The sequence below is a fragment of the Allobosea sp. 10L422 genome, assembly GCF_056395345.1.
In genome coordinates this window covers 111,920-221,247 of the sequence record NZ_JBFTJI010000002.1, presented here as the reverse complement: position 1 = coordinate 221,247, position 109,328 = coordinate 111,920, and the positions used below count along the sequence as shown (strand labels likewise).

General features: G+C 66.4%; 118 protein-coding genes and 1 pseudogene (2 of these 119 running past the window's edge). 65 read left to right on the top strand and 54 right to left on the bottom strand.

Annotation, left to right across the window (positions count from 1 at the left end; all coding sequences use genetic code 11):
- The 3 genes from AC1DEZ_RS05430 to AC1DEZ_RS05420 form a co-directional block, all read left to right on the top strand.
- Window positions 1–36 carry the end of a SemiSWEET family sugar transporter gene (locus tag AC1DEZ_RS05430; RefSeq protein ID WP_441512081.1) on the top strand. Its footprint begins 225 nt before the window's first position, so 36 of the gene's 261 nt are visible here — the last part of the coding sequence; its start codon lies beyond the left edge, outside the window; it ends in the stop codon at window positions 34–36.
- Window positions 37–109: 73 nt separating this feature from the next.
- Window positions 110–466 (top strand): DMT family protein, encoded by a 357-nt coding sequence (locus AC1DEZ_RS05425; RefSeq protein ID WP_476778936.1) that lies wholly within the window; start codon window positions 110–112, stop codon window positions 464–466.
- Window positions 467–524: 58 nt separating this feature from the next.
- A complete protein-coding gene (locus AC1DEZ_RS05420; protein WP_441512079.1) occupies window positions 525–821 on the top strand; it encodes a hypothetical protein in 297 nt (98 codons plus the stop codon).
- Between the two features lie 21 nt (window positions 822–842).
- Here the strand turns inward: AC1DEZ_RS05420 and AC1DEZ_RS05415 are convergent, their stop codons facing one another.
- From AC1DEZ_RS05415 to AC1DEZ_RS05405, 3 genes are all read right to left on the bottom strand, one after another.
- The gene (locus AC1DEZ_RS05415) at window positions 843–1,976 is read right to left on the bottom strand and encodes a PQQ-dependent sugar dehydrogenase (protein ID WP_476779347.1); all 1,134 of its coding nucleotides are present in this window, start codon (window positions 1,974–1,976) and stop codon (window positions 843–845) included.
- Between the two features lie 56 nt (window positions 1,977–2,032).
- Window positions 2,033–3,337 (bottom strand): NAD(P)H-dependent oxidoreductase, encoded by a 1,305-nt coding sequence (locus AC1DEZ_RS05410; RefSeq protein WP_476778935.1) that lies wholly within the window; start codon window positions 3,335–3,337, stop codon window positions 2,033–2,035.
- Window positions 3,338–3,447: 110 nt separating this feature from the next.
- On the bottom strand, window positions 3,448–4,422 hold the full coding sequence (locus tag AC1DEZ_RS05405; protein ID WP_476778934.1) for a Bug family tripartite tricarboxylate transporter substrate binding protein: 975 nt from the start codon (window positions 4,420–4,422) through the stop codon (window positions 3,448–3,450).
- A 326-nt stretch (window positions 4,423–4,748) separates the two neighbouring features.
- On the opposite strand from AC1DEZ_RS05405, the gene AC1DEZ_RS05400 reads away from it, so the two are divergent.
- Window positions 4,749–5,426: a hypothetical protein gene (locus tag AC1DEZ_RS05400; RefSeq protein WP_476778933.1), complete on the top strand. Its 678-nt coding sequence runs from the start codon at window positions 4,749–4,751 to the stop codon at window positions 5,424–5,426.
- 34 nt (window positions 5,427–5,460) lie between these two features.
- On the opposite strand, the gene AC1DEZ_RS05395 is transcribed toward AC1DEZ_RS05400, so the two are convergent.
- Window positions 5,461–5,946 (bottom strand): YaiI/YqxD family protein, encoded by a 486-nt coding sequence (locus tag AC1DEZ_RS05395; RefSeq protein WP_476778932.1) that lies wholly within the window; start codon window positions 5,944–5,946, stop codon window positions 5,461–5,463.
- Window positions 5,947–6,109: 163 nt separating this feature from the next.
- Between AC1DEZ_RS05395 and AC1DEZ_RS05390 the strand changes: the two genes are divergently transcribed.
- Window positions 6,110–7,312, top strand: coding sequence for a pyridoxal phosphate-dependent aminotransferase (locus AC1DEZ_RS05390; RefSeq protein ID WP_441469799.1), 1,203 nt, complete (start codon window positions 6,110–6,112; stop codon window positions 7,310–7,312).
- A 5-nt stretch (window positions 7,313–7,317) separates the two neighbouring features.
- A complete protein-coding gene (locus tag AC1DEZ_RS05385) occupies window positions 7,318–7,740 on the top strand; it encodes a rhodanese-like domain-containing protein (RefSeq protein WP_476778931.1) in 423 nt (140 codons plus the stop codon).
- Window positions 7,741–7,854: 114 nt separating this feature from the next.
- Here AC1DEZ_RS05385 and trmD read toward each other — a convergent pair whose 3' ends face one another.
- The 5 genes from trmD to ffh all read right to left on the bottom strand — a co-directional run bounded on the left by trmD (window position 7,855) and on the right by ffh (window position 11,826).
- Entirely contained in the window at window positions 7,855–8,550 is a 696-nt protein-coding gene (gene trmD / locus AC1DEZ_RS05380) for a tRNA (guanosine(37)-N1)-methyltransferase TrmD (protein ID WP_476778930.1), read from the bottom strand.
- A 4-nt stretch (window positions 8,551–8,554) separates the two neighbouring features.
- Complete coding sequence (locus AC1DEZ_RS05375; protein WP_476778929.1) at window positions 8,555–9,226, bottom strand: HAD family hydrolase; 672 nt, start codon at window positions 9,224–9,226, stop codon at window positions 8,555–8,557.
- Window positions 9,213–9,734, bottom strand: a complete 522-nt coding sequence (gene rimM, locus AC1DEZ_RS05370) for a ribosome maturation factor RimM (RefSeq protein ID WP_476778928.1) — start codon at window positions 9,732–9,734, stop codon at window positions 9,213–9,215. The genes AC1DEZ_RS05375 and rimM overlap by 14 nt, the downstream gene beginning before the upstream one ends.
- A gap of 99 nt (window positions 9,735–9,833) precedes the next feature.
- Window positions 9,834–10,202, bottom strand: coding sequence for a 30S ribosomal protein S16 (rpsP, locus tag AC1DEZ_RS05365; protein ID WP_441512070.1), 369 nt, complete (start codon window positions 10,200–10,202; stop codon window positions 9,834–9,836).
- A gap of 49 nt (window positions 10,203–10,251) precedes the next feature.
- A complete protein-coding gene (gene ffh / locus AC1DEZ_RS05360) occupies window positions 10,252–11,826 on the bottom strand; it encodes a signal recognition particle protein (RefSeq protein WP_476778927.1) in 1,575 nt (524 codons plus the stop codon).
- A 378-nt stretch (window positions 11,827–12,204) separates the two neighbouring features.
- Between ffh and AC1DEZ_RS05355 the strand changes: the two genes are divergently transcribed.
- The 4 genes and pseudogenes from AC1DEZ_RS05355 (at window position 12,205) to AC1DEZ_RS05340 (ending at window position 15,180) form a co-directional block, all read left to right on the top strand.
- Window positions 12,205–12,786, top strand: a complete 582-nt coding sequence (locus tag AC1DEZ_RS05355) for a CAP domain-containing protein (RefSeq protein WP_476778926.1) — start codon at window positions 12,205–12,207, stop codon at window positions 12,784–12,786.
- 57 nt (window positions 12,787–12,843) lie between these two features.
- Complete coding sequence (locus AC1DEZ_RS05350; protein WP_441469808.1) at window positions 12,844–13,470, top strand: LysE family translocator; 627 nt, start codon at window positions 12,844–12,846, stop codon at window positions 13,468–13,470.
- A gap of 8 nt (window positions 13,471–13,478) precedes the next feature.
- Window positions 13,479–14,088, top strand: a pseudogene (locus AC1DEZ_RS05345) (class I SAM-dependent methyltransferase).
- Window positions 14,089–14,121: 33 nt separating this feature from the next.
- On the top strand, window positions 14,122–15,180 hold the full coding sequence (locus AC1DEZ_RS05340; protein WP_476778925.1) for an MBL fold metallo-hydrolase: 1,059 nt from the start codon (window positions 14,122–14,124) through the stop codon (window positions 15,178–15,180).
- Window positions 15,181–15,243: 63 nt separating this feature from the next.
- Here the strand turns inward: AC1DEZ_RS05340 and AC1DEZ_RS05335 are convergent, their stop codons facing one another.
- A complete protein-coding gene (locus AC1DEZ_RS05335) occupies window positions 15,244–16,125 on the bottom strand; it encodes a GyrI-like domain-containing protein (RefSeq protein WP_476778924.1) in 882 nt (293 codons plus the stop codon).
- 140 nt (window positions 16,126–16,265) lie between these two features.
- Here AC1DEZ_RS05335 and dapF point away from each other — a divergent pair, with 140 nt between their 5' ends.
- Window positions 16,266–17,150 (top strand): diaminopimelate epimerase, encoded by an 885-nt coding sequence (gene dapF, locus AC1DEZ_RS05330; RefSeq protein WP_476778923.1) that lies wholly within the window; start codon window positions 16,266–16,268, stop codon window positions 17,148–17,150.
- Window positions 17,151–17,198: 48 nt separating this feature from the next.
- Window positions 17,199–18,521: a tRNA (N(6)-L-threonylcarbamoyladenosine(37)-C(2))-methylthiotransferase MtaB gene (gene mtaB / locus AC1DEZ_RS05325; RefSeq protein ID WP_476778922.1), complete on the top strand. Its 1,323-nt coding sequence runs from the start codon at window positions 17,199–17,201 to the stop codon at window positions 18,519–18,521.
- A gap of 262 nt (window positions 18,522–18,783) precedes the next feature.
- On the opposite strand, the gene AC1DEZ_RS05320 is transcribed toward mtaB, so the two are convergent.
- Window positions 18,784–19,893, bottom strand: coding sequence for a sulfite oxidase (locus tag AC1DEZ_RS05320; protein WP_476778921.1), 1,110 nt, complete (start codon window positions 19,891–19,893; stop codon window positions 18,784–18,786).
- A 103-nt stretch (window positions 19,894–19,996) separates the two neighbouring features.
- Window positions 19,997–21,712, bottom strand: a complete 1,716-nt coding sequence (locus tag AC1DEZ_RS05315) for an AMP-binding protein (protein ID WP_476778920.1) — start codon at window positions 21,710–21,712, stop codon at window positions 19,997–19,999.
- Window positions 21,713–22,116: 404 nt separating this feature from the next.
- Between AC1DEZ_RS05315 and AC1DEZ_RS05310 the strand changes: the two genes are divergently transcribed.
- On the top strand, window positions 22,117–22,653 hold the full coding sequence (locus AC1DEZ_RS05310) for a hypothetical protein (protein ID WP_476778919.1): 537 nt from the start codon (window positions 22,117–22,119) through the stop codon (window positions 22,651–22,653).
- Here AC1DEZ_RS05310 and AC1DEZ_RS05305 read toward each other — a convergent pair.
- The 4 genes from AC1DEZ_RS05305 to AC1DEZ_RS05290 all read right to left on the bottom strand — a co-directional run bounded on the left by AC1DEZ_RS05305 (window position 22,635) and on the right by AC1DEZ_RS05290 (window position 27,820).
- Entirely contained in the window at window positions 22,635–23,351 is a 717-nt protein-coding gene (locus AC1DEZ_RS05305) for a phosphoribosyltransferase (protein ID WP_476778918.1), read from the bottom strand. The two genes, AC1DEZ_RS05310 and AC1DEZ_RS05305, sit on opposite strands and share 19 nt — an antisense overlap.
- A 189-nt stretch (window positions 23,352–23,540) precedes the next feature.
- The gene (locus tag AC1DEZ_RS05300; RefSeq protein WP_476778917.1) at window positions 23,541–25,625 is read right to left on the bottom strand and encodes an elongation factor G; all 2,085 of its coding nucleotides are present in this window, start codon (window positions 25,623–25,625) and stop codon (window positions 23,541–23,543) included.
- 316 nt (window positions 25,626–25,941) lie between these two features.
- Window positions 25,942–26,955, bottom strand: a complete 1,014-nt coding sequence (locus AC1DEZ_RS05295) for a DUF1254 domain-containing protein (RefSeq protein ID WP_476778916.1) — start codon at window positions 26,953–26,955, stop codon at window positions 25,942–25,944.
- 112 nt (window positions 26,956–27,067) lie between these two features.
- Window positions 27,068–27,820 carry a bestrophin-like domain gene (locus AC1DEZ_RS05290; protein ID WP_476778915.1) on the bottom strand — a complete coding sequence of 251 codons (753 nt, stop codon included), beginning with the start codon at window positions 27,818–27,820 and terminating at the stop codon, window positions 27,068–27,070.
- A 242-nt stretch (window positions 27,821–28,062) separates the two neighbouring features.
- Between AC1DEZ_RS05290 and AC1DEZ_RS05285 the strand changes: the two genes are divergently transcribed.
- The gene (locus AC1DEZ_RS05285; RefSeq protein WP_476778914.1) at window positions 28,063–28,593 is read left to right on the top strand and encodes a dihydrofolate reductase family protein; all 531 of its coding nucleotides are present in this window, start codon (window positions 28,063–28,065) and stop codon (window positions 28,591–28,593) included.
- 129 nt (window positions 28,594–28,722) lie between these two features.
- Here AC1DEZ_RS05285 and AC1DEZ_RS05280 read toward each other — a convergent pair whose 3' ends face one another.
- Window positions 28,723–29,511 carry an SDR family NAD(P)-dependent oxidoreductase gene (locus AC1DEZ_RS05280; RefSeq protein WP_476778913.1) on the bottom strand — a complete coding sequence of 263 codons (789 nt, stop codon included), beginning with the start codon at window positions 29,509–29,511 and terminating at the stop codon, window positions 28,723–28,725.
- Window positions 29,512–29,717: 206 nt separating this feature from the next.
- Between AC1DEZ_RS05280 and rplS the strand changes: the two genes are divergently transcribed.
- From rplS to AC1DEZ_RS05260, 4 genes are all read left to right on the top strand, one after another.
- Complete coding sequence (gene rplS / locus AC1DEZ_RS05275; RefSeq protein WP_441512053.1) at window positions 29,718–30,113, top strand: 50S ribosomal protein L19; 396 nt, start codon at window positions 29,718–29,720, stop codon at window positions 30,111–30,113.
- A gap of 172 nt (window positions 30,114–30,285) precedes the next feature.
- On the top strand, window positions 30,286–30,735 hold the full coding sequence (locus tag AC1DEZ_RS05270; protein WP_441512052.1) for a MarR family winged helix-turn-helix transcriptional regulator: 450 nt from the start codon (window positions 30,286–30,288) through the stop codon (window positions 30,733–30,735).
- Window positions 30,732–32,357 (top strand): efflux MFS transporter permease, encoded by a 1,626-nt coding sequence (locus AC1DEZ_RS05265; RefSeq protein WP_476778912.1) that lies wholly within the window; start codon window positions 30,732–30,734, stop codon window positions 32,355–32,357. Before AC1DEZ_RS05270 ends, AC1DEZ_RS05265 begins: the two co-directional genes overlap by 4 nt.
- Window positions 32,358–32,371: 14 nt before the next feature.
- Window positions 32,372–33,412: an HlyD family secretion protein gene (locus AC1DEZ_RS05260; protein WP_441512050.1), complete on the top strand. Its 1,041-nt coding sequence runs from the start codon at window positions 32,372–32,374 to the stop codon at window positions 33,410–33,412.
- 11 nt (window positions 33,413–33,423) lie between these two features.
- On the opposite strand, the gene AC1DEZ_RS05255 is transcribed toward AC1DEZ_RS05260, so the two are convergent.
- The gene (locus AC1DEZ_RS05255) at window positions 33,424–34,638 is read right to left on the bottom strand and encodes an aminotransferase class V-fold PLP-dependent enzyme (RefSeq protein WP_476778911.1); all 1,215 of its coding nucleotides are present in this window, start codon (window positions 34,636–34,638) and stop codon (window positions 33,424–33,426) included.
- A gap of 100 nt (window positions 34,639–34,738) precedes the next feature.
- Here AC1DEZ_RS05255 and kynA point away from each other — a divergent pair, with 100 nt between their 5' ends.
- From kynA to leuD, 6 genes are all read left to right on the top strand, one after another.
- Entirely contained in the window at window positions 34,739–35,587 is an 849-nt protein-coding gene (kynA, locus tag AC1DEZ_RS05250; protein ID WP_476778910.1) for a tryptophan 2,3-dioxygenase, read from the top strand.
- Between the two features lie 133 nt (window positions 35,588–35,720).
- Window positions 35,721–35,873, top strand: a complete 153-nt coding sequence (locus AC1DEZ_RS05245) for a hypothetical protein (RefSeq protein ID WP_156134498.1) — start codon at window positions 35,721–35,723, stop codon at window positions 35,871–35,873.
- 114 nt (window positions 35,874–35,987) lie between these two features.
- Window positions 35,988–37,406: a 3-isopropylmalate dehydratase large subunit gene (gene leuC / locus AC1DEZ_RS05240; protein ID WP_476778909.1), complete on the top strand. Its 1,419-nt coding sequence runs from the start codon at window positions 35,988–35,990 to the stop codon at window positions 37,404–37,406.
- Between the two features lie 23 nt (window positions 37,407–37,429).
- The gene (locus AC1DEZ_RS05235) at window positions 37,430–37,675 is read left to right on the top strand and encodes a hypothetical protein (RefSeq protein ID WP_441512046.1); all 246 of its coding nucleotides are present in this window, start codon (window positions 37,430–37,432) and stop codon (window positions 37,673–37,675) included.
- Entirely contained in the window at window positions 37,675–38,121 is a 447-nt protein-coding gene (locus tag AC1DEZ_RS05230; protein ID WP_441512045.1) for a metallopeptidase family protein, read from the top strand. The genes AC1DEZ_RS05235 and AC1DEZ_RS05230 overlap by 1 nt, the downstream gene beginning before the upstream one ends.
- A 26-nt stretch (window positions 38,122–38,147) precedes the next feature.
- Window positions 38,148–38,750, top strand: coding sequence for a 3-isopropylmalate dehydratase small subunit (leuD, locus tag AC1DEZ_RS05225; protein WP_476778908.1), 603 nt, complete (start codon window positions 38,148–38,150; stop codon window positions 38,748–38,750).
- 154 nt (window positions 38,751–38,904) lie between these two features.
- On the opposite strand, the gene AC1DEZ_RS05220 is transcribed toward leuD, so the two are convergent.
- Together AC1DEZ_RS05220 and AC1DEZ_RS05215 are read right to left on the bottom strand one after the other, a co-directional pair.
- Entirely contained in the window at window positions 38,905–40,155 is a 1,251-nt protein-coding gene (locus AC1DEZ_RS05220; protein ID WP_476778907.1) for a DUF1501 domain-containing protein, read from the bottom strand.
- Window positions 40,156–40,160: 5 nt separating this feature from the next.
- On the bottom strand, window positions 40,161–41,627 hold the full coding sequence (locus tag AC1DEZ_RS05215) for a DUF1800 domain-containing protein (protein ID WP_476778906.1): 1,467 nt from the start codon (window positions 41,625–41,627) through the stop codon (window positions 40,161–40,163).
- Between the two features lie 272 nt (window positions 41,628–41,899).
- On the opposite strand from AC1DEZ_RS05215, the gene rpiB reads away from it, so the two are divergent.
- Entirely contained in the window at window positions 41,900–42,349 is a 450-nt protein-coding gene (gene rpiB, locus AC1DEZ_RS05210; RefSeq protein WP_476778905.1) for a ribose 5-phosphate isomerase B, read from the top strand.
- Window positions 42,350–42,775: 426 nt separating this feature from the next.
- Here the strand turns inward: rpiB and AC1DEZ_RS05205 are convergent, their stop codons facing one another.
- On the bottom strand, window positions 42,776–43,042 hold the full coding sequence (locus AC1DEZ_RS05205; RefSeq protein ID WP_476778904.1) for a hypothetical protein: 267 nt from the start codon (window positions 43,040–43,042) through the stop codon (window positions 42,776–42,778).
- 260 nt (window positions 43,043–43,302) lie between these two features.
- Window positions 43,303–43,476, bottom strand: coding sequence for a hypothetical protein (locus AC1DEZ_RS05200; protein WP_476778903.1), 174 nt, complete (start codon window positions 43,474–43,476; stop codon window positions 43,303–43,305).
- Between the two features lie 242 nt (window positions 43,477–43,718).
- Here AC1DEZ_RS05200 and AC1DEZ_RS05195 point away from each other — a divergent pair, with 242 nt between their 5' ends.
- Window positions 43,719–43,919, top strand: a complete 201-nt coding sequence (locus AC1DEZ_RS05195; protein WP_476779346.1) for a DUF1214 domain-containing protein — start codon at window positions 43,719–43,721, stop codon at window positions 43,917–43,919.
- Window positions 43,920–44,051: 132 nt separating this feature from the next.
- Here the strand turns inward: AC1DEZ_RS05195 and AC1DEZ_RS05190 are convergent, their stop codons facing one another.
- Both AC1DEZ_RS05190 and AC1DEZ_RS05185 read right to left on the bottom strand, forming a co-directional pair.
- The gene (locus AC1DEZ_RS05190; RefSeq protein ID WP_476778902.1) at window positions 44,052–45,143 is read right to left on the bottom strand and encodes an ATP-dependent DNA helicase; all 1,092 of its coding nucleotides are present in this window, start codon (window positions 45,141–45,143) and stop codon (window positions 44,052–44,054) included.
- Window positions 45,144–45,226: 83 nt separating this feature from the next.
- Window positions 45,227–46,888: a methyl-accepting chemotaxis protein gene (locus AC1DEZ_RS05185; protein ID WP_476778901.1), complete on the bottom strand. Its 1,662-nt coding sequence runs from the start codon at window positions 46,886–46,888 to the stop codon at window positions 45,227–45,229.
- Between the two features lie 196 nt (window positions 46,889–47,084).
- Here AC1DEZ_RS05185 and AC1DEZ_RS05180 point away from each other — a divergent pair, with 196 nt between their 5' ends.
- The 3 genes from AC1DEZ_RS05180 to AC1DEZ_RS05170 are packed head-to-tail and all read left to right on the top strand — an operon-like array spanning window position 47,085 to window position 48,947.
- Window positions 47,085–47,450, top strand: coding sequence for a hypothetical protein (locus AC1DEZ_RS05180; RefSeq protein ID WP_476779345.1), 366 nt, complete (start codon window positions 47,085–47,087; stop codon window positions 47,448–47,450).
- Window positions 47,354–48,073, top strand: a complete 720-nt coding sequence (locus tag AC1DEZ_RS05175; protein ID WP_476779344.1) for an alpha/beta hydrolase — start codon at window positions 47,354–47,356, stop codon at window positions 48,071–48,073. The genes AC1DEZ_RS05180 and AC1DEZ_RS05175 overlap by 97 nt, the downstream gene beginning before the upstream one ends.
- 19 nt (window positions 48,074–48,092) lie before the next feature.
- Entirely contained in the window at window positions 48,093–48,947 is an 855-nt protein-coding gene (locus AC1DEZ_RS05170) for an alpha/beta fold hydrolase (protein ID WP_476778900.1), read from the top strand.
- 17 nt (window positions 48,948–48,964) lie between these two features.
- Here the strand turns inward: AC1DEZ_RS05170 and AC1DEZ_RS05165 are convergent, their stop codons facing one another.
- Window positions 48,965–49,549 (bottom strand): GNAT family N-acetyltransferase, encoded by a 585-nt coding sequence (locus AC1DEZ_RS05165; protein ID WP_476778899.1) that lies wholly within the window; start codon window positions 49,547–49,549, stop codon window positions 48,965–48,967.
- A 90-nt stretch (window positions 49,550–49,639) separates the two neighbouring features.
- On the opposite strand from AC1DEZ_RS05165, the gene AC1DEZ_RS05160 reads away from it, so the two are divergent.
- The gene (locus AC1DEZ_RS05160) at window positions 49,640–50,257 is read left to right on the top strand and encodes a LysE family translocator (RefSeq protein WP_476778898.1); all 618 of its coding nucleotides are present in this window, start codon (window positions 49,640–49,642) and stop codon (window positions 50,255–50,257) included.
- Between the two features lie 18 nt (window positions 50,258–50,275).
- On the opposite strand, the gene AC1DEZ_RS05155 is transcribed toward AC1DEZ_RS05160, so the two are convergent.
- Complete coding sequence (locus AC1DEZ_RS05155) at window positions 50,276–50,971, bottom strand: SDR family oxidoreductase (RefSeq protein ID WP_441512033.1); 696 nt, start codon at window positions 50,969–50,971, stop codon at window positions 50,276–50,278.
- 95 nt (window positions 50,972–51,066) lie between these two features.
- Between AC1DEZ_RS05155 and AC1DEZ_RS05150 the strand changes: the two genes are divergently transcribed.
- On the top strand, window positions 51,067–51,861 hold the full coding sequence (locus AC1DEZ_RS05150; protein ID WP_476778897.1) for a class I SAM-dependent methyltransferase: 795 nt from the start codon (window positions 51,067–51,069) through the stop codon (window positions 51,859–51,861).
- A 29-nt stretch (window positions 51,862–51,890) separates the two neighbouring features.
- Here AC1DEZ_RS05150 and AC1DEZ_RS05145 read toward each other — a convergent pair whose 3' ends face one another.
- A complete protein-coding gene (locus AC1DEZ_RS05145; RefSeq protein WP_476778896.1) occupies window positions 51,891–55,490 on the bottom strand; it encodes a hydantoinase B/oxoprolinase family protein in 3,600 nt (1,199 codons plus the stop codon).
- 223 nt (window positions 55,491–55,713) lie between these two features.
- On the opposite strand from AC1DEZ_RS05145, the gene AC1DEZ_RS05140 reads away from it, so the two are divergent.
- The 4 genes from AC1DEZ_RS05140 to AC1DEZ_RS05125 all read left to right on the top strand — a co-directional run bounded on the left by AC1DEZ_RS05140 (window position 55,714) and on the right by AC1DEZ_RS05125 (window position 59,294).
- A complete protein-coding gene (locus AC1DEZ_RS05140) occupies window positions 55,714–56,262 on the top strand; it encodes a TRAP transporter small permease (protein WP_441512030.1) in 549 nt (182 codons plus the stop codon).
- Between the two features lie 3 nt (window positions 56,263–56,265).
- The gene (locus AC1DEZ_RS05135) at window positions 56,266–57,573 is read left to right on the top strand and encodes a TRAP transporter large permease (protein ID WP_476778895.1); all 1,308 of its coding nucleotides are present in this window, start codon (window positions 56,266–56,268) and stop codon (window positions 57,571–57,573) included.
- A 40-nt stretch (window positions 57,574–57,613) separates the two neighbouring features.
- A complete protein-coding gene (locus AC1DEZ_RS05130; protein WP_476778894.1) occupies window positions 57,614–58,603 on the top strand; it encodes a TRAP transporter substrate-binding protein in 990 nt (329 codons plus the stop codon).
- A 166-nt stretch (window positions 58,604–58,769) separates the two neighbouring features.
- The gene (locus tag AC1DEZ_RS05125) at window positions 58,770–59,294 is read left to right on the top strand and encodes a winged helix DNA-binding protein (RefSeq protein WP_441512027.1); all 525 of its coding nucleotides are present in this window, start codon (window positions 58,770–58,772) and stop codon (window positions 59,292–59,294) included.
- On the opposite strand, the gene AC1DEZ_RS05120 is transcribed toward AC1DEZ_RS05125, so the two are convergent.
- Window positions 59,295–59,852: an SRPBCC family protein gene (locus AC1DEZ_RS05120; RefSeq protein WP_476778893.1), complete on the bottom strand. Its 558-nt coding sequence runs from the start codon at window positions 59,850–59,852 to the stop codon at window positions 59,295–59,297. It abuts the gene before it with no gap.
- The gene (locus AC1DEZ_RS05115) at window positions 59,849–60,172 is read right to left on the bottom strand and encodes an ArsR/SmtB family transcription factor (protein WP_476778892.1); all 324 of its coding nucleotides are present in this window, start codon (window positions 60,170–60,172) and stop codon (window positions 59,849–59,851) included. The genes AC1DEZ_RS05120 and AC1DEZ_RS05115 overlap by 4 nt, the downstream gene beginning before the upstream one ends.
- A gap of 137 nt (window positions 60,173–60,309) precedes the next feature.
- Between AC1DEZ_RS05115 and AC1DEZ_RS05110 the strand changes: the two genes are divergently transcribed.
- Window positions 60,310–61,212, top strand: a complete 903-nt coding sequence (locus AC1DEZ_RS05110) for a DMT family transporter (RefSeq protein WP_476778891.1) — start codon at window positions 60,310–60,312, stop codon at window positions 61,210–61,212.
- A 69-nt stretch (window positions 61,213–61,281) separates the two neighbouring features.
- Here the strand turns inward: AC1DEZ_RS05110 and AC1DEZ_RS05105 are convergent, their stop codons facing one another.
- Window positions 61,282–61,917 (bottom strand): pyridoxamine 5'-phosphate oxidase family protein, encoded by a 636-nt coding sequence (locus AC1DEZ_RS05105; RefSeq protein ID WP_476778890.1) that lies wholly within the window; start codon window positions 61,915–61,917, stop codon window positions 61,282–61,284.
- Window positions 61,918–62,069: 152 nt separating this feature from the next.
- Here AC1DEZ_RS05105 and AC1DEZ_RS05100 point away from each other — a divergent pair, with 152 nt between their 5' ends.
- From AC1DEZ_RS05100 to AC1DEZ_RS05085, 4 genes are all read left to right on the top strand, one after another.
- Window positions 62,070–62,594 carry a hypothetical protein gene (locus AC1DEZ_RS05100; protein WP_441512023.1) on the top strand — a complete coding sequence of 175 codons (525 nt, stop codon included), beginning with the start codon at window positions 62,070–62,072 and terminating at the stop codon, window positions 62,592–62,594.
- Window positions 62,595–62,612: 18 nt separating this feature from the next.
- Window positions 62,613–63,275: a ribonuclease T2 family protein gene (locus AC1DEZ_RS05095; RefSeq protein ID WP_476779343.1), complete on the top strand. Its 663-nt coding sequence runs from the start codon at window positions 62,613–62,615 to the stop codon at window positions 63,273–63,275.
- Between the two features lie 64 nt (window positions 63,276–63,339).
- The gene (locus tag AC1DEZ_RS05090; RefSeq protein ID WP_476778889.1) at window positions 63,340–64,191 is read left to right on the top strand and encodes a 23S rRNA (adenine(2030)-N(6))-methyltransferase RlmJ; all 852 of its coding nucleotides are present in this window, start codon (window positions 63,340–63,342) and stop codon (window positions 64,189–64,191) included.
- 28 nt (window positions 64,192–64,219) lie between these two features.
- Window positions 64,220–64,822 (top strand): glutathione S-transferase, encoded by a 603-nt coding sequence (locus AC1DEZ_RS05085; protein ID WP_476778888.1) that lies wholly within the window; start codon window positions 64,220–64,222, stop codon window positions 64,820–64,822.
- 172 nt (window positions 64,823–64,994) lie between these two features.
- On the opposite strand, the gene AC1DEZ_RS05080 is transcribed toward AC1DEZ_RS05085, so the two are convergent.
- A complete protein-coding gene (locus tag AC1DEZ_RS05080) occupies window positions 64,995–65,648 on the bottom strand; it encodes an outer membrane protein (protein ID WP_476778887.1) in 654 nt (217 codons plus the stop codon).
- A gap of 383 nt (window positions 65,649–66,031) precedes the next feature.
- On the opposite strand from AC1DEZ_RS05080, the gene AC1DEZ_RS05075 reads away from it, so the two are divergent.
- Together AC1DEZ_RS05075 and AC1DEZ_RS05070 are read left to right on the top strand one after the other, a co-directional pair.
- Complete coding sequence (locus tag AC1DEZ_RS05075; RefSeq protein ID WP_441512019.1) at window positions 66,032–66,847, top strand: glycosyltransferase family 2 protein; 816 nt, start codon at window positions 66,032–66,034, stop codon at window positions 66,845–66,847.
- Complete coding sequence (locus AC1DEZ_RS05070; RefSeq protein ID WP_476778886.1) at window positions 66,840–67,586, top strand: SDR family oxidoreductase; 747 nt, start codon at window positions 66,840–66,842, stop codon at window positions 67,584–67,586. Before AC1DEZ_RS05075 ends, AC1DEZ_RS05070 begins: the two co-directional genes overlap by 8 nt.
- Before the next feature lie 3 nt (window positions 67,587–67,589).
- Here the strand turns inward: AC1DEZ_RS05070 and AC1DEZ_RS05065 are convergent, their stop codons facing one another.
- The 8 genes from AC1DEZ_RS05065 to AC1DEZ_RS05030 all read right to left on the bottom strand — a co-directional run bounded on the left by AC1DEZ_RS05065 (window position 67,590) and on the right by AC1DEZ_RS05030 (window position 73,854).
- The gene (locus AC1DEZ_RS05065) at window positions 67,590–68,219 is read right to left on the bottom strand and encodes a DsbA family protein (protein WP_476778885.1); all 630 of its coding nucleotides are present in this window, start codon (window positions 68,217–68,219) and stop codon (window positions 67,590–67,592) included.
- A 124-nt stretch (window positions 68,220–68,343) separates the two neighbouring features.
- Window positions 68,344–68,628: a hypothetical protein gene (locus AC1DEZ_RS05060; RefSeq protein ID WP_441512016.1), complete on the bottom strand. Its 285-nt coding sequence runs from the start codon at window positions 68,626–68,628 to the stop codon at window positions 68,344–68,346.
- 141 nt (window positions 68,629–68,769) lie between these two features.
- A complete protein-coding gene (gene pgeF / locus AC1DEZ_RS05055) occupies window positions 68,770–69,534 on the bottom strand; it encodes a peptidoglycan editing factor PgeF (protein ID WP_476778884.1) in 765 nt (254 codons plus the stop codon).
- 44 nt (window positions 69,535–69,578) lie between these two features.
- Window positions 69,579–70,670, bottom strand: coding sequence for a class I SAM-dependent methyltransferase (locus AC1DEZ_RS05050; RefSeq protein ID WP_476778883.1), 1,092 nt, complete (start codon window positions 70,668–70,670; stop codon window positions 69,579–69,581).
- A complete protein-coding gene (gene lgt / locus AC1DEZ_RS05045; RefSeq protein ID WP_476778882.1) occupies window positions 70,667–71,521 on the bottom strand; it encodes a prolipoprotein diacylglyceryl transferase in 855 nt (284 codons plus the stop codon). Before lgt ends, AC1DEZ_RS05050 begins: the two co-directional genes overlap by 4 nt.
- 85 nt (window positions 71,522–71,606) lie before the next feature.
- A complete protein-coding gene (locus AC1DEZ_RS05040) occupies window positions 71,607–72,623 on the bottom strand; it encodes an NADP-dependent oxidoreductase (protein WP_476778881.1) in 1,017 nt (338 codons plus the stop codon).
- Between the two features lie 143 nt (window positions 72,624–72,766).
- Window positions 72,767–73,339, bottom strand: a complete 573-nt coding sequence (locus tag AC1DEZ_RS05035; protein ID WP_476778880.1) for a chloramphenicol phosphotransferase CPT family protein — start codon at window positions 73,337–73,339, stop codon at window positions 72,767–72,769.
- Window positions 73,336–73,854, bottom strand: coding sequence for a MarR family winged helix-turn-helix transcriptional regulator (locus AC1DEZ_RS05030; RefSeq protein WP_441512010.1), 519 nt, complete (start codon window positions 73,852–73,854; stop codon window positions 73,336–73,338). The genes AC1DEZ_RS05035 and AC1DEZ_RS05030 overlap by 4 nt, the downstream gene beginning before the upstream one ends.
- A 130-nt stretch (window positions 73,855–73,984) precedes the next feature.
- Here AC1DEZ_RS05030 and AC1DEZ_RS05025 point away from each other — a divergent pair, with 130 nt between their 5' ends.
- On the top strand, window positions 73,985–74,332 hold the full coding sequence (locus AC1DEZ_RS05025; protein WP_476778879.1) for a cupin domain-containing protein: 348 nt from the start codon (window positions 73,985–73,987) through the stop codon (window positions 74,330–74,332).
- Between the two features lie 179 nt (window positions 74,333–74,511).
- On the opposite strand, the gene AC1DEZ_RS05020 is transcribed toward AC1DEZ_RS05025, so the two are convergent.
- The 3 genes from AC1DEZ_RS05020 to AC1DEZ_RS05010 form a co-directional block, all read right to left on the bottom strand.
- Window positions 74,512–74,772 carry a transcriptional regulator gene (locus tag AC1DEZ_RS05020; RefSeq protein ID WP_441512008.1) on the bottom strand — a complete coding sequence of 87 codons (261 nt, stop codon included), beginning with the start codon at window positions 74,770–74,772 and terminating at the stop codon, window positions 74,512–74,514.
- Between the two features lie 41 nt (window positions 74,773–74,813).
- The gene (gene rpsU, locus AC1DEZ_RS05015; RefSeq protein WP_441512007.1) at window positions 74,814–75,086 is read right to left on the bottom strand and encodes a 30S ribosomal protein S21; all 273 of its coding nucleotides are present in this window, start codon (window positions 75,084–75,086) and stop codon (window positions 74,814–74,816) included.
- Window positions 75,087–75,221: 135 nt separating this feature from the next.
- Entirely contained in the window at window positions 75,222–75,431 is a 210-nt protein-coding gene (locus tag AC1DEZ_RS05010; protein WP_441469865.1) for a cold-shock protein, read from the bottom strand.
- Between the two features lie 352 nt (window positions 75,432–75,783).
- Between AC1DEZ_RS05010 and uvrC the strand changes: the two genes are divergently transcribed.
- From uvrC to AC1DEZ_RS04985, 5 genes are all read left to right on the top strand, one after another.
- Complete coding sequence (gene uvrC / locus AC1DEZ_RS05005) at window positions 75,784–77,898, top strand: excinuclease ABC subunit UvrC (RefSeq protein WP_476779342.1); 2,115 nt, start codon at window positions 75,784–75,786, stop codon at window positions 77,896–77,898.
- Between the two features lie 171 nt (window positions 77,899–78,069).
- A complete protein-coding gene (gene pgsA / locus AC1DEZ_RS05000) occupies window positions 78,070–78,690 on the top strand; it encodes a CDP-diacylglycerol--glycerol-3-phosphate 3-phosphatidyltransferase (protein ID WP_441512006.1) in 621 nt (206 codons plus the stop codon).
- A gap of 38 nt (window positions 78,691–78,728) precedes the next feature.
- Complete coding sequence (gene moaD / locus AC1DEZ_RS04995; protein ID WP_476779341.1) at window positions 78,729–78,980, top strand: molybdopterin converting factor subunit 1; 252 nt, start codon at window positions 78,729–78,731, stop codon at window positions 78,978–78,980.
- A gap of 7 nt (window positions 78,981–78,987) precedes the next feature.
- Window positions 78,988–79,452 carry a molybdenum cofactor biosynthesis protein MoaE gene (locus AC1DEZ_RS04990; RefSeq protein WP_476778878.1) on the top strand — a complete coding sequence of 155 codons (465 nt, stop codon included), beginning with the start codon at window positions 78,988–78,990 and terminating at the stop codon, window positions 79,450–79,452.
- Window position 79,453: 1 nt separating this feature from the next.
- Window positions 79,454–80,503 (top strand): DUF1176 domain-containing protein, encoded by a 1,050-nt coding sequence (locus AC1DEZ_RS04985; RefSeq protein ID WP_476778877.1) that lies wholly within the window; start codon window positions 79,454–79,456, stop codon window positions 80,501–80,503.
- A gap of 104 nt (window positions 80,504–80,607) precedes the next feature.
- Here the strand turns inward: AC1DEZ_RS04985 and AC1DEZ_RS04980 are convergent, their stop codons facing one another.
- A complete protein-coding gene (locus AC1DEZ_RS04980) occupies window positions 80,608–81,495 on the bottom strand; it encodes a branched-chain amino acid aminotransferase (protein WP_476778876.1) in 888 nt (295 codons plus the stop codon).
- A 147-nt stretch (window positions 81,496–81,642) separates the two neighbouring features.
- On the opposite strand from AC1DEZ_RS04980, the gene AC1DEZ_RS04975 reads away from it, so the two are divergent.
- The 4 genes from AC1DEZ_RS04975 (at window position 81,643) to AC1DEZ_RS04960 (ending at window position 85,233) form a co-directional block, all read left to right on the top strand.
- Window positions 81,643–82,185, top strand: a complete 543-nt coding sequence (locus AC1DEZ_RS04975; protein ID WP_441512001.1) for a MarR family winged helix-turn-helix transcriptional regulator — start codon at window positions 81,643–81,645, stop codon at window positions 82,183–82,185.
- 83 nt (window positions 82,186–82,268) lie between these two features.
- The gene (locus AC1DEZ_RS04970) at window positions 82,269–83,012 is read left to right on the top strand and encodes a response regulator (protein WP_441512000.1); all 744 of its coding nucleotides are present in this window, start codon (window positions 82,269–82,271) and stop codon (window positions 83,010–83,012) included.
- 107 nt (window positions 83,013–83,119) lie between these two features.
- On the top strand, window positions 83,120–84,466 hold the full coding sequence (locus tag AC1DEZ_RS04965; protein WP_476779340.1) for an ATP-binding protein: 1,347 nt from the start codon (window positions 83,120–83,122) through the stop codon (window positions 84,464–84,466).
- 68 nt (window positions 84,467–84,534) lie between these two features.
- The gene (locus tag AC1DEZ_RS04960; protein WP_476778875.1) at window positions 84,535–85,233 is read left to right on the top strand and encodes an alpha/beta fold hydrolase; all 699 of its coding nucleotides are present in this window, start codon (window positions 84,535–84,537) and stop codon (window positions 85,231–85,233) included.
- On the opposite strand, the gene AC1DEZ_RS04955 is transcribed toward AC1DEZ_RS04960, so the two are convergent.
- Entirely contained in the window at window positions 85,230–86,132 is a 903-nt protein-coding gene (locus AC1DEZ_RS04955; RefSeq protein ID WP_476778874.1) for a LysR family transcriptional regulator, read from the bottom strand. The genes AC1DEZ_RS04960 and AC1DEZ_RS04955 overlap by 4 nt on opposite strands.
- A gap of 99 nt (window positions 86,133–86,231) precedes the next feature.
- Here AC1DEZ_RS04955 and AC1DEZ_RS04950 point away from each other — a divergent pair, with 99 nt between their 5' ends.
- Complete coding sequence (locus AC1DEZ_RS04950) at window positions 86,232–86,870, top strand: glutathione S-transferase (RefSeq protein ID WP_476778873.1); 639 nt, start codon at window positions 86,232–86,234, stop codon at window positions 86,868–86,870.
- A complete protein-coding gene (locus AC1DEZ_RS04945; RefSeq protein ID WP_476778872.1) occupies window positions 86,860–87,804 on the top strand; it encodes a pyridoxamine 5'-phosphate oxidase family protein in 945 nt (314 codons plus the stop codon). Before AC1DEZ_RS04950 ends, AC1DEZ_RS04945 begins: the two co-directional genes overlap by 11 nt.
- Here AC1DEZ_RS04945 and AC1DEZ_RS04940 read toward each other — a convergent pair.
- The 6 genes from AC1DEZ_RS04940 to AC1DEZ_RS04915 form a co-directional block, all read right to left on the bottom strand.
- The gene (locus AC1DEZ_RS04940) at window positions 87,801–88,160 is read right to left on the bottom strand and encodes a tRNA-binding protein (RefSeq protein ID WP_476778871.1); all 360 of its coding nucleotides are present in this window, start codon (window positions 88,158–88,160) and stop codon (window positions 87,801–87,803) included. The two genes, AC1DEZ_RS04945 and AC1DEZ_RS04940, sit on opposite strands and share 4 nt — an antisense overlap.
- Window positions 88,157–90,154, bottom strand: coding sequence for a methyl-accepting chemotaxis protein (locus AC1DEZ_RS04935; RefSeq protein ID WP_476778870.1), 1,998 nt, complete (start codon window positions 90,152–90,154; stop codon window positions 88,157–88,159). The genes AC1DEZ_RS04940 and AC1DEZ_RS04935 overlap by 4 nt, the downstream gene beginning before the upstream one ends.
- Window positions 90,155–90,267: 113 nt before the next feature.
- The gene (locus tag AC1DEZ_RS04930; RefSeq protein WP_476778869.1) at window positions 90,268–91,020 is read right to left on the bottom strand and encodes a TetR/AcrR family transcriptional regulator; all 753 of its coding nucleotides are present in this window, start codon (window positions 91,018–91,020) and stop codon (window positions 90,268–90,270) included.
- A gap of 67 nt (window positions 91,021–91,087) precedes the next feature.
- Entirely contained in the window at window positions 91,088–91,909 is an 822-nt protein-coding gene (gene proC / locus AC1DEZ_RS04925) for a pyrroline-5-carboxylate reductase (RefSeq protein ID WP_476778868.1), read from the bottom strand.
- Window positions 91,910–92,026: 117 nt separating this feature from the next.
- On the bottom strand, window positions 92,027–92,533 hold the full coding sequence (locus AC1DEZ_RS04920) for a type III secretion system chaperone family protein (protein ID WP_441511991.1): 507 nt from the start codon (window positions 92,531–92,533) through the stop codon (window positions 92,027–92,029).
- A gap of 331 nt (window positions 92,534–92,864) precedes the next feature.
- Window positions 92,865–93,119 carry an accessory factor UbiK family protein gene (locus AC1DEZ_RS04915; protein ID WP_441511990.1) on the bottom strand — a complete coding sequence of 85 codons (255 nt, stop codon included), beginning with the start codon at window positions 93,117–93,119 and terminating at the stop codon, window positions 92,865–92,867.
- Window positions 93,120–93,256: 137 nt separating this feature from the next.
- On the opposite strand from AC1DEZ_RS04915, the gene AC1DEZ_RS04910 reads away from it, so the two are divergent.
- The 8 genes from AC1DEZ_RS04910 (at window position 93,257) to pth (ending at window position 100,940) form a co-directional block, all read left to right on the top strand.
- Window positions 93,257–94,408 (top strand): M24 family metallopeptidase, encoded by a 1,152-nt coding sequence (locus tag AC1DEZ_RS04910; protein WP_476778867.1) that lies wholly within the window; start codon window positions 93,257–93,259, stop codon window positions 94,406–94,408.
- A 61-nt stretch (window positions 94,409–94,469) separates the two neighbouring features.
- Complete coding sequence (locus AC1DEZ_RS04905; RefSeq protein WP_476778866.1) at window positions 94,470–95,039, top strand: hypothetical protein; 570 nt, start codon at window positions 94,470–94,472, stop codon at window positions 95,037–95,039.
- A gap of 190 nt (window positions 95,040–95,229) precedes the next feature.
- A complete protein-coding gene (locus AC1DEZ_RS04900) occupies window positions 95,230–96,174 on the top strand; it encodes a ribose-phosphate pyrophosphokinase (protein ID WP_476778865.1) in 945 nt (314 codons plus the stop codon).
- Between the two features lie 10 nt (window positions 96,175–96,184).
- Window positions 96,185–96,910: a 7-cyano-7-deazaguanine synthase QueC gene (gene queC, locus AC1DEZ_RS04895; protein WP_441511986.1), complete on the top strand. Its 726-nt coding sequence runs from the start codon at window positions 96,185–96,187 to the stop codon at window positions 96,908–96,910.
- Window positions 96,900–97,463 carry a VUT family protein gene (locus AC1DEZ_RS04890; RefSeq protein WP_476778864.1) on the top strand — a complete coding sequence of 188 codons (564 nt, stop codon included), beginning with the start codon at window positions 96,900–96,902 and terminating at the stop codon, window positions 97,461–97,463. The genes queC and AC1DEZ_RS04890 overlap by 11 nt, the downstream gene beginning before the upstream one ends.
- Before the next feature lie 94 nt (window positions 97,464–97,557).
- Window positions 97,558–99,414, top strand: coding sequence for a putative bifunctional diguanylate cyclase/phosphodiesterase (locus tag AC1DEZ_RS04885; RefSeq protein ID WP_476778863.1), 1,857 nt, complete (start codon window positions 97,558–97,560; stop codon window positions 99,412–99,414).
- A 137-nt stretch (window positions 99,415–99,551) separates the two neighbouring features.
- The gene (locus AC1DEZ_RS04880) at window positions 99,552–100,172 is read left to right on the top strand and encodes a 50S ribosomal protein L25/general stress protein Ctc (protein ID WP_441511983.1); all 621 of its coding nucleotides are present in this window, start codon (window positions 99,552–99,554) and stop codon (window positions 100,170–100,172) included.
- Between the two features lie 153 nt (window positions 100,173–100,325).
- Window positions 100,326–100,940 carry an aminoacyl-tRNA hydrolase gene (pth, locus tag AC1DEZ_RS04875; protein WP_441511982.1) on the top strand — a complete coding sequence of 205 codons (615 nt, stop codon included), beginning with the start codon at window positions 100,326–100,328 and terminating at the stop codon, window positions 100,938–100,940.
- A gap of 3 nt (window positions 100,941–100,943) precedes the next feature.
- On the opposite strand, the gene AC1DEZ_RS04870 is transcribed toward pth, so the two are convergent.
- Entirely contained in the window at window positions 100,944–101,549 is a 606-nt protein-coding gene (locus AC1DEZ_RS04870) for a hypothetical protein (protein ID WP_441511981.1), read from the bottom strand.
- A gap of 206 nt (window positions 101,550–101,755) precedes the next feature.
- Here AC1DEZ_RS04870 and ychF point away from each other — a divergent pair, with 206 nt between their 5' ends.
- The gene (gene ychF / locus AC1DEZ_RS04865) at window positions 101,756–102,853 is read left to right on the top strand and encodes a redox-regulated ATPase YchF (protein WP_476778862.1); all 1,098 of its coding nucleotides are present in this window, start codon (window positions 101,756–101,758) and stop codon (window positions 102,851–102,853) included.
- Between the two features lie 12 nt (window positions 102,854–102,865).
- Complete coding sequence (locus AC1DEZ_RS04860) at window positions 102,866–103,879, top strand: MaoC family dehydratase (protein WP_476778861.1); 1,014 nt, start codon at window positions 102,866–102,868, stop codon at window positions 103,877–103,879.
- Between the two features lie 57 nt (window positions 103,880–103,936).
- On the opposite strand, the gene AC1DEZ_RS04855 is transcribed toward AC1DEZ_RS04860, so the two are convergent.
- Entirely contained in the window at window positions 103,937–105,574 is a 1,638-nt protein-coding gene (locus tag AC1DEZ_RS04855; protein WP_476778860.1) for a glucan biosynthesis protein G, read from the bottom strand.
- A 304-nt stretch (window positions 105,575–105,878) separates the two neighbouring features.
- Here AC1DEZ_RS04855 and bglX point away from each other — a divergent pair, with 304 nt between their 5' ends.
- Complete coding sequence (gene bglX / locus AC1DEZ_RS04850; protein WP_476778859.1) at window positions 105,879–108,278, top strand: beta-glucosidase BglX; 2,400 nt, start codon at window positions 105,879–105,881, stop codon at window positions 108,276–108,278.
- A 156-nt stretch (window positions 108,279–108,434) separates the two neighbouring features.
- Here bglX and AC1DEZ_RS04845 read toward each other — a convergent pair whose 3' ends face one another.
- Together AC1DEZ_RS04845 and mtnA are read right to left on the bottom strand one after the other, a co-directional pair.
- Entirely contained in the window at window positions 108,435–109,079 is a 645-nt protein-coding gene (locus AC1DEZ_RS04845) for a class II aldolase/adducin family protein (RefSeq protein ID WP_476778858.1), read from the bottom strand.
- Window positions 109,076–109,328 carry the final stretch of an S-methyl-5-thioribose-1-phosphate isomerase gene (gene mtnA, locus AC1DEZ_RS04840; RefSeq protein ID WP_476778857.1) on the bottom strand. 857 nt of this gene lie beyond the right edge of the window, so the window shows 253 of its 1,110 coding nt (coding positions 858–1,110); its start codon lies beyond the right edge, outside the window — the gene reads right to left on this strand; its stop codon occupies window positions 109,076–109,078. Before mtnA ends, AC1DEZ_RS04845 begins: the two co-directional genes overlap by 4 nt.

Sequence of the window (109,328 nt, the reverse complement as noted above, 5' to 3'; positions counted from 1 at the left end):
CTCGTCATCATCACCATGAAGCTCCGCTTCGGCTGACGGCGGGAACCGCCCTCCGAAGAGCCGACAATCTGTCGTCATCGATCAGGCCGTCGCGAAGAAAGCCCCCGGCATGCCCTCCCTGACCGCAGCTCATATCCTGCCGATCGCGATGCTGTTCGCCTCGAACATCTTCATGACCTTCGCCTGGTACGGGCACCTCAGCTACAAGAGCACCGCGATCTGGCTCGCCATCCTCGCGAGCTGGATGATCGCCCTGCCGGAATACATGTTGGCGGTGCCGGGCAACCGCATCGGCTCGGGCGTCTATTCGGCCGCCGAACTCAAGACGATGCAGGAAGTCATCACCCTCATCGTCTTCGCCGGCTTCTCCGTGCTCTGGCTCAAGGAGGCCTTGACCTGGAGCCATGCTGTCGGCTTTGCCCTGATCACAGCGGGCGCCTTCTTCATTTTCCACGCCAAGGGCTGAGACACGCCCCACCAGCGCCTTTCCCCAAACTCTCTCGATAGGATTTCCTGCCTTGAAAATGACGGCACTGATTGCCTGCGCCCTCCTGCTCGCTCCTGCGGCAGCCTTGGCCGGCCCTACCTGCAGCCCCAGCGATGAAAGCGCCCGCATCCTCTCGGCCGCCTCGCCGAGCGCCGTCCACCGCGCCTGGCAGGGCGGCAAGCAGGTCAGCTATGGCTGGTCACTCCAGGTCGAGCGCAGCACTCGTGACGCGGCGGGCACCGAGTATTATGTCGGCGATCTCTTCGACGCCAACGGCCACCTCGCCACACGCAAGGTCTTCGTCATGGAGCGCGAATGGGATTGCGGCCCCTGATCCAAAACACATGTGCGGCCATCATTTGGCCGGCCGCACCCGCAGGATCTTGCCGTTGTCCTCGTCCGTGAGCAGGTAGAGGAAGCCGTCCGGCCCCTGGACGACGTCGCGGATACGCTCGCCGATCGTGGTGAGCAGCCGCTCCTCGCCCGTCACCGTCTCGCCCTGAGTCGAGAGCCGGACCAGCATCTGGCCGGCAAGCGCCCCGACGAAGAGCGAGTTCTTCCAGGCCGGCCAGACCGGGCCGGTATAGAAGGCGGCGCCCGAAGGTGCGATCGACGGATCCCAGTAGAACAGCGGCTGCTCCATCCCCGGCTTCGCGGTGCCTTCGCCGATCTTAGCGCCGGAATAATCGACGCCGTAGGTGATGACCGGCCAGCCATAATTCAGCCCGGCCTTGGGCGTGTTGATCTCGTCGCCGCCGCGCGCGCCGTGCTCGGCCGTCCAGAGCTGGCCCGTGTCGGGGTGCAGCGCCGCGCCCTGGACGTTGCGATGACCGATCGACCAGACCTCGGGCGCCCAGCCCTGCTTCTTTGGGTTGTCGGTCGGCACGCCGCCGTCTGGGCGGATACGGATGGTCTTGCCGAGATGATTGGCCGGGTTCTGCGCCTGGTCGCGCTGGCTGTAGCGCTCCCCGACCGTGACGAAGAGCGCCCCCGTCCTGTCGAAGACGAGGCGGGAGCCGAAATGCATGTTGGAGCTGATCGTGGGCATCTGCCGGAAGATCACCTCGACATTGGTCAGCGCCGTGCCCTGCTCGTTGAGGCGCCCGCGCCCGACGCTGGTGCCGTTGCCGCCCGAACGCGGCTCCGCGAACGAGAAGTAGACGAGCCGGTTCTGCGCGAAGGCCGGATCGAGCGCCAGGCCGAGCAAACCTCCCTGCCCTCGCGCCATCACGCTGGGGACGCCGGTGATCGGGCGGGACAGCTTGCCATCCGCATCGACGATCCTCAGCCGCCCGGGGCGCTCGCTGACGAGCATGCGCCCATCCGGTAGGAAGGCGAGACCCCAGGGATGCTCCAGCCCGGTGGCGACAGTCTCGACCGCGAGTTCGCCCGCGCTGGAGGGGAAACGCTGCTGGGCATCAGCAACGTCCGTAATGAGTGCCGCCAGCATTGCTGCTGCGAACACTCTTCCCACCAATACGAGCCGCATCGCCATCTCCCTTTCCATCTTCCGAGCCTGTCAGAAATAGAAGGGAACGCCGCCGATCACCAAGCCGTTGCGACGAGCTCACGGCGAAGTGAGACGATCGGCTGGCTGTCGTCGAGCGTGACATCCGCCTCCGTCACCGCCTGGCCGGCTGCGACATCCCGCTTGAGCTTGACGCCATGGGCGAGGCCGATCGGCAGCGCCTCGCAAGCGCGGCTCGCGGCCGCCGGCATCAGCCGTCCATAGACGGTGTAGCCGCCCTCGCCGTCCAGCATCTCGCCAGCCTTGAGCGCCCTCTTGGCGACAGCGACCGCATCGCCGCGCCAGCCGCGAGTCGTACCGGTCGGTTCGGCCCTGAGTGCCGCATTCAGCACCGAGATCGGCAATTCCAGGCCGATGAGGTGAAAGGGCTTGTACATCGCCGCATAGCGGCCGGTCGCGTCTGTCGGCAGGCCATACTGCTTGAAGCAGGCAGCGGCATAATCGTTCGGCGCCTTCAGCACGACATAGACGCCCCAGCGCAGGTCGCGGAAGACCGGCCGCCCGTCGCGCTCCAGCGAAGAGACGACCTCGACCATGCCGTCGCGTTCGAGCTGCCCGCCGACGCCGCGCGGGCGCAGCACATGGGCGAGGTCGTCGACGCCGCAGGGCGGAAAGGCAAGGCCCGCCTCCGGCACGTCGAGATCGCAAGCATTGGCGATCGCCGCCATCTCGATGGCCGACTTGGTGCCGTCGAGGAAGGAATTGAACATCTGCGGGTTCATGCCGCCGGCCTTCGCCGCCTCCGGCGTCAGCCCGTAATGCGTCCAGACATCGTCGGGCGTGACGTTGTGATAGGCCGGCAGGTATTTGGTGCCCTTGCCGGCAGCCGCGACGGTGAAGCCGGTCGCCCGCGCCCAGTCGACCATCTCGCAGACCAGCGCCGGCTGGTCGCCATAGGCCATGGAACAGACGACGCCAGCCTCCTGGGCGCGTTTGGCCAGCACGGGCCCGACCAGCACGTCGGCCTCGACATTGACCATGACGACATGGCGCCCGGCCTCGATCGCGGCCAGGGCGTGCCGGGCACCGGCCGCCGGATGCCCGGTCGCTTCCAGCACCACCTCGACGCCATCGGCGCGGGCAGCCTGAACGCCGTCATCGACGAAGCGCGTCCGCGCGATCCGCGCCTCATCCCAACCGACATTGCGGCAGGCCACCTTGGCGCGTTCGGGGTCTAGGTCGGCAATGACCGCGACTTCGAGCCCTTCGATATGCGGCACCTGCGACAGGAACATCGAGCCGAACTTGCCGGCGCCTATCAGCGCCGCGCGCACGGGCTTCCCTGCCTCGCGGCGGGCGGCGAGCTTGGGCATCAGATTCATGATTTCACTCCGTCCGGAGCGCCGTCATGCTCGGGCTCGACCCGAGCATCTCTCCAACGAGATTCTCGGGTCTGCGCTCCGCTCCGCCCGGGAATGACGCTTCAGGCAGGTTATTCCGGCTTCACGCCGGCATCGGCGATGATCTGCTTCCAGGTCGCGATCTCCTGGGCATGGTAGGGCTTGAACGCGGCGGGATCGCGCACTTTGAGCGTGAAGCCGAGCTTCAGGATGGCCTCGCGCGTCTCGGGCTTGTTCAGCGAGGCGAGCACTGCCTTGGAGAGCGTGCCGAGCACCGCGTCCGGCGTGTTCACGGGGGCGAAGAACGCCGCCCAGGAATCGGCGTCGGCATTGGTCACGCCCTGCTCGCGCAGCGTCGGGATGTCCTTGGCGCGCGGATTGCGCTCCGGGCTGGCGAGCGCGAGCGCGCGCAGGGCGCCGCCATTGATCTGCTCGAGCACGCTCGGCAGCGTCGAGTTGGCGATGTCGATGCGGCCGGCGACGATCTCCTGCACCAGCGGCGCGGCACCCCGGAAGGGCACATGCGTCATCTTGATGCCGGTGCGCTGCATGAACAGCTCCATGGCGAGATGTGAGCCGGAGCCGACGCCGGTCGAGCCGTAATTCAGCTTGCCCGGATCGGCCTTGGCSAGCGCGATCAGCTCCTGGATGTTCTTGGCCGGCAGGTCGTTGCGAACGACGAAGGCATGCTCGAAGGCGCCGACGCCGGCGAGCGGCGCGAAGTCCTTCACCGCGTCGTAGCCGGGCTCCTTCAGCAGGAACATGTTGTTGCCATGCGTCTGGTTGTTGCCGAAGACGATGGTGTAGCCGTCGGGGGCAGCATGGGCGACGGCGCGGGTGCCGACCGCGCCGGAGGCGCCGGCCCGGTTGTCGACGATGACGTTTTGGCCGAAGGCGGTCGACAGATCCTGTGCGACGAAGCGCGCGATGGCGTCGGTCGGCCCACCCGCCGGATAGGGCACGACCAGGGTGACCACTTTGCTGGGGAAGCTCTGGGCCTGGACGATCGACGGAGCGAAGACGGCGCCGGCCATCAGGCCGAGCGTGGAACGGCGGGTCAACGACATGAGCTTCCTCCGGAGCGCCCGGTTTGGATACGGGCCTTGGTTGCGGCGAGAATTAGGGTGAAACCCCGCCGAGGTCCAGCGCGGCAGGGAATACCGGGATGACATCCCGCCCTGCGCTCGGCGCGCTGTAGCGCGGCTGGCCCCTCGGGTAAGCGTAACGCGGCGGCCGATTCGGGCCGCAGGCGTGGGGGCGTTTTCTGTCTATGGCTAAATCGTTGTTGAGGATGGCCGCGAAGCTTGTCGCGGCCATTTGTGTTTTACCCGGCGTTGCCGCCGCACAGGATGCGGAAGAGCTCTCGAAGAGGCTCCAAAATCCGGTTTCACCCATGATCAGCCTGCCCTTGCAGGGCAATTTCGAGTTCCGCGGAGGGGCCAAGAACGATGGTTTTTCCTCGACGACGAATATCCAGCCCGTCGTCCCGGTTCATCTGAACCAGGACTGGAACCTGATCATCCGGACGATCCTGCCGGTCATCCAGCGCGAGCGCTATGGCGCGGCCGACGCGGTCGGGGTCGGCGACATCACCCAGAGCTTCTTCCTCACGCCGACCTCACCCAAGAACGGCGTGATATGGGCGCTGGGCCCGGTCTTTCTCTGGCCCAGCGCCTCGAGCGACAAGCTGGGCTCCGGCAAATGGGGCGCAGGGCCCACCGCGCTCCTGCTGGTGCAGGAAGGGGCGTGGACCGTTGGCGGCCTGGCAAACCACATCTGGTCCTATGCCGGGCCGGATGGTCGCAGCGACGTCAGCACGACCTTGCTGCAGCCATTCCTGTCTTACAGCTTCGGGCAAGGGTTCAGCGTCGGTCTCAACACCGAGACGAACTATGATTGGGTCAACCGCAAATGGACCGTCCCGATCAATGTCAGCGCCTCGCAGGTCTTCAATGTCGGCAAACAGGCGATGAGCGCCAGCATCGGCCTTAAATACTATGCCGTCAGGCCCGATGACGCCCCGCGCTGGGGAGTGCGTGCCGTGCTGACGTTCCTGTTCCCGGAGCGCTGAGACGGGCGCAGGTCAAGGCCTGCGGTCCACATGTCTATCGACTGGCCTGGAAGCCGGCACGCCTGAGGCGCTGGATCGCGAGGTCGAGCGCCTGCAGGAAGGCAGAGCGGTCCTTCGGCGAAAACGGCTTCGGCCCGCCGGTGGCTGCGCCCATCGCGCGCAGATCCTCCATCATGTCGCGCGTCGCCAGCGCCATGCCGATCGAGGCTTCGGTGAAGGGCTTGCCGGTCGGTCCGATCACGTCGGCGCCGGCCTTTATGCAGCGATCCGCCAGTGGAATGTCGGCCGTGACGACGATCGCGCCGCGCCCGACGCGCTCTGCGATCCAGTCATCGGCGGCGTCGAAGCCTCCGGAGACCGTGACGCGCTCGAGCCAGGGCTCGCGCGGCACGTTGATGAAGCTGTTGGCGACGACGAAGACCTTGACGCGATGGCGCTCGGCGACGCGATAGATCTCCGGCTTCACCGGGCAGGCGTCGGCATCGACATAGATCGCAATGGTTGCGGCAGCGCTCGTCATGCCCCGCCTTCGCATGCGGTGACCGCAAGGGCAAACCGCCTCGAATTCATGACGCTTCTGCAAAACATCAAGCAGTTGCGCTTGCGATCATTGCCGCCGAGTCATACACCACGCGCGCGCCTGCTCCGGCGCTCAACCTCCCGCTCCCTCGGAGATCAGTCCCATGGCCTTTCTTGCCGATGCCCTGAAGCGCGTGAAGCCCTCAGCGACCATCACGATCACGCAGAAGGCCCGTGACCTGAAAGCCCAGGGCAAGGACGTGATCTCGCTCTCGGTCGGCGAGCCCGATTTCGACACGCCGGATAATATCAAGGAAGCCGCCATCGCCGCGATCCGGCGCGGCGAAACCAAGTACACCCCGGTCTCCGGCATCCCGCAGCTGCGCGAAGCCGTCGCCCGCAAGTTCAAGCGCGAGAACGGCCTCGACTACAAGGCGAGCCAGACCATCGTCTCGACCGGCGGCAAGCACGTCATCTACAATGCGCTGCTCGCCACGCTGAACCCCGGCGACGAGGTCATCTGCGTCTCGCCCTACTGGGTCAGCTACCCCGAGATGGTCGCGCTCTGCGGCGGCACGGCGACCTTCGCCGAGACCTATCTCAAGAACGACTTCAAGCTGCAGCCTGAAGACCTCGAGAAGGCCATCACCCCCAAGACCAAGTGGGTGATCCTGAACTCGCCGTCGAACCCGTCGGGCGCGGCCTACAGCCATGCCGAGATGAAGAAGCTCACGGATGTGCTGATGCGCCATCCGCATGTCTGGATCCTGACCGACGACATGTACGAGCACCTCGTCTATGGCGACTTCCAGTTCGTCACCCCGGCGCAGGTCGAGCCCGCCCTCTACGAGCGCACGCTGACCATGAACGGCGTCTCGAAGTCCTATGCCATGACCGGCTGGCGCATCGGCTACGCCGCCGGCCCGCAGCATCTGATCAACGCCATGGACCTGGTCCAGGGCCAGCAGACCTCCGGCACCTCGGCGATCTCGCAATGGGCCGCGGTCGAGGCGCTCGACGGCACGCAGGAGCACATCCCGGTCTTCAAGAAGGCCTTCGAACGCCGGCGCGATCTCGTSGTCTCCATGCTGAACCAGACSCGCGGCCTGAAATGCCCGGTGCCGGAAGGCGCGTTCTACGTCTACCCCGACTGCTCGGCCCTGATCGGCAAGACCCTGCCGAACGGCAAGAAGATCGAGACCGACGAAGACCTCGTCATGGGCCTGCTCGAGACGGAAGCCGTCGCGGCCGTGCACGGCTCGTCCTTCGGCCTCGGCCCGAACTTCCGCATCTCCTACGCCACCTCGGACGAGAAGCTGGAAGAGGCCTGCCGCCGCATCCAGCGCTTCTGCGCCGAGCTGCGCTGAGCGTCATGCGCAAGGGCGCCGCGACGCGCCGAATTTTTCTGGCCGGGAGCCTCGTGCTCCCGGCCTCTTTCGTTTTCGGTCAGGACGCGAACACGCTCTCTTCGCGCGAAGCCTTTGAAGCCGCTCAGGCAAAACGGATCCTGCTGATCGATATCCGCAGCGCGGAGGAGTGGGCCGATACCGGCCTGCCGCAGGGCGCGCGGCCATTCGATGCCGATGCGCCGGCCTTCGAGGTCCGTCTCGCCGGGCTTCGCCTCGACAATCCCGGTAAGCGCATCGTGCTGATCGACCGCACCGGCGCACAGGCCGTGGCCATTGCGCAGAAGCTGGCCGGACGCGGCTGGCGCGATCTCGCGGCGGTGCGTGGGGGGGTGCTCGGACCGGGCGGCTGGCTGGCCGAAAAGCTGCCGGTGGCGGCGTTTCCATAACAGGCAGCCGTCATGCTCGGGCTTGACCCGAGCATTTCATGCCGAAAAAGGCGTCCCTTCCGAAAGGGATTCTCGGGTCTGCGCTGCGCTTCGCCCGGGAATGACGGCAAGAGCTTAGCCCTCGCCATGCCTCTTCATCAGATCGGGCCGACGCTCCCGCGTGATCTTTTCCGCCTGCTCGCGTCGCCATTTCGCGATGCGGGCATGGTCGCCCGAGAGAAGCGCATCGGGCAGGCCCCTGCCCTCCCATTCGCGCGGCCGCGTATAATGCGGATATTCGAGCAACCCGTTCTCGAAGCTCTCATCCTCGCCGGAGGCCACCTTGCCCATCACGCCGGGGATCAGGCGGACGCAGGCGTCGAGCAAGGTCAGCGCCGCCATCTCGCCGCCGGAGAGGATGTAGTCGCCGATCGAGACCTCGATCAGGTTGCGCCCCTCGATCACGCGCTCGTCGACGCCTTCGAAGCGCCCGCAGACGATGACGAGTCCCGGTCCTTCCGCCCAGTCGCGCACCCGGCGCTGCTGGAGCGGTCGGCCCCGCGGCGACATCAGCAGGCGCGGGCGCGCGTCATCCGCCGACACCGCCGCATCGATCGCTGCCGCCAGCACGTCGCAGCGCAACACCATGCCGGCGCCGCCGCCGGCCGGGTTGTCGTCGACATTGCGATGGCGGCCGATGCCGTGGTCGCGGATCTGGTGCGTGTCGAGCGACCACAGCCCCTTGCGCAGCCCTTCGCCTGCCAGCGAAATGCCGAGCGGCCCGGGGAACATCTCCGGATAGAGCGTCAGGATCGAGGCGCGGAAGGGCATGCCTTCAAGCAAAGCGCAGCGCCGGGAGCCCGTCCAGCGCCGTGAAATCGCGCGCCGATGCGATCAGATTGTCATAAGCGGCAAAGCCACTCGCATCCAGCATCGTCAAGAGCGCAACGGCCCGCATGCCGGCGCGCCGCGCCGCCTCGACACCGAGCGGCGCATCCTCGAAGACGATGCAGTCGGCCGGCGCGACCTTCATCCGCTCCGCGGCGGCCAGGAACATGTCCGGATGCGGCTTGCCGCGGAAACCCTGGCTCGGCGAAACGATGGTGGCGAAGCGCTGGCGCAGGCCGAGCGTATCGAGCACGACCTCGATGTTCGCCGGCGGAGCGGCTGTCGCCACCGCCATCGGGATGCCCGCTGCTTCGGCCCGCATGATCAATTCGAGGAAGCCGGCATTCGCCGCGACATGCGGCAGATAGGCTTCCCGATAAAGGGCTTCCTTGGCATCGCTCATGGCATCGAGCTCGGCCACGGCCGCCTGCGGGAAATAGGAGGAAATGATCTCATTGCCGGCCATGCCGGCAGTCCGCGCCGCAAAGGTATTGCGGTCGAACGGCAATTGGTTGCTGACGTGCCAGCTTTCCCAGGCGTCGTCATGGAAGCGCATATTGTCGACGATGGTGCCATCCATGTCGAAGATCAGCGCGCGGGCGGGCCTATTGTTTGTCATCGTCGGGCTCGAACAATCCCAGCGGCGGCTCGGCATCGATCCGGCGCGCGGCGATGTCGATGCGTGGCGCGAAGGCCTTGGTGAAGGGCATCAGGACGGAGCGTCCATCCGGCGTCTCGATGTCGAGCAGATCGCCCGCACCAAAGTTCTCAACCGAGGTGATGGTGCCGAGCAGGATGCTGTCCGGCCCGACCACGCTGCAACCGATCAGATCGGCCTGCAGGAACTCGTCCTCGTCCTCGCCTGCCGACAGCTTGTCGCGCGCAACGAACAGCTCGACGCCGTTCAGATCCTCGGCCGCCTCGCGCGTCGCAACGCCCTTCAGGCGAGCGACGACCACTTCCTTGGCGGGGCGGATATCGGTGATCTCGAAGCTGCGGCCCTTGCCGTCGGAGAGCGGGCCGTACTCGGCGATCGCGAGCGGATCGCCGGTAAAGGTCTTGATTCTGACCTCGCCGCGCACGCCATGCGGCGCGCCGACGATTCCGAGCAGGATAAGCTCGGCCATATCAGCACGCCACGCCCGGGCAGCGCCCGAGCGTCCCTCGCGAGAGGTCCCCGGGCCGAAGCTGCGCTTCGCCCGAGACCGACGTGCCGACGGTCAAGCTCACGCCTCGGCTGCTGCTTCGGCAGCCGGAGCAGCGGCCTTCTCGGCCTTCTTCTCGGCGCGCTCCTTGGCCTTCTCGCCCGGAACGGCCTTGTTCGGGTTGTTGCGGGCGGGGCGCTTGACGAGGCCGGCAGCGTCGAGGAAGCGCAGCACGCGATCGGTCGGCTGGGCGCCCTTGGCGAGCCAGGACTGGACCTTCTCGGTGTCGAGCACGACGCGCTCGGCGGAGTCCTTCGGCTTCATCGGGTCATAGGAGCCGACCTTGTCGATGAAGCGGCCATCCCGCGGCGAGCGGGCGTCGGCGACGACGATGCGGTAGTAGGGGCGCTTCTTGGCGCCGCCGCGGGTCAGGCGGATCTTGAGGGACATGGTCTTCTTCCTTTGGTTTGAAGTTTGAAGTCGTGTGTAACGTTGAAAGCTACTTCTTCTTGCCGAACGGGTTGCCGCCCAGCCCTGGCAGGCCGCCGCCGCCGAGGCCCGTCAGTTTCGGCATCATGCCCGCCGGCGGGGTGACGCCCTTCGGCAATCCGGGGAAACCGCCCGGCGGCATCGACGGCAGGCCGCCGCCCGCGCCGAGCTGCTTCTGCAATTCGGCGAGCTGGGCCGGGTCCATCTTGGAGGGATCGGGCATGCCGGCGGGCAATCCGCCGCCGAGCCCGAACATGCTGCCGAGCTTACCGAGCATGCCGCCCTTCTGCTTGCTCATCGCCTTCATGGCGTCGGCCATGCCGCGATGCATCTTGAGCAGCTTGTTGATCGACTCCGCCGAAGTGCCGGAACCGGCCGCGATGCGTTTCTTGCGGCTGTTCTTGAGCAGATCGGGATTCTTGCGTTCGGCCGGCGTCATCGAATCGATCGCGGCGATCATGCGCTTGAACATCTTGTCGCCGACGCCGGCGTTGGCGAGCTGGGACTGAGCCTGCTTCATACCGGGCAGCATGCCCATCACGCCGCCGATGCCGCCCATCTTCTCCATCTGCTGGAGCTGGGCGCGCATGTCGGAGAGGTCGAACTGACCCTTCGCCATGCGCTGCGCGGTCGCCTGCGCCTGTTCGGCATCGATGGTCTCGGCCGCGCGCTCGACGAGGCTGACGATGTCGCCCATGCCGAGGATGCGGTTGGCGACGCGCGAGGGATGGAAGTCCTCGAGTTCGCTGACCTTCTCGCCGGTGCCGACGAGCTTGATCGGCTTGCCGGTGACGGCGCGCATCGAGAGCGCCGCGCCGCCGCGCGAATCGCCGTCCATACGGGTCAGGACGATGCCGGTGAGACCGACGCGAGCGTCAAAGGCGCGCGCCGTGTTGACCGCATCCTGACCTGTCAGCGCGTCGGCGACGAGCAGAACCTCATGCGGGCTGGTCGCGGCCTTAACCTGTGCGACCTCTTCCATCAGCGTATCGTCGAGCGTGACGCGGCCGGCCGTGTCGAGCATGACGACGTCGTAGCCACCAAGACGAGCCGCCTCGATCGCGCGCCGGGCGATCTGCACGGCCGACTGGCCGGCGACGATCGGCAGCGTCTGCACGCCGACCTGCTGGCCGAGCACGGCGAGCTGTTCCATGGCGGCCGGGCGTCGCGTGTCGAGCGACGCCATCAAGACCTTCTTCTTGTTGCGCTCGGTCAGGCGCTTGGCGATCTTCGCCGTCGAGGTGGTCTTGCCCGAACCCTGCAGACCGACCATCAGGATCGGCACCGGCGGCACGGCATCGAGGGTGATGACCGCGCCCTCGCCGCCCAGCGTATCGATCAGAACGTCGTTGACGATCTTGATGACCTGCTGGCCGGGCGTGACCGACTTCAGCACCTCGGCGCCGACTGCGCGCTCGCGCACCTTGTCCGTGAAGCTGCGAACGACCTCGAGCGCGACGTCGGCCTCGAGCAGCGCGCGGCGAACCTCGCGCAGCGCGGCGTTGACGTCCTCTTCGGTCAGCGCGCCCCGGCGGGTCAGCCCCGAAAGGATGCCTGAGAGTCTGTCGCTGAGCGTGCCGAACATGCGGACCTGCCTGCTTGCCTCAAGGAACCGCCAGCACCAGAACCTTCCGCCAAACGGTTTCGCGCCCGAGGGCGCAATCGCGCTGTCGGACGTTGACCTCCGGGCTCATGAAAGCGCTTGGCGCGGCCCGGTCGGCGGATGTGGTTTCGGCGATGTCGGCGAAACGAATGCGGTCTTAAAGCGGAAGAATGCGGCGAAAGTCAAGGTTGGGATTGGTTTTGCCTCGGATACGCGTGTCTTTGTGGCGCTGGCCTCCATCGCCGCAGGAAGCAGGTCTGCCAGCTTTTTGCCCGGGAGTGCAGGGAATCGCGAGCCTCGGCCGCAGAATGGCCCTGATCTGGCCGCATCGCTGCCGCCCCTGATTCGACAGCGATGCCCATGAAGATTGCGACCGCCCTGCCTTTGCTGGCCCTCACCCTCTTCCTTGCCGCCTGTGCCGGCGACCCGCGGCGCGAGGGTCCGCTCGATTCCCGCATGGTCGAGAAGCTCAGTGCCGTTTCGCTCGATCCGGCGCAGGCCGGACGCATCCTCAACGCGTATCGCGCCAGCAACGGCCTCGGCCCGGTCCGGCCTGATCCGCGGCTGATGGCGATGGCACAGCGCCAGGCCGATGCGATGGTTGCCGCCAACGCGCTCTCGCACGACGCGGGCGGCAACTTCACCGCCCGCATCCATGCTGCGGGCATCGATAGCGCGCGGGCGGCGGAAAACCTCGGCGGCGGCTATTTCTCGGTCGAGGAGGCTTTCGACGGCTGGCGCAAGTCCCCCGGCCACGATGCCAATCTGCGGATGAAGGAAGCGACCCGCTACGGCATCGCGCTGTCCAAGGACCCGCGTACGAGCTACCGGGCCTGGTGGGTGCTGGTCGTCGCGGCCGACCCGGAGGTTCGCCGCGAGATCGGCGCCGCAGGAACGGGACAGACGGTCTGGTTCGGCAACAATCCCCAGCCGATCCGCTGACCCCTTTACAAACACCCGCTTCTGGTGATGGCTCTGGTTTTTAGCGGAGCCATTACCATGACCTTCGAAGCCTGGGCCGCCTTCGCCGCCGCCACCGCCGTCCTCCTGGTCATCCCCGGACCGACGATCCTCCTCGTCATCTCCTATGCGCTCGGCCAGGGCTGGCGCACGGCCTTCCCGATCGCCGTCGGCGTCGCGCTCGGCGATTTCACGGCGATGACGCTCTCCATGCTCGGTGTCGGCGCCCTGCTCGCCACCTCCGCCATGGTCTTCACCGCGCTGAAATGGATCGGCGCCGCCTATCTCGTCTGGCTCGGCATCAAGCTCTTCCGCGCCGGCGGCTCGCTCGACGCCAAGCCGCGAGAGGATGCCGCCCCCGCCTGGAAGATGCTCGGCCATGCCTGGCTGGTGACCGCGCTGAACCCGAAGAGCATCACCTTCTTCGTCGCCTTCCTGCCGCAGTTCCTCGACACCAAGGGCGATTTCTGGACGCAGATGCTGATCTTCGAGGCGACCTTCATCAGCCTCGCCTTCGCCAATGCCATGGGCTACGCGCTGATCGCTTCGCGCGCCCGGGCCGTGGTCAGCAATCCCCGCGCGATCGGGCTGTTCAACAAGGCCGGCGGCACGCTGCTGATCGGCGCAGGCGTCGCGACGGTCGCGATCCGCTCCGGGAGCAACTGACACCGGCCATGTCGAGCAAGGACGACCAGACCCTCGGCTTCTATGCCGAGGAAGCCGGCGCCTATGCGGGGCGTGACCGGCCGGCAGAGCACCACCGCATCGACATCTTCGCAGCGGAGCTTGCGCCCGGCGCGCGGATTCTCGAACTGGGTTGCGGCGGCGGTCAGGACAGCGCGGAGATGCTGCGGCGCGGCTTCGATCTGGTCCCGACGGACGGTTCTCCGGAGCTGGCCCGGCAGGCCGCAGAGCGGCTCGGCCGCAAGGTTCGTGTCCTGCTGTTCGAGGATCTGGACGAGGTCGCGGCCTATGACGGCGTCTGGGCTCATGCTTGCCTGCTGCATGCTCCCCGCGCCGCCCTGCCGGGCATCATCGACCGGATTCATACCGCGCTGCGGCCGGGCGGGATCTTCTATGCCAGCTTCAAGGCGGGAGAGGCCGAGGGACGCGACAGCTTTGGCCGCTATTTCAACTACCTCTCGGCCGCCGAGCTGCGCGACGCCTACCGTGCCGACGAGCGCTGGCAGGACCTGAAAATCGAGGAAAGAGATGGGCTCCGGCTACGACCGCATGGCCACACGCTGGGTTCACGCGCTGGCGATCAAGGCGCCGGAGGCTTGACGCTGCGTTGCGGCGGCCTACCTCTTCTGGACCATGACCCGCCGCAAACTTCTCTCTTTCGTCGGTCTCGGTGCGCTGCTGGCCTCGACCGGAGCCGCCTGGGCCACCATCTCCCGCTCACGCAATCCCTACTACCAGGGCCCCGTCAGCGACCATTTCGATGGCGTCGTCTTCAGCGATGGCCGGTCGGTCAGCAAGGGGCTGTTCGACGTCCTGCGCTGGCAGACCGGCAAACGCGAGCGCGAGGCCTTCCCACCGCAATACGCCGCGCCGCCGCAGGACAAGCCGCCGGAGCGCGTCGACGGCGTCCGCATCGTCCATCTCGGCCACGCCTCGTTTCTCTATCAGCTCGGCGGCCTCAACCTGCTTGTCGACCCGGTCTATTCGGAGCGCGCCAGCCCCTTCTCCTTCGTCGGCCCGAAGCGGGTGAACGAACCCGGCGTCGCCTTCGACGAGCTGCCGCGGATCGATGCGGTCCTGATCACGCACAACCATTACGACCATCTCGACATCGAGACGTTGGCGCGTCTGCACGACCGCGACCAGCCACGCATGATCATGCCGCTCGGCAACGACGCCATCGTCAGGGCCCGCATCCCGGACGCCCGCGCCGAGGCGCATGACTGGAACGACCGACTTCAGCTGTCCGATGCGGTCGCGATCACGCTATTGCCGAGCTATCACTGGTCGGCGCGCGGCGCGTTCGACCGGCGCATGGCGCTGTGGTGCTCCTATGTCCTCGAAGCCGCCGGCACCAAGGTCTTCCATATCGGCGACACCGGCTATCACGACGGCTCGCTCTACGAGCGGCTCGGCCGCGAGCACGGGCCGTTCCGCCTCGCCGTGCTGCCGATCGGCGCCTATGAGCCGCGCTGGTTCATGTCGGACAACCACATGAATCCGGAGGAGGCGGTCAAGGTCATGCTGGCTCTGCGCGCCGAGCAGGCGATCGGCCACCACTGGGGCACCTTCCAGCTCACCGACGAGGGCGTAGAGCGCCCGCCGGAAGCGTTGAAAGTGGCGCTTGCCACGGCTGGCCTGCCGGAAGAGCGCTTCAGGCCGATGCGGCCCGGCTTGAGCTGGAGTGCTTGAGGGCCCGCGTCATAGGGAGGAGAGATGCTCGGGTCAGGCCCGAGTACGACGCGTTGGAAGGCCCTATTTCGGCTGGACGTAGACGTTGATCTCGAGATTCGGGTCGCCGGGATCGTTGAGCTCGCTGACATACTCCTCGAGGAAGGCATCCTTCACGACGATGCTCTTCGCTTCGAGATAGGCGGTGATTGTCTCATAGGTCGAGTCGATGTCGTCATAAGGCGCCTGATGCAGGAAGCGGAACGCCGGCCCGGCGGGCGACGTCCCCATCCTGAAATCCGGGCCCAGCGACGGCGCCTGCCCACCGGGCGGGATCGCCACCGGCAGCATCGCCTCGAAGCGGAATCCGTCATCGGTGGTCTCGACGAAGAGCGAGAGCGGACGGCCGGCCACGGCCAGCCCAGCCCTTTGGGCCTCGGCTCGCAGAGCCCTGATGCTGTTGGACAGCTTCTGGAAGCCCTGATCCCAGGTCGCCTGCCCCGACTGCATCAGGACAGGCTTCGGCGCGAGCACGACCTCGCCGACATCGCTGGAATCGGAGCCTTTTCCGGCCAGCGTTGAATTGGGATCGGGCACGCCGGTCTGCTGCTGCGATGGCGCGGGCGGCAGCGGCTGTCCCGGGGCAGGCAGCGTCGGCGGCGGCTGGACCGGCTGCGGCTCGATCGGCATCGACGGCGTAGGCGCAGGCTGGACAGGCTGCGGCGTCACCGGCCCTTGCAACGCCGGAGGCGGCTGCACCGGCTGCGGGCTCGCGGGTTGCTCGGGCCCCGGTTGCGCCTGCGCCGGAGCGACAGGGACCTGGGGGGGAGCCGCGCCGGGCGGCGGCGCGAGCGGCGCGGACTCGACCGGGCTCGGCGAAGCCACCCGCCCCTGCGCGAAGACCGTTCCGCTGAACACGCTCGCCACACCGGCGAGCGCCAGAACACAAATCCGGGAATACCGCATCGTCACGGTCCTGAGTTTCACGCGATTCGCGCCCTTGCACCGCAACATAGAATGTCCACCTTTCCTCAGGAACCGGGATGAGGGTGGCTTTTTCACGTCGCCTCGGCCATAGACCCACTATTCATGGGACGTGTGACCAAATGAACGCWYTGGCCAATCGCCGGTTCCTGAARATGAACGGGCTCGGCAACCAGATCACSGTGCTCGACCTGCGCGGCACGAAGCATATCGTCAGCGAGGCCGAGGCCCGCGCCATCGCCGCCGAACCCCGCGCCCGTTTCGACCAGCTCATGGTCCTGCACGATGCCGTGGCGCCCGGCACCGATGCCTTCGTGCGCATCTATAACACCGATGGTTCCGAGGCCGGCGCCTGCGGCAACGGCACGCGCTGCGTCGCCTGGGCGATGGTCGCCGATCCGCAGATGGGCGATGGCGGCAAGACCCGCCTCGCCCTCCAGACCAAGGCCGGGCTGCTGCCGACAGTGCGCGAGGGCGAAGCCCTGTTCACCGTCGATATGGGTGCGCCACGCCTCGCCTGGGATGAAATCCCGCTGGCCGAACCCTTCGAGGATACCAGCCGCTTCGAGCTGCAGATCGGGCCGATCGACAATCCGATCCTGCACACGCCCTGCGCTGTCAACATGGGCAACCCCCATGCGGTCTTCTTCGTCGAGGACCCCTACGCCTACAATCTCGAACAGATCGGCCCKYTGCTCGAAAACCACCCGATCTTCCCCGACCGGGCCAATATCGAGCTCGCTGCGGTGAAGGCGCCCGATCATATCGTGCTTCGCGTATGGGAGCGCGGCGCCGGCATCACCCAAGCCTGCGGCTCCGGCGCCTGCGCGGCGCTGGTCGCGGGCGTGCGCCGCGAGCTGACCGCCCGCAAGGCCACGGTCAGCCTGCCCGGCGGCGACCTCGCCATCGAATGGCGCGAGAGCGACGGACATGTGCTGATGACCGGCCCGGTCGAGTTCGAATGGGAAGGCACGCTCGGCCCGGCGTTATTCACGAGCGCGGCCTGATGGCCCGGAGCATTTTCAAGCGAAGTGCTGCCGGTTCGCGTGAAGAAAATGCGACCAAACAGTAACCCGGAGCATTTTCGCGGTTCGGAGAAACGCGAAAATGCTCTGGAGGTCGTCACCTTCGGCTGCCGCCTCAACATCGTCGAAAGCGAGGCGCTGAGGCTCCAGGCAGAGGCCGCCGGGCTGAAGGACGCCGCCATCGTCAACTCCTGCGCCGTCACCGCCGAGGCGACGCGCCAGGCGCGGCAAGCGGTGCGCCGCCTCAAGCGCGAGCAGCCGGACCGCCCGGTCATCGTCACCGGCTGCGCCGCGCAGATCGAGCCTGCCCGCTTCGCGGCGATGCCGGAAGCGGACCGGGTTCTCGGCAACGACGAAAAGCTACGTCCCGAAAGTTGGGCCGCGCTCGCGCGGTCGAACAGTCTCGGCAGCGCGGACGTAACGGCCGCGGACAAGCTCGCGGTCGGCGACATCATGGCCCGCACGACGTTGCGCGCGCCGGTCACCGGCCGTTTCACCGGCCATACACGCGGCTTCGTCCAGGTGCAGAACGGTTGCGACCATCGCTGCACCTTCTGCGTCATCCCCTTCGGCCGCGGCAATTCGCGCTCGCTCTCGATCGGCGATGTGCTGGAGCAATGCCGCAAGCTGGTCGAGGCCGGCGCCCGCGAGATCGTGCTGACCGGCGTCGACCTGACCAGCTATGGGCGCGATCTGTCGGAGCAGCCGTCACTCGGCGCTCTCGCGGAGGCAATTCTTCGGGCGCTGCCCGAGTTGCCACGCCTGCGCCTGTCCTCGATCGATGCGGTCGAAGTCGACGACACGTTGCGCGACCTGCTCGCGACAGAGGCGCGGCTGATGCCGCATCTGCATCTGTCGCTGCAGGCCGGCGACGACCTCATCCTGAAGCGCATGAAGCGCCGCCACAACCGAGCCGACGCCATCCGCTTTTGCGCCGAGATCCGGGCCTCGCGCCCCAACATCGTCTTCGGCGCCGATCTCATCGCCGGCTTCCCGACAGAGGACGAGGCGATGTTCACGCGCTCGCTCGAACTGGTCGAGGAATGCGGGCTGAGCTTCGTGCATGTCTTCCCCTATTCCGCCCGCCCCGACACGCCGGCCGCGCGCATGCCGCAACTGCCCGGCGAAGTCGTCGCGGAGCGTGCGGCGCGGCTGCGGGCAGCGGCGGGCGCCGCGCATGAACGGCATCTCGCCGCGCGCGTCGGCCGGCTGCTCAGCGTCCTGACTGAGCGCGGCAACACCGGCCGGGCCGAAGACTTCACGCTGGTGCGTTTCGACCGCGATATCGCCGCCGGCCAGATCGTCAGGACGACCGGCCATGCGGCCGATGGCAAGGCCCTTCTCGCCGCCTGACCTCGGCGCGTCAGTTTCGGGCGAGCCGAAGCGCAGACTCGAGTATCTCGGCTCTCAAGAAGCGCAGGAGCCTCATCTTGCAGGAGATGCTCGGGTCAAGCCCGAGCACGACGAGCTTGCACGGGCCAGGATGCGCGCGATCAGGGAAGAATAGCCGCCCCGGTCGCCGATGGGAGGAGGAGGAGAGACCGGGGCGGCGGAGCCTTGCCGGTGCGGCGGGCCCGAACATTAGACGCGGCGAGGGCCGCAAAGGTTCAAAGCTTCAGGCGACGACCGAGCCACGCAGGCGCTGCACCTGATTGTTGCAATAGCCACGCGGGTTCCAGGCAACCTCCAGCGGCTGGCTGTTGCCGGCGACATCCCGCGCCCGCGCCATGATGACCAGCGGTCCGACCCGATCGGCGGATATCTCAGCCTCGAAGCGCCGCCAGGCGAAATGCCCCTCGCCCGGCAGCAACGGCACGTCCTGCCAATTCTGGCCGTCATCGCAGCAGAGTTCGACCGACGCGAGCGGGATGGCGCCGCTCCAGGCGAAGCCGCCGACCGTCAGCCGCTCGCCCTCTTTCATCATGAAGCCGTCGACCGGCGTGGTGATCAGCGATTTCACCGGCATGTCGGTGATAACAGCGAAATTGGCCGCATCGAGCGTCTCGCCCGGCCTCATCGGCCGGAGCGGCATCCGATAGTCGGTGCCGCGCATCCTCTCGCCGTCATGCTCGACCGGGCGCAGGCTGATCCCGTCGAGCCATTTCTGCCAGGCAGAACCGGGATAGCCGGGCGCGACGATCCGCAGAGGGCCGCCATGGAGGCGAGGCAGCGGCTCGTCATTCATCCCGAACGCGATCAGGGTTTCCGGCGCCAGCGCCTTGGCCATCGGCAGGCCGCGCGAAAGGGCCGCCTTCTCCGGCTTGCCGATCTGCCGGTCGGGCGCATGATGCCCGGTATAGACGGCGCTCGGCTTCGGGCCGGCATGTTCGAGCACATCCGCCAGCCGCACTCCGGTCCAGCGCGCGCAGCCGACGGCGCCGAGCCGCCATTGCAGCCCGTCCGTGGCCGGCGAGAACTGCGAACGCCCATTGCCGGCGCATTCCAGGACAGCGGTGACGGTGACAGTCTCGAAACGCTGCCGCAGGCCCGCAATGGTCCAGACCGTCGGGCGCTCGACCTCGCCGTCGATCGTCAGCGTCCAGTCATGTTCGTCACCAATCTCCGGCAGGTCGCCATTGTTGCGGATGAAGAAGGCATCGATCGGCGTGATCGTCTGGTCGAGCAGCCCGATGGCCGGCTCGGCGTTCAGCGCCTCCTCTTCGTAGACATGGAGCCCAGGCTTCAGCCGGCGCAGCAGCGGAAATTCGACGAGACGGCGAGGCAAATGACGATCTACTCCGTGACGGTCCGCGGCGGCGATTCCCGCCCGCGAACCCGCACAGAAGACACGTTGCTGCCCGGGCTGTCGACCGCGCGGCTGCGTTCCGTCAGCTCCTGGCGACGACCTCCTCGCGCAGCGCGCGGCGTAACACCTTGCCAACATTCGTTTTTGGCAGGGTTTCCCGAAAGAAGATCTGCTTGGGCACCTTGTAGCCGGTCAGGTTCTCCTTGCAGTAGGCGCGCAATTCCTCAGCGGTCAGTGTCGGGTCCTTGCGGACGACAAAGGCGGTCACCGCCTCGCCTGAATGCTCGTCCGGCAGGCCGATCACGGCCGACTCCAGCACGCCGGGATGCGCGGCCAGAACGTCCTCGACCTCGTTCGGATAGACGTTGAAGCCTGAGACCAGCACCATGTCCTTCATGCGGTCGACGATCTTGACCTGCCCGTCCGGCAGCATCACGCCGATATCGCCGCTGCGAAAGAAGCCATCCGCCGTCATCGCCCTTGCCGTCTCGTCCGGGCGGTTCCAGTAACCCGCCATCACCTGCGGCCCGCGGATGCAGATCTCGCCGGATTCGCCCAGCGGCATGTCGTGGCCCTCGGCATCGCGGATAGCGATCTCGGTCGAGGGGATCGGATAGCCGATGGTGCCGGTGAACTCCTGGATGTCCGGCCGGTTGATCGTCGCGACCGGCGAGGTTTCGGACAGCCCGTAGCCCTCGATGATCGGGCGCCCGGTCACGGCCTTCCACTGCTTGGCGACCGCGGCCTGCGTCGCCATGCCGCCGGCGACGGCGAAGCGCAGTTCGGAGAAATCGACGTTCTTGATATCGGGGTGGTTCGCGAGCGCGTTGTAAAGCGTGTTGACGCCGGAAATCAGCGTGAAGCGGCTTGATTTCAGCGTTCTGACGAAGCCCGGAATGTCGCGCGGGTTGGCGATCAGCAGGCTCTTGGCGCCGATCCGCAGCAGGAACATGCAGCAGCAGGTCAGCGCGAAGATGTGGTAGAGCGGGAGCGCGGTGACCATGACGTGCTGGTAGTCGCTGCGGCCCTGCGGCGATTCCAGCACCCATTCGAGCCACAGCCCCGCCTGCTGGACGTTCGCCGCGACATTGCGATGGGTCAGCGTCGCGCCCTTGGCGACGCCGGTGGTCCCCCCCGTATACTGCAGGAAGGCGACATCCTCGGGCGTCACCGTGACCGGCGTCATCCCTCCGCCGCCGTGCAGTATTCGTTGCAGCGGCACCGAGCCGGGCAGGTTGAACGGCTTGACGACCTTCTTGATCCGGCGCGCGACGAAATTGACGATCCTGCCCTTGAAACCCATCAGGTCGCCGGCCGTCGCGGTCACGATGGCATCGAGCTTCAAGTTCGGCTTCGCCTCCTCGACGACATGCGCGAAATTCTCGATCACCACGAGCACGCGCGCGCCGGCATCGTTGACCTGGTGGGTCAGCTCGCGCGCCGTGTAGAGCGGATTGATGTTCACGACGGCGAAACCGCCGAGGAGCGTGCCGAAGATCGCGGCTGGATAGGAGAGGATGTTCGGCATCATCAGCGCGACACGATCGCCCTTCTTCAGCCCCTTCGCCTGCAGCCACCCGGCGAAGGCCTCCGCCGCACGCAAGGTTTCCGCGAAGGTGATCGTCTTGCCGAAGCTCTCGAAGGCCTGCCTGTCGGCAAAGCGCGCGCAGGACGAGCGGATCAGATCGACCAGCGTCCCGATCTTGGCTTCGTCCAGCTCCGCCGGCACCGCGGGCGGATACTGCGCAAGCCAGGGGCGCGCCTCGTGCCTGGCCTGCGCGGCGTCGATCGCCTTCATCATTCCCTCCCGTGTCGCGCGGTTACCCGTCATCGCAGGGTTCCGCGCCTTGTCGACATCGTTGGACAGTTATCGTCTTAGAGTGCGGAACGGCGAACCAAGGCGCAAGCGCCGGTTGCTCCGTTCAGCATAACGTTCACATATAAACTGTCCGAACACCGTGAAGGCAAGCGAAACCGCAAGCGCGGCCGGATGCGGGGCTCGCAGGGACGGCGAAACCGGGTTCTTACCGCGACGACTTGACGCTCCCGCCAGCCGGAGAAGTCCTGGCGAGGACCGCGGCCCTTCGTCGCAATCAATCGGATGCCTCTCGGAAACATCCCTTCCGAAGGCCGGCGAGCAGGGAACAAGGTCGATTCCAGCCGGTTCGTGCCGAGGGGCTTCCCGTCGAGGGAGGATGCTTCATGTCACGGACAGTCACACGTTCCTACGAGCACCATGCAGATGCCGAGACGGCGGTAACCCGGCTCGAAGTGGCCGGGCTCTCTTCGGAGGATATCAGCATCATCGGCTATCAAACGGCGACCTTCGCGGACGACGCGGCCGTAGGCGCCGAAGTCGGCGGCGCGGTTGGCGGCGGTGCCGGCCTGTTGGCGCGGCTGGCTGCGATGCCGGTTCCCGGAGTGGGCCCGGTCCTGGCGGCCGGCTGGATTTTCGGCACGCTCGCTGTCGGGACGAATTCCGGCGCCACGGCCCGCACTCTGATCGGTGCCATGGCCGGCGCCGGTTTCGGCGATGACGAGGCCCATTATCTGGCAGAGACCATCCGCCGGGGCGGAGCAGTCGTCGTGGTCCGCACCAGCGACAGCCACGCTCCGGCCGTCGAGAAGATCATGCAAGGGGCCGGCCCGATCGATGCCGAGCTGCGCCGCGCCGAATACCGTCGAGAAGGCTGGACCCGCTTCGACGAGCAGACCGGCCCCTATGCGCGGTCGGCGTGACCGGAACCGTCCGGGGCCGCGCCGCCATCGCCCTGATCGCCCGGCCCGGGCCGCAACCTGCTGGCCTCGTCCAGCAGGCCGCGAACCTCGTCGTCGCCGGTTTGCGAGAAGTCCGAGTACCAGCTGCCGACCCCCAGGAAGTAATGCGGCATCGTCGCGCACACCACCTCGTCGGCGACGGCGTTCATCGCCTGGCAGATCTCCCGGCTGCCGACCGGCACCGCGACCACGATGCGGGCGGGATGCCTGTCTCGCAGCGCCATCACCGCGGCCCGCATCGTCGCGCCCGTAGCCAGACCGTCATCGACGATGATGACGGTCTGCCGCTCCAGAGAGAGCGGCGTGCGGCCGCCCCTGTAGAGACGCTCGCGGCGAAGCAGCTCCTGCTCCTCTTTCGCGGTCACCCTGTCGAGGACGTCCTGAGCGATGCCGAGCGCGGCGATGACCTCCCGGTTCAGGACGCGTGCCCCTGTCGTGGCGATTGCGCCCATGGCCATTTCTTCATCTCCGGGAACGCCGAGCTTGCGCACGACGAGAACGTCGAGCGGGGCCTTCAAGGCCCGCGCGACCTCGAAGCCGACGGGTACGCCGCCCCGCGGCAACGCCAGGACGACAACATCGCCCCTCTCGCGATACCGGCGAAGCCTGCTCGCCAGCTTTCGGCCGGCGGCACGGCGATCGGAGAAGACGGTGGCCACGTGTCCGGCCTCTTCATGTGCTTGCAAGCATCGCCTTTCGGGATTGTGTTCCGCGCGCGTTTCTCAGACGCAAGCAACCGCCGCAGGCGCTGGTCGCGCGAGGCCGTGCGGACGAGCCTTCCAGAGCATCCCTCCCGGTCACCCCGCGGGGATGAACCCACAAGGAGCCCATCCACAGGATCGGCCCCGTCAGCGGCCCTGGGCGGAGGCCAGGGCTTGCGCGGAGACGACCGCCTCCGCAGACTTCCCGGCCAGCTCCGCGAGATGGTCGAAGCGTGCATTGAACGAGCCGACGCCCGAGGTTGCCGAGCGCAACTCAACGATCAGGCCGGGCATCTCGGCCTCCGGCACCAGCGCCTTGATCTGGTCCCAACCGCGCCAGCCAGGCCGTGTATCATAGCCCAGGATCTGGCCGCGCCGCGACGAGATCAACGCCGATGCGCGCGACATCGCTTCCGACGGAATCACGACATCGACCGACAGGACCGGCTCGAGCAGAACGGGTTTCGCCTGTGGCATCGCCTCGCTCATCGCCAGCCGCGCAGCCTGCCTGAATGCCATGTCCGACGAATCCACCGTGTGGTAGGAGCCGTCCGTCAGCGTGACCTCGATATCGACGATCGGGAAGCCGAGCGGCCCCTTCTCGCAGAAGTCGCGCATGCCGGCCTCGACCGAACCGATATACTGGCGCGGCACGACCCCGCCGGTGATCTTGTCGACGAAGCGAATGCCGTCCCCGCGCGGCAACGGCGCGACATCGATCACCACATCGCCATATTGGCCATGGCCCCCGCTCTGCTTGCGATGCCGGCCGCGCGCTCCGGCGTGGCCGCGGATGCTCTCGCGATAGCCGACCTGGGGCGCACGGCCCGCGACGGTCACGCCGTAGCGGCCGGCAAGCTTCTCGAGCGCGACGCGCAGATGCATTTCTCCTTGGCCCGTCAGGCGTGTCTCGCTCAGCTCGGGGATCTGCATGACCGAAAGCGCAGTGTCCTCCTCCGTCAGCCGCTGCAGCGCCGCCGCCAGCCGGACATCGTCCTTGCGGTCCTTCACGGAGATCGCGACGGCGTGCACAGCCTCCGGCGGCGCGATCGCGCTGACGACGCTCGCCCGCTGCTTGCCGAGCATGAAGGCTTCACCCGTGCCGATGCCTTCCAGCTTGGCGAAGGCCGCGACCTCGCCCTCCTCGGCCGCCGGCTTGCGGCTCTGCTCCGCGCCCTTCAGCGCCAGCACGCCGGCGATGCGAGCCTCGACCCCACCCGACGAGGTTACGACGTCGCCTTCCGCCAGCCGGCCGCGCATCACCCGCGCCAGCGAGAGCTTGCCGCCCTGGCTCGAATGCCAGGTCTTCATCACCTGAGCGAGCGGCGGTCCTTCTGCCAGGATTCCGGCGCGCCCGCGTGTCTCGGCGAGCCCCGGCGCCTCATGCCTGAGTGCCTTGAGCAGCCGCGTCACGCCATTGCCGCGCTCGGCCGCGCCGATCAGCACCGGCACGACATGGCGATGCTGCAATTCGCGGGCGAGATCATCGAAGATGCGGTCGCGCGGCGGCTCCATGTCGCCGAGCAATTCCTCCATCAGCTCGTCGTCATAGTCGGCGAGGCGCTCGAGCATGGAGAAGCGCGCCTCCTTCTCCCGGCCGTTCTCATCCACCGCCAGCGGCACGATCTCGCTCGGCGCGTGCTCGCGGTAGATGAAAGCCCGCTCCAGCGCGAGATCGATAAAGCCGACGGCGATGCCGTTCTTCCAGATCGGGATCTGGCGCAGCAGCAGCGGCGTCCGCGAAGCGCGCTGCAGAATGCCGAGCGTCTCGCGGACCCGGCGCGAGGCCGAGTCGATCTTGTTGAGGAAGAGAAAGCGCGGGATGTCGGCCTCCTCGAGYTCGCGCAGCACGAGTTCCAGTGCCGGCGCCTTGCGGTCGTCCGCCTCGCAGACGACGACGGCGGCATCGACCGCCGGCAACACGTGGCGCATCTCGTGCAGGAACTCGACCGAGCCGGGACAGTCGACAAAATGAAAGGTGTCGCCGAGGAATTCGACGGTCGCGACACTGGGTTCCGTGCTCATCTGATGCGCACGCGCCTCGGGCGCCGCATCACCTACCGTATTGCCGTTCTTGACCGAGCCCGTGCGCGAAAGTGCGCCACAGCGCATCAGGATGCTTTCCAGCAAGGTCGTCTTGCCGCTCTGGAAGGGGCCGACGATCGCGATGCATCGCGGCCCCGCCCGCCTGGTGCCGCCGGCGGTGTCTCCTCTGCCGTTTTGTGCTGCCATGACGTCCTCCTTCGGGTTGGACCGCGAGGACGAAAGGTCGAGCCCATCATCGGCGCGGATGGCGGCGCGGCGGGAAGCCCGGAGGCGCCGGTCGGGCGGCGGTCGCACCGGCCCGAGCAGGTCGGGCGGCCGTCGAAGAGGCATGTCGGGGAAGGTTCGCGCCGTTCTGGAGCAGGTGCAAGGGATTTGTCCGCTGCACTGCAGCGGCACGCATCAGCGCTCCTTTTCCTGGCCCTGACAGCAAGGCGCGCTCGGTCCCATACGGTGTGGCTTGCGCTGACCGTTGCACCTTTTGCTCAGCAAATGCTTTTAAGCGCTAGTTGACGGGTTGCGGCTCGGGAAACGTCCACTTGCCGGACAGGATTTCTGCTCGCGGCCGATAGAGCCGCACCGTGTAATTCCGTCCCTTCATGATCGGCAGGCAGTTCGGAATCTTGCCGTCGCAACCACCGAACTGGATCAGGGAGGTGCCGTCGCCGCTCTTGTTTGCGGTGATGCTGTTCAGCGAATAGGCATCGTAGGGGTTCTTCTCGAAATATCCCTGCGCGTTGTAGACGCTGACCGACCAGAACGCGTTCACCGGCACGTTTCTGACGTTGAGCTTGTAGACGGTGCTGCCGTCATTCTTCGCCGGCGTCACACTCAGATATTTCGCATCCTTTTCGGGGTTGCCTCCCCATCCTCCGGCCGTGCCCAGGAGGTGACGCACCGGATCGACCTCCGCCTTGGAGCCGAATGCTCCGTCGAAACTGCTTATTGTCGACCCCAGGACCAGCAGGGCGTCGCGCACCTTTTTCTGGCTCCCGGTATCCCAGCGCGGCAACTCCAGCTTGCCGCTGTTCTTTTGACTGACCTTGATCGCGTCCTGCAGCGCGTGAACCTTGCGAACATCTTCGGGATCGTTCGGATTCACGAAGGTGCGGACACCCAGCAGAACATAGCGGGTCCCGACCTTGTCGCGGGTGAAACGGTGGGTGCCCGCGCCATAGACCGTCGCGGCATAGTGATCCTGGCTGACGGACATCAGCGACATGAAACGCTGCCCCGCATCCGGCAATGTCACCGTCACGGGCCCGGCATCGAGGTCGAACACGGCCGACGAGTAGAGGGTGTCGCGGTTCAGCCGGATGACGGTCTGCTCATCGACCGAGGCGGGCTCGCGTCGATGAAGGAGCCTGCCGAGCCCACCGCTCTGCTGGGCGAGATTGGCGATGTAGGTGTCGGACTCGGCGCGGATGAAGTTGTCGACGGTAACAGGAACGGCGCTCTGCGCCGATGCCGCCGAAAGGCCGCCGAGCAGAGAAAAGACGATCATCGACGCACGCATCATGGCCTTCCTCCCGGGTTTCTGCGAGCCTGCGTCCTCATCTGAGCAGCGTCAATCGCTGACAGCCGGAACGGCGCGAAGCGGGATTCGGGAGACAGAGCCGCCGATACGAATGTCAGGGCCTGCCAAGCCGCTCCAAGACCAACCTCAGAGGCGCATCGGACACACGGATGTAGCCGAGATACGGATGGTCCATATCGATGATGAGGACCAGCGCCCCCGCGACGGATATCGCCGACACGAGAAGGAAGACGGTCACAGTCGCATTTCCCGGCGTAAGCAATCCGAAGGAAACGAAGAGGAGCGCCAGCCAGAACACGATGAAGACGATGAAAACGCTCGGAAACCCTCCAGCCTCGGTTTCCGGCCGCGACCATCGCGTCTCCGCGACCTGCCCCGTCAGCTGGAGTGCCCGCGACTGAAGCCAGCGCTGCCCATCCGTATTCGGGACCAAGTCCCGCAGGCGATCCTGAATCGGCTCGACGTCCAGCCCGTCATTGAGCGAGTCGCCGTTCAATATGCTGCTGTCGATCTCGAGCCTGCGCTGCTCCACCAGCTTGCGGAGCAACTGGCGCATCTCGGCGGTTTCCGGTCCGTAATGATCCAGGACCCGGTCCAGTACCAGGATGCGCGCCGCGGTCGCCCTCAGCTCGGCCCCCGCATCGTCGAAAGAGCGCTTGGCCGAAGCGATCAGCAAACCGAGCGCCAGCGCCGAGAGCGTTCCGATGATCGCCGTGGCCAGCTTGATGGCATCTCTCGAGTCAGGGGTGAGATGGTGCTCGGGAAGCCGGTTCTTCACGAACATGCCGAGCAGGGTCGCGCCGAAGATGACGAAGAACGCGAGAATGCCAATCGTGAACGGTTCCATCGCGGACCAGCCTCTCACATCAGCGTGGCAACGATTCCAGTGTCCCCGGGAACGGCCTGGACCCGATCATTTGGAGGACGCGGCGGGCTCCTGACAATCCCCTCGATTCAGCCTGGATCGTGAGCCCAAGCTCTCCGAATTATCGGCCTCACGCGCGAGGCGGCGCGCAGATCGCGGCCAACTTCACTTCCGCCCCACGGGAGTTCACGCTAAGCCCGAGAAGCTGGGATGGAGTTGGCAGAATGGCGAAACTCGTCTTCGGAATGAACCAGTCGCTGGACGGCTATGTCGACCACCTGAAAATGGAGACAGGTCCAGCGCTCTTCCGTCACTGGACAGAGCACGTACGCGACCTGGCCGGCAGTGTGTACGGTCGCCGCATGTACGAGATCATGCGCTATTGGGATGAAGACGATCCCGAGTGGGACGCGGCGCGGCGCGACTTCGCGGCGGCGTGGCGAAGCCAACCGAAATGGGTCGTGTCACGCTCGTTGAAGTCCGTCGGCCCAAACGCGACACTTGTCGAGCATGGCCTCGAGGCAGTGGTCCGCGGGCTGAAAGCTCGACTCGTTGGGGAGATTGCAGTCGCCGGACCGGATCTGGCCCGGAGCCTGACCGACCTTGGTCTCGTCGATGAGTATCGACTCTACTTCCACCCGGTCGTGCTGGGTCAGGGCACGCCATTCTTCGCAGGCCCCCGGCCACCGCTCCGCCTTGTAGCCAGCGATCAGGTGGGCGAGGACACGATCAGGTTGACATACGTCCCCGCCTGATCGCGCAAAGCGGACTGCGCCGACGGGTCAGGTCCGCCGGGGCGAAAGGCCGCGGGGTCCTCGCCTTCGCGGCGCCGCATGCAAGCTCTCGAACCGCTCCGAAATGCCGACCAGATCAGCCCCGCGCCCCTAGAGGTTCCGCCTCTCCCCGCGCAGCGTCGCCAGCCCGATGCCGGCGGCGTCGAAGCCGCCATCGACCGCCAGAACCTGGCCGGTGATGTAGCTCGCGCGCTCCGAGCACAGGAAGAAGATCGACTCGGCCAGTTCCTCCTCCAGCCCGTAACGGCCGAGCGGAATCGTATCGCGATAATCGGCGCGGATCTCGGGGCTGTGCACTGCCTTGGCCATCGCCGTCTCCACCGGCCCCGGCGCGACCGCGTTGACGCGGATCCCCAGGCCCGCGAGCTCCGCCGCCTGCTGCTTGGTCAGATGCGCCAGCGCCGCCTTCGAGGTGCCGTAGGCCACGCGCAGCGTCGAGGCGCGCAGGCCCGAGATCGAGGTGATGTTGACGATGGCGCCGCCGCCATGATCGGCCATCAGCGGCGCGGCGAGCTGCGTCGCCAGGAACGGGCCGGTGAGGTTGACCGCGAGCACCCGCTGCCACTCCTCATAGGTCGTCTCCAGCAGCGGCTTGAACACCGCCGTGCCGGCATTGTTGACGAGCGCGTCGAGCCGCCCGAAGCGCTTGGCGAGCCCGGCGAAGGCCGATTCGAGCTGTGCCGGGTCGGCGACGTCGCAGGTCAGCACCAGCGTCCGCTCCGGCTGCGCGATCTCGGCTGCCGCCCGCTCGAGCCCTGCCCCGTCGATATCGAGCAGACCGACCTGCCAGCCCTCAGCGAGAAATCGCTTGGCAGTGGCAAGCCCGATGCCGCGCGCGGCACCCGTCACAAGGGCGATCTTGATGGCTTGGTCGGTCATGGCCTGCGTCCGGTCGGTGTGGCGTCTCGGTCCGGGCAAGGCTAAGCATGCCGCATGGATCGCCAACAAGCGGTTCGGCGCCGCCGCGCTTTGCCGGCATTGCCGCTCGACAAATCCGCCGCGCTCCTGTAAGGCCCCGCACTCAACTGAAAACAGCGAGCCGTAACGCCCGCGTGTCCACACGCGAAACGGCCATGGAGAGACCCATGAACATCATCGAACAGCTCGATCAGGAGCAGATTGCCAAGCTGAGCGAAGGTCGCGAGATCCCGCCGTTCCAGCCCGGCGACACCGTGCAGGTCAACGTCAAGGTCAAGGAAGGCGAGCGCAGCCGCGTCCAGGCCTATGAAGGCGTCGTGATCGCCCGCAACGGCGGCGGCCTCAACCAGAGCTTCACCGTCCGCAAGATTTCCTATGGCGAGGGCGTCGAGCGCGTCTTCCCGCTGTTCTCGCCGAACCTCGACTCGATCAAGGTCATCCGCAAGGGCAAGGTGCGCCGCGCCAAGCTCTATTACCTGCGCGATCGCCGCGGCAAGTCGGCCCGCATCGCCGAGCGCGTCGAGGCCAGGCCTGCCAAGGGCTCGAAGGCGGCCGGCAAGTAAGCCGCAGCTTCAGCGCAGAGAGTTCGAAACGCGGTCCTTCGGGGCCGCGTTTTTTATTGCCCAATATCTATTCATTCCAAAAACGCATATCGAACCGCAAAATCCTCATTTGATATGCATCTATGTCGGCTATAAGTAGGACAATCATTAGCATGCTATTTATATCAACATCATGGACCTCTCCCCACTTCAGGCCGCCTTCACCGCCGAGCTTGCCGCCGTCAACCGGAAGCTGAGGGCTCTGGTCGACGAGCGCGCACGCGACATGGGGCTGACGCTCTCGCGCGCCCGTCTGCTGATGGAGCTCGCCAAGGAGGACGGACCGATCCAGTCCGATCTCGCCGGCCTGCTCGACATCGAGCAGCCGACGCTGGTGCGGCTCCTCGACGGCCTCGAACGCAACGGCATGATCGAGCGCCGCGCCGTCGAAGGCGACCGCCGCGCCCGCCGCGTCTTCCTCACCGAGACCGCCCGCGCCCAGGCGCAGGACATCCTGAACTTCCTCGCCGCGCTGCGCGCCGGTATCCTGCAGGGTATCGCTCCGGAGGAACTGGAAGCGGCGCTCGATGTGCTCCGCCGCACCTCGCGCAATATCGCCGCCGGGCGGAGCGCCGCCCCATGAGCGCGCCGGAAACCACGACCGCACCGCCCGCCCAGCCCTTCGGCCTCACCATGCCGCCGGCCCGCGCGCTCGCCTACATGCTGGCTTCGGTTACGCTGGCGATGACGCAGCAGATCGGCCAGAACATCGTCAACACCAACATCTACCAGATCCAGGGCGAGCTTGGCGCTACCCTCGCCGAGACCAACTGGCTGATCGCTGCCTACATGGCGCCGAACGTCTCGCTCTCGATCGCCCTGATCAAGATCCGGATGCAGTACGGGCTGCGCAATTTCGCCGAGATCAGCCTGGCCGGCTTCGTCTTCGCGACGCTGCTCAACCTCCTCTTCGTCCGCGATCTGCAATCGGCCGTGGTGGTCCGCTTCATGAGCGGCATGGCAGCGGCGCCAATGTCCTCCCTCGCCTTCTTCTACATGATCGAGCCGCTGCCGCCGCCGAAGAAGCTCACCGTCGGAATCTCGCTGGCGCTCACCAACACCACGCTCGGCATACCCGTGACGCGGCTGATCTCGCCCTGGCTGCTCGACATCGGCGGCTTCCATGGCCTGACCCTGTTCGAGATGGGGCTGGCCCTGCTCGCCTTCGGCTTCGTCTACGCGTTGCCGCTGACCTCGCCGCCGCGGGTGAAGTGCATCGGCCCGCTCGATCTCGTCAGCTACCTGTTCATCGCCGTCGGCTTCGGTTCGATCGCCGTCGTGCTCAGCCTCGGCCGGATCTACTGGTGGTTCGAGGCGCCCTGGCTCGGCTGGCTCGTCGCCTGCGCCATCCTCTGCCTGATGCTGGCCGCGATCATCGAGCTGCATCGCGACAGCCCGCTCATCGACATCCGCTGGCTGACGAGCCCGACGACGCTGCATTTCGCCGGCGCGCTGCTGCTGCTGCGCGTGCTCCTGGCGGAACAGACGGTCGGCGCCTCCAACTTCTTCCAGGCGCTCGGCATCCAGAACGAGCAGACCATGCCGCTCTATGCCGTCATCTTCTGCGCGGTCCTGGCCGGCGGGCTGACCTGTGCGCTGCTGCTGCGGCCCGGCCGCGAGAACTGGTTCTACGGCGTGGCTCTGGCCTGCGTCTCGCTGGGCGCCTGGCTCGACAGCGGCGCCACAAGCCTGACCCGGCCGCATGACATCCATTTGAGCCAGGCACTCGTCGCCTACGGCTCGGGGCTCTACCTGCCGACTGCGATGGCGCAGGGCATGGGCAGCGCGATTGCGCGCGGCCCTGTCTATATCCTCAGCTTCATCACCGTCTTCCTGTTTACGCAGAGCATCGGCGGCCTGCTCGGCTCGGCCATCTTCGGCAGCTTCGTCACCCTGCGTACCAGCTTCCACTATCATGTGCTGACCGAGCATTTCGCGATGTCTGATCCGCTGGTCGCCCAGCGCATCGGCCAACTCGGCGGCAGCTACGGCCACGTCCTGACCGACACTGCGCTGGCCCGGGCCGAGGGCGTGACGCTTCTTGCCCAGCAGGCTACGCGAGAAGCCCTCGTTCTTGCCTATAACGATGCCTTTCTGCTGATCTCGCTGCTCGCCGGCATGGCCCTCGCCGGCCTCCTTCTCCATCTTGCCATCCTGCGCCTCAGGGCGCGCTCCGCCACCGCCCCTGCCCCCGCAGCCGGCTGATCACTGCACCGACCATGACCCGCCTCTTCCGCTCCCTTTCGACGTATGTTGCCCTGGCTATCGGCCTCGTCGGCCTCGCCGTGATCCTCTACGCTTGGCGGCTGCCGCCCTTCGCCAGCGCCATCGAGACCACCGAAAACGCCTATGTCCGCGGCCAGGTCACCGTCATCGCGCCGCAGCTCGCCGGCTATGTCGCCGAGGTGCCGGTGCAGGACTTCGCCACGGTCAAGCAGGGAGACCTGCTCCTGCGCATCGACGACCGCATCTATGCGCAGAAGCTGGAGCAGGCCCGCGCCAGCCTTGCCGCCCAGCGCGCGGCGCTCGCCAATTCGGATCAAGCCCGCGCCTCCGCCGAGGCCAGGCTGCGTGCCGCAGTGGCGAATGTCGCCAGCGCCGAGGCTGCGCTGCGCACCGCCGAGGCGAACTGGGGCCGCATCGAGCCGCTGCGCGAACGCGGCGTCGTCAGCCAGACCAGCACCGACCAGAGCCAGCAAGCGCTCGACCAGGCCCGCGCCTCCCTCGCCGCCAGCAATGCCGCTGCCGAAGTGGCGCGGCAGGATATTCAGACCGCCATCGTCAACCGCCAGTCGCTGGTGGCGGCGGTCGAGGGTGCCGAGGCCACGGTCCATCTCGCGGAGATCGACCTCAGCAACACCCGCATCACCGCCCCGCAGGACGGGCGCCTCGGCGAGGTCTCGGCCCGGCTCGGTCAATACGTCTCGGCCGGCACGCAGCTCATGGTACTCGTTCCCGCCCAGACCTGGATCATCGCCAATTTCAAGGAAACCCAGCTTGCGGGCATGCGGATCGGACAACCCGTGAGCTTCACCGTCGATGCCCTGCGCCATGCCACGCTGACCGGCAAGATCGAGCGCTTCTCGCCGGCGGCGGGCTCGGAGTTCAGCGTCATCCGGCCGGAAAACGCCACCGGCAACTTCATCAAGATCGCGCAGCGCGTGCCCGTCCGCATCGTCATCGATCCGGGCCAGCCCCTTGCGGACGAACTGGTGCCCGGCATGTCCGTGGTGGTCAGCGTCGACACCTCGCGGCGCTGACCCCGTGCGCTTCAGGCCAGCGTCGCCAGCCGCTCCAGCAGCAGCCGCGCATCATCCGCGTTCTGGTAGAGGCCGAAGCCGAGGCGCAATCTGTCGCCGCGCAGGTCGACGGTGATCCCGGCCCGCGCCAGCCGCTCATGCCAGAGCGGCGCATCGGCATGGCGAAAGGTCAGGAAATTGCCGCGCGCCGGCTCGGAAAGCGGCAGCACGAGATTCTCCGGCGCGAGCACGCCGCAAGGCCGGCGCACCAGCCCCTCCGCGACGATGGCTTGAAGGGCATGGGCGTGGGCGTGGATCGCCGCCGCGTCCAACCCTCGCGCGTCGAGCCAGTCGAACACCGCGCCCATGCGGTAGAGCCCGGAAGGATCGAAAGTCGCGCCCATGAAGCGCCAGCCCGTCTCTGCATAGCCGACGCCGCCCTGCGGCCCAGAGAGCGCGCCGAAGGAGGCATACCAGCCGGTGTCGCGCGGCCTCATGGCGAAGCCGGGCGGGCAGTGCATGAAGCAGGCGCCCTCCCCCGCCATGGCGTATTTGTAGCCGCCGGCGATGTAGAAGGCCTTGTCGGCGATGGCCGAGAGATCGGTCGGCCGCGCCAGGAAGCCGTGATAGCCGTCGATAACGACCAGGCGCCCAGGCGCGGCGACGCCCGCGACCAGCCCGTCAAGATCGGTCAGCACATAGCCGGAATTGAACTGCACCTGGCTGACGAAGACCATGTCGGGATCGCCCGCCTTCGCCGCCGCGATCAGCCGCTCCGTCAGGCCGGCGAAGGGCTCGGCCGGCACGATTGTGAGCGCGACCAGCCCCTCCTCCGCCAGCCGTTCGATCTGCCGCCGGAAGGAATGGAATTCGGCGTCATCGGTCAGGATGCGCGGCACGCGGTCCCGCGGCAGACAGGAAAGCAGCCGGTTGACGAATTCATGGGTGTTGTTGGCCGGCACGAGCCCGTCGATGCCGGGCAGGTTGAGATGCCCAGCCACGCCCCGCGCCACTTTCGGCCAAACGGAGTCGAGAACCTCTTCCCATTTGCCGTCCACGAGGCGGGCGGCATCGTCCCAATAGCGCAGATGCGCCTCGCGGGTGACGTTCGGCCAGAAATGGTGGCTATGGGCGGCGAAATGCAGCTCGTCCGGCCAGTTCTGCCGGAAACGTGAGAATTCCGCGGCAAGATCGAAGGGTGGCTGGCCGAGCCGCGCAGGAGCATGGGTCGCCCGATCGATCGCCATCGTCACGTCCTGCCCGCCTTGCCGACACGGCGAAATACTTTAAGCTTAAAATATAGACCGCCTTCCCTTCGTCAAGGCGGGCAGCGAGGAGGTCGGAGCGATGGGCACCGGATCGGGCGATCATCGGAGCCGGATCGAGCCGGGCATGCAGACCGACTTCAAGGAGCGGATGGATTATGCCTCCTATCTCGGCCTCGATCTCCTGCTGGCGGCACAGAAGCCGCTGAGCGATGCTCCGGACGAACTGCTCTTCATTACCATCCACCAGGTCCAGGAACTCTGGCTGAAGCTGGCCGCGCACGAGCTCGACGGCGCCATCGCGGCGATCCGGGACGACCAGTTGCAGCCCGCCTTCAAGTCGCTGGCGCGCGTCTCGCGCATCCAGGCCCAGCTTGTCACCGCCTGGGATGTGCTCTCGACCATGACCCCGGCCGACTACCTCGCCTTCCGTGACGCGCTCGGGCAGTCCTCAGGCTTCCAGTCCTATCAGTATCGCGCGCTGGAATTCCGCCTCGGCGCCAAGGACCCGCGCATGCTGGCGATGCACCGGCACCATGCCGAGCACCACGCCCACCTGCAGGCGCTGCTGGAAGCGCCGAGCCTCTACGACGAGGCGCTGCGCCTGCTCGCCCGGCGCGGCCTGCCGATCCCGGCCGATTGCATCGAGCGCGACTGGAGCGTGCCGCATGCGGCGAGCGAGATGGTGAAGGCCGCATGGCTGACGATATACCGGGACACGCAGCACCATTTCGATCTCTACGAACTTGCCGAAGAGCTGGTCGATCTTGAGGACCAGTTCCAGCAGTGGCGCTTCCGCCATATGAAGACAGTCGAGCGCATCATCGGCTTCAAGCCGGGCACCGGCGGCTCCAGCGGCGTGAAATTCCTGAAGACGGCGCTGGAGCGCTCCTTCTTCCCGGAGCTCTGGCAGTTGCGCAGCGAGCTGTGACGCACCGGCCGTCCTGCCCGCTCTCATGCCAGGCCAGACCTCTGCGTCACGGCGATGACGCTCCTGCGCGGCATCGATTGTCCACCTTCATTGGAACTGCTACATAGTGGCCATGTCGCCGTGTGAGCATCATTTGCAGCGCTTCAGCGCCGTGCAGGGAGAGGGCCATCTGCCGCCCCTGCCGACGACGCAGGATTTTGCCGCGCTGCATGACCATGCCCGCCTGCCGTGGCGCTTCTTCGGCCGCTTCACCGCCTCCATCGCCGCGGGCCTTACCGGCGCCTGAGACCGGCCGCTTCCGCGCGGCCGGCGACAGGCGACTGATTTGAGCGCGTCGGAATGACCGGCGCGGCAATGCATCGATTTTCCAGATCACAATTCCCAAGACCGAGACCAAGCCATGACTGCGTCAACAGGCCTCCGCACCCTCTACGACAAGATCTTTGACGATCACGTCATCGACCGGCAGGACGACGGCACCTGCCTGCTCTACATCGACCGCCACCTCGTCCATGAAGTGACGAGCCCGCAGGCCTTCGAGGGGCTGCGCATGACCGGCCGCAAGGTCCGCTCGCCGGAGAAGACGCTCGCCGTCGTCGACCACAACATCCAGACGACCGACCGCTCCAAGGGCATTCAGGAAGAGGAAAGCCGCGTCCAGGTCGAGGCTCTCGCGAAGAACGCCAGGGACTTCGGCGTCGAGTACTTCAACGAGCTGGATAAGCGCCAGGGCATCGTCCACATCGTCGGCCCCGAGCAGGGCTTCACCCTGCCGGGCACCACGATCGTCTGCGGCGACTCGCACACCTCGACGCACGGTGCTTTCGGGGCGCTCGCCCATGGTATCGGCACCTCCGAGGTCGAGCATGTGCTGGCCACGCAGACGCTGATCCAGAAGAAGGCGAAGAACATGCTCGTCCAGGTGGACGGCACGCCTGCTCCCGGCGTCGGCGCCAAGGACATCACGCTCGCCATCATCGGCGAGATCGGCACCGCCGGCGGCACCGGCTCGGTGATCGAGTACGCCGGCGAGGCCATCCGCGGGCTCTCGATGGAAGGCCGCATGACGGTCTGCAACATGTCGATCGAGGGTGGCGCCCGCGCCGGCATGGTCGCGCCCGACCAGAAGGCCTTCGACTACCTCAAGGGTCGCCCCAAGGCGCCGAAGGGCGAGGCCTGGGAAGCCGCCATCCGTTACTGGGAGACGCTGCGCACCGACGAGGGCGCGCATTTCGACCGCATCGTGAAGCTCGACGCGGCCAACCTGCCGCCGATCGTCTCCTGGGGCACGAGCCCGGAGGACGTCATTTCGGTGCTCGGAGCGGTGCCCGATCCGGAGCTGATCGCGGACGAGGTCAAGCGCACCTCGAAGAAGCGTGCGCTGGAATATATGGGCCTCTCGGCCGGCACCAAGATGACCGAGATCCCGCTCGACGTGATCTGGATCGGCTCCTGCACCAATGGCCGGATCGAGGATCTGCGCACGGTCGCGAAGATCGTCGAGGGCAGGAAGATCCATGATAGCCTGGACTACGCCATGATCGTGCCGGGCTCCGGCCTGGTGAAGCAGCAGGCGGAGCTGGAAGGCCTCGACAAGATCTTCCTCGCCGCCGGCTTCGAATGGCGCGAGCCGGGCTGCTCGATGTGCCTCGGCATGAACCCGGACCAGCTCAAGCCGGGTCAGCGCGCGGCCTCGACCTCGAACCGCAACTTCGAGGGCCGCCAGGGCTATCGCGGCCGCACGCATCTCGTCTCGCCGGCGATGGCAGCGGCAGCGGCGCTGACCGGCCATTTCGTCGACGTGCGCACGCTGGGCTGAGACGGACAAGCGGGGAACGCATCATGTCGAACGATCCCCGCGAAACCGCACGCGACGCCGAGGCCAAGGCCGCGCTCGAGCGCGTCAAGCGCGACAGCGAAAGCCTGCTCGGCTCCTCGATGGGCCGGGCGGCACAGCACTTCTCGGGCGCGGACGCGCCCGAAGGCGACAGGATCGAGCTCTGGGGCCGGCGCATCGGCCGCTCACTCTCGCTGCTGGGCGTCGTGGTGCTGGCCTGGTGGCTCGGCCACCAATTGAAGATCTGGTGATGGGCAAGGCTGTGGACGCCAGGGTCACGACAACAGCGGAGATCGACTGGGACGGCGTTAAGGCGCCGTCGCAGGCAGCATTCGAGGTGCTGGCGCAGGCCGCCTTCGACCGCCTGCCGGAGGAATTCCGCGCGCTCTGCTCGGATGTGATCTTCAACGTGACAGAATTCCCTGAGGACGACGTGCTGAAGGAGCTGGAGGCGGAGAGCCCATTCGACCTGCTCGGCCTTTTCAGCGGCGTCGGCCTGCCCCAGCAGGGCTATTCGCCGCAGACCGGCCAGATGCCCAACACCATCCACCTCTATCGCAGGCCGATCCTCGACTACTGGGCGGAGAATGACGAGAGCCTCGGCGCCATCGTCACCCACGTCATGGTCCATGAGATCGGCCACCATTTCGGCTTCTCCGACGAGGACATGGAAGCCATCGAACAGGCGGCCGGCTGAGCCGGCCTTACGCAAGGACAAGAACCATGCAGCCCTTCACCACGCTGACCTCGACACCCGCCCCGATGAAGGTGGTCAATGTCGACACCGACATGATCATCCCGAAGCAGTATCTGAAGACGATCAAGCGCACCGGGCTGGGCACGGCGCTGTTCTCCGAGATGCGCTACAAGGAGGATGGCTCCGAGAACCCGGATTTCGTGCTGAACCAGCCGGCCTATCGCAAGGCCGAGATCCTCGTCGCCGGCGACAATTTCGGCTGCGGCTCCTCGCGCGAGCACGCCCCCTGGGCGCTGCTCGACTTCGGCATCCGTTGCGTGATCTCCACGAGCTTCGCCGACATCTTCTACAATAACTGCTTCAAGAACGGCATCCTGCCGATCACGGTCACGCCCGAGCAGCTCGACATGCTGTTCGACGACGCCGAGCGCGGCTCCAACGCGACGCTGACCATCGACCTCGAGAAGCAGACGATCAAGGGGCCGGACGGCGGCGAGATCACCTTCGAGATCGACCCCTTCCGCAAGCACTGCCTGCTCAACGGCCTCGACGACATCGGCCTGACCATGGAGAAGTCCTCGAAGATCGAGGCCTTCGAGGACAAGCTGAAGCAACGCGCCTGGGCGTGATTGCTTCTCCCCTCGGGGGAGAAGGTGTCTGCGAAGCAGACGGATGAAGAAAGGGTCGCGCAAGCGGCCCTTTCTTGTTTTCGGTCGAGGTTCCGCCCTCATCCGTCTCGGCTTCGCCGAGCCACCTTCTCCCCCGAGGGGAGAAGGAAGGAGCCTAAACCACCAATCCCTGCATAGGCCTGAGATCCCCCGTGCCGGGAAACACCTTCTCTGCCAGGACCGGCCCGGACAGCCCGAAGAGGTCCGCAACCACGCCCTTCGCGATCGAGCGGATATCGGTCGTCGGCGTGAGGTCGCGGTTCTGGTAGAGCTGCTCCGACTTGAGCCCCGGCCAGTCCGCGATCATCCGGCCGCCCTTCACCGCGCCGCCGACGAGGAAAGCGACAGTGCCGGTGCCGTGGTCGGTTCCGACCGTCCCGTTGACGGCGGCCGTGCGGCCGAACTCGGTCGCGACCATCACCACCGTATCCTTCCAGACCGGCGCAAGCCCGCGCTCCAGCGCCGCGAAGGCCCCGTCCAGGCTGCCAAGCAGATTGGCCAGCCGCCCTTTGGCGCCGCCTTCATTGGCATGGGTGTCCCATCCCTCGAAGGCCAGCGCCGCGATGCGCGGCCCGTCATCGGCGCCAACGAGCCCGGCGACACCTTCAGCGATCCGGCGCATGCCGTCGGCCGTATCAGGCCCGCCGCCGCCCTTCGGCTCAGCCATGCCGCTGCGCCGCGCCACCCCCTCCGTCTCGATCGCCTGCTGCAACGCCGCGGCGAGGCCTGCATCGCGCTGGCCGTAGAGATCGGCGAGCCGCATCGTCAGATCGACGCCCGCTCGCGCCATGCGCGGCGGCGCCCAGCCCAGCACCGGCGCCTGCCCCCGCACCACCAGCGGCGGCACGACGCCAACGCCGAGGACGCCCTTGCGCGAAATGCCCTCCCCGGCCGGCAGGCTCGCGATCAGCCGGTTGAGCCAGCCGTTCTCAGTGCGGCCCGGCCCCGGCTGCCCGCTCTCCAGCACATCCTGACCGTCGAAATGCGAGCGCTCGCGATAGCCCGTAGCGGCGGCGTGGACGATCGCCGCCCGGCCCTCACGATAGAGCCGGGCGAGATTCGGCATCGCCGGGTGCAGGTAGAAGAAGCCGTCGAGCGGCAGCGCCGCCTCGGGGCCGTCCTTGGCCAGCGCGATGCCCTCGCGCAGGCCGGCATAGTCGGGATCGCCGATCGGGGGCACGGCCGAAAGCCCATCGAGCGCTCCGCGCAGCACCACCAGCAGGAAGCGCGGGTCGCGGCTGCCCGGCGCCGCATAGGCGAATTTCGGCACGAAGGACCAGCCAAAGAGTGCACCCGCCGCGCCGAGCACGGCGCGCCGCGACGGCGTCATCCGTTCGCAATCATCGTCATCGTCGTGGCGATCCATCGGCCTCACCTCCGCTGGAATTCGGGCGACATCAGCAACAGCGCCAGCGCCTGCGGGCGGCTCTCCGCCCGCGCCACCGCCTGCTTCGTCTCAGGCGAGAGGATCGGACCGAGAACGTCCTCGCTCAGACCCGGCGGGTCCTGAACCGCATTCGCCGCCTGCCGGCCCCAGCCGGCGGCGACGTCGATGCGCGTCTTGATGCCTTCGGCCGAGGCCCAGGCGGCATTGGTGTCGGCATAGCCGTTCGGCCCGGGGGGCTGCCAGAAGGGCTGCCCCATAGCCGCGAGCGGTCCGACGATCTGCCCGAAATCAGGCTGACGCCCGAGCGCCCGATAGGATGCGAGGAGGAATTCCTGCGGCGAGCGGATCTTGCTTGCAGGCGCTGTCCACGCCTCATTGCTGCCGATCAGCGCTCGATAGACGGAGGGCAGGTCGCCGCCGCTCTGGCGGAAGGTCGCGGCCAAGAGTTCGACGAGCTTGGGCGGCGGCACGTCCGCCACGAAATGCCTTGCGAGCTTGGTCGCGATGAACCGCGATGTCGCCGGGTGGCGCGCAAGGTCGGTCAGCGCGGCGACACCCTGCGCCCGGCCCGGCTGATCGTAGGAGCGGCCGAGCAACGGCGTCACGCCCGGCTCGTGCAGCCCGGCATTGAAGGCGAAGGAGCCGGGAAAGCCAAGCACGCCTTCGCGCCCCACGACGGTCCAGCCGGTGATGATGCGGGCGAGATTGGTGACGTCAGCCTGGCCGTAGCCGCCGGCAACGCCGAGCGTGTGCAGTTCCATGATCTCGCGGGCGAGGTTCTCGTTCAGCCCGCGTCGCTGGCGCCGCCCGGCCGGCGAGTTGGGGCCGACGGACTGGCGATTGTCGAGAAAGTCGAGCATTGCCGGATGGCTCTCGGCCGCGATCAGCATCTCCTCGAAGTGGCCGAAAATGTGCGGGCGGATGGCCTCGCGCTCATAGGTTCCCGCCATGATCCGGGACATGTTGCTCTTGATCGCACTGACGCAGAAATGGTTCGACCAGAACATCACCAGCCGCTCGGCGAAGCCGGTCTCGGCCGCGAGCGCCAGATCGACACGCGCCTTCACCTCGTCGCGATAAGTCTTGTAGGGCAGCGCCGGCTGGTTCGGCGCCTTCGTTGGCTGAGCCATCTGGTTCTGCGATGCCGCGGGCGGCGTTTCAGCTTGCGCCGCGCTGGCGACCTGCATGCCCTGAACGGGCTGCTGCATGGCCATGCGCTTGGCCTCGCGCTCCCGCTTCTCATCATCCTCAAAAGCGTAAAGCGCCTTGCCGATCTCGGCCGCGCCTGACAGCAGCGCGCCCTGGGGTTGCGCGACGATCCCGGTCGCGATCTCGGCCAGCAGCCGATCCCGCGCATCACGGCGCACTGCCTCGCCCTGCCCCGGCTTCGGCCCAAGGCCGAAACGCTGGAGGGCGATGGCGCCCGCCTTCAGATCGTCCGGTCCCGCCATGCCGCCGGCCTCCGCTGACCATCCCCACCAGCATCCGCAGCGACTATGGCAAAAAAGCAAAGGGATTCATGACAATTCGGCAATCTTCGACCATGAGACTTCGCTCGTGAAGTATCTAGACCGCCGGCTCCCGGCCCTTTCCAGGCACCGACCCCGCCCGCTCTCGATCAGGCTGCCGCCATTCGAAAACTGGAAGAATTGACGAAACAAACAGCACCTGATCCAACTCGGCCAAGCCGTCGGATTGCCTCGGGAAACAGGACGCCTTCTCCTTGACAGCAAGCAACCGCATCGTCCTCTCCAGCGACCATGCTGCCATTCAACTCCGACGGGCCATTGCCGCTCATATCGCGACGCAGGGCTGGGATGTGGTCGACATCGGACCGACGACACCGGAGAGCACACACTATCCCAAGCACGGAGAAGCAGCGGCGCGGCTCGTCGCTTCCGGCGATTGCCGGCTCGGCATTATCCTCTGCGGCACCGGCCAAGGCATCATGATGGCGGCTAACAAGGTCAAGGGCATCCGTTGCGGCGTCTGCGCCGACACATTCTCAGCCCGCATGATCCGCCAGCATAACGATGCCAACATGCTGTCGATTGGCGCGCGCGTGGTCGGCGAAGGGCTGGCGCTCGATATCGTGGATGCGTTCCTGAGCGCCGAATTCGAAGGCGGCCGGCATGCGACGCGGGTGGAGATGATCGAGGCGCTGGAGGAGTAGCGCCGTTCTTTGCTTCCTGTTTCGGGACATGCCCTGTTTCAGGCAACGGACCAATATCGGGACGCGACCCATCTCGGAAGTTTGCGCGAACGCAAAAAACCGCTGCCACCCCGAAGGATGACGGCGCCCAAGTCTAGAGAGGAAACGCCCGAAGGCAGCCGGCTGGGCCGGCCAGCCGTTCTTGCGGCGTTCAGCCGTTCGATTTCGGAGGCATTGGGATCGACGGAGGGCAGTCCCGCCAGCGCGCGCCCAGCAGATCAGCGCATCGCAGATCGTCATGCCAACGAGCCCGAGGGCGAAGCCGACCGAGCCCTCGATAGCGCCAGTCGGACACACCCAAAGATCGAGCCCTTCCGAATAAGGGGTATCGCCGCTGGCGTCGCGTAACCGGCCCCGCCGCCGCGGACGACTGCAGGGCCAGAAGCTTCAACCGCCCATGACTTTCATGGCGGCATCCATCGCCTTTGCCTTTGGATTTGCGGTGCAATAGGTCTTCATCTTGGCATCGACATCAGCGGCCATCTTGTCCATGGCAGCGTCGCCGGTCTTCGGCGTGCCGCCATTGGCCGCGACAGTCTTGAGATAATCCGCGCAGGTCATCTCAGGGTCGGTGACCTGAGCAGAGGCAGAGAGGGAAACGAGCGTCAACGCAAAGGCAGCAGCGACAGTGCGGCGTGTCGTAGTCATAGGCATGATGAAAATCCTGAAGCGCCAGCCGACATGATGCCGGTAATACGCGCGCCCCAGGTGCACAGCGCCGCATGTTCGCGCAAGCGATATTTCCTTGGAGAATATTCCAGCGTTTGACCGCTCTACGTCGGAAGATCGGGGAGGTACGACGGCCCACCGCGCCAGCGCCGTCGCTACGCCAGAGGCCAGCGTCTTGTCACGCGCGTGGGGCCGCAGCCATCCGGGCGCAGGAGAAGTCGGCTTAGCACAGGGCATGACGATGGTCAGCGCGCTACAAATTCCACAAGCATCGAGGCGAGGACGACCAAGCCCAATCCGGCGATCACAGCGAAAAGAACTGGAAATTTCGTTGGCGCTCCGACAGGTGCTTCCTCATCATCGGATATCTGGCGGCCCGCTTTCTCGTCCGTCGGCCGCATTTCGCTCGCATCGGTCATTGCCTCGTTCCTCTGACGAGCTTCCTCCCCCGGACCTCAACCCATCAACTGCAGCCGGGACAATGCGTTCCTTGCTATCGGGTGGCCGCCTAAAATAAAAGATCGCCGCTCCCGAAGAATTGATGGCCGAGACCTCATAGTGGGAGGCCACAAAATGCTTTGCTTGCGATCTGATGAACGCTCCCGGGCACTAACAAGGCCAAGCATTCCAAGATTGACCGAGAGGCGCTGTCTATGACGAACTGGAAGGCTGCCACTATTTCGCAGCCGCAACCATCCGAGCGGAGGGAGAGGGAGATGGAGAATTTGCTGCGTCGCGCAAACACAATCCGGACGGCTCGCTGACGTTTTACGTCCAGGCGGATCCGCCTCCCGAGGCGCAGGTATCAAACTGGCTGCCGGCGCCAAAGGGCGATTTCTCCCTCCATCTGCGCGCATATTGACCGAAGCCCTCAGTCGTAGATGGATCCTGCGTCCCCGCGCGCCGTTCAAAGCATAAGGTGGCCGGCGGCCGAAGGTCCGCTTCCGGGCGCCCGATCAACTTCGGCTCCCCACCCCCTACCGGACGCTCGTCCCTACATCACCACCGTGATCGTCTCGGCCGCGCGCGTCAGCCCCGTATAGAGCCAGCGCGCCCGGTGCTCGCGGAAGGCGAAGCTCTCGTCGAAGAGCACGACATCGTCCCATTGCGAGCCCTGCGACTTGTGCACCGTCAGGGCGTAGCCGAAGGTGAACTCGTCGGTGTGCTTGCGCAGCTCCCACGGCACCTCCTCCTCGGTGCCGTCGAAGAAATTCGGCAGCACCGAGACCTTCACCGCCTTGGCGCCGGTGTCGTCCTCCGGCGTGACGCGCATGGTGACCAGCCCCTTCTTCGAGGTCTTGATCTCCTGCACGATCCAGGAGCCGCCATTGAGCAGCCCCTTGCTCTTGTCGTTGCGCAGGCAGACCAGCTTCTCGCCGGCGACGGGGCTGTTGTCCGTGCGGCCCATGAGCTGGCGGATGCGGGCATTGTAGTTGCGCCGCGTCTTGTTCATCCCGACCAGCACCTGATCGGCCGTCATGACGATCTCGGGATTGACCTCGTCGCGCCGGATCACCCGGCTGGGGCCGTACTCGCCATAGTCGAGCCGGCCGCCCTCGCGCACGATCATCGACATCCGCACGATCGGATTGTCCGCCGCCTGCCGATGCACCTCGGTCAGCATCACGTCGGGCTCCTGCTCGGTGAAGAAGCCGCCGCCCTTCACCGGCGGCAACTGCGCCGGGTCGCCCAGCACCAGAACCGGCGTGCCGAAGGAGAGCAGATCGCGCCCCAATTCCTCGTCGACCATCGAGCATTCGTCGATAATGATGAGTTTGGCCTTGGTGGCGGCGCTCTCGCGGTTGAGCACGAAGGTCGGGCTCTCCTCCTCGACCCCGCGCGAGCGATAGATCAGCGAGTGGATGGTCTGCGCGCCATGGCAACCCTTGTTGCGCAGCACGAGCGCGGCCTTGCCGGTATAGGCGGCGAAGACGACGTCGCCATCGACCGCCTCGGCGATATGGCGCGCGAGCGTCGTCTTGCCGGTGCCGGCATAGCCGAACATGCGGAAGAGCTGCGGCTCGCCGGCCTGCAGCCAGCGCGCCACGGCGGTCAAAGCCGCATCCTGCTGGGGCGACCAGCTCATCGCGAAGGAAGCGTCGAAAAGGGCATGGCCCAGATGGGGCAGAGTCGCGCGCCAAAGGCAAGCGCGACGATGCGGGAACCGCTTCAGGCCGCGCGCAGGCGCCGGACGAAGGCGCCAGCCTCCGCCTGCAGCGCATTGATCCGGCGGTCGAGCTCGCCGGCGCTGTGCGCGCCCATATCGGCCTGCCCGACGGTCTGCAGATTGGCCGCGGCGATCTCGGACATCGCAATGGCGGCTGTCGCAGTCACGTCGGAGATCCGCCCGACCGTCTCGCCGAGCGAGCCGAGAAGCTCGACATGCGATCCCACCATCGTCGCGATCTCGGTGCCGGTCTGTTCGACCGCCGCGACGCTCGCTCCAATGGTCGAGACGGCTTGCGCCGCGTGGGACAGCGCTTCGTCGGCTTGCGCGATGCGATGGACAATCCGCGCGGCAGCCTCCGACGCCTGGTTCGCCAGCGTCTTCACCTCGGCGGCGACGACGGCGAAGCCGCGGCCATGCGACCCCGCCCGCGCGGCCTCGATCGTGGCGTTGAGGGCGAGCAGATTGGTCTGACGCGCGACCGCCTCGATAATGCCGACGACATCGCGGATCTGCGCCGCGTTCTCCGTCAGCCGCGAGACCAGCGCATGCGTTCCGACGGCTTCACGGGTCGCGGCCGTCGCCATCTCCGAGACGCGCCTGACCTCGGCATTGATCTGCCCGATGACGTGCTCCATCCGCAGCGCAGCCTCGGTGGAACGAATCGCCTCGACGCCGGCTCCATCGACCGAGGCGGCAGCCGTCTCCGTGCTCTTCGAGACCTGATGGACGCGCACAGCCGAGTCCTGCAGCGCCATGCGCAGCACTTCGCTCTCCCGCCCGATCTCGCCGAGCAGCATGCCGAGCCGCATCTCGAAATCATCGGCGATCCGGGCAAGCTCCGCGCTGCGCATCTGCGCATGGCGTCGGGCGTCGCCGGCTTCCGCCTCTTGCGTGACCAGCGTTGCCCGCACCTCGCTGAACTGGCGCACCACGCGGGCGAGCTGGCCGATCTCGTCGGCCCTCTCGCGATAAGGCACCTCGATGACGCGGTCCGACGCCGCGGCCTCACCGATCGCGGCCATCAGCCGCCGCAGAGGGCGCGTCAGATGGCTGCGCAGCAGCAGGAGCGTGGCAAGCCCACCGCCGAGCGGCAGCAGGCAGGCAAACAGAATGGTCCAGAGGCGGACATCGCCAGCGCGCTCCCCAGCCTGGGCCGTCGCCGCGCTCGCCCGGCGCGCAAGCTGGTCGCGCAACGTCGATGTCGTCGTGATGATCTGGTCGACATTAACGCGTGCGTCCTCCGCCCCCGCTTCCAGGAGCGCCGCCTTCGCCGAAACCCGGTGGCCGATGTCGACGATGCCGCGCTGGAAGGCGATGAAGGTGCGGATCCGCGCATCCAGCGTCGGATTGGCTTCGCGCAAGGTGGCGGGCAAGGCGGACATCAGATGCGCGCGGGCCGCATCGACCAGTTCGATGGCGCCGTCGAGCCGCTCGAGCATGGCTTGGACCTGCTGCGTCGACATCTCGGGATCGACGCTGCTCAGCAGCGCCGTGGCAGCGACGCGGCTGGAGAGCAGGGAAGCGCTGCTGGCAAGGCCGATATCGGTGAAGGCCGCAGCATCGATACGCCGGGCCTCGTCGAAACCGCGCAAGGCGCTGACCAGGCCGAGCGCCCCGGCAAGGCTCAGCAACGCGAAGAACGCCATGATCTTCGCCGTCAATCCCAATCGCCTCATGGCCGTCACCACCTCGTAGCCAGGCTCCTTTCGCAGATGCGAACGAACGCAAGGTTAATGCGGATCGGCATACCGGAACAAAATCAATATTTTAGCCGATTACATAAAGCCGCCGGCCGCTCCGCTCCGAGCCGGTCCTCCCGCCATTGCTCGCAGCGAAGAGGCAGCCTAGCTTCGCCGCATGAGACCTCGCGCCACCCGGATTCTCCTGCTCTGTCTTGGCCTTGTGCTGACAGCCTATGCAGCCTTCGTCCTGTCGCCCTGGCCCTCGGCCCTGCTGACACGGCTTGCCTTCGGTTACGGCGCCTCGAAGACCGATGCCTCCCTCGCCAAACATGTTCCGACCGATATTCGCGAGTTGCTCGACATCCGCTATGGCGCAGCGGAGGAGGCGCGCCTCGACGTCTATCTTCCCCAAGGCGAGGCCAAACCGGGGCGGCCGACCATCGTCTGGATCCATGGCGGCGCCTTCGTCGCCGGCGACCGCAAGGATGTCGCGCCCTATCTCAAGGTTCTGGCCGGGCGCGGATTTTCTGCCGTCGCGTAGGCTATACCCGCGCACCGACCGCCCGCTATCCCGAGCCTGTTCGACAGGTGAACGAGGCGCTCGGCTTCCTGCAGCGCGAAGGCCAGAGCCTCGGCATCGATCCCACCCGGATCGTGCTCTCAGGCGACTCGGCCGGCGCCCATATCGCCGCCCAACTCGCCGCCGCGCTGACCGGCGGGGACTATGCCGAATTGCTCGGCCTGAAACCGGCCGTCGACCCGGCAGCGTTGCGGGGCACCATCCTGTTCTGCGGCGCCTTCGACCCGACCGCATTCGAGCTGACCGGCCCCTTCGGCGGCTTCATCCGTTCCGTGCTCCTGGCCTATTTCGGCACGTCGAACCCATTCGACAGCGAACGCATCACCGAGGCGGCGGTGCCCCGCTATGTGACGGAAGCCTTTCCGCGCAGCTTCATCTCGGTCGGCAATGGCGACCCGCTGGCGCCGCAATCGGTGGTGATGGCGCAGGCGCTACGCGACCGTGGCGTCAAGGTCGAGACGCTGTTCTTCCCGCCGGAGACCGAGCCGAAGTTGCCGCACGAGTATCAGTTCGATCTCGACCGCCCTGAAGGAAGGCAGGCTCTGGACCGGCTGACGGCTTTCCTGAACGACCTGAAGAATTGAACTCCCGGATACGACAATCATGCACGTCACAGTGAACGGGGTTCGCCTCTACGTCGATATCGAAGGAGCCGGGCTGGTCCCCGACGGGCCGCGGATGCGCGAGAAGCCGACACTCGTCCTGCTCCATGGCGGGCCGGGGTTCGACCACAGCATGTACAAGCCTGCCTTCTCGGCTTTGAGCGATATCGCCCAGATCGTCTATTACGATCACCGCGGCTGCGGGCGTAGCGAGAACGGTCCGACAGACAGCTGGACGCTCGACCAATGGGGTGACGATGTCAGGGCCCTTTGCGACACGCTCGGGATCGAGAAGCCCATCGTGCTGGGAACGTCCTTCGGCGGCTTCGTCGCGCAAGCCTATGCGAAGCGCCATCCCGGCCATGCCGCGAAGCTGATCCTGGTCAGCACGGCCGCAAAGTTCGATTTTCAGCAGGTCTATGAGGCCTTCGAACGCATCGGAGGCGCCGAAGCGGAAAACGCGGCACGGGGCTATTGGTCGGCCCCCTCCGATGCGACCCGGGCGGTCTACGGGAAGGTCTGCGTCCCGCTCTACGCGCCTCGCAACCAGACGGATGACGGGTCATGGATCGCCCGCGCCATCACGCGCAACGAAACCGGCCTCCACTTCAACGGCCCCCGCAACGAGCACGGCCGTTTCGATTTCAGGGATGCACTTGCGCGCATTTCCTGTCCGGTCCTCGTCATGGCCGGAGACAAGGACCCGATTGCACCGATCGCGTTCAGCGAGCAGATCGCGGCAAGCCTCCCACCTGAACAAGTCCAGTTTCAGCGCTTCGCCGATTGCGGACACGGTATCGTCGCCGATGATCGGGATGGCGCCTTGCAGGCGATCCGTAGCTTCATCCTCGCATAGAGCGAAGCCCGCCCCGCCTAAAGCATCAGCCTGAGCAGCGGCCGCCCCGGCTTCTGGCGGGCGACCTCGACGAAGCCAGCGCGCAGGAGCATGGTTTCCGGCCCGACATAGAGCCCTTCCGCGCTGCGCTTGTCCTGATTCGCCATTGCAGCGGCTTCGATCAATCGCGCGCCGCTCGTCCGCGCGAAATCGATCGCTCCATTGAGCAGAGACCCGGTGACGCCCTTGCCGCGAAAGCCTTTGCGCACGAAGAAGCAGGAAGCCGCCCAGTTCCGCTCGTCGTCCGCCGGCGCATCCGGCAGCGGCGTCGAGGCGCGCCGCGGATTGTTCCATTCGGGGATGTGGGCGCGGGGACCTACCTGCAGCCAGCCGACAGCCTTGCCCTCGGCATAGGCGAGCACGCCGGGCGGCGGCCCCTTCTTCACGCGGTCCTCGAACAATTGCCGCGCGCCCTCGCCTAGCAGGGCCATGCGCAGCCGCTGTGGCATGCGGAAATGGTTGCACCAGCAGCCATAGCAGGGCCCCTGCGGACCGAAGAGATCCTCCAGGTCGTTCCAGCGTTCCGGCGTGAGGGGAACCACGGCAAAGCCGGTCCGATCCATAGAAAACTCCCATTTCGCAACCCGGCGAAGCGGCTGGACACCCGTCCGACATCGGCAGATCACTAGGCGCCACAGCCGGAGGCCCGTGCCATGTCGCTCGAAGTCTATGCCGCCTATCTCCTCGCCTGCATCGTCATCATCATCGTTCCCGGGCCCACGGTCTCGCTGATCGTCGCCAACAGCCTGAAGCACGGTACCCGCGCCGGCCTCCTCAATGTGGCAGGGACGCAGGCTGGCCTCGGGGTCATGGTCGTCATCGCCGGCATCGGGCTGAGTTCGGTCATCGCCGCGCTCGGCCACTGGTTCGAGTGGCTACGGCTGGCCGGCGCCGCCTATCTGATCTGGCTGGGCTGGAAGATGTTCCGCTCGGCCGGCACTGATCTCGATCGCGGCGCCCCGGCCAAGCCGCCGCGCGGCGGCTTCTTCCTGCAGGGCGCGCTCGTAGCTCTCAGCAATCCAAAAACATTGCTGTTCTTCGGCGCCTTCTTCCCGCAATTCCTCGATCCGTCGCGCGACCACGCCACCCAGATTGCGATCATGGGCGCGACGGCGCTGGCCTTCGCCGCGCTCAGCGACGGCACCTATGCGCTGCTATCCGGACGCGCCGGCCATCTGCTCTCGCAGCGGCGCGTCCGGCTTCTGTCCAAGCTCAGCGGCGGCTTTCTGATTGGCGGCGGTCTCTGGCTCGCCTCGACGCGGGCGAACTGAGCCGACGATGCCTCGGCCTCACCAGGCGATCTTCTCGCCTGTGTGGTCGCGGAAGCTGTTGGTCTCGGCCATGCCGGAGGCATCGATGGTTCGGATCAACCCGCGGGCACTCTCGGCCGGCGTGATGTCGGCGCCGCTGCCGCCCATATCGGTCTGAACCCAGCCGGGATGGAACAGCATCACGCTGACATTGCGCTCGCGCACGCTGTTGCCGAACACCACCATCGCCATGTTCACCGCCGACTTCGACGAGCGGTAGATCAGCGCGTTGCCGGGATTGGCGCCGATCGAGCCCATGCGGCTTGAAATCGTCGCGATCTTGCGACCCTGGCCCGCCTCGATGTTCGGCAGGAAGGCCTGCGCGACCCTGACGGGCGCATAGACATTGACTTCGAAGACCTCGCGCCAGGCGTCGAAATCGACGTCGAGCCCGGCCTGCCGGTCGCGCGGGCCGTAGAGGCCGGCATTGTTGAGCAGAACATCGATGGCGCGGCCGGCCAGCGCCTCCTTGGCGGCGGCTACGCTCGCGTCGGAGGTGACGTCGAGCTCGACCAGCGTCAGCGCGCCGGGATGCGCCGCCGCGAGTTCGCCGAGCGCTCCGCCCCAGGGACTGCGCGCGGCGGCGATGACATGGTCGCCACGGCGCAGCAATTCGATCGTGAGCGCAAGCCCGATGCCGCGATTGGCACCGGTGATCATCCAGGTCTGGGGCATGAGCATTCTCCGTGACGAAAACTGGAGGTAGGGCTTGGCGGCGCCTATTTCCAGACGGATAGTCCCACCGCCGAACGTTGGAAAAGGCCGTCGACATGACCGAGCAGCAGATCCGCTTCAACGACGGCGCCGCCTATGAAGAAATGATGGGGAAGTGGAGCCGCCTCGCAGGAGATGTCTTCCTTGACTGGCTCGCCGCTCCCGCAGGCCTCAGTTGGGCCGATATCGGCTGCGGCAACGGCGCCTCGACGCAATTGATCTTCGATCGCTGCGCGCCGGCGGCCCTCAGCGGCATTGATCCATCGCAGGGGCAACTGGACTATGCCCGCAAACGCGCCGTCGCAAGCCTCGCGGAATTCACGCTGGGCGATGCCATGGAACTGCCCTATCCGGACCGGAGCTTCGACGCCGCAATCATGGCGCTGGTGATCTTCTTCGTGCCCGACCCCGCCAAGGGCGTGGCCGAGATGGTGCGCGTCACGCGGCCCGGCGGCCTCGTCGCCGCCTATGCCTGGGACATGCCGGGCGGCGGCTTTCCGCTCGACCCCGTCCTGATCGAACTCAAAGCGCTCGGAATGACGCCGCCACGCCCGCCGAGCGCGGACGTCTCGCGGATCGAGAGCATGGCCGAGCTCTGGACGCAGGCCGGGCTGCGCGATGTCGAGACGCGCGAGATCAGCGTACGCCGCCATTTCGCCGATTTTGATGCGTTCTGGCGCGCAAGCACGCTCGGCGCGACCATCGCCCCCGCCATCGCCGCCTTGCCCTCGCAGGCTGTGGCACAGCTCAAGGACAGGGTCCGCACGCGTATCACCATCGGGGACGATGGCCGCGCCTCCTATGTCGCGCGGGCCAACGCCGTGAAGGGGCGCGTGCCCATGCCGAGCTGAGGCACGGGACGTCTCAAGCTGCCGCGGCTTCAGCCCTTCGCCTTGCCATAGCCGCCCGCCGTCGGGGTGATCACCGTCACCGCCTCGCCGGCCTGGAGCAGGGTCTGGTCTGAAGGCTTCAGCTCCTCGACCACGCCCGAGAGCCTGCGCACCACGGTCTTGCCGAGTTGACCGGGTTCGCCCCCCTTCACCCCGAAGGGCCGGACCTTGCGGTGCGAAGCGAGGATGGCGCAGTCCATCGTCTTGAGGAAGCGGATGGTGCGGCTGGTGCCGTCGCCCGCCGACCATTCGCCCTTGCCGCCGGAGCCGAGGCGGATGTGGAAATCCTCCAACACGACCGGGAAGCGCGTCTCCAGGATTTCCGGATCGGTCAGGCGCGAATTGGTCATGTGGACATGCACGCCCGAGGTGCCGTTGAAGCCGGGACCGGCCGGCGAGCCCGAGCAGATCGTCTCGTAATACTGATATTGGTCGTTGCCGAAGGTGAGGTTGTTCATCGTGCCCTGCGAGGCCGACATCGCCTCCAGCGCGCCGAACAGCGTGTTCGTCACCGCTTGCGACACCTCGACATTGCCTGCGACCACCGCCGCCGGATAACGCGGCGCCAACATCGACCCCTCCGGCACGACGATCCTGATCGGCCTCAAGCAGCCGGCATTCATCGGGATGGCATCGTCGACCATGACGCGGAAGACATAGAGCACGGCGGCGCGCGTCACCGGCGCCGGCGCGTTGAAATTGTCCGGCCGCTGCTCGGAGGTGCCGGTGAAATCGACCGTCGCCTCGCGCTTCTCGCGGTCGATGGTGATCTTCACCTTGATCGCGCAGCCCTGGTCCATCGGATAGGTGAACTCGGCATCATGCAGCTTGGTCAGAAGCCGCGCGACGCTCTCGGCCGCGTTGTCCTGGACATGGCCCATATAGGCCTGCACGACATCCAGCCCGAAGGAGCCAATCATCTTCTGCAGCTCCGCCAGGCCCTTCTCATTGGCGGCGATCTGCGCCTTCAGATCGTTGACGTTCTGCACGACGTTGCGGACCGGATAGCGCGCACCGGTGAGCAGCTTGACCAGCTCCTCCTCGCAGAAGCGGCCCTGGTCGACGATCTTGAAGTTGTCGATATAGACGCCTTCCTCCTCGATGTTGGTCGCCAGCGGCGACATCGAGCCCGGGGCCGTGCCGCCGACATCGGCATGGTGGCCGCGGCTCGCCACCCAGAACAGGATCTCCTTATCCTCGGCATCGAAGACCGGGGTGCAGACGGTGATGTCGGGCAGGTGCGTGCCGCCATTGTAGGGCGCGTTGAGGCAATAGACGTCGCCCGGCCGGATGACCGGGTTGTTCGCGATCACCGTCTCGACCGAGCGGTCCATCGAGCCGAGATGCACCGGCATGTGCGGCGCGTTGGCGACGAGCGCGCCGGTCTGGTCGAAGACCGCGCAGGAGAAGTCGAGCCGCTCCTTGATGTTCACCGAATAGGCGGTGTTCTGCAGCGTCACGCCCATCTGCTCGGCGATCGACATGAACAGGTTGTTGAAGATCTCGAGCATCACCGGGTCGGCCTTGGTGCCGATCGCCGCCTGCTGGATCAGCGCCTTGGTGCGGACGAGGACGAGATGGTCCTTGGCCGTCAGCTTCGCCGTCCAGCCGTCCTCGACGACGACGGTCTGGTTCGGCTCGATAATGATGGCGGGACCGGCGACGCTCTGGCCGGGCTTCATCGCCTCGCGGCGAACGATCGCCGCATCGTGCCATGCGCCCTTGGCGAAGAAGCGCGTGCGCTCGGCCACGGCCGGCTCGCCGGCCTGCTCGCCGGCCGCTGCTTCCTCGAACTTCGCGCCGCCGCCGACGGCCTCGACCTCGACAGCCTCGACGACCAGCGCCTTGGTCTCGTCCATGAAGCCGAAGCGCGCCTTATGCGCCGCCTGGAAGGCTTCCTGCATCGACGCACGCTGGCCGGCCGGGACCGCGATGGCGGTGTCGGTGCCGGCATAGCGGATATGGGCGCGGACATGGATGACGATGTCGCCTTCCGCCACGCCCTGCCCCGCGACTTCCGAGCGTGTCTCGGCCGCGAGCTTCTCGGCCACGGCGTCGATCGCGGCCTTCGCCCCTCCGTCGACCGGAACATCGAGCGCGGCGGTGCGCGTCGAGCGGATTTCGGCCAGCCCCATGCCATAGGCCGAAAGCAGCCCGGAGAACGGGTGCAGCAGCACGGTTTTGATGCCCAACGCATCCGCGACGAGGCAGGCATGCTGGCCGCCGGCACCGCCGAAGGAATTCAGCGCATAGCGGGTGATGTCGTAGCCGCGCTGCACTGAGATCTTCTTGATCGCCTCGGCCATATTGGCGACGGCGATCTGGATGAAGCCGTCAGCGACCTCCTCGGCCGAGCGGCCATCGCCAACCTCCTCTGCCAGCGCGGCGAACTTCGCCCGCACCACCTCGACATCGAGTGGCTGATCCTGCTGCGGGCCGAAGATCGTCGGGAAGTAGGAGGGGATCAGCTTGCCGACCATGACGTTCGCGTCGGTCACCGCGAGCGGCCCGCCGCGGCGATAGGCGGCTGGCCCCGGATTGGCCCCGGCCGAATCCGGCCCGACACGGAAGCGTGCCCCATCAAAGTGCAGGATCGAGCCGCCGCCGGCCGCCACCGTATGGATCAGCATCATCGGCGCACGCATGCGCACGCCGGCGACCTCCGTCTCGAAGGCGCGCTCGTATTCGCCATCGTAATGGGCAACGTCGGTCGAGGTGCCGCCCATGTCGAAGCCGATGACCTTGTCGAAGCCGGCCGAGCGGCCGGTCTCGGCGAGGCCCACGACGCCGCCCGCCGGACCGGACAGGATCGCATCCTTGCCCTGGAACAGCTCGGCGGCGGTGAGACCGCCCGAGGACATCATGAACATCAATCGCGCGCCGGTGCGGGCGACGTCGAGTTCCTCCGAGACCTGCTGCACGTAGCGGCCGAGGATTGGCGAGAGATAAGCGTCGACCACGGCGGTATCGCCACGCCCGACCAGCTTGATCAGCGGCGAGACTTCGTGGCTGACCGAAACCTGCGGAAAGCCGATCTCACGAGCAATGCGCGCCGCCGCCTGCTCATGCGCCGTATAGCGATAGCCATGCATGAAGACGATGGCGACGGCGCGGAAGCCGGCATTGTACTGCGCCTGCAGCGCCGTGCGGACCGCGGCCTCGTCGATCGCCTGCTCGACCGTGCCGTCGGCGAGCACGCGCTCCTCGACCTCCAGCACGTCGTCATAGAGCTGCTCGGGCTTGACGATCTCCTTGGCGAAGATGTCGGGCCGCGCCTGGTAGCCGATGCGCAGTGCGTCGCGGAACCCCTTGGTGGTGACGAGCAGCGTCCGATCGCCCTTGCGCTCGAGCAGCGCGTTGGTGGCGACGGTCGTGCCCATGCGCACCTCGCCGACGGCCCCGACCGGGATCGGCTCGCCTTTCTTCAGCCCGAGCAGGTCGCGGATGCCCTGCACGGCCGCATCGCGATAGGCGCCGGGGTTCTCCGAAAGCAGCTTCCTGGCATGGAGATTGCCAGCAGGATCGCGCCCGATCACGTCGGTGAAGGTGCCGCCGCGATCGATCCAGAAGTCCCAGTAAGCCGCCGACATAAGACGATCTCCCCTCCGCCAGGCCAGCAATGGATTACGCTGACGTTTTATCGATAAATCGTCGATGAGTTATTGACAAGGCGATTCCGACGGCTACGATCTCGATTGTGACTGGAACATGGCTGAGGGGCCAGGCCGGCACGAAAGCGGAGGATGTGACGATGCGAGCAACCCTGGCAACCGGGCGCGCACGCGCCATCGACCGGCGGGAGCGGCGCACGCCATGATCCGCCGCACGCTCGATGCGCTCTATCTTGCCGCCGGCTACCTCGCAGGGTTCTTTCTCGTCGGCATCTTCGTGCTGATGATGCTGCTGTCGGTCGGCCGCGAGATCAATCTCAACGTCCCCTCCGGCGACGACTTCACCGCCTGGTCCTTGGTCGCGATGGCCTTCCTTGGCCTTGCCCACACCTTCAGGAAGGGCGAGATGATCCGCGTCGGGCTGCTGCTCGAGCGCCTGCATGGCCGCGCGCGACGGATCGCGGAACTGGTCTCCCTGACGATCGCCGGGGCCTTCATCAGCTATTTCACCTGGCAGGCCGGAAAGCTCGCCTATGATTCCTGGCAGTTCTTCGACATGTCCACCGGCGTCGTTTCGGTGCCGCTCTGGATTCCGCAGAGCGGCATGGTCATCGGACTGGCGATCCTGCTGGTCGCGATCGCCGAGGAATGGATCACCGTGGCGCGCGGCGGCAAGCCGACCTACGAGCCCGAGCCGCCGCAGACGACGGAAGAGCTGATCGAGCGCGTCGCGCAAGGCGGGGGCGTCTGAGCCATGACCCTTCCAGTCCTCGCCATCGTCCTGCTCGGTTTCCTCGTCGTCATCCTCGCCAGCGGTGTCTGGATCGCCGTCGGCCTCGGCCTCGTCGGCCTGCTCGCCATGGTCCTCGTCACCGATGTCCCGATCGGACAGGTGCTGGCCACGACCGTCTGGAGCGCCTCGGCCTCCTGGACGCTGGCCGCGCTGCCGCTCTTCATCTGGATGGGCGAAATCCTGTTCCGGACGCGGCTGTCGGCGCAGATGTTCCAGGGCCTCGCCCCGTGGCTGCAATGGCTGCCGGGTCGGCTCGTGCATACCAATATCGTCGGTTGCGGCATATTCGCCGCCGTCTCCGGTTCCTCGGCGGCGACCTGCGCGACGATCGGCAAGATCGCCCTGCCGGAGCTCAAGAAGCGCGGCTATGACGAAGGCATCAGCATCGGCACGCTCGCCGGCTCCGGCACCCTCGGACTGCTGATCCCGCCGTCGATCCCGATGGTCGTCTACGCGGTCACGGCAAATGTCTCCGTGCTGCAGGTCTTCCTCGGCGGCTTCCTGCCCGGCCTGCTCGTGATGGCGCTCTATATGGGCTACGTCATCATCTGGTCCTGGCTGAACCCGAAGAAGGTGCCGCCGCGCGATCCGCCGATGGCGTTCATGGCCAAGGTCCACCAGTCCGCCAAGCTCGCGCCCTGTCTGCTGCTCATCGCGGCCGTCTTCCTCTCACTCGTGCTCGGCTTCGCCACCGCGACCGAGTGCGCCGCCTGGGGTGTGACCGGCGCGCTGTTCCTGGCTTGGTGGAGCGGCACGCTGACCTGGGGAACCTTCGTCGAAAGCGTGATGAGCGCGACGCGCCTGACCTGCATGATCATGCTGATCCTGGCCGGCGCGGCCTTCTGCACGGCGGCGATGGCCTATACCGGCATCCCGGCGGCGCTGGCGGACTGGGTCAAGGGCCAGTCGCTCTCCCCGCATATGCTCGTGCTGGCGCTGACCTGCATGTACATCATCCTGGGTTGCCTGATCGACGGCATCTCGATGATCGTGCTGACGGCGGTGATCGTGCTGCCGATGGTGAAGGAGGCCGGCTTCGATCTCGTCTGGTTCGGCGTCTACCTCGTCATCCATGTCGAGATGGCGCAGATCACCCCGCCGGTCGGCTTCAACCTGTTCGTGCTGCAGAACATGAGCGGCAAGGACACGATGACGATTGCGAAGGCGGCCTTTCCGTTCTTCCTTCTGCTGAACGTCGCCGTCATCATCATCACCACCTTCCCCGACATCGTGCTCTATTTGCCGAACCTGGCCTTCCCGGATCGGTGACCGTCGCAATCACAATCAACCAGAGAGAGGGAATGTCAGCATGATCAACCGCAGAACCTTGACGGCAGCCGCCTTCGCCCTCGGCGTCAGCGCGCTCGCCATGGCCGCCCCGGCCTCGGCGCAGACGAAGTGGAATCTCCCCAACGCCTATCCGACCGACAATCCGCATACGGAAAACCTCGCCCTCTTCGCCAAGGACGTCGAGGCTGCGACATCAGGCAAGCTCCAGATCACGGTCCATGCCAACGCGGTTCTGTTCAAGGCGCCCGAAATCAAGCGCGCCGTCGCCAGCGGCCAGGCCCAGATGGGCGAGGTCCTGATGTCGCTCCATGAGAACGAGGACCCGATCTACGGCATCGACGTGGTGCCCTTCCTGGCGACCAGCTTCGCCGATGCGAAGAAGCTCTATCTCGCCTCGAAGCCGGCCGTCGAGAAGAAGCTCGACGCGCAGGGCATCAAGCTGCTCTTCATGGTTCCCTGGGCGCCGCAGGGCGTCTACGCCAAGAAGGACATCAACACGGTGGAGGACATGAAGGGGCTGAAATGGCGCTCCTACAATGTCGGCACAGCCCGCCTCGGCGAATTGCTCGGCATGCAGTCCGTCACCATCCAGGCGGCGGAACTGCCGCAGGCGCTCGCCACGGGCGTCGTCAACTCCTTCATGTCGTCGGGCGGCACCGGCTACGATTCCAAGGTCTGGGAGTCGCTCGACCGTTTCTATGACGTCCAGGCCTGGATCCCGAAGGATGCGACCTTCGTCAACAAGGCGGCRTTCAACGCCCTCGACAAGCCGACGCAGGACGCCATCCTCAAGGCCGCCGCCGCCGCCGAGGAACGCGGCTGGAAGATGTGGCAGGATAAGGCCGGCTGGTACATCGACCAGCTCAAGGCCAAGGGCATGAAGGTGCAGGCACCGTCGCCGGAACTGGCGGCCGGTTTCAAGAAGGCGGGCGAGACGCTGACCGCCGACTGGTTGAAGAAGGCCGGCAGCGACGGCCAGGCGATCGTCGACTCCTATAAGAAGATGTGAGGCGGGCGCTTCGCCCCCGCGCCAAATCGCGATCACGGTCATCCCGGGCGACCGGAGGAAACCCGGGATCCATGCCGGAGTGATTCAGGCATGGATCCCGGATCGGCGCCGCTCACGCGGCTTGTCCGGGACGACGCAGCGTTTCTATTCAGGACGATCGAGCGCCATGACCTCTTCGCCCCCCGACGACCTCGGCCCGATCGTCTCCTCCGGCCACCTCGCATCGGGAGCATTACCGGCGCTCTCGGAATTCGAGTTCGCCATGAACATGACGGTGCATGCCTTCCAGCGCTGGATGATCCGTTGCATGGCGGCGGCCGGTATCGCTGACCTGTCGCCGCTCGACGTGCTCGTGCTGCACAACGTCAACCACCGCGGCAAACCGAAGCGGCTCGCCGATGTCTGCCTCGTGCTCAATATCGAGGACACCCATCTGGTGAACTATTCGATGAAGAAGCTCGAACGGCTGAAGCTGCTCAAGGGCGGTCGCAAGGGCAAGGAGAAGACCGTCGAGGTTACTCCGGCCGGCGAGGAGGCCTGCCGGCGCTACGCTCAGATCCGCGAGCAGCTCCTGGTCAAATCCGTCCGTGCGACCGGCACGGATCCCGCCCGACTCTCGGAGATCGCCGCCGCGATGCGTTCCCTGTCGGGCCAGTACGACCAGGCTGCGCGGGCGGCGGCGAGCTTGTAGTCAATCCGCCCCGCCAGGTTCCGGCAAGCCGGCATAGCGTGCGGCATATTCGGCTTCGAGCTTCGCATGCCTTGACCAGAACCCGCGGCGCGCGCTGCCGCTGAGCAGATCCTCCAACAGGCCCAGATGCATGTGCCAGCCGCCGGAAACGCTGGTCATCTCCGCCTTGCTGGGGAGCTTGCGGTGCGTCACCACCAGCAGGACCTTGTCGCCCTTGGGAGTCAGCGCGAACTCGACCTCGGACTCCGGCTCGCCGCCGCCACCCCAGGTGAAGGCGATGATCCGCGGCGCCTCGCAGCGCGTGATCGTGCCGGTCGCGCGCACGCCGTTCTCATGCACGCCGCGGTAGGCCTCCGGCGGTGCCTCATCGGTGATTTCGGAGTGCCTGAACAGCAGTTCGGCCTGCCCGCCGGCCCGCAGCTCGAACACCCCTGTCGCCAGCCATTTCCCGCGCTTCTCAGATTCCGCGATATAGGACCAAACGCGCTCGATCGGTCCCGGCAGCAAGCGCTCGAAGCGCACCGCCCCGCTTTCCAGCACGACACCATATTCGCTCATCGCGTTTCTCCCTCGCCCGCCTCGGGCTTTGCGAGTTCCTGCTCCAGCAGATCGAGATGGCGCCCCCAGAAGCGCCGCACCCGGCGCAGCCAGGCGTCGAAGGCATCGAGCCCGGCCGGGTCGAGCCGATAGATCCTCTGCTGGCCACGGACCTCGACCGTCACCAGCCCCGCCTCGCGCAACACCTTGAGATGCTGCGAGATCGCCGGGGGGCTCGCACTGAAGTGCGCCCCGATATCCCCAGCGGGAAGCGCTCGCTCCGCCAGCATCTCGACGATGCTGCGACGGGTCGGGTCGGCAAGGGCGGCGAAGCGGTCCATGCCGGAATGATTCCGCTCTCGCTTAATTAAGTCAATACTTAAATTATGAAGCAGCACCCGCGATGCTGCGGCGCAGGATTGCCAGAACTCCCGGACTCGGCCAGTTGTGGCCCGCTTCAGAGAACCAACGCCCCGCCATGACCGCCCGCAACGCCTCCCTCACCGGCATCGCCATGATGCTCCTCGGCATCCTGCTGTTTTCGCTCAACGACGTGATGGGCAAATGGCTGGTCGCCACCTACACGGTGGGGCAGGTCCTGGTGATGCGCAGCCTGGCCGCGCTCGTCGTCATCATGCCCTTCGTCTTCAAGCAGGGTGTACACCGAACCTTGAAGCCGGAGCGTCCCCGCCTGCAGGCGCTGCGCGTCCTCTTCGGCTCCGGCGAGGTCGCGCTGTTCTATCTCGCCGTCAGCTATCTGCCGCTCGCCGACACCATGACGATCTGGCTCGCCGCACCGGTCTGGGTCGTCATCCTCGCGGCTTTGCTGCTGGGCGAGCGCGTCGATGGCTGGCGCTGGCTTGCCGTGGCGCTGGGCTTCGTCGGCGTCGCTGTCGCCCTCAATCCGAGCGGCGCGAGCCTGTCCATGCCGGCGCTGATCGCCGTGGTCGGCAGCTTCTTCTTTGCTGCGATGATGATCGCCGGCCGGCAGCTGCGCGGCACGCCGGACGTGACGCTGGTGACCTGGCAGACGCTCGGCGCGCTGCTGATGGGCCTCGCGCTGCTGCCCTTCGGCTGGGTTACGCCGAGCCTGAAGGACGCGGCCCTGCTCGGCCTTCTCGGCATCGTCGCCATGACCGCGCATATCTGCGTCACCCGCTCGCTCAAGCTGGCGGAAGCCTCTGTCGTCGTCCCCTATCAGTATACGCTGATCGTCTGGGCACTGGTTTTCGGCTGGTTCATCTTCCACGACTGGCCGACACCGGCCATGCTGTGCGGCGCGGCTCTGATCGTGGCCGCGGGCCTCGCCCTGCTCATCCTCGAGCGCCGGGCGGCCCCCGCGCCGTCACCGATTGAAGCGACGGGAGCCGGTGCTCCCTGACGCCCGCCGACCAAGGACGGCCGGCAGACAACGGCCCCGGGAACCTCGTTCGATCTGTCCGGCGCCCCGTCAGTAGAGGCGCGTGCGATAGCCTTCTTCGAGATTGCGATCGGCCTCGTCGCCATCGACCGCCTTGGTCTGGTCCGCGATGATGCGGCCGAGCGTCGGGAAGCTATGGCGTGGCACCTGCGAAGCCGGGTCCCACAGCTTCGAGCGGATCAGCGCCTTGCCGCAGTGGAAATAGGCCTCCTCGACCTCGACGATCAGGCCGGTGACCGGCGCACGCTCAAGCATGGCCGACGGCGCCAGCAGTTCGGCATCGCGCGTAGCCCGCCCCTTGCCGTTCACGCGCAACGTCTCGGGAATGCCCGGCACCATGAAGACCAGGCCGACGCCGGGCGCGGACATGACATTGCCGAGGGAATCGACCCGGTTGTTGCCGCGCCGATCCGGAATCAGCAGCGTCTTGTCGTCGAGCACGCGCACGAAGCCGGGCCCGTCTCCGCGCGGGCTCGCATCGGCATTGCCCTGCGCATCGCAACTCGCCAGCACGAGAAACGGCGAGAGGGCGATGAAATCGCGGCAGAACCGGTCGAGCCTGCTCAGGACCTTGCCGGTCGCCAGCGGATGGACCGGGCCGATATGATTGCGCAACACATCGGCATCCGCGATGCGCGCGGCCGGATCGTCGAAGCAGTTCGTCATGGCGTCTCCCCTATCACGCACAATCTGTCCGAAGCCGGAGAAGCGCACCAGCATGGCATCCGACGAGATGCCCCGACTGTCTCGCATGACGCGGAGACTGTTACCGCAAAGACCCCAGGGCGCTCCGCAAGAGCAACGAGAAGCATCTTTTCTTGACCCTCGCCCGCGGCATCGCCATCGTGCCGTCTAGCTTTGCCCTCCTGAAGAGGCCTGATTCCATGCGCCGCGCCCTGCTGCGAACCGCCCTCGTCTCTCTCGCCTGCCTGACGGCCTTTGCCGCCGGCGCGACCGGCCGCCGCTACGTTGATCCCGCGGACCGGGCGGAGGCGCGCATCATCCCCTATTCCGGCAACGTCCCCGCCTGCGAGGATCCTGCCGTGCTCGACGAACTGACGAGCTGGTTCAACTCCCGCGAAGCGAAGTTCTGGGGCCCGCTTCGCGCGGTGAACTATGACCGCATCGCGCAGATCGGCTTTCGCCCCTGGGGCGACGACTTCATTCCGCGCCGCTTCTGCACCGGCCGCATCTTGCTCAACGACGGGAACTTCCACCGCGTCGATTATTCCGTCCGCGAGCGTCTCGGCCTCTTCGGGATGACCTGGAACGTCAACTGGTGCGTCAGCGGTCTCGACCGCAACCGGGCCTATGCGCCCGACTGCCAGATGGCGCGCCCCTGACGCGCAGAGCGCGCCATGATGAAGCGCCTCGCGCTCGCAGCCCTGTCGCTGCTTTGGTTCGGCGCCACCGCCTCCGCGCAGGGCTTCGGCTCGCGCGGCGGCACGCCGGGCGAGTTTGATTTCTACGTCCTGGCCCTGTCCTGGTCGCCCGGCTTCTGCGAACTCGATGGTGATCGCACCCGCAACCGTGAGCAGTGCGGCGAGGCCAACGGCCTTCGCTTCGTCGTCCACGGCCTCTGGCCGCAGAACGAGCGTGGCTACCCCAGCGATTGCGGGCCCGCCGGCCGTTCGCCCTCGCGGCTCGCGCTGAGCGAGGCGGATGGCTTGTTTCCGAGCGAAAGCCTTGCCCGCTACGAATGGCGCAAGCACGGCACCTGCAGCGGATCGAGCCCGGGCGATTATTTTCGCGATGTCCGCCGCGCCCGCGACAAGGTGGCTATTCCGCCGGCTCTCGCCAAGGCCGATCGCGACCAGAGCTGGACGGCGATCGATCTCGAACGCGCCTTCGTCGCGGCCAATCCCGGCCTGCGCACCGACATGATGTCCGTCGCGTGCAAGCGGGGCGTGCTGCAGGAAGTCCGAATCTGCTTGAGCAAGGATCTCCGCGAATTTCGCAGTTGCCAGCAGGTCGATCGTTCCGGTTGCCGCGCCCGCGAATTCACCGTCGTCGCACCGCGCTGAAAGCGGCTGTCGCGATGGCCTTTGCCGCTTTCAGGCGCGGGCCGCATGATCTACGAACGCAGCCATGAACTACCGCCACGGCTTCCATGCCGGAAACTTCGCCGATGTGCTCAAGCATGTCGTTCTCACGCGCGTCCTGCTGCATCTCGCCGCCAAGCCGACGCCCTATCGCATCATCGACACCCATGCCGGCAGCGGGCGCTACGACCTCGGCTCCGAGGAAGCGCTGCGGACGCATGAGTGGAAGGATGGCGTGGCGCGGCTCGACCAGTCGCCGCTCGCCCCCGCGGCCGAGGAATTGCTTGCCCCCTACCGTGCCGCGATTGCCGGCATCCGCGCTCTCTACGGAGCCGGCGCCTATCCGGGCTCGCCCTGGTTCTGCCGCAACCTCATGCGGCCCGAGGACCGGCTTATCGCAGCCGAGCTACATCCGCCGACCTATCAGAAGCTTGTCGAGGCGATCGGGCGCGACAGGCGTTGCAAGGCGCTGGCGATCGACGGCTGGACGGCACTCAGGGCCAATGTGCCGCCCAAGGAACGCCGCGGCCTCGTCCTGATCGACCCACCTTTCGAACAGAAGGACGAGTTTGCGACCCTCGCCGCCCAGTTCATCGCGGCCCACCGCAAATGGCCGACCGGCATCTACGCGCTCTGGTATCCGATCAAGGATCTCCGGGCTGTGGAGCGCATGGTGGAAGAGATCGTCGAGAGCGGAATCACCCGGATCCTGCGCCTGGAGATCGCGGTCGATCGGCCCGAAGCGGCAGGCGGCCTCGGTGCGACAGGTCTTTTGATCGTCAACCCGCCATGGCTGCTCGCCAAGGAAGCGGACATCCTGCTGCCGGCCCTGACCGAGCGGCTCGCGCAGGGGCCGCGACCGCGCTATCTCTGCGACGCGATCCGCCCCGACGGCTGATCGCCCGCTCTCCCGAAGGAATTCGCCGATGCTCGTCTTGCGCTCCTCCCCCGCCTCTCCCTTCGGCCGCAAGGTCAAGATGGCGGCCCTCGAACTCGGGCTGATGGACCGCATCGAAATCGTCGCAGCCGACACGACCGATCCGTCGGAGCCGCTGCGTCAGCAGAACCCGCTCGGCAAGATCCCGACGCTGATTCTGGACGACGGCACGACGCTGTTCGATTCGCGGGTCATCCTCGACTATCTCGACCATATCTCCGGCGGCAGGCTCATCCCGGCCGGCCAGGAGCGTTTCCTGCAGCTCCGTCTGCAAGCGCTTGCCGACGGTATCGCCGACGCAGCCCTGCTCCAGGTCTATGAAGGCCGCTTCCGCCCAGAGGAAGGGCGCAACCCGAACTGGCTGTCCCATCAGGAAGGCAAGGTTGCGCGCGGCCTCGCCGCGCTGGAGGCAGCGCCTCCCGCCTTCCCGGATCGCCCGCGTATCGGCGAGATCGCCTTGGCCTGCGCGCTCGGCTATCTGGATCTGCGCTTCGCGGGAAAATGGCGTGCCGCTCATCCGGCGCTCGTCGCCTGGCTCGACGATTTCGCGGCCCGCGTCCCAGCCTTCGAGACCACGCGCTTCAAAGGCTGAACAGCTCGACCGACATCGGCCATCCCGATGCCTTGATCAATCCGGTCCGCCGGCAGTCAAAAGCTGCCGGCGTTTCCATGGCAGAAGCTGGGCGGAGTATCCGCCGGACCGCGACAACAAAAAACCCGGTGGCCGAGGCCACCGGGTTCGTTCTGTCTCCGAGAGGAGAAGATCAGAACTTGTAGCTGAGGCGAGCGCGGACGACCGAGAAATCGGTGCCGACCTTGCCGGTGCCAGCCAGCGTGGTGATGTTCTTGTCGCCGAGGTCGACGTAGAGGTACTCGACGCCAGCGATCAGGTTGTTGGTGAAGGCGTACTCGAGACCACCACCGAGGGCCCAGCCGCCGGTGTGGGTGCGGTCGGACGAGAAGCCGATGCCCGGGATCGAGGTCTTCACGTTGCCATAGGCCCAGCCGCCGGTGATGTAGGGCATGAACCGGTCGAAGGCGACGCCGAGGCGAGCACGGACGGTGCCGAAGTACTCGGTCTTGACGCTGGCGCCGAAGAAGTTGCCACCGGTGCTGAGGTCAGCGCCCTGGATGTCAGCTTCCGCGCCGACCACGAACTGGCCGATCTGGTAGTTGTAGCCGACCTGACCACCGCCGACGAAGCCGTCGAGGTTGCCGATGTTGTTGAAGCCGTTGCTGTTCACGTTGCCCCAGCCGTAGCCGGCGTTGGCACCGATGTAGAAGCCGGTCCAGGTGAAGACGGGAACGTAAACCGGAGCAGCGACCGGGCCCTTGCGGGACGGCAGGTCGGCAGCCGAGGCAGCGCCAGCGGCGACAATGCCGAGCGCGGCGACGCTCGCAAGCAGATACTTCTTCATGATAAACTCCTTAGTCGTCGCAAGCGCCGGACAGGCCGGCAGGTGATTTCGATGAACCCTTTATAAGACAGGGCCACGGCTTTGTCTGTTGCATCGGAAGCACATCTGTCGTGCAGACCGCGGCAGAAATGCGGCACGAATGCGATGACTGCACGCAAATAGGTAAATACAGGTTAACCACGCTCATAGGAATAGGCATGCTAGATCGAATACTAATAACACGCTAGCCCCGCTCGCTGACGGGAACGGGTCCGGGCGACGAACGCAGCCCGCAGTTTAAGGTTCCACAATTTCAACGAGATCTGCCCAGGGCTTCAGGCACTAAACTTGCCGCACCGGACTGGACATGCTTAAGCCGTGGAATCTCAAGAAGTGACGGAACCGTGCCTCCTCTCTCGATTTTCCTCATCGCACTGAATGAAGTGGACCGCATCGGGCGCACCATCGAAGCCGCCCGCGCGCTCAGCGACGACATCGTGCTGGTCGACTCCGGTTCGACCGATGGGACTCAGGCCCTGGCGGAATCGCTCGGCGCCCGCGTGATCTTCAATCCCTGGCCGGGCTACGGCCAGCAGAAGCGCTTCGCGGAAGAACAGTGCCGTCACGATTGGCTCCTCAACGTCGATGCCGACGAAGTGCTGCCACCGGATCTCGTGGCCGAGATTTCCGCGCTTTTTGCCAGCGGCCCACCGCCAGCCGACGCCTACAAGATCCGCATCGCCGAGATCTTCCCTGGCGAGAAGGCGCCGCATCGCTTCGCCTATGCGCTCGCCCCCGTGCGGCTCTATCGCAAGAGCTGGGGCCGCTATTCGCTTTCGCCTGTGCACGACCGCGTCGATCTGCTGCCCGGCACCAAGGTCGGACGGCTGAAGGGTACGATCCACCACTTCTCCGTCCGGTCGCTGGGCGAGCAGATGGAAAAACTCAATGCCTACAGCGATGCCCAGGCGGATGATCTCGACGCCCGCGGCGAGACGCTCTCGGCATTCAGGCTCCTGGCCGAATTTCCCGCCAATTTCGTCAAGGCCTATATCGGCCGCCGCCATGCGCTGCGCGGCGTCTACGGCTTCATGACCGCGATGAATTATGCGTTCTATCGCTATCTGCGCGCTGCCAAGCATTGGGAGCGTCGGTTGCAGCGGCGCTCTTCCGTCAAGGGCGTGGTGACGCCCGGCGACCGGCCCTCCTCGGATGACTGAAGTCGCGCTGGTCACGGGCGGTGCGAGGCGTATCGGCCGCGCGATCGTCACGCGACTGGCGCAAGCCGGCTACGCAGTCGCGATCCACCACGGTGACAGTCGCGATGAGGCCGAAGCCCTGGCCGCCGAACTCCGCGGCGCCGGTTCCGCCTGCTGCACCCTCGCCGCCGATCTCGCCGATACGCAGGCCGTGTCTGCCTTGATTCCGGCAGCTGCGGAGGCGCTGGGGCCGGTCACGCTGCTGGTCAACAGCGCCGCGAGCTTCGTCGACGACGATGTCCGCTCGCTCGACGTTGCAGCCTGGGATCGCCAGTTCGCAGTCAATCTGCGCGCGCCCTCGCTGTTGATTGGGGCCTTGGCGACACATCTGCCGGAGCAAGCGGGCGGAGCGGTCGTCAATATCGTCGACCAGCGCGTCTGGAAGCTGACGCCGCAGTATTACTCGTACACGCTGACCAAGGCCGCCCTGCTCACCGCGACGCGAACCCTGGCGCAGGCGCTCGCCCCGCGGATTCGTGTCAACGCGGTCGGCCCCGGCCCAACCTTTCCCAACGCCTATGACGGCCCCGCGCTGATGGAACAGGAGGCGGCAGCGACCTTGCTCGGCCACAAGGTCTCCCCGGGCGAGATCGCCGAGGCCGTTCTCTACCTGGCTCGGGCGCGCTCGGTGACCGGCCAGATGATCGCGGTCGATGCCGGCCAGCATCTCGGCTGGCGCACGCCCGATATCGTCGGCTGATTCTCAGGCTTCGCTGTCGGGCCGATAGGGAGCACGTCCGCTCGCCAGTGCCGAATCGAGCAGTTCGAGCCGATCCTGCCCCCAGAACACCTCGCCATCGAGCACATAGCTCGGTGCCCCGAAGACACCGGCCTCGACGGCCTGACCCAGCGCGGCCTCGTAGCGTTGCCGGATCGGCGGGCTGTCGGCCGCGGCGAGCAAAGCCAACCCGTCGAGCCCCGCTCGGTTCGCGCAAGCCAGAAGCGCTTCAGGGCGGCCCATGTCTTCGTCGCGTGCCCAGACGCCCGCCATCACATCGCTGATGAAGGCAAAAGGATCGCCGCCACCAGCCGGAATCGCGGTCGTCATCCGGTCGGCCAAGGACGGATCGAACGGAAAATGCTTGGGCTGAAGCACGAGCGGCAGGCCGCGCCGCTCACGCCAGCGCTGAAGATCGACCAACCTGTAGTGTTGCCGCACGGGATGCCGTTTCGGCAGTGGCAGCCCGCCCGTCTCGTCGAACACCGAGCGCAAGGGCATCGGCCGGTAATCGATCGTGCAGCCATGCCGGCGCGCAATGTCGTGGAAGGTCGCGTTGCCCAGATAGGTCCAAGGCGAGTGAAGCGAGAAGTAATAGGTGATCGAGCGGGACAAGGCGGCCTCCGACTTCTTCCGGGCGCAGCATCCCCGCCCGGAGTGTCGCTCGCAAGGTTGCGCCCCTGCAGAAAACGCAGCCCGGCTCCGCGGGAAGCCGGGCTGCCGTATTCGCGGACCGCTGTCAGGCTGCCCTGTTCTTGAGCGCGCCGATGATCGCGGTCAGGACGGCGCCGCCCGCGCCGCCCGCGATCAGGTTCGTCAGGACCCCGCCAACGCTGAGATTGCCACCCTGTGCAGCCGCGCTGATCGCGGGCAGCACGAGCGGGACGAGCTGGCCGAGCACGCCGCCGCCTACCAGCCCGGAAATCGTATTGCCCAATGTCCCGAGATCGAAGCTGGGACTGGTCTTGCCGGCGGCATTCCCCCCGATCGCACCGGCGATCAGGTTCATCAGAATCTGTTCCATCTCGGCCCCCGCATGTGAATGCATCGCCCGAAGAACGTCTGTGAGCCGGGGAAGCGATGCATTCCCACCAGCCTGCAGCGACGATGACTCCGCTTGCGGGCCGCGACAAGCGCTATGACCGTTCCGTCGGCAGTTTCCCGTTCAGTCGAGCACGATCGCCGAAATCAGGCGGCCGTAATCGGGTTCGCCGCGATGGGTGGTGCGCCGATAGCTGAAGAAGTGCTTCTCGTCGCCATAGGTGCACAGGCCCATATCGACGAATCGGCCGATTCCCGCCTCCTGCGCCTTGAGCGTGATGAAAGCCGGGAGGTCGAACAGCGCATGGGCCGGCCGCTCGGACGGCGTGAAGAAGCGCGCATAGGTCCGGTTCTCAGCCTTGAAACGCTCGATGAATTCCGGCCCCACCTCATAGGCCCTTGCGCTGATGGTCGGCCCAAGCACGGCCGTGACACGCTCTCGCCGTGCGCCGAGCTTCTCCATCGCGGTCACGGTCGCGCCGACGATGCCGGTGAACGCCCCCTTCCAGCCGGCATGGGCGGCGCCCACCACCCGCGCCTCGCTGTCCGCGAAGAGGATCGGCCCGCAATCGGCCGTGCTGACGCCGAGCGCGACATGCGATGCGGTCGTCACCATCGCATCGGCCTTCGGCCGCTCCCCCGCCCAGGGCCCGGTGACGACCGCCACATCGGCGGAATGCACCTGGTAGAGGCTGACGAGATGTGCCGGCTCGACCGCGAGGTGCTGCGCCATCCGCATCCGGTTCTCGGCGATGGCGGATGGATCGTCCGAAGAGCCCAGCCCGCCGTTCAAGGAAGCATAGATCCCGGTCGAGACGCCGCCTTCGCGGGTGAAGAAGGCGTGGCGGATGCCGGGCTCTCCGGCGAGTTCGCGGGCGGTGATGAACATGGTTCGAGTCCGGTTTGAGCGAAGGCGCTGGAGGCTCGCTGAAGTCAGCCCTGATCTGGCAGTCGATGAAGGTCAAATCCGGGCAAGGGCGGCAGGTTCCGCTGCGATAGCGCGAGAACCTTGAACAAATCGCCCATGCCGGTCTCGCCGGGTTCGATCAACCGGTCGAAGGCCGCGGAGATCGCCGCGCGCTGGGCGGCATCGGCCTTGAGCGACAACGCCTGCGCCCGCTGCGGAAGTCCCAACGTCAACAGGAAATCGCGCTGGCTGGCGGGGCCGTGCAGTGCCGCCCCCGCCTTGAGCGCGACCTGCCCCATCCGCTCGAAATCGACATGGACGGTGAGGTCGGCCTCCCCCGGCTCCGCCAGCGGATCGACGAATCCATGCCGTTTCATTGCCTGCAGCGTATCGCCGAAGCCGGAGCGCGCCGAGCCATAATCGACGAAGAGCGCCGCGCCGCCCTCCGCCGCGACATGTCCGGCGACCTGTGCGACGATGTCGAGCGCGAGCGTCGGCTGCTCGAAAACCGTTCCGGCTGGAGCGGAGACGTCCAAAGCGTCCTTCATCTCCGCAGCCAGACCGAAAGCCAGATTGCCTGCAGTATCCAGCCCCACGAGCCGCTCGCGCCAGCCTTCGGGCGTCATCACGAACTGGTCGAGCGGCAGCGCGTCGAGAAATTCGTTGGCGACGATGATCGCGGGGCCGGACAGCGCCTGGGCGACCGTGTCATGCCAGACCGGTTCGCTTCCCATCAGCGTCGCCGCCTGACGCTGGCGCAGGGCCGGGCTGGTTTCGACGAGATGGACCGAGGCCGCCTCGTGGAAGCCGGGCACGACCCGCGTCGCGCGCAGCATGTCGGCCATCAACGTGCCGCGCCCCGGGCCGAGCTCGACGAGGCGCAGCCGCGCGGGCGCGCCCATCGCCTGCCAGAGATGGGCGGCCCAGAGCCCGATCAACTCGCCGAACATCTGGCTGATCTCGGGCGCCGTGGTGAAATCCCCCTCCTGTCCGAAGGGGTCGCGCGTCATGTAGTAGCCATGGCGGGGATGGCCGAGCGCCAGCGCCATATAGCGGCCGATGCCGATCGGCCCCTCCTGCCGGATCAGATCGGCGATCTCGGCCTTGAGCGCGCTCACGCACGCACCTCGCCCCGCGCGGCGTTCCGGCTGCGCAGCACGAGCCAGAGCCCGGCAAAGAACACCGGCAGCGACAGCAGCATGCCCATGGTGATGCCGCCGGAGAGCGCATTGACCGAGGTGCCGAACAGGAAGCCGAGCTGTGCGTCGGGCTCGCGGAAGAACTCGCAGACGATACGGGCGAGCGCATAGCCCATGCCGAAGATGCCGGCGACGAGTCCCGGCCGCCTGAAGCCGCCGAAGCGGACGACGAGGTTCACCAGGATGAAAAGCAGCAGGCCTTCGCCGAGCGCCTCATAGAGCTGGCTCGGATGGCGCGGCACCGGCCCGCCATTGGGGAATATCATCGCATAGGGAAAGTCCGGCGCCGGCCGGCCCCAGAGCTCGCCATTGATGAAGTTGGCGATGCGGCCGAGGAAAAGCCCGATCGGCACTACCGCCGCGGCCAGATCGAACACCGACAGCGCCGGGTAGCCGCGCCGCTTCGCGAACAGCCACAGGCCCAGTGTCGCGCCGATCAAACCGCCATGGAAGGACATACCGCCCTGCCAGATCGCGAGGATATCCTGCGGCCGCTCAAGATAGCGCGGCAGATCATAGAACAGCACGAAGCCGACCCGTCCGCCGAGGACCACGCCGAAGGCGACGAAGAGCAGCATATCGTCGAGCTCGACCGGCTGCGGCCGCGCCCGCCCGCCCCAGAGCCCGTCGGAAGCGACGAGGCGGCGCGCATACCACCAGCCGCCGAGGAGGCCGACGACATAGGCCAGCCCATACCATTTGATCGCGAGCGGCCCGATCTGAACCGCGACGGGATCGATCATCGGGAAAGGGATGGCGAAGACGGGCATGACCAATATCCGGCGGCGGGGGCACGGTGATGGCCGCGCGCCCGCTCAATGGTCAAGGAAAAAGGCTTGCCCGTGGCACGCTGCCTCAGAGCTTGACGATCATCTTGCCGAAGTTCCTGCCCTCGAGCAGGCCGATGAAGGCCTCGGGTGCGTTCTCCAGCCCCTCGACGATGTCTTCCTTGTACTTGACCGCGCCTTCCCCGATCCAGCGCGCCATCTCCTCGCGGAAAACCGGGGCCTGGGCGATGAATTCGCGTTGAATGAAGCCGCGGATCGTCAGGCTCTTGGATAGCACCTGGCGCATCAGCACCGGCAGCCGGTCCGGCCCCGGAAAATCGCCAGTCGCATTGTACTGAGCAACGAGACCGCAGACCGGGATGCGGGCGAAGGTGTTGAGCAGCGGAAAGACGGCATCCCAGACATGGCCGCCAACATTCTCGAAATAGACGTCGATTCCGTCCGGGCAGGCAGCCGCGAGCTTCCCGGCCATGTCGGGATCGCGATGGTCGATGACCGCATCGAAGCCGAATGTCTCGCGCACGAAGGCGCATTTTTCGGGTCCGCCGGCGATGCCGACCGCCCGCGCTCCTTTGATCCGCGCGATCTGCCCCACTGCCGAGCCCACGGGCCCGCTCGCCGCCGCGACGACGACGGTCTCGCCCGGCTTGGGTTGGCCGATGGTGAGTAGCCCGGCATAGGCGGTGAAGCCGGGCATGCCGAGCACGCCGAGCGCCGTCGTCACCGGCGCGCTCTTCGGATCGAGCTTGCGCAGTTGCGAACCGTTCGCCACCGCATGGGACTGCCAGCCGGAATAGGACAGCACGAGGTCGCCGCGCCTGAAGGCAGGATCGCGGCTTTCGAGCACCTCGGCAACCGTACCGCCCTCCATCACCTGCCCGATCTCGGTCGGAGCGGCATAGGACTTCGCCGCGCTCATCCGCCCGCGCATATACGGGTCGAGCGAGAGATATTGGACCTTGAGCAGCACCTGCCCTTCGGCGATCGCCGGGATGGCCGCGTGCTCCGCCCGGAAATTCTGCGGGCTGGGGCGCCCTTCCGGGCGGGAGGCGAGAACGATCCGAACACTGTCAGACTGGGACATGAGCTTCGATCCTTGATGAATGCACGGCATAGGCCGGGCTTTCCCATATTGGGCCGGCCTTGCGTCTGCGACAGCCCCGGATCTGCATTCCGAGGCGACGGCAAGCGCATCTGCGGCATGGCGAGATCATGCCCGAACCGCCTTCAGCCTCGATCGCGACGCTCCCTCAGCCGATCGAAGGCCGATGGCAGCGACCGCCCGCGCCACGCCGCGATGACGGCATCGGCATTGGCCTGCATGTCCTGCGTCCCGTCCACGTCGAGATCATAGAGGCAGTAGGAGTGGATGCGGAAATAGTCGCGCCGCGCATCGCCGACCGGCCGGTCGCCCCGCACCAGCTCGCGGCGCTCCAGTTCAGGGAGTTCGCAATGCACGCCGACGAAGAACACGTCGTGCCCGGCGAGCGTATCGGCGAGCCTGAGCAGCCAGTCCTCGCTCTCCATGATGTGCTCGACGATGAGATCGTTGCCAGCTTCGACATAAGCCAGCAGCGAGCGCTCGAAGCCGAGGAAGAAGGCCTCCCGCATCCTCCGCCAGTCGAACTCGCCGCTCTTGATCCGCGCCGTCGGCAATACGCCGGAATCACGGAGGTGGTCGATCGAAATATGCCAGAACGGGGCGTCGATCCGGCCCTGCAGCGCCCGCGCCAGCGAGGATTTGCCGCTGCTCGACGCGCCGTTGAACAGGATGATGCGGCCGGATTTGAACGGCATCATGTCTCGGTCGCCGGCATCGCATCGCTTTCGAGTGTCGCCAGCAGCTCTTTGAGGAGTTCCGCCAGAGCCGTTCGTTTGGGAGGGCTGAGGCTTTCGAGAAACTGTGCCTCGCTCGCCATATCGGCGCGAAGCGCCTCCTCGGCTCGCTGGAAGCCTTGTTCAGTCAGGACGACGAGGACGCTTCGCCCATCCTCCGACGATTTCTCGCGGCGCACCAGCCCGGCCTTTTCCAGCCGCCCCAGCCGGTGCGTCAGCCCGCCGGAGGTAATCATCAGGGAACGATAGAGCGCCGTCGGCGTGAGCCGATAAGGCGGCCCGCTGCGGCGCAGGGTACTGATAACGTCGAACTCGCCGCGATCGAGCCCAAAGCCCGCGAAGGTCTCCTCGATGCTGGGACGAACGAGATTGGACAGGCGATACGCCCGCCCCAGGATCGCCGTGGGCGTCGTGTCGAGATCCGGCAATTCGCGGGCCCATTGAGCCCTGACGCGCTCGACATGGTCCATCTTCGTCATCGCTCGCCCCACACGCGCTTCGTCCCCTCATCTGCCTTGGCCCGGCTCCCGCGCCAAGAGATATCTTGACGAGAAGATATATTCAGTCCAACTATCTTTGTGCAAAGATAACTGAAGGAGTGTGATGCCGATGATGATCGACAGCAACGCCCTGCGCAGCGGCACAAGCCGCACTGCCCGGTTCGAAGGCGGCAGCTACGGTTCGCAGGTGTCGTTTTTCCTGATCGACAACGAGCCCGGGCAGGGACCGGGCCTGCATGTTCATCCCTATTCGGAGACTTGGGTGATCCGGTCCGGCGAAGCAGAGTTCACCCTCGGGACGGAAAAATTGCGAGCTGGCGCTGGCACGATCGTGGTCGGGCCGGCCGGCGTTCCGCACAAATTCGTCAACATCGGAACGGGGCGGCTCGAGCTGGTCTGCATCCACGCCAACGAGGCGATCGTTCAGGAGTGGATCGACGACGATGCCGCGGCTTGAACGTGCCCTGGCACAGGTCGCGGCGAAACGAGATGCGGCGGCTCACCGCCTTCGTCAGGGCCGGCGCCGCTTCGACAGTGGCAATGGCCGCCACTCGACGGACAGATGATGCGAGCGAGCTCTTGAGAGCGCCATATCGTGATGGCTGCCCTGCCGGGATATCCTCCCGGCCAAGCGTGTCAGAGCGGCTTGGCCGCAGCTCGGCGCGGGCGCTTCACCGCCGCAGCGCTGCGCGGCGCCTTCGCCTTGGCCGCAGCTTCCTCGGCGTCTCTTGCAAGTCGCAGGGCTCTCAACTTCTCGGTCTTCAGGCGCGTCTGGCTGGATTGGTCCTCAAGCGCCTGCCACGCAACAAGCGTATCTCGCTTGCGTTGCTCGGTCGTCTCGAAAGCCGCCTGCGCCCGGGCCTTGATCTCGTCCAGCTTCATGTTCCGACTAGACATGGGAAACTCCTTCTCGGCAGGCGACAGCTGATCGATGCTGATCAGATGGAAGGCGGACGCGGCGCTCCGCTACGTGCCTTGCCGACGGGCAGCTTGCGCTTCGGCGCCGGCAGCAGCCCTTCGCGCTGCGCTTGCTTGCGCGCGGCCTTCTTGGCGCGGCGAACGGCCTCGCCTTTTTCTCGGGCGCGGCGCTCGGACGGCTTCTCATAGGCGCGGCGCTGCTTCATTTCGCGAAACACGCCTTCGCGCTGCAGCTTCTTCTTCAGGACACGAAGCGCCTGCTCGACATTGTTGTCCCGAACGAGAACTTGCATGACTACCCTTTCCAAAAAACACAAAGGGTCGGGCTAGCTGATCCCGACCCCTTACTCACCGTTGCCGAGAAACGTATCGTCGTGGCCTGGTATACCCGTGACCCCTCAAATCGCCGTTGCTCGCGCCTCTAGCGGCTACTCGGCGCGCAGATTATCGGCCGAGCTCTTGCCGGACCGCTTGTCCTGGACCAGCTCATACGAAATCTTCTGACCTTCACGTAGATCGCGCAGACCCGCGCGCTCTACCGCGCTGATATGGACGAACACGTCCTGTCCACCATCGTCAGGCTGAATGAAACCAAAACCCTTGGTCGCATTGAACCACTTAACTGAACCCGAAGCCATCGGCGCCTCCCGCAAGCGCGCTTATTCAAGCCGCATGGGTCACATGCAGCGGCGAATTCGATAAAAGGAAGAAATCATCAGCGTGTCGCGCTCACAAGGCGCGAATGGCCAAGTCATCAGGCCTAAATCGAGATTAACGAATAGAACGCGATCAACATGATGTCAAACCGAGATCAGATCGACGGGCGAATGAAAACGCCCCCTGCCCGCGGCGCGACGAAAGACAACGTTGAGAAACCATCGCCGATTTCGCTCGACGTTAAGCGGAGCGCGGGCCGCCGCTGTCGGAGCACAGCCATCCCCGTGCCGCTCCTGACATGACGAAGCCACTGCGACATCCTACATGAACATCATGAATCGCGAACGTCAGGACGATCTGCCCCAAGACGAGTTCGATGACGAGGAGGATGCACTCCCCGTCGAGCCGACACCCGATCTTGCGGAGGCTGCGCCCGGCGCGCTCAAGGCCGGCATCGAAATCATCCAGCAATTCGCCAGGCATCTTCCGAACAAGCCCGGCGTCTACCGGATGTTCGACCGTGCGGGCGAGGTGCTCTATGTCGGCAAGGCCAAGAGCCTGAAGAACCGCGTGACCTCCTATGCCCGCGGCATGGCGCACACCAACGCCGTGGCGCGCATGATCGCCGAGACGGCGAATATGGAGTTCGTCACCACCGGCACAGAGACCGAGGCCCTGCTGCTCGAGTCGAACCTGATCAAGCAGCTCAGGCCGCGCTACAACGTGCTGCTGCGCGACGACAAGTCGTTCCCCTACATCCTGCTGACGGGGGACCATGACGCGCCCGCGATCCTGAAGCACCGCGGCTCGCGCCAGCGCAAGGGCGATTATTTCGGCCCCTTCGCCTCGGTCTGGGCGGTGACGCGCACCATCGACGCGCTGCAGAAGGCCTTCCTGATCCGCACCTGCTCGGATTCCTTCTACGAGAACCGCACGCGCCCCTGCCTGCTCTTCCAGATCAAGCGCTGCGCCGGCCCCTGCACAGGCGAGATCTCGATCCCCGATTATCAGGCGCTGGTCGGCCAGGCCCGCGACTTCCTCTCCGGCCGCTCCTCCGCCGTGAAACAGCTGCTCTCGGCGCGGATGCAGGAGGCCGCCGAAGAACTCGAATTCGAGAAGGCCGCACGCTACCGCGACCGTCTTGCCGCGCTCTCGGCCGTGCAGGCCGGCCAGGACATCAACACGCAAGGCGTGGAAGAGGCCGATGTCTTCGCCATCGACGAACAGGCCGGGCATTTCTGCGTCGAGATCTTCTTCTTCCGCAACCACCAGAACTGGGGCAACCGCGCCCTGTTCCCACGCGCCGACCGCTCGCTGACGCCGGCCGAGGTGCTGGCCTCGGTCGTCGCCCAGTTCTACGACGACAAGCCGCCGCCGCGCCTCGTGCTGCTCTCGCACCCGGTCGAGGAGATCGAGCTGATCGGCCAGGCGCTCTCGGCCCGCGCCGGCCGCAAGGTCGAGGTCGCCCATCCCAAGCGCGGCGAACGGGCCGACCTGATGGCCCATGCCGTCAAGAACGCCCGCGAGGCGCTTTCCCGCAAGCTCGCTGACAATGCCGGCCAGAGCGCGCTGCTCGCCGCGCTCGGTGCCGCCTTCGGCATGGAGACCCCGCCGCGCCGGGTCGAGGTCTACGACAACTCGCACATCATGGGCACGAACGCGGTCGGGGGCATGATCGTCGCCGGACCGGACGGGTTTATGAAGAGCCACTACCGCACCTTCAACATCTCGACCGACACCATCGCCGGCGACGATTTCGGCATGATGCGGGAGGTGCTGACACGCCGGTTCTCAAGGCTCGCGAAGGAGGAAGGCATTTCTCTGAGCCCTCATCCTGAGGAGGCCGCGGATGCGGCCGTGCCGAAGGATGCTCCAGAGAGTGATGGAACCTCCGCGACCATCCTTCGAGACGCGCCCGATGGCGCTCCTCAGGATGAGGGCTCGCCGAAGAAGCCCCGCAAGGCGCCAAAGCCGCGCAAGGACGAGGACGGCTTCCCATCCCGTCCCGATCTCGTCATCGTCGATGGCGGCAAGGGACAGTTCTCCGCAGCGCTCAAGATCTTGAAGGAGCTCGGCGCCGCCGACATCCCGCTCGTTGCCATCGCCAAGGGGGAAGACCGCAATGCCATGCGCGAAACCTTCCACATGGCGGGTCGCGAGCCCTTCAAGCTGCAGCCGCGCGATCCCGCGCTCTATTTCATCCAGCGCCTGCGCGACGAGGCGCATCGCTTCGCCATCGGCACCCACCGCGCCAAGCGCAAGCGCGAGACCATGAAGAACCCGCTCGACGAGATTCCCGGCATCGGCCCCTCGCGCAAGCGCGCGCTGCTGCTGCATTTCGGCACGGTGAAGGCGATCCAGCGCGCCAAGCTCGACGACCTCATGCGCACGCCCGGCGTCAATGCGGCCACGGCCAAGGCCGTGCATAATTTCTTTCACGATGCGTAGAGCATCACGCGAGAATGCGCGAACCGGTCTTTCGGAGGCACAATGCCCCGGATTTCCGCAATCCAGCACGTTTTTCGCATTCGGACGGCCCCGGCCGAATGCGACATGGTCTATAACTCCCGCCACATTCACGCTGTTGCGTGTTGACGCTGCCGCAGCGGCCTTGCTTTGGTGCTCGACGTGACGATTCTTCCTGACGCCATCAGGCGGCGCGGCCCCTGGTCGCTGCCCAACCTCCTCACTTACGGGCGGATCCTGGCGATCCCGGCCTTGGTGGCGATTCTGTTCTGGCCGCGCGACGACTGGATGCGCTGGCTCGCTTTGGCGATCTACACCCTCGCGGCGATCACCGACTATTTCGACGGCTACATCGCCCGCGCCTGGAGCCAGCAATCGGCCATCGGCCGCATGCTCGATCCGATTGCCGACAAGCTCCTCGTCGCCGCCCTGCTGCTGATGCTCGTCTATACCGGCCAGATCGAGGGGTGGACGCTCTGGGCCGCGATCGTGATCCTCTGCCGCGAGATCCTCGTCTCGGGGCTGCGCGAGTTCCTGGCCGATCTCAAAGTGAGCGTCCCCGTCAGCAAGGTCGCGAAGTGGAAGACGACGGCGCAGCTCTTCGCGCTCGGCTTCCTGATCGCCGGCCCGGCGGGCGACAAGGTCCTGCCGGGGAACACCCAGATCGGGATCGTGCTGCTCTGGGCGGCTGCGGGTCTGACGATCTATACCGGCTGGGATTATTTCAACGCCGGCATCCGTCACCTCGTCGAGCAGGACGAGCGCATGCCATGAATGCCGTCGCCGCCGCCACCACCGCTGCGACCCGCCGCGTGAAGCTCGTCTATTTCGCCTGGGTACGCGAACGCGTCGGCCTGCCGGAAGAGACGCTCGATATCCCCGCCGACCTCGCCACCGTCGCCGATCTCTTGCGCTGGCTGAAGGCGCGCGGCGAGAACTATGAAGCCGCTTTCACCAACGAGGCCGTGGTGCGAGCCGCGCTGGATCAGGTTCACACCAAGCCGCAAAGCCCGCTTGGCAACGCCCGCGAGATCGCCTTCTTTCCGCCGATGACCGGCGGCTGAGGCCGCCATGACACCCCTTATCCGTATCCAGCGCGAGGATTTCGAGCTTTCGGACGAGATCGCAGCGCTCAGCCACGGCCGTGCGGACATCGGTGCCGTCGTCTCCTTCATCGGGCTTTGCCGCGATGAATCCGGCGCGCTCGCCGCGCTGGAGCTGGAGCACTATCCCGGCATGGCCGAGGCTGAGATCGGCCGTGTCGCGGCCGAGGCCGCAGCGCGCTGGCCGCTCATGGGGCTCGTCGCGATCCACCGCTACGGATTGATCCGGCCGGGCGAGCAGATCGTGCTGGTGCTCGCAGCTTCTGCACACCGCCGCGCCGCCTTCGAGGCTGCCGACTTCATGATGGACTACCTCAAGACACGCGCGCCCTTCTGGAAGCGCGAACACCGCGCGGACGGCACGCTCGGCGGCTGGGTCGAGGCCAAGACGGATGACGACGATGCGGCGAGACGCTGGGAAGAAGCGCCCTGAAATGCTGAGGGGCTTCGCTCTCGCCGGTGGGTGGATGCTGCTCCCGGCCCTGGCCGCGGCGGCAGCCCCGGAGCCGAAGACGTTTCGCGACTGGATGGCCGGCTGCGACAATCTCAAGAGCTGCACCGCCCTGTCGCTGCCCCCGGAGAGCGCCGACGCCGTCGCCTATCTGCGCCTGGAACGCCCTGCTGGGCCTGACGGTGCGGCCAACCTCGTCCTGCGCTTGCGCGGCGACTGGAAGAAGCCTCCGGCAGCGCTTCAGCTCAAGCTCGACGGCGCGCCCTTCCCCGCCGGCGGCAAGCCGCTCCCGGCAGCGGCCGATGGCGACATGGTGTCGCTATCCTTCCAGCCTGCCGAGATCGCGACGCTGATCGAAGCAGCTCGGAAGGCAACCAAGCTCGCCATATCCGCGCCCGGTGTGACAGCGACCATTTCGTTGTCCGGCTCGGTCGCAGCAATGCTCTGGATCGACGAGCAGCAGGGCCGGCTGAACACGACTTCGGCTCTCATCCGCAAGGGCAACGGCATCTCCGTTCCGGCAGCCCCGCCGCTGCCGATCGTCACGGCAAAGCCCGCGGCCGGCACGCTGTCGGAGAAGGACGGAAAAGCGCTCGCTGCGTCGCTGCGCAAGCAGATCAAACAACGGGACGCCGATCTTTGCGAGGATGACGAAATGCTGGTCGCGGCCGATGAGGCCTGGGCCCTCGACGGCGAGCGCCGCCTCGTTGGCCTGGCCTGCTCGCGCGGCGCCTACAACGTCTCCACTGGTTTCTGGATGGTGGAGCGCGGCGATGTCACAGCCGCGAAGCCTGTCGCTCTGCCGGAGGGCGAAGGCGATGCGAAGAACATGCTGACCAATGCTGATTTCGACCCGAAGACCGGCCGGCTGAGTTTCTTCGCCAAGGGCCGCGGGCTCGGCGACTGCGGCGCCACCGGCGGCTACGCCTGGACGGGCACCGCCTTCGTCCAGACCGAGTTCGGCATGATGGGCGAATGCCGCGGCATCGGCCCGGACGACTGGATCACGCTCTACCGGAGCGAAGTGAAATAGCCGCGTCATTCTCGGGCGGAGCAAGGCTTCGCCCGAGAATCTGGTGACGAAAGATCACTGGTTTCCGAGATGCCCGGGTCAAGCCCGGGCACGACGGCTGCGTGTTACGCCGCCTTCGACTGCGGGCGCACCGCGGCCGAGTAATCTTCCATGATCACCTTGCCCATGTTGCCGGTGATGAAGTTGTAGGGGCCGATCTCGGACACCAGCGTCACCTCGGCGGCGGAGCCGGTGATGAAGCACTCGTTGAAGCCTTCCAGCTCCTCCGGGCGGATGCGCCGCTCCACCACCTCGAAACCGCGCTGCTTGCACAAATCGATCACCGACTGACGGGTGATGCCGTTGAGGAAGCGGTCGGCCAGCGGGGTGTGGACCACGCCGTCCTTGATGAAGAAGATGTTGGCGCCGGTGCATTCGGCGACATTGCCTTCCCAATCCAGCATCATCGCATCGGCATAGCCGGCGCGCTCCGCCTTATGCTTCGACAGCGAGCAGATCATGTAGAGGCCCGCCGCCTTGGCATGAACAGGCGCGCAGGCCGGGTCCGGCCGGCGATAATCGGCAACGTCGAGGCGCACGCCCTTCAGCTTCTGCGCCATGTCGAACATGCTCGGCCATTCCCACACCGCGATGGCGGTATGGATCTTGTTGTTGATGCCCGACACGGCCATCATCTCCGAGCCCCGCCAGGCGACGGGACGGAGATAGGCGTCCTTGAGCCCGTTCTCCTTCAGGCAGAGATACTTGGCCTCGTCCAGCTCGGCGACCGAATAGGGGATCGTGAAATCCATGATCTCGGCCGATTTGTGGAAGCGCTGCGAATGCTCCGCGCACTTGTAGATGACGCCGTCATAGGCGCGCTCGCCCTCGAACACGCAGGAGCCGTAGTGGAGCCCGTGGGTCAGTACGTGMAYCTTGGCGTCCTTCCACGGCACGAGCTTGCCGTCGAACCAGATSACGCCGTCGCGCTGGTCGAAAGGAATGACTGACATGGGACCTTCTCCTGGGTGCTTCCTCGCTCCGAACTCCGGCACAGCCGATTTGGGAACGCAAGCATGGGTCTAAAGCTGCGCCGCGACGATCGGCTTTGAAATAATCGTTCGCTCAGCGCCCTTGACCGGTAATCTTCCGTCTGAGATATGTCAATAAGGCTGACCCAAATTTTTGGAAGCGTGCTTTTGACCTTGTCCGAACCTCGCCCTGACGACGCCCCCCTGAAGCCCTCGTCCGAGGCCGTTCCGCACGACCTGATCGAGCTGCTTTTCTTCGCCTATCGCGATTTCGTCGGAGACCCCGACAGGATACTCGCGGATTATGGCTTCGGCCGGGCGCATCACCGCGTCCTGCATTTCGTCCAGCGCTGTCCGGGTCTGACCATCGCCGAGCTGCTCGACATCCTGCAGATCACGAAGCAGAGCCTGAACCGCGTCCTCAAGGAGCTGGTCGAGAAAGGCTATATCGAGCAGCGCACCGGCCGGCAGGACAAGCGCCAGCGCCATCTCCACACAACCGCCGCCGGGCAGGACCTAGCGCTTCGCCTCGTCCGGCTCCAGGCCAAGCGCATCAACCGGGCGCTCGAGGGCGTCGGCCCCGAGGCAGCGGCAATCGCCGCGCAATACCTGGCCGCCTTGATCGATCCGGCGGAGCGGCCGAAGGTCGAACGCCTGCTGACGAAGCCCTGACAAGCGACCCGCCTCGCGCATTGTGCTATGGCAGCCGGGCACCGTGATCGTTCCCGGCCCGGATGCAGGAGGAAGGCGCAAGCATGATCGCCAGCGAGACCCTAGCGAAGCCGGCCCGCAAGCCGATCCCCGACGAGGCGCCGCATGTCCTCGTCGTCGATGACGACCGCCGCTTGCGCGATCTGCTGGCCCGCTTCCTCGGCGACAATGGCTACCGCGTCACCACCGCCGCCAATGCGGGGGAAGCGGACACGCGGCTCGGCAACCTCGTCTTCGACGCGATCGTGCTCGACGTGATGATGCCTGGCGAGAACGGCTTCGATTTCGCCCGCCGTTTCCGCGGCGGCTCCGCCGTGCCGATTCTGATGCTGACCGCCCGCGCCGACGGCAAGGACCGGATCAACGGCCTCGAGATCGGCGTCGACGACTATCTCGCCAAGCCCTTCGAGCCGCGCGAACTGCTCCTGCGCCTCGGCAACATCCTGAAGCGCACCGTGGTGGTCGAAGCCGCCCAATCCGGCACGCGCCCCGATTTCGTCCGCTTCGGTCCCTTCATCTATGGGCTGGCCCGTGGCGAACTGCGCAAAGGCGAGGAGACGATCCGCCTGACCGAGCGCGAGCGCGAGATCCTCACCGCGCTCGCCGAGCGCGCCGGCGAGGTCGTCCCGCGCGAGGAGCTGGCGGCTCAGGGGTCGGCTGCGAACGACCGAACGGTCGACGTGCAGATGAACCGGCTGCGCCGTAAGATCGAGCGCGATCCGGCCGATCCGCTCTATCTCCAGACCGCGCGCGGCGTCGGCTACAGGCTGGTGACGGACAGGACGTGACTCCGCTTCACCACGGCAGGAACAGGCAGTCGGCGCTGCGCGCTGTTGCGGCGGCTCTGACTCGCGGCCTTGCCGTGCTCGATGCGATCGGCAACCAACTCGGCCGAATCTTGCGCCCGGCGCTGAGGAGCGTCGGCCGCCCGCTCCAGATCATCGCGCGCTACATGCCCAAGGGGCTCTATCCGCGCGCGCTCGTCATCGTCATCGCGCCGGTGGTGCTGCTGCAATCGGTCATCGCCTACGTCTTCATGGAGCGACACTGGCAGCTCGTGACGCAGCGCCTGTCCTCCGCCGTCTCCGCCGACATCGCGATGCTGATCGATGTCTATGAGAGCTATCCGCAGGATGCCGACACCACGACGCTCTCGCGCATCGCCGCCGAGCGCCTCGGCATGGACGTCGACATCATCCCCGATTCCGATCTGCCGGCGCCGGGTCCCCGCCCGTTCTTCTCCCTGCTCGACAACGCGCTTTCAACCGAGCTCAGCCAGCAGGTCGCGCGCCCCTTCTGGCTCGACACGGTCGGCCGCTCCAGCCTGATCGAGATCCGCATCAAGCTCGGCAAGGACGTGATGCGCATCCTGACCCGGCGCAATGCGGCCTATGCCTCCAACAGCCACATCTTCCTGCTCTGGATGATCGGCACCTCGCTCATCCTGCTCACCATCGCCGTGCTGTTCCTGCGCAACCAGATCCGCCCGATCCTGAAGCTTGCGGATGCGGCGGAGGCCTTCGGCAAGGGCCGCGAAGCCGATTTCCGCCCGCGCGGCGCGCGCGAAGTCCGCCGCGCCGGCAACGCCTTCATCGAGATGAAGCGACGCGTCGAGCGCTCGATCGGCGAGCGCACGACGATGCTGAACGGCGTCAGCCACGATCTGCGCACCATCCTCACGCGCTTCCGGCTCTCGCTCGCCCTGATGGAGCGCTCCTCCGAGATCGAGGCGCTCGAGAAGGATGTCGACGAGATGAGCCGCATGCTCGAGGACTATCTCGCCTTCGCGCGCGGCGACGCAGGCGAGGTGCCGGTCGAGACCGATATCCGCTCCCTGCTGGAAGAGCTGAAGGCGGATGCCGAGCGCCAGGGCCATCAGACCGGGCTCGAGGTGGTCGGCGATCCGCTGGTCGTCATACGCCCGGACGCCTTTCGGCGCCTCCTGACCAATCTCGTCTCCAACGCCGCCCGCTATGGCGACCGCATCGCAATCCGCGCGACGCATGACGCGCGCTACCTGATCGTGATGGTCGACGACGACGGACCGGGCATCCCGCCCGACCAGCGCGAGGAGGTCTTCCGTCCCTTCTTCCGTCTCGACGAAGCCCGCAATGTCGATGGCGGCGGCACGGGTCTCGGCCTCGCCATCGCCCGCGACATCGCCCGCGCACATGGCGGCGACATCATGCTGAGCGACTCGCCGCTCGGCGGCCTGCGCGCAACGGTGCGCCTGCCGGTCTGACCAATGATCCGCTCGACGCCGCTTGATCCGTCACCGAATGTGGTCACTGGGCCTATAGGGGACAGATCATGATGGGATTCCGCATCGTTGCAGCGCTTGTTGCAGCCTCCCTTCTCCTATCCGCGGCGGCGGCACGCTGCGAAGAGGTTATCGATCTCGGCGGAGGTCTTTTCGGCGGCGGCCGCGCGCTTCTGAACAAGCCTGCGGGAAAACCTCGTGCGGGGCTGGTCCTGCTGACCGGCGGCGACGGCTATGTCGGCATAGGCTCCGACGGGAGCGTCGAGCGCGACGGCAACTGGATCGTACGGACCCGCGGCGCCTATCTGCGCAGCGGCATCGCCAGCATCACGCTCGATGCCAATGCCGACCCGGCAAAGGCTGTGGAATACATGCGCGCTCTTGCGCCGCGCGTCATCGTCGTGGCGATGAGCCGCGGCGCTCTCAAGGTTGCCGGCACCCTGCCCGCAAGGCCGGACGGCATCGTCTTCACCTCGGCCATGCTTGACCAGGCGCAGGAAATGATCGGCGATCCCTCGCGCCTGCCCCCGATGCTCATCATCCATCATCGCCAGGACACCTGCCGCGTGACGCTGCCGGAATCGGCCGTGAGCTTTCAACAATGGACCGGTGGCAAAGCGCGGCTGCTCTGGATCGACGGCGGCTCCTCGACCGGGAACCCCTGCCAGGCCCGTGCCTATCACGGCTTCATCGGCCGCGAGGGGCAGGTTGTCTCCGCCATATCCGGTTTTGCGCGCTCGCTGCGCTAGGAACAACCGCCGATCGGCGCAAGCTGCGGCAACCGCGCGACGGCATGGTCGATGAAGGCGCGCACGCGCGGCGCCGGCTGGCGCCCTCCCGGCATCACGAGCTGCACCGGTAGTGGCGCCGGCTCGAACTCCGGGAGCAGGCGCATCAGCGTTCCCGCAGCCAGATCGTCGGCCGCCTGATAGGACAGCACTTGTGCCAGCCCGCGCCCGGCGCGCGCCGCGATCAGCACCGATTCCACCTCGTTGACGATGAGCCGCGGCGTCAGCACGATCCCGCTGCCGCGGCGGGCGCCCCCGAAACGCCAGGTCAGCGTCTGGTTGGCCGCGACGCTCGCGATCGTCTCATGGGCCGCGATATCGGCCGGGCGGCGCAATGGCGGGCAACGGGCGAGATAGGACGGCGCCGCGACGAGGACGCGCCGGACTTCCCCGACCTTGCGCATCAGCAAGCCCGAGTTCGGCAGCGGTCCGATCCGGACCGCAATCTGCAGATCCTCTTCGATCAGGTCGAGGTTCCTGTCGGCGAGCACGAGTTCGACCTGCACCTGCGGATAGCGGTCGAGAAACTCGGACACCAGCGGCGTGACATGCCGCCTGCCGAAGGCGAGCGGCGCCGTGATCCGCAGCAACCCGCTGACCGGCTCGGCCGCTGCGACGCCCAGCGCGGTTTCGTAATCGGACAGGAGCCGCCGGGCTGTCGTCGCAAGCTCCCTGCCTGCATCGTTCGGCGTCAGCCGCCGCGTCGTGCGCGCGATCAGTTGGGTGCCGACGCGCTCTTCCAGCGCCGCGAGCGCCCGCGTCACGGCCGGGCGCGATTTACGAAGGCGCCGCGCGGCTCCAGCAAGGCTGCCGGCATCGACGATCGCCACGAAGATCGCAAGCTCCTCGATCCGATCCACCGCACTGTTCCATCAATTGAAATTCTAATTTGGAGAGATAGCAGATTTCGACAGTTCTTCGAAACGATCATGATCCTGCCGACCAGCAGGAGCATCGCCATGTCATCGACCGAGATCGTCCTTTACGGCACCGCCCTTTCAGGCCACGCCCACCGCGTCGAGCTGCTGTTGCGCGCCCTCAGGCTGCCCTATCGGTTCGAGCCGGCGCCCGCGGAAGTTCGGCAGAGTGCGGCGTTCCGCAAGCTCAATCCGCTCGGTCAGATTCCCGTCCTGCAGGATGGCGAGCTGACGCTCGCCGACAGCAATGCGATCATGGTCTATCTGGTGAAGCGCTACGCCCCGGACAGCGTCTGGCTGCCGGTTGATCCCGTCGGCGCGGCGCATGTCCAGCGCTGGCTTTCGATCGCTGCCGGCGAGGTCATGCACGGTCCCTCCGTAGCGCGGCTGATCACGCAATTCGGCCTGAACGACGATAAGGCGCGCGCCAAGCGCATCGCGGCACGGCTCCTCGCCTTCATGGAGGAGCATCTGGCGGAGCGCGACTTCCTGGCGGCTGTTCACCCGACCCTCGCCGATCTGGCCTGCTACTCCTACGTCGCTCACGCGCCGGAGGGTGGCATCCCGCTGAGCCCCTATCCGGCCGTGCGCCGCTGGCTGGCTCGCGTCGAGGCCCTGCCCTTCTTCAAGCCAATCCCGCCTTCTCCCCTGCCGGCCGAGCTCGACGACGATGCAGCCTGACGGTCCCTTTCATACCGGCGAACTCGCCGTGCAGGCGCGGGCTGGCGTCGTCGCGCGCGGAGCCGGCATCCGCAGTTTCATGCCGGATCAGCATCGCATCTTCTTCGGGCAGCTTCCCTGGCTCTTCGCCGGCGTGCTCGATGCGGAGGGCTGGCCGCTGGCGACGACGCTCACCGGCTCGCCCGGTTTCGTGACCAGCCCGGAACCGACGCGCCTGTCGATTGCAACTCTGCCGCACCCCGACGATCCGGCATTCGAAGCGTTCCGGCCGGGCAGCCCGATCGGCCTGCTCGGGCTCGAATTCGAAACCCGGCGCCGCAACCGCGCCAACGGCTGGATCGACGCGGTTGGAGACGATGGCTTTTCGGTTGCCGTCACCCAGAGCTTCGGCAACTGCGCCAAATATATCCAGGCGCGCAGTAGCGCCCCGAACGGCGGCGTTTCCACCGGACAACCCGCTAGTCTCTCCGGTCTCGATACGGCGGCCCGGACATTGATCGCCAATGCCGACACGCTCTTCATTGCCAGCGCCGCTGCACTTGAGACATCGCCAGGCGGCGCCGACATCTCCCATCGCGGCGGGCGGCCGGGCTTCGTGCGCGTCGATGGCGATACGCTGACCATCCCGGATTTCGCGGGAAACAACTACTTCAACACGCTTGGAAACCTGCTGGAGCAGCCGCGGGCAGCCCTGCTCTTCGTCGACTTCGAGACGGGCACGACACTGCAATTGCAAGGCGTGGCGGAGATCGTCTGGGACGGGCCGGAGCTTGCCGGGCTGGGGGGATCGCAGCGCCTGTGGCGCTTTCACGTCACGCGGGGTTGGCGGCGCCCTCAGGCGCTGGCGCTGCGTTGGTTGGCGCCGGAATTCGCGCCGACCACTTTGCAGACCGGTCTCTGGTCTGCTCCTGCCGCTTTGATGCAGGCCGGCTAGTAAAGCCTTCCACCGTCCGGGACGCTATGGCCCGGCCCGATCAGAACGACCTCGCCTTCGGCGTCGGGAATGCCGAGCGTCAGCACCTCCGACATGAACTTGCCGATCTGGCGCGGCGGGAAGTTGACCACTGCAAGCACCTGCCGGCCCGGAAGATCCTCGGGCCGGTAGTGTTTGGTGATCTGGGCCGAGGATTTCTTGCGGCCGATAGTGCCGCCGAAATCGATGACGAGCTTGATTGAGGGCTTGCGCGCCTCGGGATAGGGCTCGGCCTCGACGATCGTCCCGACACGGATGTCGACCTTGAGGAAATCGTCGAAGCCGATCGGCGCGGCCGGTTCGGCGGGCGTGCTCAAAATTCCTCCCACCCATTGTCGCGGGCGTCGGCATCGGCCTTGTGGGCAGTTGCTGCGCTGCCATTATAGACCTTGCTGCCGGCCCGTGGCGCGGCGGTGCGGGGCGCGGCGGCCCGCGGCGCGGGTGCGACAGCCGCCTGCATCGTCCGCGCCATCGCCTTGAGCCCGGCGACATCGCTGCCGAGCTGGAAGCGTGCGACCAGTCCCGACAGGCGATCGGCCTCCTGCGAGAGGGAATGGGCCGCAGCGGTCGACTGCTCGGCCATCGCAGCGTTCTGCTGCGTCGCCTGATCCATCTCGCCCACGGCGGAGTTGACCTCCTGCAGGCCCGAGGCCTGCTCCTGCGCGGCACCGGCGATCTCCGCCACCAGCCCGGTGACGCGGGTGATCTCGGACGCCATGCGCTGGAGGGCGCCGCCGGTCTGGCCGACGAGGGCGACGCCCTTCTCGACCTCGATCGTCGAAGCGTCGATCAGTGTCTTGATCTCCTTGGCGGCGGAGGCCGAACGCTGGGCCAGCGCCCGCACTTCGGAGGCGACGACGGCGAAGCCCTTGCCGGCGTCACCGGCGCGCGCCGCCTCGACCGAGGCGTTGAGCGCGAGCAGGTTGGTCTGGAAGGCGATCTCGTCGATCACGCCGACGATCTGCGAAATCTCCTGCGCCGATTTCTCGATGCCGCCCATCGCCGTCACCGCATCGCGTACGATGCTGGTGGATTGTTCGGCCTCGGTCTTGACCTGTTCCGTCGCCTGATTGGCGAGGCGGGCACTTTCGGCGGTCTGGCGCACCGTGGCGGTCAGTTCGTCGAGCGCAGTCGCGGTCTCCTCGACCGAGGAAGCCTGCTGTTCGGTGCGGCTGGCGAGGTCGTCCGCCGCCTGGCTGATCTCGGTCGAGCCCGCCTTCATGCTCTCGGTATTGGTCGCGATCTGCCGCATCGCATCCTGGAGCTTGGCGATGGCGCCGTTGAAGTCGCCCTTCAGCTTGGCGTACTCGGCGGTAAACGCCGCCTCGATCCGATAGGTCAGGTCACCGTCGGAGAGCCGCTCCAGGCCGGTGGCGAGAGCCTGCACCACAGCGGCCTGGGTGCGCGCATGCTCGGCACGCTCGGTCTCATTGCGGCGGCGCTCGCCATCGGCGGCGCTGCGATGGTCCGCCGCTTCCTCCTCGGTGCGCAGCTTGTCGGCTTCCATCGCCTCCTTGGCCAGGGCCGCATCGCGGAAGACCTCCAGCGAGCGGGCCATCGAGCCCACCTCGTCGGAGCGCTCCTGATGCTCGATCACAGTGTCGAGCTGCCCCGAGGCGAGGCCGTCCATCGAACCCTTCAGCGAACGCAGCATGCTGGTGGCGCGGCGGCTCAGCACGACGACGAGACCGAGCATGAGAAGGCCGAGCGGCACGAGCACCTTGGCGACGCCCGCGACCATGCTCATGAAGGCGGAGTCGACATCCTGCACATGCAGGCCGGAGCCAACCACCCACTGCCATTTCGGAATGCCGACGACATAGGAGATCTTGAGGGATGGCTGCTTGTCGCCGGCCTTGAGCCAGCCATAGTCCAGGAAGCCCTCGCCTTTCGCCTTCACCAGCGCGATCATGTCCTGGACGAAGAACTTACCCTCCGCGTCCTTGAGCGGCTTCATGTCCGTCGACTGGATCTTCTTGTTGGCATGCAGGACGCTGATGCCGTCATAGTTGACGAGGAAGTAGTAGTTCCCGTCGTCGAAACGGGCATTGCCGAGGGCCGCAATCGCCATATTCTTGGCGTCGTTTTCCTTGAGCTCGCCGGCCTCGACCCGCGCCAGATAGCCTTTCACCGTCGTTGCAGCAGCCTCGACGAGGTTCTTCATCTCGCCGCGCTTCAGCGCGATCATCTCGTTGCGGGCGGCGTTCAACGTGTAGCCGACGCTGCCGACGGCGATCAGCACGGCCAGGGCTGCGATCAGGGCGAATGAGCGGCTGATCGACAGGGTCGCAAGCTTCTTGAAGAAAGACATACGCGTTTCCTGCGCAGGAGGGACCCTTCACCTCGCGCAAATTGACTAAAACGCGCTTAACATCGACCCATTTCGGCCACATTTGCGCCGCTGTCAGGCAGCGGCGAGCCGGCTCAGATCGCCGGCGCATAATCCTCGTTATCCTCGCCGCGCTCCGGGGCGCGCTCGCGCCGGCGCGTCTTCAGCGGCCGGCCGGAACAGATCGCCCGCGCCAGGCCTCTGAAGGGTGCCGTCAGGCGATGCATGTCCTCCGCCCGGGCCAGGATGCAGCTGGCCAGCTTCAGCTCGCGATCGAGCCGCGCCATGGTCTTCGACAATTCAGGCTGATCGTCATGGAGCCAGGTTTCGGACACCCGCGCCATCAGCAACACCGCGCCCTGCACCCGGAGATGACCGAGCGCATCCTCGGTCGGAATGCCGGCGGATGCCAGCATGTAGCGCCAGGAATTGACCGCGCCGCGATTGAGCGCCGCCAGCGCCAGCGGATCGCGCCGGATGACCGGCACGATCTTGCGCAGGCCCGCCTTGTACGGCGCCATCGCATCGAGCCGGCGCATCACCAGATCGAACATGCGCTCCTTGGCGGGCTCCCCCGCCAGATCCTCCGACGTGCCGGCCAGAACCGCGTCGTCGACGAGGCGCGTGACCCCGCCCAGCATCGCGAGCTTGGAGGGGAAGAGCGCGCGCAGCTGCGCCAGCGTCAACCCGGCCTCACCGGCGATATCCGGCAGCTCGATCTGATGCCAAGGACGCTCGGCGGCGAGCTTCATCAGCGCATCGACGGCGCGCTTGCGCGGCTCGGCGGAATTGCCAGCCGGCATCGGCTCGGCGCCTGCCGGCGGCGTGGAAACGGGTTTGCGGACCATGGGGGCAGCTCCTCTCGCTTCGCGTTGAAAAGAGGTTAGGCCGCTATCGTGGCATGTGGAAGGCCGATTAGCCGGAAAGCTCCCCGGCGCGACGTTTCGCGGCAGCCACCGCCTTGTTCATCAGCGGCTTCAGGCCGTCATCCGCCATCAGCACTTCGAGCGCGGCAGCCGTGGTGCCACCCGGCGAGGTCACGTTCTGGCGCAGCGTTCCCGGCGGCAGCGGCGACTGGAACAGCAATTCGCCGGCGCCCTCCACCGTCGCCCGCGCCAGCCGCTCCGCCACGTCTGCAGGCAGCCCCGCCGCAGCCCCGGCCGCGGCCAGGCATTCAACCAGATGGAAGACATAAGCCGGGCCTGAGCCCGACACGGCCGTGACGGCGTCGATCAGCCCCTCGTCGTCGAGCCACTCGACCTTGCCGATGCTGCCGAGCAGCGCATCGGCGCTGGCGCGCTGCGCCGCGCTCACGCCCTTGCCGGGCGCGGCAGCCGTCACGCCGCGCTGCACCGAGGCCGGCAGATTCGGCATCGCGCGAATGATCGCGGCGGCGTTCGGCAGGCGCGCCGCGAGGTCACCGAGCGTCTTGCCGGCCAGGATCGAGATCAGCAGCGTGCGGGGGTGGATGAATGCCTGGACGGCCGGCGCGGCGGTATCCAGCATCTGAGGCTTGGTCGCGAGGACGACGACATCGGCCGCCGGGATCTCCTTGGCGGAAGGATTGAGCCGCATCCCCTTCTCGCCGGCGAGTTCGACCATCTCGTCCGAGGGCTTGGGATCGATCAGGCTGATGCCCTTGGGATCGATACCGATGCGCAGCCAGCCCTCCAGCATCGCTCCGCCCATCTTGCCGGCGCCGATGAGGACGAGCGATTGCGGAAGGAAATTCGACATGGTGGTTCTCGTCGCTTGGGACCAGGGCGTCATGCCGGCGCTTGCGCCGGGCATCCCAGGACCAGAGCCTGCAAGGGCTGGCCGGGTCAAGCCCGGCCGTGACGGCATTGCGGCCGCTCAGGCTTCGCCGATCGTCTCCAGGATGGCGCCTTCCATGCCCTCCTTGGCCGTCTTGCCGGCCCAGACGACGAACTGGAAAGCCTGATAGTAGCGCTCACAGGCCTCGACTGCCGTCTTGACCAGCGCCGCCGCCTGCTCGTCGGTCGGCTCTGCCCCGCCGGACAGCAGCAGGGCATGACGATACATCACCACGCTCTCGGTGCTCCAGAGATCGAAATGGCCGAGCCAGAGCTGCTCGTTGACAAGGCTTACGAGTTGCAGGACCTCGCCGCGCCGCCGCTCCGGCACCTTGAGATCGAAGGCGCAGGCGATGTGCAGCGCCTCGACCTCCGCGAGCCAGGTGATCGCGACGTGATACTCCGACCAGCCGCCGACAACGGAAACCGAGAGTTCGTCCTCGCTGTCGCGATCGAAGGACCAGTCATTGAGAGCGGCCAGGCGTTCAAACAGGTCGAGGGGGTTGGAAGGCCGATCCAGCTCGGCATCCATATCGAGTTCTATCATGCCCTAAGGTCCACCTTCCGGACGCTGGCGCATCCGGCGCGTTCGAGAACAGGAACACGGCGACTGGAAAGCCGAAGGAACGCAACACACCTCCGGAACGCTCCTGGGAGAGCGGCTCCATCCGTCGGCCAGAAGCGAATCCGCCCGACGAATCAATTCTTTCCACCGACGATAGCGCAGGCGCTGTGACGCTCCCAACACAGAGCGAAGGTCCGCGGATTCGGCCGGCGGGCTCAATCCCCCTGAGCTGCTGTCCACAACACATGGCTGTGGACATGACGCCACGACATGAAAGCTGTCGTTTGCACGCGGCCCCGTCAGGGCTTGCCGGTCAGGACTTGCCGAGCTTCTCCTCAAGCGCGGTAAGACGCGCCGCGAGCTTGTCGTTCTCCTCGCGGGCGATCAGCGCCATCTCGCGCACCGCCTCGAATTCCTCGCGCGTGACGACGTCGAGATCGCGCAGCAGGCGCTCGATCTGCGTCTTCACCACGGTCTCGACCTCCCGGCGCACGCCTTGCGCGGCTCCGGCTGCATCGGTGGCGAGGCGGGCGATGTCGTCGAGGATGCGGTTGCCGGGGTTCACCATGGCTCTCTCCCATCGGGGCGAAACTTTCAGAGCAAAGCCTATAGGCAGCGCGGACCGGCGCCGCAATTGCGACCGAGGCCGATTGCCGGGAGGCCATGGGCACGATCAGATGCCCGCCCGGCTTGAGGAGACGCATCATGGCCCTGCATTTCACGCCCACCGAATTCGCCCGCCGCCGCACAGCCCTCCTCGCCGCGATGCAGGCCGATCGGCTCGATGCGCTTTTTCTGTTCCAGCAGGAATCGATGTTCTGGCTGACCGGCTATGACACCTTCGGCTTCTGCTTCTTCCAGTGTCTCGTCGTCAGGGCCGACGGGACCATGGCGCTGCTGACGCGCTCGGCGGATCTCCGCCAGGCACAGCACACTTCCAACCTCGACGACATCCGCATCTGGAAGGACGGACGCGACGCCAATCCGGCCAGCGACCTCCTGGCGCTCGCGCGCGATCTTGGCCTGTCCGGCAAGCGCATCGGCGTCGAGTTCGAGTCCTACGGCCTTGTCGCCTCGAACTACCGCAAGCTGGACGCCGCCTTCACCGGCCAGGCCGAGCTCCTCGACGCCTCGGCGATCGTCACGCGGCTGCGCGCCGTGAAATCGGACGAGGAGGTCGTCTATGTCCGCCGCGCGGCAGCGCTGGCCGACGCGGCCGACCGGGCAGCTCTCGACGCCATCCGGGCCGGCGCCGACGAGGGCGAGATCCTCGCCGCCCAGCACAACGCGATATTCGCGGGCGGCGGCGACTACCCGGCCAACGAATTCATCATCGGCTCGGATCGAGACGCCCTGCTCTGCCGCTACAAATCCGGCCGGCGCAGGCTCGGCGCCAGCGACCAGATCACCCTGGAATTCGCCGGCGTCGACCGGCACTACCATGTCGCGGCGATGCGTACCGTCGTGGTCGGCGATCCCCGCCCTCTGCACCGCCCCTATCATGCCGCCGCCCGCGACGCGCTGCTCGCCTGCGAGGCCGCGCTGAAGCCGGGCCGCACCGCGGGTGACGTCTTCGCTGCCCATGCCCGCGTCTTCGACGAGCACGGCCTCGCACAGCACCGGCTCAACGCCTGCGGCTATTCGCTGGGCGCCAAATTCACACCGTCCTGGATGGACTGGCCGATGTTCTACGAGGCCAATGACTGGGAGATCGTGCCGGGGATGGTGATGTTCGCCCACATGATCCTGATGGATTCCGACGGCGAGACCGCGATGTGCCTGGGCCGCACCTATCTGGTGGGCAAGGAGGGCGCCGAGGCGCTGAATTTGCCTGAGCTGGACCTCGTCCTCCGTTAAGCCTAGAAAAGCTGCACAGGGAATCTCGAAGCAGTCCACAGCCCAAAGGGCGGGAGGCGTCATGATCAACCGTTTGAGCGGCCTCGTTCTGGGGCCGGTTTTTGCGCTGGCGCTCGCCGGATGCCAGGAAACCAGCCAGACCGCAGCCCGCCCGCGCGTCGATGCACCGGGCGTTCCGGTCTCGGTCCAGAGCATTTCCGGGGCGCCGGAAGACGTCACCACCAGCTTCGCCGGCCTGCTCGGCGAGGCCGCGGCCGAGCGCAAGATGGAGATCGTTCCGGGCAACAAGCCGGCGCGCTTCCGCGTCAAGGGCTATCTCACGGCACAGCCGACGGAGGACGGCCAGACGTCGCTCGCCTTCGTCTGGGACGTCTACGACTCGACGAAGCAGCGCGCCCAGCGTGTTCAGGGCGAGAGCATCGGCCGGCGCAGCAGCAGCTCCGATCCCTGGGCCGGCATCGACCGGACCATCGTCGCCAAGGCCGCCTCCGACTCGATGGATGCGATCGCGAGCTTCCTCGTCACCACCCCGGCCGTCGAGGCGCTGGGCGGCGACAAGGACAAGAAGGCCGACAAGCCGGCGAAGCCCGCCACCAAGGTCGCCGCTACCACCGACAAGAAAAAGAGCTGAACGCCCGCGTTCGCTCCCTCGGGCGACGCAGCGTCAGTGGATTCCGGGTCACGCCGGCGCCGCGAGCGCTTTTTGCGCAGCGATATTGCAGCGCAGCGGTCGACTCCATGTCATCGCACTGTTAAGAGCCGTTCGAATTGAGCCGGCCTAGCCGGCTCGTGCCCCGCCTTGTCCAACGGTGCGCCACGGCATGCCCTCTCATTTCAAAGTCGTCGCCGGCAACTCCAACCGGCCGCTTGCAGAAGCCATCTGCAGCCATCTCAGCATTCCGCTCGCCAAGGCCACGGTGCGGCGCTTTGCCGACATGGAGGTCTTCGTCGAAATCCAGGAGAATGTGCGCGGCCAGGATGTCTTCGTCATCCAGTCCACCTCGTTCCCCACCAACGACCACCTGATGGAGCTGCTGATCATCACCGATGCGCTGCGCCGCTCCTCGGCGCGCCGCATCACGGCGGTGATCCCCTATTTCGGCTATGCCAGGCAGGATCGGCGCGCGTCGGGCCGCACCCCGATCTCGGCCAAGCTGGTCGCCAACCTCATCGCCCATGCCGGCGTCGACCGCGTGCTGACGCTCGATCTCCACGCCGGCCAGATCCAGGGCTTCTTCGACATCCCGACCGACAACTTGTTCGGCGCCCCGCTCATGGCGCGCGACATCAAGGACCGGCTGGAGTGGAAAAACGCCATGGTCGTGTCGCCGGACGTCGGCGGCGTGGTCCGCGCCCGCGCGCTCGCCAAGCGAATCGACGCTCCGCTCGCCATCGTCGACAAGCGCCGCGACCGGCCGGGCGAATCGGAAGTGATGAACATCATCGGCTCGGTCGAGGGCCGGTCCTGCATCCTGATCGACGACATCGTCGACTCCGGCGGCACGCTGGTGAACGCCGCCGAGGCCCTGCTCGAGCAGGGCGCCAAGGAGGTCTACGCCTACATCACCCATGGCGTGCTCTCGGGCGGCGCGGTCGCCCGCATCGCTTCCTCGAAGCTCAAGGAACTGGTCATCACCGACTCGATCATGCCGACCGAGGCGGTGAAGGTCGCGCGCAATATCCGCGTCATCTCCATCGCCGGGCTGATGGGCGAGGCGATCGAGCGCACSGCGAGCGARWCSAGCGTSTCCAGCCTGTTCGACTGAGGATGGTCACTTGAGGTCCGGCGCGCTCGTCCTGTTTTCCGGCGGCCAGGACTCCACCACCGTGCTGGCCTGGGCGCTCGATCGTTTCGACACCGTCGAGACGATCGGCTTCGACTACGGCCAGCGTCACCTCGTCGAGATGGAGTGCCGCCTCGCCATTCGGGAGAAGCTGCCGACGCTCTCCTCCGGCTATGCCGAGCGGCTCGGCCCCGACCATCTCGTCGACCTGAAGGCGCTCGGCGCGATTTCGGAAACCGCGCTGACGCGCGAGACCGAAATCAGCTTCGCCGAGACCGGCCTGCCGACCACCTTCGTGCCCGGCCGCAACCTGATCTTCCTGACATTCGCCGCAGCCCTCGCCTATCGGCGCGGCCTGAAGCACATCGTCCTCGGCGTCTGCGAGACCGACTATTCCGGCTATCCCGATTGCCGGGACGATACGATCAAGGCGATGCAGGTGGCGCTCGGCCTCGGCCTCGACCGCCGGCTCGTGCTCCACACGCCGCTGATGTGGCGCGACAAGGCGCAGACCTTCGCTCTGGCGCGGGAACTCGGCGGGCAGGCCCTCCTCGATCTCGTTCTGGAAGAGACCCATAGCTGCTATCTGGGCGACAGGACGACCCGGCACGGCTGGGGTTTCGGCTGCGGCCATTGCCCGGCCTGCGATTTGCGCGCAAAAGGCTTCGCGGCCTATCTCGTGTCACCCGACGACAGCGGACCCTCTTATGAATCGTGATCACCAGCGGCGGCTCGAAGGCATCGTCGCGCTCGTGCTGTTCGGTCTCACCATTCCGGCAGCCAACTGGCTCATCGGCAATGCCGGCACCGTCTGCGTGCCGAACGGCCCCTGCCTCGTGCCGGTCTGGCCGGGGATCATGGCGCCGAGCGGCGTCCTGATGGTCGGGCTTGCACTCGTGCTGCGTGACCTCGTGCAGCGCCGTCTCGGTACGCTTGCGGGGCTCGGCGCGATCGCCGTCGGCGCGCTGATCTCGGCCCTGCTTGCCCCCGCGGCCATCGTGATCGCCTCCGTCTCGGCCTTCCTGCTGTCGGAGCTCGCCGATTTCGCCATCTACACGCCCCTGCAGCGCCGCCGCTTCCTGACGGCGGTCTTCGCCTCCGGCATCGTCGGCCTCGTCGTCGACAGCATCGTCTTCCTGCACCTCGCCTTCGGCAGCCTGGATTTCCTTGCCGGCCAGGTCATCGGCAAGGCCTGGATGGTGCTGTTCGCGCTGCCGCTGATGCATCTGCTGCGCCGCCGCGACGAGCGCCTGGGCCTCGCCGCCGCCTGAGCGGATAAAGTTTGAATCGGCCCCTCAATCGGCCCTTAAGCCGATTGAGTTAGAATTTGCGTTCTTCGACAAGCCCTTCTCTGTCGGGAACAGCGTGATCAAGCCCTCCGACCGCCTGCAGGCCCTGCAGAACGATATTCTGGAAGACATCGCGCGCGGGGAAACGCTCGCCTTGTGCATGGAACGGCTGTGCCACCGGGCGGAAGCGATCTCGCCCGGCGTGATCTGCTCGGTCGTGACGGTCGATGATGAGGGTCATCTGCGCCCCCTCGCCTCGCCGAGTCTCCCCGATCACTATGCCGCCGCCATCGCCGGCACGCCGACGGGCCCCCGTGCCGGCTCCTGTGGCACCGCGGTCCATCGCGCCGTCCCCGTCGAGGTGACTGACATCGCGACCGACCCGCTCTGGGCAGCCTATACGCAGCTCGTCCTGCCGCTCGGCCTCAGAGCCTGCTGGTCGACCCCGATCAAGGCACGGGACGGCCGCGTCGTCGGTGCCTTCGCCTTCTATTTCCGCAAGCCCCGCCGGCCGCGAGCTCTCGAGCGCCGCATCGTCGCGACCTGCGTCCACCTCTGCGCCATTGCGATCGAGCACGACGAAGTGCGCGCCCGCAATCACCATCTCGCCTATTTCGACACGCTGACCAGGCTGCCGAACCGGGCCCAGTTCAACGACGCCATCACCGCAATGAGCACGGCTTCGCGGCGCTACGGGCTGATGCTGATCGATATCGATCACCTCAAAACGGTGAACGATACGCTCGGCCATGCCGCCGGCGACAGTCTTATCGCCGGCGTCGGCGACCGCCTGAACACGGCTCTGATCGGTTGCCTGTCCTGCCGGATCGGTGGCGACGAATTCGCCGTCCTGGTCCCGGATTGCGACAGTCCCGCTCGAATGCGCAGCCTCGCCTCCGCCGCTCTCGCCGCAATTGCCGCCGCGCCGCTGGAACATGACGGGCACAGCATTCAGCCGAGCGTCACGATCGGCGGCGCGCTCGCCGGCGAGGATGGCGAGGACAGCGTGACGCTGCGGCAGAATGCCGACCTCGCGCTGTACCATGCCAAGGAGACCCGCCGCGGCCGCTATGTGCGCTTCCGCCGCAAGCTGCGCAGCGCGATGATGCATCGCACCCGAATCCGCAAGGATGTCGACGGCGCGCTCGGCGGCGAGCGCATCGTGCCGTACTACCAGCCGATCATCCGGCTCGACACCGCCGAGATCGTCGGCGTCGAGGCCCTCGCCCGCATGCGGCAGGACGACGGGCGCATCGTCACGGCCGGCGAATTTCAGGAGGCTTTGCAGGATCCCAAGATCGCCCACCGCATCACCACACAGATGCTGGCTTCGGTCGCGTCCGACATGGCCGAATGGCAAAGCGCAGGCCTGCATATCCACCATGCCAGCGTGAATGTCACATCGGCCGATTTCCAGAAGGGCGACCTGGCGCAACGCGTGGCCCGGGCGCTCGACAAGGCCGGTCTGCCGATGCGCCACCTCGTCGTCGAGGTGACCGAGCAGGTCTTCATGGGCAGCCGCAGGGACGGTGTTGCGCGGACGATGGAAGCGCTGCGCGCTTGCGGCATGCTAGTCGCGCTGGACGATTTCGGCACCGGTTTCGCCTCGCTGACCCATCTGCTCGATTTTCCGATCGACATCATCAAGATCGACCGCTCCTTCGTCAGCGCGATCGACAGCGGCGCCCGCAGTGCCGTCATCGTCGAATCCCTGCTGACGATGACACGCCGTCTCGGCATGAAGATCATCGCCGAAGGCATCGAGACGCAGTCGCAAGCTCAGCGTCTCGAGGAGATGGGCTGCCGTTTCGGGCAGGGCTTTCTCTATTCGCCGCCTGTGCCGGCGCTGGTCATCGGTGAGCTCCTGCAACGCTTCGGCCAGGCAACCCCGGCCACTGCGCTCCAGCGCGAAGCCGTCGCCAACGCCGCCTGACGCAACGGGGTTGAGATTGCGCCGGTTTTAGCCTATGAGCAGCCGCGCGTCCCGCTGACACCCTTGGAGGCTCTGGACGCGCAAGCCGATGGCCGCCACGAGGCGGCCTTGTCATTTACAAGTCAAGGACATCCAACATGACCGCCGTGAAGCAAATCGAGGCTTCGGCGCGCGCACAGGTCGGCAAGGGGGCCGCCCGTGCTGTTCGCCGCCAGGGCCAGACGCCTGCCGTGATCTATGGTGGGGGCGCCGCTCCCGAAGCCATCGCGCTCGACGCCAACAAGACCCGCCAGCTGATTTTCGGCGGCCACTTCCTGACCACGATCTTCGAGATCAGCGTCGCGGGCAAGAAGCAGCGCGTCATTCCGCGCGACTACCAGCTCGACCCGGTCAAGGACTTCCCGATCCACGTCGACTTCCTGCGCGTCGCCAAGGGCCAGACCGTCACGGTCCAGGTCCCGGTTCACGTCACCGGTCAAGAAGCCAGCCCCGGCGTCAAGGCCGGCGGCCTGGTCCAGATCATCGAGCACGCACTTGAGGTCACCGTCGAGCCCGACAGCATTCCGGAGTCCATCGACGTGTCGGTGGCCGGCCTGAACGTCGGCGACTCCGTCCACGCCGATGCCATCAAGCTCCCGGCCGGTGCCAAGCTTTCCATCGGTTCGGACGCCACGATCATCGCGATCTCCGCGCCGACCGTCGAGGCAGAGCCCGCTGCCGACGCAGCCGCCGAGGCTCCGGCCGAAGCCAAGGCGTGAGAAACGGCGCCGTCTGGCGCCGCTTCCGCCTCATTCAATCTACCGAGACGGCCGGGTTTTCCCGGCCGTCTTGCTTTGGCATCGGACCGAAAAGTGGAATCCACTTCTTCGGATGAATCCGATGCTGATCCATGAGCCTGCCGGAGTTCCGCCATGCTGATCTTTGCCGGCCTCGGCAATCCCGGCGCGCGCTATGCCCGCAACCGGCACAACATCGGCTTCATGGCCGTCGAGGAGATCGCCCGCCTCCATCGCGCCTCGCCCTGGCGCGTGCGTTTCCAGGCGGAATCCTGCGAAGCCACGATCGGCGGCGAGAAGGTGATCCTGCTCAAGCCGCAGACCTACATGAACGAATCGGGCCGCTCGATCGGTGAGGCCGCGCGCTTCTTCAAGATCGCGCCTGCGGACGTCGTCGTCTTCCATGACGAGCTCGACCTGGCTCCCGCGAAGCTGCGCGTGAAGCTCGGCGGCGGCAATGCCGGCCATAACGGCCTGCGCTCGACCACGGCCGCGATCGGCAACGACTACCGCCGCGTCCGCATGGGCATCGGCCATCCCGGCCTGAAAGAGCTGGTCCATGGCTATGTGCTGAACGATTTCGGCAAGGCCGAGCAGCCCTGGGTCGAGGACCTCTGCACGGCCTGCGCCGATCACGCGCCCCTTCTCGCAGCCCATGACGACACGGGCTTCCAGAACAAGGTGCATCTCTTCATGGACGCACGCGGCCATGGCGCCGTGAAGCGACTGGGCGAGAAGAGCGAAGGCTGAACGTCAGAGCGGCAGTTTCGCGCCCGATTTCGCGACCGTCACGCGGCTCGTGCTGTAGCTGCCATCGGCCTGCCGACTCGCCGTCATCGCGACCTGGGCGCCGGGCGTGAGCTCGCTCGCCTCGGCCGGTGCCGCCATCAGGATGGTCGCCTCAGGCGTGATCGCGACCTTCTGCTCGCCGCCGGGATAGCTCAGGACGAGATTGGCGCCGTCGACCCATGCAACCGTCTCGGCCACGGTCGCGTTCGTCATGGTCGCGTCAGGCAGCACCGCCCAGGGGCGGTGCCCCTCCCCGGTCCCGCGCTGCGTCTCCGGGAAGATCATGACCTGCACCGCCAGCAGCGTGCCGTCCGGCTGGGGCTTGGCGCCGACCCCGATGAAACTCCCCTTCGCGATGTCGGACGCCTTCGCGGGCACGACCCCGCCGGTGGAGAATCCTGGCGCGAGCGCGACTTTGAACTGCCGCCCATCCGCCGCCCTGAGATCCAGAGTCGAGCCTTCCATGCGCTCCACCGTGCCACGCAATCGCGTCCCCGGCACCTGCGCGACGGCCAGGCCTCCGGCCAGAGCGAAGATCGGCAGGGTGAGGGCGAAACCAAAACGATTCATAGCGATGCTCCGGACCGCGCAGGCGAACGCGGCAGGCGATCCAGCATCAGCATCCGACCCCTCGCCATGCACGTTCGCGTGAGCGGCGCATCGGCCAGAAGGCGCGCGGCACTTGTCTTTATCGCGCAAGCCCCCCAATAAGGCCGCAACTTTCAAAGCTTCACGCCCGGCGGCGGCTCCGTCCGCGGGCAACGGAACAGGCGACCATGGGCTTCAAATGCGGAATCGTCGGCCTGCCGAATGTCGGCAAGTCGACCCTCTTCAACGCGCTGACGCAGACTGCCGCGGCGCAGGCCGCCAACTACCCGTTCTGCACCATCGAGCCGAATGTCGGCGATGTCGCGGTGCCCGACGAGCGGCTTGAGCAACTCGCCGCCATCGCCGGCTCGAAGGAGATCATCCCGACGCGACTGACCTTCGTCGACATCGCCGGCCTCGTGCGCGGCGCCTCGAAGGGCGAAGGGCTGGGCAACCAGTTTCTCGCCAATATCCGCGAATGCGACGCCATCGCCCATGTCGTGCGCTGCTTCGAAGACGGCGACATCACCCATGTTGAAGGCAAGGTCGCGCCCATCGACGACATCGAGATCATCGAGACCGAGCTGATGCTCGCCGATCTCGAAAGCCTCGAGAAGCGCGTCCAGCCACTGGAGAAGAAGGCCAAAACCGGTGACAAGGACGCCAAGGAACTGGCCGATCTGATGAACCGCTGCCTCGTGCTGCTACGCGACGGCAAGCCGGCCCGCCTCGTCCAGCTCGCAGCCGAGGAGCGCCGGCCCTTCGAGCTGCTCGGCCTGCTCTCGTCCAAGCCSGTGCTCTATGTYTGCAATGTCGAGGAAGCCAGCGCCGACAAGGGCAACGCCTTCTCCGAGCAGGTGAAGAAGCGCGCCGCCGAGGAAGGTGCGGTGGCCGTCGTCGTCTCGGCCAAGATCGAGAGCGAGATCGCGGTTCTGCCGCCCGAGGAGCAGACCGAATATCTGGAAGCCGTGGGACTGGAGGAGCCGGGGCTCAACCGTGTCATCCGCGCCGGCTACAGCCTGCTCAACCTCGTGACCTATTTCACCGTCGGCCCGAAGGAGGCCCGCGCCTGGACGATCGAGAAGGGCACCAAGGGCCCGCAGGCCGCAGGTGTGATCCACACCGATTTCGAGAAGGGCTATATCCGCGCCGAGACGATCGCCTATGACGACTACGTCGCCAACAAGGGCGAATCGGGCGCGCGCGAGGCTGGCAAGTTCCGCCTCGAAGGCAAGGAGTACGTCGTCGCCGACGGAGACGTGCTGCACTTCCGCTTCGCGACCTGAGAAAGCCCGCCGATGCTGCAGTTCGAGGATTTCGTCCCAGGCGAGAGCGTCCTCTCGCACAGCATCGCTGTCTCTCAGGACGATATCGTCGCCTTCGCCTCGCGCTATGACGCGCAGGACTTCCATGTCGAGCCGGAAGCCGCGAAGGCGAGCTTCGTCGGCCGGCTGATCGGCTCCGGCTGGCATAGCTGCTCGCTGCTGATGCGGCTGATGGCGGAGAGCTTCCTGCTCGACTCGACCGGCATGGGCGCGCCGGGCATCGAGGAGGTGAAGTGGCTGCGCCCGCTCCTTCCCGGCGACAGCGTCACGGCCCGCCGCACCGTGCTCGAGACCAAGGCCTCCCGCTCGCGGCCCGAAATGGGCCTCGTGCGCTTCCGGCTCGAACTGCTCAACCAGCGCGGCGAACCGCTGCTTGAGCAAACCAACTGGATCATGTTCGGCCGGAAGGATTCCGGCGTCGCCCCGCAGCCGCAGGGCGATTGGCTCGCGCATTCGCCGCGCTACGAACGCCCGGCCTTGGAGAGCCCGCTGGAGGCGCCTTCAGAAGGTCCCGAGCCCACCCGCTTCTTCGAGGAGCTCGCCATCGGCAGCCGCCACGAGCTCGGCAGCTTCGTCTTTACGGCGGATGAAATCATCGCCTTCGCCCGCAGCTTCGACCCGCAGCCCTTTCACATGGACGAGGCGGCGGCGCGCGTCAGCCTGTTCGGCCGGCTCGCCGCTTCAGGCTGGCATACCGCGGCGGTCTGGATGGCGACCATGGTTTCGCACCGCAGGCGCCAGCTCGCCGCGACGACCGGGCGCCCTGCCCGCCTCGGCCCCTCGCCCGGCTTCAGGAATCTGCGCTGGTCGAAGCCGGTCCTCGCCGGCGATCGCATCACCTATTTCTCGGAGGTGGTGGATAAGCGCGAGAGCGCCTCGCGCCCACAATGGGGCCTGTTCTTCCACCGCAACACCGGCATCAACCAGCGCGGCGAAGAGGTCTTCAGCTTCGACGGCTGCGTCTTCGTCGAGCGGAAACCCGCCTGATCCCAAATCCCGACTGCCGTCCCTGTAGACGGCAGTCTCGGCGAAGCCGGGCCAGCGTCAGGGCTTCGGCTCGACCAGCTCGGACCTCTGACCTTCGATCGCCTTGAAGGGATTGAGATAGGATTCCCTTGCCTTTGCAGCCGGCAAAGGGGGAATTCTCAGATCCCAAGTCTCGGTCAGCGCGCGATCACCTTGCTTCAGCACTGCGCGCAAATCGGACGACACCGCCGGATTCTTGACCTTTACCCTATAGGTCAGGCGCCAGCCCTGAATGGCCGGGTTGGGTTGAAGGTCGGTTCCGACGATCTCGACATTGTCGTTGGCCGTGACCTCGGCCGTGATCTTCGCCTGCGGCGAAAGCTTGCGCAACGAAGGCCCCTTGAAGTCGATCAGGAACGCCTGCGTCCCGTCGCCGGCGCGAATGAGGTTGGACTGATAGAACTCCCCGGTAGAGCGTATGGTCTGCCAGACATAGGACGTACCGTCCTTCAAGATCGCCGGCTCGTCCATCGTCCAGTGCATCCTATAGTCGAACTGCAGCGGCTGGCCCGGCGCCGGCATGCTCTCCGGCACCCAGAAGGCGACGATGTTGTCGTTGGTCTCGTCCGCCGTCGGGATTTCGACGAGACGCACGCTGCCCTTGCCCCAATTGTTGGTCGGCTCGATCCAGGCGCTTGGGCGCAGATCGTACCGATCCTTCAGATCTTCGTAGCGCGTGAAGGAGCGTCCACGCTGGAGCAGCCCGAAGCCCTTCGGATTCTCGGCCGGGAAATTGGTGACGGCCACCGCGGATGGCGGGTTGCCGAGCGGGCTCCAGGTCCACTTGCCGTCGCCGCCTTGAATGGCGAGCCCGTTGGAATCATGGATGGCCGGCCGGAAGTTATAGGTCGGCGAAGGCTGGTTGGGGCCGAAGAGGAACATGCTGGTCAGCGGCGCGATGCCGAGCGTGCGCGGCGCCGCCCCCTCGCGCATGAAGACGCGCGCCTTGACGTTCAGCACGGTGTCGGCGCCCGGCACCAGCGTGAATTCATAGGCGCCGGTCGCCCGTGGCGAATCCATCAGCGCATAGAAGGTCAGCTGCTTGTCCTGGGGCTTCGGGCGGCGCAGCCAGAATTCGCGGAATTTGGGGAATTCCTCGGTGATCGGCAGGCCGGTATCGATGGCCAGGCCGCGCCCCGAGAGGCCGTAGATCTGTCCCTTGCCGATGACGCGGAAATAGCTCGCGCCCAGCACGCTCATGATCTCGTCGAGCTTGCCGGCCTGGTTGATCGGATAGACCACCCGGAAACCGGCCCAGCCGAGCTTGCTGGTCTCGGCCGGGTCGAAATGCAGGTCGGCAAAGTCGAAACGCCCGGCGTCATAGGGGATCTCGTGCACGGCGCCGTTGACGATCTCGTTGATCTTCACCGGCGTGTTGAACTGCATGCCCTGATGATAGAAGGCCAGCTTGAAGGGCGTCCGCAATTCCGTCCAGGCGAAGCGGTCACGCCGCGGCTGCATCTTCTGGTAGTCGGCGAACTGCATCTTGCTGAACACGTCGGGCAGGTTGCTGACCGGGGTCACGTAAGGCTTGTCCGCCAGCGCCTTCGCCTTCGCGAGCACGTCCTCGAGCCCGAAATCCGCCAGACGCTTCTGCGCGAAGGCAGAGGTCCCGACGAGCGCTCCGAGCGCCAGGCAGCCGGCAGCCAGGCTCAACCGGGCCAAACCCGACCTGCTGCAGGTCGCTGCGCATTGCCTCAAAGCCAACACCAGCATGCGTCGGGCCGAAGAAGAAAACCGGGCCATATCAAGGGCCCCGTCACCAGAACGGGTCGACAAGTTCACAACAGCTCCTTAAAGATGCACGCTGGCGGGGCGGAGTGCGCCCGTCCCATGTCGGCAGCGGCGCACGCGAGCACAAATGCCCATCATCGACACAAGGGTCAAGGAAGAGCGTCGTTCTTCCGCAACCGCTCCGCGCCGCCCTTGGCCTTCGTCAACCTGAATGAACGAACTCAGCATGAACAATTCGAACGGTACGCCGGTCGCTGATGGGCTGGATGCGATGCCTTGTACTGATGAGACGGAGAAGGGCCTGTCCCGGCGCCAGGCCTTGGGCGCGATGGCTTCGGTCGCGATGGCAGCGGGAATGACGGCGCAATCGGCCGCAGCAGCGCCGAAACAGGCCCTCAACCTGACCGGCCCCGTCAGCAAGCAGGCGTTCATCGACGACCTGATCAAGCGCATGACGGTCGAGGAAAAGATCGGCCAGCTCCGCCTGATCAGCATCGGCCCCGAGATGCCGCATGCCAAGCTGATGGACGAGGTCGCGGCCGGGCGCATCGCCGGCTCATTCAACACCGTCATCCGGCGCGACAATCGGCCGCTGCAGGAAGCGGCCGTCAAGCGCAGCCGCCTGAAGATCCCGCTCTTCTTCGCCTATGACGTGGTCCACGGCCACCGCACCACCTTCCCCATCCCGCTCGGGCTGGCGGCGAGCTTCGACATGGCCACGATCGAGCGGATGGCCCGCGTCTCGGCCATCGAGGCCTGCAACGACGGCGTGGACATGACTTTCGCGCCGATGGTCGACATCAGCCGCGATCCGCGCTGGGGCCGCACCTCGGAGGGCTTCGGCGAAGACCCCTATCTCGTTTCCGAATGCGCACGGGCCAGCGTCCGCGGCTTCCAGGGCGACGCGACCGACCGCCCGGACAGCATCATGGCGGCGGTCAAGCACTTCGCGCTTTACGGCGCGGTCGAGGGCGGGCGCGACTACAACACGGTCGATATGAGCCCGCTGCGCATGCATCAGGTCTACCTGCCGCCCTACCGTGCCGCGATCGAGGCCGGAGCCGGCGGCGTGATGGTCGCGCTCAATTCGATCAACGGCGTACCCGCGACCTCCAACACCTGGCTGATGCAGGATCTGCTGCGCAAGCAGTGGGGCTTCGATGGCGTGACCGTCAGCGACCACGGCGCAATCACGGAGCTGACGCGCCATGGCGTCGCGCGCGACGCGCGTGAGGCGGCCAAGCTCGCCATCAAGGCGGGCATCGATCTCAGCATGGCCGATCAGGTCTATCTTGCCGAGCTGCCGGGCCTCATCGCCTCGGGCGAGGTCAAGATGGCCGAGCTCGACGCCTGCGTCCGAGAGGTGCTGGGCGCCAAATACGATCTCGGCCTTTTTGCCAACCCGTTCCTGCGCATGGGCAAGCCCGCCGACGACCCGGTGAACGAGAAGGCCGACAGCCGCCTCCACCGCCAGCCGGCGCGCGAGATTGCCCGCCAGACCATCGTGCTGCTGGAGAACCGCAACCAGACGCTGCCGCTGAAGAAGACCGGAACCATCGCACTTGTCGGGCCTCTGGCCGATTCCGGGCTCGATATCCTCGGCAGCTGGTCCGCCCAGGGCGTAGCCGAGCAGGCCGTGACGGTGCGGGCTGGCATCGAGAACGCGATCGAGGGCAAGGCGCGCCTCCTGATCGCTCGCGGCTCCAACGTCCTCGACGACCAGAAGGTCGTCGAATACCTGAACTATCTGAACTGGGACAAGCCTGAGGTCGTCCAGGATCCACGCAGCCCCGAGGAGATGATCCAGGAGGCCGTGTCGGTCGCCAACCAGGCCGATGTGGTGATCGCCGTCGTCGGCGAAGTCCGCGGCATGTCGCATGAATCCTCGAGCCGCATCAGCATCGAGATGCCCGGTTCGCAGCGCGCCCTGCTCAAGGCCCTCAAGGCGACCGGCAAGCCGCTCATCGTCGTGCTGATGAACGGCCGCCCGCTCGCGCTGGGCTGGGAAAAGGACAATGCCGACGCGCTGCTGGAGACCTGGTACACCGGAACCGAGGGCGGCAACGCCATCGCCGACGTGCTGTTCGGCGACCACAACCCCTCGGCCAAGCTGCCGATCTCCTTCCCCCGCTCCGCCGGTCAGATCCCGACCTACTACAACCCTCTGCGGATCGGGCGCCCCTTCACCCCGGGCAAGCCGGGCAACTACACCTCGCAGTATTTCGAGGAGGAGCAGGGGCCGCTCTATCCCTTCGGCTTCGGGCTGAGCTACAGCCGTTTCGCCCTATCCAATCTGAAGCTCTCGGCGGCGCGGATCACGAGGGACCAGCGCCTGACTGCAGAGGCGACACTGACCAATGAAGGCACCTATGAGGGCGCCAACGTCGTGCAGCTCTACATTGCCGACCCCTACGCCTCGATCGCGCGCCCGATCAAGGAGCTGAAGGGTTTCCAGAAGGTGACGCTCAAGCCCGGCGAGAGCCGCGTGGTGCGCTTCGAGATCGGCAAGGAGCAGCTCAAGTTCATCAATGCCGAACTCAAGGAAGTCGTCGAGAGCGGACGCTTCGAGGTGCAGCTCGGCCTCGACTCCAGGGACGTGCTCGAGCAGGCCTTCATGCTCGACTAGGCCGGCCCCCGATCAGGTTGCGCTCCGATCTGATCGGCGCATGCTCTCGGTCGGGATGCCATCCTGGCACGACGGAACCAGTTCAGAACGAAAAATACCCTGCTGCGTTCATCGCGGCAGGGTGATCACAGGTGCCAGGCCGGCGCGGCGACGGCTTCAGCCGACCTTGCCGTAGCCCGCGAACTTCGCGCCGACGCGTTCCATCTCGGCAGCGTCGAGGATGACCGGCTCGAGCCCGGCTGCCAGGATATCGAGATACTGGCCGGCGAGATTTTCGACCTCAGCGACGATCGTATGAGCACCGGCCAGCGTCTGGCCGAGCGCGATGACGCCGTGATTGGCGAGCAGCACCGCCTTGCGCCCCTCCAGCCCCTTCACGGCATTGGCCGCAAGTTCCGGCGTCCCGAAGGTCGCGTAGTCGGCACAGCGCACATCGGCGCCGCCGCAGAGCGCGATCATGTAATGGAACGCCGGGATGCCGCGGCGGGCGCTGGAGAGCGCCGTGGCGCGCGGGGAATGGGTGTGCACGATCGCCTGTGCATCCGGGCGGGCCTTGTAGATCGCGGCATGGAAGGGCCATTCCGAGGAAGGCTTGCGCGCACCGCCGAGCACCGTTCCGTCGAGGGCCAGATGGATCAGGTCCTCCGGCTTCGTCTGGGCGTAGGGCAGTCCGGACGGGGTGATCAGCAACCCCACCCCGAAGCGCGCCGAGACATTGCCCGATTTCGAGGGGCAGAAGCCCGCCCGGTCGATCGCCTGCGCGACCGCGACGATCTCCTGCCGCAGCTCCGTTTCGTTCATGCCGTCGCCTTGTTCGCCAGATCGGGGAAGAGTTGCGCGAGCCCTTCGGCGCTTGCCGCGCAGACCCCGCGTTCGGTGATGAGCCCGGTGACGAGGCGCGCTGGCGTCACATCGAAAGCCGGGTTGGCGGCACCGCTACCTGGCGCGACGACGCGGAAAGACCGCACCTCGCCATCCTCCGCAAGCCCGGACAGATGCGTCACCTCGCGCGCGGCGCGTTCCTCGATCGGAATTTCCGCAAGGCCGTCA

Bases quoted from the DNA above. Each gene is read 5' to 3' on its own strand.
- AC1DEZ_RS05425 (WP_476778936.1), top strand. From the start codon at position 110: ATGCCCTCCCTGACCGCAGCTCATATCCTGCCGATCGCGATGCTGTTC.
- AC1DEZ_RS05420 (WP_441512079.1), top strand. From the start codon at position 525: ATGACGGCACTGATTGCCTGCGCCCTCCTGCTCGCTCCTGCGGCAGCC.
- AC1DEZ_RS05415 (WP_476779347.1), bottom strand. From the start codon at position 1,976: ATGCGGCTCGTATTGGTGGGAAGAGTGTTCGCAGCAGCAATGCTGGCG.
- AC1DEZ_RS05410 (WP_476778935.1), bottom strand. From the start codon at position 3,337: ATGAATCTGATGCCCAAGCTCGCCGCCCGCCGCGAGGCAGGGAAGCCC.
- AC1DEZ_RS05400 (WP_476778933.1), top strand. From the start codon at position 4,749: ATGATCAGCCTGCCCTTGCAGGGCAATTTCGAGTTCCGCGGAGGGGCC.
- AC1DEZ_RS05395 (WP_476778932.1), bottom strand. From the start codon at position 5,946: ATGACGAGCGCTGCCGCAACCATTGCGATCTATGTCGATGCCGACGCC.
- AC1DEZ_RS05385 (WP_476778931.1), top strand. From the start codon at position 7,318: ATGCGCAAGGGCGCCGCGACGCGCCGAATTTTTCTGGCCGGGAGCCTC.
- trmD (WP_476778930.1), bottom strand. From the start codon at position 8,550: ATGCCCTTCCGCGCCTCGATCCTGACGCTCTATCCGGAGATGTTCCCC.
- AC1DEZ_RS05375 (WP_476778929.1), bottom strand. From the start codon at position 9,226: ATGACAAACAATAGGCCCGCCCGCGCGCTGATCTTCGACATGGATGGC.
- rimM (WP_476778928.1), bottom strand. From the start codon at position 9,734: ATGGCCGAGCTTATCCTGCTCGGAATCGTCGGCGCGCCGCATGGCGTG.
- rpsP (WP_441512070.1), bottom strand. From the start codon at position 10,202: ATGTCCCTCAAGATCCGCCTGACCCGCGGCGGCGCCAAGAAGCGCCCC.
- ffh (WP_476778927.1), bottom strand. From the start codon at position 11,826: ATGTTCGGCACGCTCAGCGACAGACTCTCAGGCATCCTTTCGGGGCTG.
- AC1DEZ_RS05355 (WP_476778926.1), top strand. From the start codon at position 12,205: ATGAAGATTGCGACCGCCCTGCCTTTGCTGGCCCTCACCCTCTTCCTT.
- AC1DEZ_RS05350 (WP_441469808.1), top strand. From the start codon at position 12,844: ATGACCTTCGAAGCCTGGGCCGCCTTCGCCGCCGCCACCGCCGTCCTC.
- AC1DEZ_RS05340 (WP_476778925.1), top strand. From the start codon at position 14,122: ATGACCCGCCGCAAACTTCTCTCTTTCGTCGGTCTCGGTGCGCTGCTG.
- AC1DEZ_RS05335 (WP_476778924.1), bottom strand. From the start codon at position 16,125: ATGCGGTATTCCCGGATTTGTGTTCTGGCGCTCGCCGGTGTGGCGAGC.
- mtaB (WP_476778922.1), top strand. From the start codon at position 17,199: ATGCGACCAAACAGTAACCCGGAGCATTTTCGCGGTTCGGAGAAACGC.
- AC1DEZ_RS05315 (WP_476778920.1), bottom strand. From the start codon at position 21,712: ATGAAGGCGATCGACGCCGCGCAGGCCAGGCACGAGGCGCGCCCCTGG.
- AC1DEZ_RS05310 (WP_476778919.1), top strand. From the start codon at position 22,117: ATGTCACGGACAGTCACACGTTCCTACGAGCACCATGCAGATGCCGAG.
- AC1DEZ_RS05295 (WP_476778916.1), bottom strand. From the start codon at position 26,955: ATGATGCGTGCGTCGATGATCGTCTTTTCTCTGCTCGGCGGCCTTTCG.
- AC1DEZ_RS05290 (WP_476778915.1), bottom strand. From the start codon at position 27,820: ATGGAACCGTTCACGATTGGCATTCTCGCGTTCTTCGTCATCTTCGGC.
- AC1DEZ_RS05285 (WP_476778914.1), top strand. From the start codon at position 28,063: ATGGCGAAACTCGTCTTCGGAATGAACCAGTCGCTGGACGGCTATGTC.
- AC1DEZ_RS05280 (WP_476778913.1), bottom strand. From the start codon at position 29,511: ATGACCGACCAAGCCATCAAGATCGCCCTTGTGACGGGTGCCGCGCGC.
- rplS (WP_441512053.1), top strand. From the start codon at position 29,718: ATGAACATCATCGAACAGCTCGATCAGGAGCAGATTGCCAAGCTGAGC.
- AC1DEZ_RS05270 (WP_441512052.1), top strand. From the start codon at position 30,286: ATGGACCTCTCCCCACTTCAGGCCGCCTTCACCGCCGAGCTTGCCGCC.
- AC1DEZ_RS05265 (WP_476778912.1), top strand. From the start codon at position 30,732: ATGAGCGCGCCGGAAACCACGACCGCACCGCCCGCCCAGCCCTTCGGC.
- AC1DEZ_RS05260 (WP_441512050.1), top strand. From the start codon at position 32,372: ATGACCCGCCTCTTCCGCTCCCTTTCGACGTATGTTGCCCTGGCTATC.
- AC1DEZ_RS05255 (WP_476778911.1), bottom strand. From the start codon at position 34,638: ATGGCGATCGATCGGGCGACCCATGCTCCTGCGCGGCTCGGCCAGCCA.
- kynA (WP_476778910.1), top strand. From the start codon at position 34,739: ATGGGCACCGGATCGGGCGATCATCGGAGCCGGATCGAGCCGGGCATG.
- leuC (WP_476778909.1), top strand. From the start codon at position 35,988: ATGACTGCGTCAACAGGCCTCCGCACCCTCTACGACAAGATCTTTGAC.
- AC1DEZ_RS05235 (WP_441512046.1), top strand. From the start codon at position 37,430: ATGTCGAACGATCCCCGCGAAACCGCACGCGACGCCGAGGCCAAGGCC.
- AC1DEZ_RS05230 (WP_441512045.1), top strand. From the start codon at position 37,675: ATGGGCAAGGCTGTGGACGCCAGGGTCACGACAACAGCGGAGATCGAC.
- leuD (WP_476778908.1), top strand. From the start codon at position 38,148: ATGCAGCCCTTCACCACGCTGACCTCGACACCCGCCCCGATGAAGGTG.
- AC1DEZ_RS05220 (WP_476778907.1), bottom strand. From the start codon at position 40,155: ATGGATCGCCACGACGATGACGATGATTGCGAACGGATGACGCCGTCG.
- AC1DEZ_RS05215 (WP_476778906.1), bottom strand. From the start codon at position 41,627: ATGGCGGGACCGGACGATCTGAAGGCGGGCGCCATCGCCCTCCAGCGT.
- AC1DEZ_RS05205 (WP_476778904.1), bottom strand. From the start codon at position 43,042: ATGCCTATGACTACGACACGCCGCACTGTCGCTGCTGCCTTTGCGTTG.
- AC1DEZ_RS05200 (WP_476778903.1), bottom strand. From the start codon at position 43,476: ATGACCGATGCGAGCGAAATGCGGCCGACGGACGAGAAAGCGGGCCGC.
- AC1DEZ_RS05190 (WP_476778902.1), bottom strand. From the start codon at position 45,143: ATGAGCTGGTCGCCCCAGCAGGATGCGGCTTTGACCGCCGTGGCGCGC.
- AC1DEZ_RS05180 (WP_476779345.1), top strand. From the start codon at position 47,085: ATGAGACCTCGCGCCACCCGGATTCTCCTGCTCTGTCTTGGCCTTGTG.
- AC1DEZ_RS05170 (WP_476778900.1), top strand. From the start codon at position 48,093: ATGCACGTCACAGTGAACGGGGTTCGCCTCTACGTCGATATCGAAGGA.
- AC1DEZ_RS05165 (WP_476778899.1), bottom strand. From the start codon at position 49,549: ATGGATCGGACCGGCTTTGCCGTGGTTCCCCTCACGCCGGAACGCTGG.
- AC1DEZ_RS05160 (WP_476778898.1), top strand. From the start codon at position 49,640: ATGTCGCTCGAAGTCTATGCCGCCTATCTCCTCGCCTGCATCGTCATC.
- AC1DEZ_RS05155 (WP_441512033.1), bottom strand. From the start codon at position 50,971: ATGCCCCAGACCTGGATGATCACCGGTGCCAATCGCGGCATCGGGCTT.
- AC1DEZ_RS05150 (WP_476778897.1), top strand. From the start codon at position 51,067: ATGACCGAGCAGCAGATCCGCTTCAACGACGGCGCCGCCTATGAAGAA.
- AC1DEZ_RS05145 (WP_476778896.1), bottom strand. From the start codon at position 55,490: ATGTCGGCGGCTTACTGGGACTTCTGGATCGATCGCGGCGGCACCTTC.
- AC1DEZ_RS05140 (WP_441512030.1), top strand. From the start codon at position 55,714: ATGATCCGCCGCACGCTCGATGCGCTCTATCTTGCCGCCGGCTACCTC.
- AC1DEZ_RS05135 (WP_476778895.1), top strand. From the start codon at position 56,266: ATGACCCTTCCAGTCCTCGCCATCGTCCTGCTCGGTTTCCTCGTCGTC.
- AC1DEZ_RS05125 (WP_441512027.1), top strand. From the start codon at position 58,770: ATGACCTCTTCGCCCCCCGACGACCTCGGCCCGATCGTCTCCTCCGGC.
- AC1DEZ_RS05120 (WP_476778893.1), bottom strand. From the start codon at position 59,852: ATGAGCGAATATGGTGTCGTGCTGGAAAGCGGGGCGGTGCGCTTCGAG.
- AC1DEZ_RS05115 (WP_476778892.1), bottom strand. From the start codon at position 60,172: ATGGACCGCTTCGCCGCCCTTGCCGACCCGACCCGTCGCAGCATCGTC.
- AC1DEZ_RS05110 (WP_476778891.1), top strand. From the start codon at position 60,310: ATGACCGCCCGCAACGCCTCCCTCACCGGCATCGCCATGATGCTCCTC.
- AC1DEZ_RS05105 (WP_476778890.1), bottom strand. From the start codon at position 61,917: ATGACGAACTGCTTCGACGATCCGGCCGCGCGCATCGCGGATGCCGAT.
- AC1DEZ_RS05095 (WP_476779343.1), top strand. From the start codon at position 62,613: ATGAAGCGCCTCGCGCTCGCAGCCCTGTCGCTGCTTTGGTTCGGCGCC.
- AC1DEZ_RS05090 (WP_476778889.1), top strand. From the start codon at position 63,340: ATGAACTACCGCCACGGCTTCCATGCCGGAAACTTCGCCGATGTGCTC.
- AC1DEZ_RS05085 (WP_476778888.1), top strand. From the start codon at position 64,220: ATGCTCGTCTTGCGCTCCTCCCCCGCCTCTCCCTTCGGCCGCAAGGTC.
- AC1DEZ_RS05080 (WP_476778887.1), bottom strand. From the start codon at position 65,648: ATGAAGAAGTATCTGCTTGCGAGCGTCGCCGCGCTCGGCATTGTCGCC.
- AC1DEZ_RS05070 (WP_476778886.1), top strand. From the start codon at position 66,840: ATGACTGAAGTCGCGCTGGTCACGGGCGGTGCGAGGCGTATCGGCCGC.
- AC1DEZ_RS05060 (WP_441512016.1), bottom strand. From the start codon at position 68,628: ATGGAACAGATTCTGATGAACCTGATCGCCGGTGCGATCGGGGGGAAT.
- pgeF (WP_476778884.1), bottom strand. From the start codon at position 69,534: ATGTTCATCACCGCCCGCGAACTCGCCGGAGAGCCCGGCATCCGCCAC.
- lgt (WP_476778882.1), bottom strand. From the start codon at position 71,521: ATGCCCGTCTTCGCCATCCCTTTCCCGATGATCGATCCCGTCGCGGTT.
- AC1DEZ_RS05040 (WP_476778881.1), bottom strand. From the start codon at position 72,623: ATGTCCCAGTCTGACAGTGTTCGGATCGTTCTCGCCTCCCGCCCGGAA.
- AC1DEZ_RS05035 (WP_476778880.1), bottom strand. From the start codon at position 73,339: ATGATGCCGTTCAAATCCGGCCGCATCATCCTGTTCAACGGCGCGTCG.
- AC1DEZ_RS05030 (WP_441512010.1), bottom strand. From the start codon at position 73,854: ATGACGAAGATGGACCATGTCGAGCGCGTCAGGGCTCAATGGGCCCGC.
- AC1DEZ_RS05025 (WP_476778879.1), top strand. From the start codon at position 73,985: ATGATGATCGACAGCAACGCCCTGCGCAGCGGCACAAGCCGCACTGCC.
- AC1DEZ_RS05020 (WP_441512008.1), bottom strand. From the start codon at position 74,772: ATGTCTAGTCGGAACATGAAGCTGGACGAGATCAAGGCCCGGGCGCAG.
- rpsU (WP_441512007.1), bottom strand. From the start codon at position 75,086: ATGCAAGTTCTCGTTCGGGACAACAATGTCGAGCAGGCGCTTCGTGTC.
- AC1DEZ_RS05010 (WP_441469865.1), bottom strand. From the start codon at position 75,431: ATGGCTTCGGGTTCAGTTAAGTGGTTCAATGCGACCAAGGGTTTTGGT.
- uvrC (WP_476779342.1), top strand. From the start codon at position 75,784: ATGAATCGCGAACGTCAGGACGATCTGCCCCAAGACGAGTTCGATGAC.
- AC1DEZ_RS04990 (WP_476778878.1), top strand. From the start codon at position 78,988: ATGACACCCCTTATCCGTATCCAGCGCGAGGATTTCGAGCTTTCGGAC.
- AC1DEZ_RS04985 (WP_476778877.1), top strand. From the start codon at position 79,454: ATGCTGAGGGGCTTCGCTCTCGCCGGTGGGTGGATGCTGCTCCCGGCC.
- AC1DEZ_RS04975 (WP_441512001.1), top strand. From the start codon at position 81,643: ATGTCAATAAGGCTGACCCAAATTTTTGGAAGCGTGCTTTTGACCTTG.
- AC1DEZ_RS04970 (WP_441512000.1), top strand. From the start codon at position 82,269: ATGATCGCCAGCGAGACCCTAGCGAAGCCGGCCCGCAAGCCGATCCCC.
- AC1DEZ_RS04960 (WP_476778875.1), top strand. From the start codon at position 84,535: ATGATGGGATTCCGCATCGTTGCAGCGCTTGTTGCAGCCTCCCTTCTC.
- AC1DEZ_RS04950 (WP_476778873.1), top strand. From the start codon at position 86,232: ATGTCATCGACCGAGATCGTCCTTTACGGCACCGCCCTTTCAGGCCAC.
- AC1DEZ_RS04945 (WP_476778872.1), top strand. From the start codon at position 86,860: ATGCAGCCTGACGGTCCCTTTCATACCGGCGAACTCGCCGTGCAGGCG.
- AC1DEZ_RS04935 (WP_476778870.1), bottom strand. From the start codon at position 90,154: ATGTCTTTCTTCAAGAAGCTTGCGACCCTGTCGATCAGCCGCTCATTC.
- AC1DEZ_RS04930 (WP_476778869.1), bottom strand. From the start codon at position 91,020: ATGGTCCGCAAACCCGTTTCCACGCCGCCGGCAGGCGCCGAGCCGATG.
- proC (WP_476778868.1), bottom strand. From the start codon at position 91,909: ATGTCGAATTTCCTTCCGCAATCGCTCGTCCTCATCGGCGCCGGCAAG.
- AC1DEZ_RS04920 (WP_441511991.1), bottom strand. From the start codon at position 92,533: ATGATAGAACTCGATATGGATGCCGAGCTGGATCGGCCTTCCAACCCC.
- AC1DEZ_RS04915 (WP_441511990.1), bottom strand. From the start codon at position 93,119: ATGGTGAACCCCGGCAACCGCATCCTCGACGACATCGCCCGCCTCGCC.
- AC1DEZ_RS04910 (WP_476778867.1), top strand. From the start codon at position 93,257: ATGGCCCTGCATTTCACGCCCACCGAATTCGCCCGCCGCCGCACAGCC.
- AC1DEZ_RS04905 (WP_476778866.1), top strand. From the start codon at position 94,470: ATGATCAACCGTTTGAGCGGCCTCGTTCTGGGGCCGGTTTTTGCGCTG.
- AC1DEZ_RS04890 (WP_476778864.1), top strand. From the start codon at position 96,900: ATGAATCGTGATCACCAGCGGCGGCTCGAAGGCATCGTCGCGCTCGTG.
- AC1DEZ_RS04880 (WP_441511983.1), top strand. From the start codon at position 99,552: ATGACCGCCGTGAAGCAAATCGAGGCTTCGGCGCGCGCACAGGTCGGC.
- pth (WP_441511982.1), top strand. From the start codon at position 100,326: ATGCTGATCTTTGCCGGCCTCGGCAATCCCGGCGCGCGCTATGCCCGC.
- AC1DEZ_RS04870 (WP_441511981.1), bottom strand. From the start codon at position 101,549: ATGAATCGTTTTGGTTTCGCCCTCACCCTGCCGATCTTCGCTCTGGCC.
- AC1DEZ_RS04860 (WP_476778861.1), top strand. From the start codon at position 102,866: ATGCTGCAGTTCGAGGATTTCGTCCCAGGCGAGAGCGTCCTCTCGCAC.
- bglX (WP_476778859.1), top strand. From the start codon at position 105,879: ATGAACAATTCGAACGGTACGCCGGTCGCTGATGGGCTGGATGCGATG.
- AC1DEZ_RS04845 (WP_476778858.1), bottom strand. From the start codon at position 109,079: ATGAACGAAACGGAGCTGCGGCAGGAGATCGTCGCGGTCGCGCAGGCG.